Annotated in this window: 90 protein-coding genes and 6 pseudogenes; 38 read left to right on the top strand and 58 right to left on the bottom strand. The window is 62.4% G+C overall.

Annotated elements, in window-relative coordinates:
- Positions 1-188: 188 nt before the first annotated feature.
- On the bottom strand, positions 189-1,559 hold the full coding sequence (locus IVA95_RS25105) for a peptidoglycan DD-metalloendopeptidase family protein (RefSeq protein WP_247512931.1): 1,371 nt from the start codon (positions 1,557-1,559) through the stop codon (positions 189-191).
- A 109-nt stretch (positions 1,560-1,668) separates the two neighbouring features.
- Positions 1,669-2,313: a protein-L-isoaspartate(D-aspartate) O-methyltransferase gene (locus IVA95_RS25100; RefSeq protein ID WP_213250139.1), complete on the bottom strand. Its 645-nt coding sequence runs from the start codon at positions 2,311-2,313 to the stop codon at positions 1,669-1,671.
- Between the two features lie 259 nt (positions 2,314-2,572).
- Between IVA95_RS25100 and IVA95_RS25095 the strand changes: the two genes are divergently transcribed.
- Positions 2,573-2,950, top strand: coding sequence for a response regulator (locus IVA95_RS25095; protein ID WP_247512930.1), 378 nt, complete (start codon positions 2,573-2,575; stop codon positions 2,948-2,950).
- Positions 2,951-3,060: 110 nt separating this feature from the next.
- Here IVA95_RS25095 and surE read toward each other — a convergent pair whose 3' ends face one another.
- The 12 genes from surE to IVA95_RS25035 form a co-directional block, all read right to left on the bottom strand.
- The gene (gene surE, locus IVA95_RS25090; protein WP_213250141.1) at positions 3,061-3,828 is read right to left on the bottom strand and encodes a 5'/3'-nucleotidase SurE; all 768 of its coding nucleotides are present in this window, start codon (positions 3,826-3,828) and stop codon (positions 3,061-3,063) included.
- A 96-nt stretch (positions 3,829-3,924) separates the two neighbouring features.
- Positions 3,925-4,341, bottom strand: a complete 417-nt coding sequence (locus tag IVA95_RS25085; RefSeq protein ID WP_247512929.1) for a hypothetical protein — start codon at positions 4,339-4,341, stop codon at positions 3,925-3,927.
- Positions 4,342-4,353: 12 nt separating this feature from the next.
- A complete protein-coding gene (serS, locus tag IVA95_RS25080) occupies positions 4,354-5,685 on the bottom strand; it encodes a serine--tRNA ligase (protein WP_247512928.1) in 1,332 nt (443 codons plus the stop codon).
- Between the two features lie 214 nt (positions 5,686-5,899).
- Positions 5,900-6,718 carry a twin-arginine translocase subunit TatC gene (tatC, locus tag IVA95_RS25075; protein ID WP_247512927.1) on the bottom strand — a complete coding sequence of 273 codons (819 nt, stop codon included), beginning with the start codon at positions 6,716-6,718 and terminating at the stop codon, positions 5,900-5,902.
- A complete protein-coding gene (gene tatB, locus IVA95_RS25070) occupies positions 6,715-7,233 on the bottom strand; it encodes a Sec-independent protein translocase protein TatB (protein ID WP_247512926.1) in 519 nt (172 codons plus the stop codon). Before tatB ends, tatC begins: the two co-directional genes overlap by 4 nt.
- 118 nt (positions 7,234-7,351) lie before the next feature.
- Positions 7,352-7,591 (bottom strand): twin-arginine translocase TatA/TatE family subunit, encoded by a 240-nt coding sequence (locus IVA95_RS25065; RefSeq protein WP_028345916.1) that lies wholly within the window; start codon positions 7,589-7,591, stop codon positions 7,352-7,354.
- A gap of 164 nt (positions 7,592-7,755) precedes the next feature.
- The gene (gene scpB, locus IVA95_RS25060) at positions 7,756-8,487 is read right to left on the bottom strand and encodes an SMC-Scp complex subunit ScpB (protein ID WP_247512925.1); all 732 of its coding nucleotides are present in this window, start codon (positions 8,485-8,487) and stop codon (positions 7,756-7,758) included.
- Between the two features lie 18 nt (positions 8,488-8,505).
- Entirely contained in the window at positions 8,506-9,333 is an 828-nt protein-coding gene (locus tag IVA95_RS25055; RefSeq protein WP_247512924.1) for a ScpA family protein, read from the bottom strand.
- Entirely contained in the window at positions 9,330-10,352 is a 1,023-nt protein-coding gene (gene nagZ, locus IVA95_RS25050) for a beta-N-acetylhexosaminidase (protein ID WP_247512923.1), read from the bottom strand. Before nagZ ends, IVA95_RS25055 begins: the two co-directional genes overlap by 4 nt.
- Positions 10,353-10,399: 47 nt before the next feature.
- Positions 10,400-11,884: an SPOR domain-containing protein gene (locus tag IVA95_RS25045; protein ID WP_247512922.1), complete on the bottom strand. Its 1,485-nt coding sequence runs from the start codon at positions 11,882-11,884 to the stop codon at positions 10,400-10,402.
- A gap of 119 nt (positions 11,885-12,003) precedes the next feature.
- Entirely contained in the window at positions 12,004-13,797 is a 1,794-nt protein-coding gene (gene argS / locus IVA95_RS25040) for an arginine--tRNA ligase (RefSeq protein WP_247512921.1), read from the bottom strand.
- 9 nt (positions 13,798-13,806) lie between these two features.
- Positions 13,807-15,015, bottom strand: coding sequence for a deoxyguanosinetriphosphate triphosphohydrolase (locus IVA95_RS25035; protein WP_247512920.1), 1,209 nt, complete (start codon positions 15,013-15,015; stop codon positions 13,807-13,809).
- A 105-nt stretch (positions 15,016-15,120) separates the two neighbouring features.
- Between IVA95_RS25035 and erpA the strand changes: the two genes are divergently transcribed.
- Positions 15,121-15,450: an iron-sulfur cluster insertion protein ErpA gene (gene erpA, locus IVA95_RS25030; protein ID WP_247512919.1), complete on the top strand. Its 330-nt coding sequence runs from the start codon at positions 15,121-15,123 to the stop codon at positions 15,448-15,450.
- Between the two features lie 237 nt (positions 15,451-15,687).
- Here erpA and IVA95_RS25025 read toward each other — a convergent pair whose 3' ends face one another.
- Positions 15,688-16,593 (bottom strand): LysR family transcriptional regulator, encoded by a 906-nt coding sequence (locus tag IVA95_RS25025; RefSeq protein WP_247512918.1) that lies wholly within the window; start codon positions 16,591-16,593, stop codon positions 15,688-15,690.
- Positions 16,594-16,825: 232 nt separating this feature from the next.
- Between IVA95_RS25025 and IVA95_RS25020 the strand changes: the two genes are divergently transcribed.
- The 5 genes from IVA95_RS25020 (at position 16,826) to IVA95_RS25005 (ending at position 22,210) form a co-directional block, all read left to right on the top strand.
- A complete protein-coding gene (locus IVA95_RS25020) occupies positions 16,826-17,899 on the top strand; it encodes a tartrate dehydrogenase (protein ID WP_247512917.1) in 1,074 nt (357 codons plus the stop codon).
- A gap of 78 nt (positions 17,900-17,977) precedes the next feature.
- Positions 17,978-18,946 carry a tripartite tricarboxylate transporter substrate binding protein BugD gene (locus IVA95_RS25015; protein WP_247512916.1) on the top strand — a complete coding sequence of 323 codons (969 nt, stop codon included), beginning with the start codon at positions 17,978-17,980 and terminating at the stop codon, positions 18,944-18,946.
- Between the two features lie 97 nt (positions 18,947-19,043).
- Entirely contained in the window at positions 19,044-19,166 is a 123-nt protein-coding gene (locus IVA95_RS38845) for a hypothetical protein (protein WP_256470275.1), read from the top strand.
- 265 nt (positions 19,167-19,431) lie between these two features.
- A complete protein-coding gene (gene thrS, locus IVA95_RS25010; protein ID WP_247512915.1) occupies positions 19,432-20,643 on the top strand; it encodes a threonine--tRNA ligase in 1,212 nt (403 codons plus the stop codon).
- Between the two features lie 271 nt (positions 20,644-20,914).
- Positions 20,915-22,210: a Spy/CpxP family protein refolding chaperone gene (locus IVA95_RS25005; RefSeq protein ID WP_247512914.1), complete on the top strand. Its 1,296-nt coding sequence runs from the start codon at positions 20,915-20,917 to the stop codon at positions 22,208-22,210.
- Positions 22,211-22,445: 235 nt separating this feature from the next.
- Here the strand turns inward: IVA95_RS25005 and IVA95_RS25000 are convergent, their stop codons facing one another.
- The 3 genes from IVA95_RS25000 to IVA95_RS24990 are packed head-to-tail and all read right to left on the bottom strand — an operon-like array spanning position 22,446 to position 27,559.
- The gene (locus IVA95_RS25000; RefSeq protein ID WP_247512913.1) at positions 22,446-23,300 is read right to left on the bottom strand and encodes an amidohydrolase family protein; all 855 of its coding nucleotides are present in this window, start codon (positions 23,298-23,300) and stop codon (positions 22,446-22,448) included.
- Positions 23,297-26,425, bottom strand: a complete 3,129-nt coding sequence (locus tag IVA95_RS24995; protein ID WP_247512912.1) for an efflux RND transporter permease subunit — start codon at positions 26,423-26,425, stop codon at positions 23,297-23,299. The genes IVA95_RS25000 and IVA95_RS24995 overlap by 4 nt, the downstream gene beginning before the upstream one ends.
- Positions 26,426-26,428: 3 nt before the next feature.
- Positions 26,429-27,559: an efflux RND transporter periplasmic adaptor subunit gene (locus IVA95_RS24990; RefSeq protein WP_247512911.1), complete on the bottom strand. Its 1,131-nt coding sequence runs from the start codon at positions 27,557-27,559 to the stop codon at positions 26,429-26,431.
- A gap of 157 nt (positions 27,560-27,716) precedes the next feature.
- Between IVA95_RS24990 and xth the strand changes: the two genes are divergently transcribed.
- The gene (gene xth / locus IVA95_RS24985; RefSeq protein WP_247512910.1) at positions 27,717-28,508 is read left to right on the top strand and encodes an exodeoxyribonuclease III; all 792 of its coding nucleotides are present in this window, start codon (positions 27,717-27,719) and stop codon (positions 28,506-28,508) included.
- Between the two features lie 198 nt (positions 28,509-28,706).
- Here the strand turns inward: xth and IVA95_RS24980 are convergent, their stop codons facing one another.
- Positions 28,707-29,552 carry a tetratricopeptide repeat protein gene (locus IVA95_RS24980; RefSeq protein WP_213250183.1) on the bottom strand — a complete coding sequence of 282 codons (846 nt, stop codon included), beginning with the start codon at positions 29,550-29,552 and terminating at the stop codon, positions 28,707-28,709.
- Positions 29,539-31,263, bottom strand: a complete 1,725-nt coding sequence (gene ilvD / locus IVA95_RS24975; RefSeq protein ID WP_247512909.1) for a dihydroxy-acid dehydratase — start codon at positions 31,261-31,263, stop codon at positions 29,539-29,541. The genes IVA95_RS24980 and ilvD overlap by 14 nt, the downstream gene beginning before the upstream one ends.
- A gap of 871 nt (positions 31,264-32,134) precedes the next feature.
- Between ilvD and IVA95_RS24970 the strand changes: the two genes are divergently transcribed.
- Complete coding sequence (locus tag IVA95_RS24970) at positions 32,135-33,091, top strand: calcium-binding protein (RefSeq protein ID WP_213250189.1); 957 nt, start codon at positions 32,135-32,137, stop codon at positions 33,089-33,091.
- A gap of 351 nt (positions 33,092-33,442) precedes the next feature.
- Positions 33,443-33,685: a hypothetical protein gene (locus tag IVA95_RS24965; protein WP_247512908.1), complete on the top strand. Its 243-nt coding sequence runs from the start codon at positions 33,443-33,445 to the stop codon at positions 33,683-33,685.
- A gap of 122 nt (positions 33,686-33,807) precedes the next feature.
- Here IVA95_RS24965 and IVA95_RS24960 read toward each other — a convergent pair whose 3' ends face one another.
- From IVA95_RS24960 to eno, 13 genes are all read right to left on the bottom strand, one after another.
- Entirely contained in the window at positions 33,808-35,130 is a 1,323-nt protein-coding gene (locus tag IVA95_RS24960; protein WP_247512907.1) for a hemolysin family protein, read from the bottom strand.
- A gap of 353 nt (positions 35,131-35,483) precedes the next feature.
- Positions 35,484-35,648 carry a hypothetical protein gene (locus IVA95_RS24955; RefSeq protein WP_213250193.1) on the bottom strand — a complete coding sequence of 55 codons (165 nt, stop codon included), beginning with the start codon at positions 35,646-35,648 and terminating at the stop codon, positions 35,484-35,486.
- Between the two features lie 99 nt (positions 35,649-35,747).
- Positions 35,748-36,716 carry a tripartite tricarboxylate transporter substrate binding protein BugD gene (locus IVA95_RS24950; RefSeq protein ID WP_247512906.1) on the bottom strand — a complete coding sequence of 323 codons (969 nt, stop codon included), beginning with the start codon at positions 36,714-36,716 and terminating at the stop codon, positions 35,748-35,750.
- A gap of 112 nt (positions 36,717-36,828) precedes the next feature.
- A complete protein-coding gene (locus tag IVA95_RS24945; RefSeq protein WP_247512905.1) occupies positions 36,829-38,070 on the bottom strand; it encodes a threonine synthase in 1,242 nt (413 codons plus the stop codon).
- Positions 38,071-38,263: 193 nt separating this feature from the next.
- The gene (gene lpdA, locus IVA95_RS24940) at positions 38,264-39,682 is read right to left on the bottom strand and encodes a dihydrolipoyl dehydrogenase (RefSeq protein ID WP_247512904.1); all 1,419 of its coding nucleotides are present in this window, start codon (positions 39,680-39,682) and stop codon (positions 38,264-38,266) included.
- A gap of 137 nt (positions 39,683-39,819) precedes the next feature.
- Positions 39,820-41,181, bottom strand: coding sequence for a pyruvate dehydrogenase complex dihydrolipoamide acetyltransferase (locus tag IVA95_RS24935; protein ID WP_247512903.1), 1,362 nt, complete (start codon positions 41,179-41,181; stop codon positions 39,820-39,822).
- A 2-nt stretch (positions 41,182-41,183) separates the two neighbouring features.
- The gene (locus IVA95_RS24930; RefSeq protein ID WP_213250202.1) at positions 41,184-41,489 is read right to left on the bottom strand and encodes a DUF5076 domain-containing protein; all 306 of its coding nucleotides are present in this window, start codon (positions 41,487-41,489) and stop codon (positions 41,184-41,186) included.
- Between the two features lie 6 nt (positions 41,490-41,495).
- Positions 41,496-42,896: a pyruvate dehydrogenase complex E1 component subunit beta gene (locus IVA95_RS24925; RefSeq protein ID WP_247512902.1), complete on the bottom strand. Its 1,401-nt coding sequence runs from the start codon at positions 42,894-42,896 to the stop codon at positions 41,496-41,498.
- A 104-nt stretch (positions 42,897-43,000) separates the two neighbouring features.
- Positions 43,001-44,023, bottom strand: a complete 1,023-nt coding sequence (gene pdhA / locus IVA95_RS24920; protein WP_213250206.1) for a pyruvate dehydrogenase (acetyl-transferring) E1 component subunit alpha — start codon at positions 44,021-44,023, stop codon at positions 43,001-43,003.
- Positions 44,024-44,226: 203 nt separating this feature from the next.
- The gene (locus IVA95_RS24915; RefSeq protein ID WP_057843085.1) at positions 44,227-44,544 is read right to left on the bottom strand and encodes a septum formation initiator family protein; all 318 of its coding nucleotides are present in this window, start codon (positions 44,542-44,544) and stop codon (positions 44,227-44,229) included.
- Positions 44,545-44,704: 160 nt separating this feature from the next.
- Positions 44,705-45,259: an NADPH-dependent FMN reductase gene (locus IVA95_RS24910; protein ID WP_247512901.1), complete on the bottom strand. Its 555-nt coding sequence runs from the start codon at positions 45,257-45,259 to the stop codon at positions 44,705-44,707.
- A gap of 151 nt (positions 45,260-45,410) precedes the next feature.
- On the bottom strand, positions 45,411-46,547 hold the full coding sequence (locus IVA95_RS24905) for a zinc-binding dehydrogenase (RefSeq protein ID WP_247512900.1): 1,137 nt from the start codon (positions 46,545-46,547) through the stop codon (positions 45,411-45,413).
- Between the two features lie 46 nt (positions 46,548-46,593).
- Positions 46,594-47,877, bottom strand: coding sequence for a phosphopyruvate hydratase (gene eno / locus IVA95_RS24900; RefSeq protein WP_247512899.1), 1,284 nt, complete (start codon positions 47,875-47,877; stop codon positions 46,594-46,596).
- A 176-nt stretch (positions 47,878-48,053) separates the two neighbouring features.
- Here eno and IVA95_RS24895 point away from each other — a divergent pair, with 176 nt between their 5' ends.
- The 4 genes from IVA95_RS24895 to queF all read left to right on the top strand — a co-directional run bounded on the left by IVA95_RS24895 (position 48,054) and on the right by queF (position 51,143).
- Complete coding sequence (locus IVA95_RS24895; protein ID WP_247512898.1) at positions 48,054-49,040, top strand: lyase; 987 nt, start codon at positions 48,054-48,056, stop codon at positions 49,038-49,040.
- A complete protein-coding gene (locus IVA95_RS24890; RefSeq protein WP_247512897.1) occupies positions 49,037-49,426 on the top strand; it encodes a c-type cytochrome in 390 nt (129 codons plus the stop codon). Before IVA95_RS24895 ends, IVA95_RS24890 begins: the two co-directional genes overlap by 4 nt.
- Before the next feature lie 177 nt (positions 49,427-49,603).
- Positions 49,604-50,332, top strand: coding sequence for a class I SAM-dependent methyltransferase (locus tag IVA95_RS24885; RefSeq protein WP_247512896.1), 729 nt, complete (start codon positions 49,604-49,606; stop codon positions 50,330-50,332).
- 334 nt (positions 50,333-50,666) lie between these two features.
- Positions 50,667-51,143: a preQ(1) synthase gene (queF, locus tag IVA95_RS24880; protein ID WP_247512895.1), complete on the top strand. Its 477-nt coding sequence runs from the start codon at positions 50,667-50,669 to the stop codon at positions 51,141-51,143.
- A 119-nt stretch (positions 51,144-51,262) separates the two neighbouring features.
- Here the strand turns inward: queF and IVA95_RS24875 are convergent, their stop codons facing one another.
- Both IVA95_RS24875 and IVA95_RS24870 read right to left on the bottom strand, forming a co-directional pair.
- A complete protein-coding gene (locus tag IVA95_RS24875) occupies positions 51,263-52,213 on the bottom strand; it encodes an ABC transporter substrate-binding protein (RefSeq protein WP_247512894.1) in 951 nt (316 codons plus the stop codon).
- Positions 52,214-52,384: 171 nt separating this feature from the next.
- Positions 52,385-54,115: an adenylate/guanylate cyclase domain-containing protein gene (locus tag IVA95_RS24870; protein ID WP_247512936.1), complete on the bottom strand. Its 1,731-nt coding sequence runs from the start codon at positions 54,113-54,115 to the stop codon at positions 52,385-52,387.
- A gap of 152 nt (positions 54,116-54,267) precedes the next feature.
- Between IVA95_RS24870 and IVA95_RS24865 the strand changes: the two genes are divergently transcribed.
- The gene (locus tag IVA95_RS24865) at positions 54,268-54,501 is read left to right on the top strand and encodes a hypothetical protein (RefSeq protein WP_247512893.1); all 234 of its coding nucleotides are present in this window, start codon (positions 54,268-54,270) and stop codon (positions 54,499-54,501) included.
- Here the strand turns inward: IVA95_RS24865 and glsA are convergent.
- A pseudogene (gene glsA / locus IVA95_RS24860) lies at positions 54,495-56,356 on the bottom strand (glutaminase A). The gene IVA95_RS24865 and the pseudogene glsA sit on opposite strands and share 7 nt — an antisense overlap.
- Between glsA and IVA95_RS24855 the strand changes: the two are divergent.
- Positions 56,348-56,698 (top strand): hypothetical protein, encoded by a 351-nt coding sequence (locus IVA95_RS24855; protein WP_247512892.1) that lies wholly within the window; start codon positions 56,348-56,350, stop codon positions 56,696-56,698. The pseudogene glsA and the gene IVA95_RS24855 overlap by 9 nt on opposite strands.
- Before the next feature lie 8 nt (positions 56,699-56,706).
- Here the strand turns inward: IVA95_RS24855 and IVA95_RS24850 are convergent, their stop codons facing one another.
- The 5 genes from IVA95_RS24850 to secG all read right to left on the bottom strand — a co-directional run bounded on the left by IVA95_RS24850 (position 56,707) and on the right by secG (position 61,649).
- Positions 56,707-57,882 carry an MFS transporter gene (locus IVA95_RS24850; RefSeq protein ID WP_247512935.1) on the bottom strand — a complete coding sequence of 392 codons (1,176 nt, stop codon included), beginning with the start codon at positions 57,880-57,882 and terminating at the stop codon, positions 56,707-56,709.
- 14 nt (positions 57,883-57,896) lie between these two features.
- Positions 57,897-58,778 (bottom strand): 3-deoxy-8-phosphooctulonate synthase, encoded by an 882-nt coding sequence (kdsA, locus tag IVA95_RS24845; protein WP_247512934.1) that lies wholly within the window; start codon positions 58,776-58,778, stop codon positions 57,897-57,899.
- Positions 58,779-58,926: 148 nt separating this feature from the next.
- A complete protein-coding gene (locus tag IVA95_RS24840; protein ID WP_028345877.1) occupies positions 58,927-59,253 on the bottom strand; it encodes an NIPSNAP family protein in 327 nt (108 codons plus the stop codon).
- Positions 59,254-59,472: 219 nt separating this feature from the next.
- On the bottom strand, positions 59,473-61,104 hold the full coding sequence (locus IVA95_RS24835) for a CTP synthase (RefSeq protein WP_247512891.1): 1,632 nt from the start codon (positions 61,102-61,104) through the stop codon (positions 59,473-59,475).
- Positions 61,105-61,271: 167 nt separating this feature from the next.
- On the bottom strand, positions 61,272-61,649 hold the full coding sequence (gene secG, locus IVA95_RS24830) for a preprotein translocase subunit SecG (RefSeq protein ID WP_065729197.1): 378 nt from the start codon (positions 61,647-61,649) through the stop codon (positions 61,272-61,274).
- 227 nt (positions 61,650-61,876) lie between these two features.
- Between secG and IVA95_RS24825 the strand changes: the two genes are divergently transcribed.
- The 3 genes from IVA95_RS24825 to IVA95_RS24815 are packed head-to-tail and all read left to right on the top strand — an operon-like array spanning position 61,877 to position 63,357.
- A complete protein-coding gene (locus tag IVA95_RS24825) occupies positions 61,877-62,443 on the top strand; it encodes an XRE family transcriptional regulator (RefSeq protein WP_247512890.1) in 567 nt (188 codons plus the stop codon).
- 5 nt (positions 62,444-62,448) lie between these two features.
- Positions 62,449-62,802, top strand: coding sequence for a hypothetical protein (locus tag IVA95_RS24820; RefSeq protein ID WP_247512889.1), 354 nt, complete (start codon positions 62,449-62,451; stop codon positions 62,800-62,802).
- A 21-nt stretch (positions 62,803-62,823) separates the two neighbouring features.
- Positions 62,824-63,357, top strand: coding sequence for a GNAT family N-acetyltransferase (locus IVA95_RS24815; protein WP_247512933.1), 534 nt, complete (start codon positions 62,824-62,826; stop codon positions 63,355-63,357).
- Position 63,358: 1 nt separating this feature from the next.
- Here the strand turns inward: IVA95_RS24815 and tpiA are convergent, their stop codons facing one another.
- Complete coding sequence (gene tpiA / locus IVA95_RS24810; RefSeq protein WP_247512888.1) at positions 63,359-64,111, bottom strand: triose-phosphate isomerase; 753 nt, start codon at positions 64,109-64,111, stop codon at positions 63,359-63,361.
- 252 nt (positions 64,112-64,363) lie between these two features.
- Between tpiA and IVA95_RS24805 the strand changes: the two genes are divergently transcribed.
- The 7 genes and pseudogenes from IVA95_RS24805 to IVA95_RS24775 all read left to right on the top strand — a co-directional run bounded on the left by IVA95_RS24805 (position 64,364) and on the right by IVA95_RS24775 (position 73,276).
- The gene (locus tag IVA95_RS24805) at positions 64,364-66,265 is read left to right on the top strand and encodes a peptidylprolyl isomerase (RefSeq protein ID WP_247512887.1); all 1,902 of its coding nucleotides are present in this window, start codon (positions 64,364-64,366) and stop codon (positions 66,263-66,265) included.
- Positions 66,266-66,421: 156 nt separating this feature from the next.
- A complete protein-coding gene (gene trpD, locus IVA95_RS24800) occupies positions 66,422-67,435 on the top strand; it encodes an anthranilate phosphoribosyltransferase (protein ID WP_213250237.1) in 1,014 nt (337 codons plus the stop codon).
- 19 nt (positions 67,436-67,454) lie between these two features.
- Positions 67,455-68,276 carry an indole-3-glycerol phosphate synthase TrpC gene (gene trpC / locus IVA95_RS24795; RefSeq protein WP_247512886.1) on the top strand — a complete coding sequence of 274 codons (822 nt, stop codon included), beginning with the start codon at positions 67,455-67,457 and terminating at the stop codon, positions 68,274-68,276.
- Between the two features lie 3 nt (positions 68,277-68,279).
- On the top strand, positions 68,280-68,783 hold the full coding sequence (gene moaC, locus IVA95_RS24790; protein WP_247512885.1) for a cyclic pyranopterin monophosphate synthase MoaC: 504 nt from the start codon (positions 68,280-68,282) through the stop codon (positions 68,781-68,783).
- A 108-nt stretch (positions 68,784-68,891) separates the two neighbouring features.
- A complete protein-coding gene (locus tag IVA95_RS24785) occupies positions 68,892-69,158 on the top strand; it encodes a hypothetical protein (RefSeq protein ID WP_247512884.1) in 267 nt (88 codons plus the stop codon).
- A gap of 189 nt (positions 69,159-69,347) precedes the next feature.
- Positions 69,348-72,080, top strand: a pseudogene (locus tag IVA95_RS24780) (EAL domain-containing protein).
- 1,037 nt (positions 72,081-73,117) lie between these two features.
- The gene (locus tag IVA95_RS24775) at positions 73,118-73,276 is read left to right on the top strand and encodes a hypothetical protein (protein WP_247512883.1); all 159 of its coding nucleotides are present in this window, start codon (positions 73,118-73,120) and stop codon (positions 73,274-73,276) included.
- A 435-nt stretch (positions 73,277-73,711) separates the two neighbouring features.
- Here IVA95_RS24775 and IVA95_RS24770 read toward each other — a convergent pair whose 3' ends face one another.
- The 4 genes from IVA95_RS24770 to IVA95_RS24755 all read right to left on the bottom strand — a co-directional run bounded on the left by IVA95_RS24770 (position 73,712) and on the right by IVA95_RS24755 (position 77,165).
- Complete coding sequence (locus tag IVA95_RS24770) at positions 73,712-74,362, bottom strand: twin-arginine translocation signal domain-containing protein (protein ID WP_256470273.1); 651 nt, start codon at positions 74,360-74,362, stop codon at positions 73,712-73,714.
- Positions 74,363-74,366: 4 nt separating this feature from the next.
- The gene (locus tag IVA95_RS24765) at positions 74,367-75,839 is read right to left on the bottom strand and encodes an acetamidase/formamidase family protein (RefSeq protein WP_247512881.1); all 1,473 of its coding nucleotides are present in this window, start codon (positions 75,837-75,839) and stop codon (positions 74,367-74,369) included.
- A 70-nt stretch (positions 75,840-75,909) separates the two neighbouring features.
- Positions 75,910-76,152 carry a hypothetical protein gene (locus tag IVA95_RS24760; RefSeq protein ID WP_247512880.1) on the bottom strand — a complete coding sequence of 81 codons (243 nt, stop codon included), beginning with the start codon at positions 76,150-76,152 and terminating at the stop codon, positions 75,910-75,912.
- Between the two features lie 641 nt (positions 76,153-76,793).
- Positions 76,794-77,165, bottom strand: coding sequence for a hypothetical protein (locus tag IVA95_RS24755; RefSeq protein WP_247512879.1), 372 nt, complete (start codon positions 77,163-77,165; stop codon positions 76,794-76,796).
- A 1,350-nt stretch (positions 77,166-78,515) separates the two neighbouring features.
- On the opposite strand from IVA95_RS24755, the pseudogene IVA95_RS24750 reads away from it, so the two are divergent.
- Together IVA95_RS24750 and IVA95_RS24745 are read left to right on the top strand one after the other, a co-directional pair.
- Positions 78,516-80,128: pseudogene (locus IVA95_RS24750) on the top strand (alpha-amylase family glycosyl hydrolase).
- Between the two features lie 104 nt (positions 80,129-80,232).
- Positions 80,233-81,159 (top strand): glycosyltransferase family 4 protein, encoded by a 927-nt coding sequence (locus IVA95_RS24745; protein WP_247512878.1) that lies wholly within the window; start codon positions 80,233-80,235, stop codon positions 81,157-81,159.
- A 260-nt stretch (positions 81,160-81,419) separates the two neighbouring features.
- Here IVA95_RS24745 and IVA95_RS24740 read toward each other — a convergent pair whose 3' ends face one another.
- Positions 81,420-81,656, bottom strand: a complete 237-nt coding sequence (locus IVA95_RS24740) for a hypothetical protein (protein WP_247512877.1) — start codon at positions 81,654-81,656, stop codon at positions 81,420-81,422.
- A 273-nt stretch (positions 81,657-81,929) separates the two neighbouring features.
- Here IVA95_RS24740 and IVA95_RS24735 point away from each other — a divergent pair, with 273 nt between their 5' ends.
- The gene (locus tag IVA95_RS24735; RefSeq protein ID WP_247512876.1) at positions 81,930-82,526 is read left to right on the top strand and encodes a hypothetical protein; all 597 of its coding nucleotides are present in this window, start codon (positions 81,930-81,932) and stop codon (positions 82,524-82,526) included.
- Positions 82,527-82,754: 228 nt separating this feature from the next.
- Here the strand turns inward: IVA95_RS24735 and IVA95_RS39075 are convergent, their stop codons facing one another.
- From IVA95_RS39075 to IVA95_RS24710, 5 genes are all read right to left on the bottom strand, one after another.
- Positions 82,755-82,976 (bottom strand): DUF3551 domain-containing protein, encoded by a 222-nt coding sequence (locus IVA95_RS39075; RefSeq protein ID WP_346658042.1) that lies wholly within the window; start codon positions 82,974-82,976, stop codon positions 82,755-82,757.
- A gap of 229 nt (positions 82,977-83,205) precedes the next feature.
- Positions 83,206-84,315 (bottom strand): hypothetical protein, encoded by a 1,110-nt coding sequence (locus IVA95_RS24725; RefSeq protein ID WP_247512875.1) that lies wholly within the window; start codon positions 84,313-84,315, stop codon positions 83,206-83,208.
- A gap of 250 nt (positions 84,316-84,565) precedes the next feature.
- Positions 84,566-85,900: a S41 family peptidase gene (locus tag IVA95_RS24720; RefSeq protein ID WP_247512874.1), complete on the bottom strand. Its 1,335-nt coding sequence runs from the start codon at positions 85,898-85,900 to the stop codon at positions 84,566-84,568.
- Between the two features lie 142 nt (positions 85,901-86,042).
- Positions 86,043-86,336, bottom strand: a complete 294-nt coding sequence (locus tag IVA95_RS24715; RefSeq protein ID WP_247512873.1) for a hypothetical protein — start codon at positions 86,334-86,336, stop codon at positions 86,043-86,045.
- A gap of 32 nt (positions 86,337-86,368) precedes the next feature.
- The gene (locus tag IVA95_RS24710; protein WP_247512872.1) at positions 86,369-86,671 is read right to left on the bottom strand and encodes a hypothetical protein; all 303 of its coding nucleotides are present in this window, start codon (positions 86,669-86,671) and stop codon (positions 86,369-86,371) included.
- Between the two features lie 128 nt (positions 86,672-86,799).
- Here IVA95_RS24710 and IVA95_RS24705 point away from each other — a divergent pair, with 128 nt between their 5' ends.
- The 5 genes from IVA95_RS24705 to IVA95_RS24685 all read left to right on the top strand — a co-directional run bounded on the left by IVA95_RS24705 (position 86,800) and on the right by IVA95_RS24685 (position 90,649).
- Positions 86,800-87,426, top strand: a complete 627-nt coding sequence (locus IVA95_RS24705; RefSeq protein ID WP_247512871.1) for an HAD family phosphatase — start codon at positions 86,800-86,802, stop codon at positions 87,424-87,426.
- A 140-nt stretch (positions 87,427-87,566) separates the two neighbouring features.
- Positions 87,567-88,778: a gephyrin-like molybdotransferase Glp gene (gene glp, locus IVA95_RS24700; protein ID WP_247512870.1), complete on the top strand. Its 1,212-nt coding sequence runs from the start codon at positions 87,567-87,569 to the stop codon at positions 88,776-88,778.
- Between the two features lie 203 nt (positions 88,779-88,981).
- Positions 88,982-89,683 carry a transcriptional repressor LexA gene (gene lexA, locus IVA95_RS24695; RefSeq protein WP_213250281.1) on the top strand — a complete coding sequence of 234 codons (702 nt, stop codon included), beginning with the start codon at positions 88,982-88,984 and terminating at the stop codon, positions 89,681-89,683.
- A gap of 229 nt (positions 89,684-89,912) precedes the next feature.
- Complete coding sequence (locus tag IVA95_RS24690) at positions 89,913-90,335, top strand: hypothetical protein (protein ID WP_247512869.1); 423 nt, start codon at positions 89,913-89,915, stop codon at positions 90,333-90,335.
- Between the two features lie 86 nt (positions 90,336-90,421).
- Positions 90,422-90,649, top strand: coding sequence for a hypothetical protein (locus tag IVA95_RS24685; RefSeq protein WP_028345854.1), 228 nt, complete (start codon positions 90,422-90,424; stop codon positions 90,647-90,649).
- Between the two features lie 7 nt (positions 90,650-90,656).
- Here the strand turns inward: IVA95_RS24685 and IVA95_RS24680 are convergent, their stop codons facing one another.
- Entirely contained in the window at positions 90,657-92,954 is a 2,298-nt protein-coding gene (locus IVA95_RS24680) for a ComEC/Rec2 family competence protein (RefSeq protein WP_247512868.1), read from the bottom strand.
- A 158-nt stretch (positions 92,955-93,112) separates the two neighbouring features.
- Between IVA95_RS24680 and IVA95_RS24675 the strand changes: the two genes are divergently transcribed.
- The 3 genes from IVA95_RS24675 (at position 93,113) to glnA (ending at position 95,266) form a co-directional block, all read left to right on the top strand.
- A complete protein-coding gene (locus IVA95_RS24675; RefSeq protein ID WP_247512867.1) occupies positions 93,113-93,370 on the top strand; it encodes a hypothetical protein in 258 nt (85 codons plus the stop codon).
- A gap of 168 nt (positions 93,371-93,538) precedes the next feature.
- The gene (locus IVA95_RS24670) at positions 93,539-93,721 is read left to right on the top strand and encodes a hypothetical protein (protein ID WP_247512866.1); all 183 of its coding nucleotides are present in this window, start codon (positions 93,539-93,541) and stop codon (positions 93,719-93,721) included.
- Between the two features lie 114 nt (positions 93,722-93,835).
- Positions 93,836-95,266 carry a type I glutamate--ammonia ligase gene (glnA, locus tag IVA95_RS24665; RefSeq protein WP_247512865.1) on the top strand — a complete coding sequence of 477 codons (1,431 nt, stop codon included), beginning with the start codon at positions 93,836-93,838 and terminating at the stop codon, positions 95,264-95,266.
- Between the two features lie 27 nt (positions 95,267-95,293).
- Here glnA and IVA95_RS24660 read toward each other — a convergent pair whose 3' ends face one another.
- From IVA95_RS24660 to IVA95_RS24645, 4 genes and pseudogenes are all read right to left on the bottom strand, one after another.
- A complete protein-coding gene (locus IVA95_RS24660; protein ID WP_247512864.1) occupies positions 95,294-95,686 on the bottom strand; it encodes an SgcJ/EcaC family oxidoreductase in 393 nt (130 codons plus the stop codon).
- A 124-nt stretch (positions 95,687-95,810) separates the two neighbouring features.
- Complete coding sequence (locus IVA95_RS24655; protein ID WP_247512863.1) at positions 95,811-96,005, bottom strand: hypothetical protein; 195 nt, start codon at positions 96,003-96,005, stop codon at positions 95,811-95,813.
- A 391-nt stretch (positions 96,006-96,396) separates the two neighbouring features.
- Positions 96,397-96,489 (bottom strand): annotated as a pseudogene (locus tag IVA95_RS24650) (AraC family transcriptional regulator); the annotation flags it as partial.
- A gap of 12 nt (positions 96,490-96,501) precedes the next feature.
- Positions 96,502-97,377: an AraC family transcriptional regulator gene (locus tag IVA95_RS24645; protein WP_247512862.1), complete on the bottom strand. Its 876-nt coding sequence runs from the start codon at positions 97,375-97,377 to the stop codon at positions 96,502-96,504.
- A gap of 481 nt (positions 97,378-97,858) precedes the next feature.
- Between IVA95_RS24645 and IVA95_RS24640 the strand changes: the two are divergent.
- A pseudogene (locus IVA95_RS24640) lies at positions 97,859-99,060 on the top strand (ABC transporter substrate-binding protein).
- Between the two features lie 144 nt (positions 99,061-99,204).
- Here IVA95_RS24640 and IVA95_RS24635 read toward each other — a convergent pair.
- Positions 99,205-99,414 (bottom strand): annotated as a pseudogene (locus IVA95_RS24635) (IS5/IS1182 family transposase); the annotation flags it as partial.
- Positions 99,415-99,592: the final 178 nt, after the last annotated feature.

Genomic DNA, 99,592 nt, shown 5'->3' with positions numbered 1-99,592 from the left:
GCCCGCATAGTAGTACATGGTCGTCCCTCGATGATGCTTGGAGCGGGCTTGCCCGACTCCGGTTTTTGACACCATCAGTTTGAGGGACGACCGCCTCCCGGCAAAGCCGCACGCGAGCGCGCTTTCAAATCGCGCCGTAGCGAGCGTGCGGCTCGATCGGCCGGCCCGTTACCCCATCTACGCTTGTGTCACGCCCCGTTCAGGAATTGAAGCGGGTCAACCGGCGACGATCCCTTGCGGATCTCGAAGTGGAGCTGCGGCGAACTCACCTCACCCGATTGACCCGATTTGGCAATGATCTGGCCGCGCTTGATCGTATCGCCGCGCTTCACCAGCAGTTCACTCGCATGGGCATATGCGGTGACGTAACCGTTGGAGTGCCGCACCAGAACCAGATTGCCGTAACCCTTGAGCTCGTTGCCGGAATAGGCGACCACGCCATCTTCCGCGGCTTTCACCGGCGTTCCTTCCGGCACCGCCAGGTTGATACCGTCATTCGATTTGCCGTTCGTCTTGGCGCCATAGCTCGTGATCACCTTGCCGCGCACCGGCCAGCGGAAGGTCGGCAGCGCGCCGGTGGCTTCGCTGGGCTTGACCGAGGCTTGCTCGATGACGGGCTTCTCTTCGGTGACGTTGGTGGTCGCCTGTGCCAGCCGGGCGCTCTGCGGCGGACCACCGGTCGAGGCGACCTTGGTGGCCGGTGCTGCAACCGCTGCGACCGGCTGGGCGGGAGCTGCGGCAACAGGCTGAGCCGCCGGAGTTGCGGACGCGGATTTCGAACCGGGCACGGTCAGCTTCATGCCGAGGCTGAGCTTGGCGGACTGATCGAGATTGTTGGCCTTGGCAAGTTCGCTGACCGAAACCTGATTGCGCCGGGCGATGGTCATCAGCGTATCGCCGCGGTTGACGACATGGACGGTCGGCGCTGCCGCCGTGGCAACCGGCTTGCTGGCCGCAGGCGCGAGGGCCGGCGCGGGCGCTGCCGTCGCCGTCTGGCGCGGAATGATCAGTTGCTGGCCGGGCGACAACACGCGCGGACCCTTATAGCCATTGGCCTGCAGGATCGCAGCGGCTGAAACGTTGTAGCGCTTGGCCAGAATGTCGAGCGTGTCGCTGGTGCCGACGATGATCGTGGTGCCGCCCGGCGCGGAGGGGCGCGCGGCGGCCACCGAGCGCGGCGGCACCGTCGCGGTGGTCTCGATCGGCGATTGGGACGGCGGCGCATAGGACGAAATCCCGCGCCCTCCTCCCGACACCCCTCCCGAGCTGGCAGGATAAGCGGTCGGCGCAGTGACCGCGGGCGGCGGCAAGGATTGGGACTGATATTGCGGCGCCGAGGCCGGCGGCCGGGCATATTGCGGCAGCTCGCGGCGTTCGACGGCGGGAGCGCGCACCGAACCGGTCGCTTCGGGCTGAGAAGCAAAGGGATTGGAGAATGAGGTATCGGAAAAGCGCGTCTGCATATCGGCGCTGCAGCCGGCAAAGCCGACCGACATCAGCGCCAGCACCGCGGCTTGCGGCACCCGACGCGAGCGAAGCAACTCGGCGACACGGGACATGGTTACTCACTCGTACGCAACAAAATACTGTTTTGAGTAAACACGTACCGAGTAAATAACCGCTTAACCCTTGGAATAAGATGTTGGCGGGAACCGCCAATCCGGGATTCTACAGTTCGCGCGCAATTCCCGGCAGGGCCGGGACGAAGCGGACATCGACCAATTCCTTGCGCTCAAAACCGCTGTCCGTCCTGGTCGCCCTGACTAGGGTCTGGGTGCCATGATGGGGCCCGACCGGCGCGATCAGGATGCCGCCCGGCAGCAGCCGCTCCAGCAGCTTTTCGGGGATTTGCTCCATCGCAGCCGTCACGATGATGCGGTCGAAGTCGCCGGCGCCGGGCGGAATCTGGAAACCGTCGCCGAACATTACTTCGATATTGAAGTAGCCCAGCGCTTCGAGGCGGTCGCGCGCGGTGTCCGCCAGCGTCCGGTAGCGCTCGATGGTCAGTACATGCGCGCATAGCCGCGACAGCACCGCGGCCTGGTAGCCGGAGCCGGTCCCGATCTCGAGCACCTTGTGGTGCTTCTGCAGTTGCAACTGCTCAGTCATGTAGGCGACCACGAAGGGCTGGCTGATGGTCTGCCCGCAGGCAATGCCGAGCGCGCTGTCACGATAGGCATGGGCGCGATCGCCAGCCGCCACGAAAGCCTCGCGGGGCACCTCTTCCATGGTCCGCAGCACCGCTTGGTCGCTGATCCCCCGCCGCCGCAGAGTGAGCTGAAACATCATCTTTTCGAGCGGTTCTTGGGACATAGCGGTCTCGTGGCGGGAGTCTGCCGCCAATCCAATGCTTCGGCCTCGCCGAGATGGTAATATAGCGTCCGCGCACTTAAGGAACGATTTCCTTAAAGATTGTGGTTCCTGGTCCGGAACTGAGGCCGCGTCCCGACGTTAGCGCCCGGGAAAAATCCTTCGCGAAGAGTCTCTACGCAACGCCTACCCGCCCATACCGACATTGCACCCAGGTCCTTTTTTTGCGAACCTCGACACTCGGAAGGGCAAGGAATCCATCATGGTAGCGACACGGCCGGCGGGCTGTTCTGTTTTCCTCGTTGAAGACGAGGTCATGATCCGCATGATGGTCGCTGACATGCTGGAAGAGTTGGGCCACAGCGTAGCCGCCGAGGCCGGCGAAATCGGCGAAGCGGTCAAGCTGGTGCAAACGACCGAATTCGATCTCGCCATTCTCGACGTCAACGTCAACGGCAAGGTGATCACGCCGGTAGCCGAACTGATCACCGCGCGCAACCGTCCGTTCATTTTTGCAACCGGCTACGGCTCCTCCGGCCTGCCGCAGGAATATCGCGACCGCCCCGCGCTGCAGAAGCCATTCCAATTGGAAACGCTGGCACAGGTAATCGCGTCTACGTTGAAGAGCGCTCCGGTTTAAGGCGCCGCGTGTAGCCCGGATGGAGCGAAGCGCAATCCGGGAACGGTGCATGAGCGGACGAACTGATCCCGGATTTCGCTTCGCTCCATCCGGGCTACTGGCTCACGAGCCTACTTCAGCGTCGACGTCAACTCTTCCGAGAACGCCTCGTCCGTGCGATCCAGCCGCAGCGGCGTAACCGAGACGTAGCGCGCTGCCAACGCTGCGAGGTCGGTGCCGTCGGCCGGCGTGTCCATCATCGCAGCGCGTTCGAAACCGATCCAGTAATACGGATTGCCGCGGCCATCGTGGCGCTTGTCGATTTTCAGGAAACCGAGGTTGCGCTTGCCCTGCCGTGTCACTCGAACGCCCTTAACCTGATCAGGCGTGCAGGCGGGAAAGTTGACGTTGATGACGGTATTCTTCGGCACCCCGGCATCGATCACCTTACGCAGGATGCCGGGGCCGAATTTCAGCGCGGTATCCCACAGCGGCGCGTGACGGGTCTCGACGGAAAATTCCTGGCTCAGCGCAAACGACGGGATTCCCAGAATCGTGCCCTCGAGCGCACCCGCGATCGTACCGGAATAGACGACGTCCTCGGCGACGTTGCGGCCCTTGTTGACGCCGGACAGCACGAGATCGGGCATCTTCTCGCCGAGGATGTGGCGCGAGCCCATGATCACGCAATCCGTCGGCGTGCCCCGCACCGCGAAATGGCGCGGACCGATTTCACGCAGCCGTAAGGGATCGTTCAGCGACAGTGAATGCGAGACACCGGACTGATCGAGCTCCGGCGCCACGATCCAGACGTCGTCCGACAGCGCGCGGGCAATCTCCTCGACGATCTTCAGACCCGGCGCATGAATGCCGTCGTCATTGGTGCAGAGAATTCGCATCCGTCAAAATGCCTTCAGGTTCAGGTCGAGGTAGGCTTTTGCCTTTGGCTGTCGTCTTATCCGGCTATCGCGGCTGAGGCAAACCGGCCTATTTCCTCAGGTTTTCTTCATCCAGACACGCCAGGGGCGGGCAAATCTGGCGCCGCCATCGATTTTCATCTGCAGGTCTGGCGATACCTGCTGCGCCGATTCGACGGGCAGAGAGGCCGGGCTCGCGTCCACTGGCTTGGGCGAAGGTGCCGCGACGGGCTCGATCGCCGGACACGTCGCAGCTACTGGGTCCGATCCCGCCTCCGGCGGCTTGTGCCGCGTCCGCGCAACCGCCAGTCCCTTGTCGAAGTCGGCGGCGTTGAGCCATTCCTTGGCATGCATGCGCGCGATCAGATCGTCGTCCCACAGGCGCGCCACCTCGATATCGAAGGCGCCCATCAGCCGCTGGTCGATCAATTGCATCCCGTGGCCGGTGACAGCCCATTGCCTCCCGATCCAAAGGATGTCGCGATGCAATGCCATTTTTGCTTTGCGCTATTTGTCCCGCTCGATGGCTTTGAGCCCGCCCATATAGGGCTGCAGCACCGCAGGCACCGCGATGGAGCCGTCTTCCTGCTGATAGGTTTCCATCACCGCAATCAACGCGCGGCCGACCGCGGTGCCGGAGCCGTTCAGCGTATGCACGAAACGCGGCTTGCCGTCGGGCCCTCGGGAGCGCGCATCCATGCGCCGCGCCTGGAAATCACCGCACACCGAGCAGCTCGAGATTTCGCGGTAAGCCCCGCCTTCGCCCTGTCCGGGCATCCAGACCTCGATGTCGTAGGTCTTCTGCGCGGAGAAGCCCATATCGCCGGAGCACAGCGTCATCACGCGGTAATGCAGGTCGAGCCGGCGCAGCACTTCCTCGGCGCAGGACAGCATGCGCTCATGCTCGTCGCGACTGGTCTCAGGCGTCGCGATCGAGACCAGCTCGACTTTCGTAAATTGATGCTGCCGGATCATGCCGCGGGTATCGCGGCCCGCAGCGCCCGCTTCGGCACGGAAGCACGGCGTCAGCGCGGTGAGCCGCATCGGCAGTTCTTTTTCGTCGACGATGGATTCGCGGACGAGGTTGGTCAGCGAGACTTCGGCGGTCGGAATGAGACCCAGACGTTCGGTCTTCAATCGCTCGTCGGGAGCCGCAAGCAATTCGCCCTTGATGGCCCAGAACTGGTCGTCCTCAAATTTCGGCAATTGGCCAGTGCCGAACATGACATCGTTGCGCACCAATAGCGGCGGATTTACCTCGGTGTAGCCATGCTCGTTGGTATGGAGATCGAGCATGAACTGACCGATCGCGCGCTCCAGCCGTGCGAGACCTTTCTTCAGTACGACGAAGCGCGCACCGCTCAGTTTTGCGGCAGCTTCGAAATCCATGTAGCCGAGCGCGCCGCCGAGATCGTCATGCGGCTTCGGCGTGAAGGCGTAGTTGCGGATCTTGCCGTAGACGTGGCGCTGCACATTGCCGTGCTCGTCGGTGCCTTCGGGCACGTCGTCGAGCGGCAGGTTCGGGATCGCGGCGAGTTCTTTCGCCAGCTCTTCGTCCGCTCTCTTCGCCGCAGCCTCCAACTCCGGCATCGTGGTCTTGAGCTCGGCAACTTCAGCCATCAGCTTGTTGGCGCGCGTGTCATCCTTGGCCTTCTTCGCCTCGCCGATTTCCTTCGAAGCCGCATTGCGCCGCGCCTGCGCCTGCTCGGACGTCAGGATGGCTGCCCGGCGCTTCTCGTCGATCGCCAGCAGCGAAGCCGACAACGGCGCCAGCCCCCGGCGCTTCAGGCCGGTGTCGAAGGCCCGGGGGTTGTCGCGGATCGATTTGATGTCGTGCATTGCCGTGTGGTCCTCGGTCGTCGCCCCGCGCACAGTCAACGCGTATGTTGACAATTTCCACGCGGCGCGCCCCCAGTACCACACCCGTCATCACCCGCGAAAGCGGGTGATCCAGTATTCCAGAGACGCCTGTACTGAATCCGGAGGGCCTCGGCGTATTGGATTCCCGGCTTTCGCGGAGAATGACGGCCGATTGGGGGGCGAGAACGACGGCCTACTCGGCCGGATTGGCCTCTGGCGGCGGGCTTGCTGGCGGCGTGGTCGAGGCCTGCGTCGCGGCGGCCTTCTTTTCCACCATGCGGACCGCGACGATCGCGCCCTCGTAGAGCGCCATCAGCGGGATCGCGAGCGAGGCCTGGCTGATGACGTCGGGCGGCGTCAGCACGGCGGCAATCACGAAGGCGATCACGATGAAATAGCGCCGCTTCTCACGCAGCATCTGCGAGGTGACGATGCCGATCCGACCCAGCAACGTCAGGATGACAGGTAACTGAAACGCGACGCCGAAGGCGAAGATCAGCGACATCATCAGCGACAGATATTCGCCGACCTTGGGCAGCAACTGAATCTGCGCGCTCTCATCGCCGCCCATCTGCTGCATGCCGAGCGAGAAACGAACCAGCATCGGCAGCACCACGAAATAGACGAGCAGCGAGCCGAGCACGAAGAAGAACGGAGTTGCGATCAGATACGGCAGGAACGCGCCGCGCTCGTGTTTGTAGAGACCGGGCGCCACGAACTTATAAATCTGCGTCGCCACGATCGGGAATGAGATGAAGGCGGCGCCGAACAGCGCGAGCTTCAACTGCGTGAGGAAATATTCCAGCAGCGCGGTGTAGATGAATTTGGAATTTTCGGCACCTGCCACCCAGACGAACGGCCAGACCAGCACGTTGTAGATCTGCTTGGCGAAGAAGAAGCAGAAGATGAACGCAATGCCAAAACCGAGCAATGCCTTGATCAGCCGCGAGCGCAGCTCGATCAAATGGTCCATCAAGGGGGCCTTGCTGGCCTCGATGTCTTCGATGGTCATGACGCTTTGGCGTCCTTGAGAATGTCGGGCGCCGCCGGCGCAACGTCCTGCTGGACGGCCTGAACTTCACGGGTGATCGCCAGCGGCTCGGAAGCGGCCGCATGCGCCTCGGCCTCGACGAAGGTTTCCGGCGTCGGCGCTGCCGGCGTGGTCGGGGTGACGGGCTCGCTGATCGCGGACGCCACCTGCGCGTCGTTGACTTGCGTCGTGGCAGGCTTGTCGATGCCGCCGATCTGCAGGGCCTCGTCGACATCCTTCTGCAGGGAGGTCATGACATTAGCGGGGGAAAGCGCGGTCGCGGTCTCCTTGACCTCGTCAAAGCTCTTCTTGAGGTCGGCCATTTCGGCCTCGCGCATGGCTTCCTGGAACTGGCCCTGGAATTCGCCGGCCATCTTGCGCGCCTTGCCGATCCATTGCCCGACCATGCGCAGCACGCCCGGCAGCTCTTTCGGGCCGATGGCAATCAGCGCGACAACCGCGATGATGACCAGTTCACTCCACCCGATGTCGAACATGAATTCTTCCGCTCGCGCGAGACGTCCGCGCCCCAATCCATCATAACCAAGATCTGGAGCAACCCGCGCCTTTTCTCAACCGGTGTCCTGAACCGACACCAGGTCCAAGATGCCCGGTTCAGACAGCCTTGCTGCCGACATCCGTTCGCGCCGTCGGCGCCGGCGTCGCATTGTGATCGATGGTCTTTACAGGCTCGGCGGGCTTTTCGGGCGCCTTCTCATCGTCCTGCATGCCCTTCTTGAAGGCCTTGATGCCATTCGCGACATCGCCCATCAGGTCTGAAATCTTGCCGCGGCCGAACAACAGCAGGACCACTGCGATCACGACGATCCAGTGCCAAATGCTAAGTGAACCCATCCTGCAACCCTCCAAAAAGAGACGGCCGGCTTCCGGCCAAGCTTTCGCGGAAGGTAGGCTCGCGGGGTGTCAAAAACAAGGACCCATGCCGCGGCAAATCGCTGTCGCGGCTACGTATTATGGCTATTATTAACCCGCCTGAGCGATAGCCGGAGCCATCGGAACTAGCTTTCGCTGCCGCCTTCAGGCTCGGCGGCCGGCGCCAGCAGCAGTTCCAGGTTGTCGCCAGCGTCCAGCGGATCCTCGTCCTCGCGCAGCGCCACGTCATCCGACGGCGTCGGAACGCTGAAGCCGGAAGGCAGCCGCGAATCCAGGAGCCCCGTACCCTTCAGCTCTTCCAGGCCCGGCAGGTCGCTCAGCGCCTCCAGGCTGAACTGCGAAAGGAACGCTTCCGTTGTGCCGAACGTCAGCGGCCGCCCCGGCGTCTTGCGGCGGCCGCGGGGGCGAATCCAACCGGTTTCGAGCAGCACATCCAGCGTTCCCTTTGACGTGATCACGCCGCGGATCTCCTCGATCTCGGCGCGCGTCACGGGCTGGTGATAGGCAATGATCGCGAGTACCTCGATCGCCGCCCGCGACAGCCGCCGCGTCTCCGTGCTTTCGCGCGTCATCAGCCACGACAGATCGCCCGCGGTGCGGAACGTCCATTTGTTCGCGACGCGCACCAGATTGACGCCGCGCGGCGCATATTCCGCCTGCAACTGCGCCAGCGCCGCCTTGACGTCGACGCCGTCGGGCATGCGCTTGGCCAAGGCCGCCTGGTCGATCGGCTCCGCGGAGGCAAACAGCAACGCTTCGAGCAGCCGCAATTCCTCGGGCCGCGCGGCCTGATCGGTATGTTGGTCGATGGGATGATCCTCGGCATCTTCCATGCGTTTTTCCGCCAGGCTCGCCATGGCTAGGTCTCCTTCCACTTACTCGACCGTCATATCGGGCGCAGGCATTGCTGCCTGCGGCGGACGCTTGCGAAAATACAGCGGCGCGAACGCCTCTTTCTGGTTCAATTCCATCTCGCCTTCGCGCACCAATTCGAGGGCTGCGGCAAAGCTCGAGGCGAACACCGTCGCCCGCTGCGAGGGATCGACCACGTAGCTGAGCAGGTAATCGTCGAGACAGTTCCACTCCTCGGACTCGGCCATGCCGACCAGCCGCTCCAGCGAGGCGCGCGCTTCGGCCAGCGACCACACCGTGCGCTTGGTCAGATGCACCGTCGCCAGCACGCGCTGCTGGCGCTGCGCGGCATAGGCGGTGAGCAGGTCGAACAGCGTCGCCGTGAATCTGGGGTGCTTGATTTCGGCGATCGTTTCCGGATTGCCGCGCGGAAAAATATCGCGCTGGAACTGCGGCCGGTTCATCAATCGGTTGGCGGCTTCGCGGATGGCTTCCAGCCGCCGCAGCCGGTTGGCCAAGGCGGTCGCCATTTCCTCGGCGCTCGGCCCGTCGGGCGTCGCCGGTTCAGGCAGCAGCAGCCGCGATTTCAGGAACGCGAGCCAGGCGGCCATCACGAGGTAATCGGCGGCGAGTTCGAGGCGGATCTTTCGCGCCGCCTCGATAAAGGTCAGATACTGGTCGGCCAGCGCCAGGATCGAAATCTTGGCGAGATCGACCTTCTGCTGCCGCGCCAGCGTGAGCAGCAGGTCAAGCGGGCCCTCATAGCCCTCGACGTCGACGACCAGCGCCGGCTCGCCGTCGGTGATTTCGGCGGGCCGTCCGGTTTCAAACGATAGAATCTCAGCCGTCATGCCGTTCCTACCCGATCCATCAACGCTTCAAGTTCAGCCCGCGCCGCCTGGCGGTCGAACGGCTCAGGCTGCTTTCGCGAGGCCAGCGCCCGTGCGGCTCGGCTCAAGGCCTCGCCCGTCAGTTCCGGCGTCTCGCGCGCCACGTCGCGCATCTCGTCGAGCTTGCCGTTGCAATGCAGGACCATGTCGCAACCGGCGTTGACGATGGCGCGGGTCCGATCCGAGATCGATCCCGCCAACGCATTCATCGACACGTCATCACTCATCAACAAACCCTGGAACCCAATTACGCCGCGAATCACTTGCCGGATGATTGTCGCAGAAGTCGTCGCCGGTTGGACGGGGTCTAACGCGCTAAACACAACATGCGCGGTCATGGCCATCGGCAGGTCCGCCAGCGGTCGAAAGGCGGCAAAATCAGTCCGTTCCAGCTCTTTCCGCGCGGTATCAACGGTCGGGAGCCGGAAATGGCTATCTGCAGTGGCCCTTCCATGCCCGGGAATATGCTTCAGCACGGGCAGCACGCCGCCCTGCTCCAACCCCCCGGTGACCGCCCGGGCAATCGCGGCGACCTTGCCCGGCTCGGTTCCATACGCCCGGTTGCCGATCACGGCGTCCGCGCCGGCCACCGGCACGTCCGCCAGCGGCAGGCAGTCGACGGTGATGCCGAGGTCGATCAGGTCGGCCGCAATGAGGCGCGAGCTTAGCCGCGCGGCCTTCAGGCCCAGCGCCGGCTCGAGGTCGTAGAGCGCGCCGAAGGTGGCACCGGGCGGATATACTGGCCAATGCGGCGGCCCGAGCCGCGCCACCCGTCCGCCTTCCTGATCGATCAGGACCGGCGCATCGGCCTCGCCTAGGCAATATCGAAATTCATCAACAAGTACAGATACTTGATCCGGCGTCTCGATGTTGCGCTTGAACAGGATCAAGCCCCATGGCCGCTCGCCACGGATGAATTCGCGCTCCGCGGCGCTCAGCTCCAGTCCCGATACGCCCGTGATGAATGCGCGGCTTGTCATGGGGGCCGATTAGGCCCCTCACGGCCCCCGGGTCAAGGAAACCGGCGTTAATTCCTTTGGACGAAGCACTGGCCGCCGGCAGATTTCAGACTGCTGCAGACCTGCGCTGCCTCTTCGGACGAGCCGAACGGGCCGGCGAACGCGCGGTAATAGACGCCCTTTTCGCCGAGATCGACGCGTTTCACCAGCGACGAGTGCGATCCCAGAACGCTCGGGAACTTGCTCTGCAGCGCCCGGTAGGAGGCCTGCGCATCGGCTTCGTTCTTCTGCGAGGAGACCTGAACCAGATAGCCACCCCCGGCCGGGGCAGCCGGCTGGGCCGGATTGGTGGCCGCCATCCGGGTCGGCGGCGGAGCAGTATCGGCCTGCGGTGCCAGCGATATCGGCGTATTGGCGCTGGCATTGGCCGACGCCGGGTTACGCGCCGGCGGAGGCGGTGCAATGGGGGCAGGCCCCGGAGCGACAGCTTGGGCCGGGGCAGCAGCGCTCCGCGTCGTCGGCTTCGGCGGCGGTGCGCTGGCCCCTGCCGGAATGCCGCCATTTTCAGCCGCATCGCCCTTGACGGCGAGCGTCTTGATTCGGCGCGGCTCGTTGTTCGGCATCGTGCCGTTCGCGCCGGTTGCGGGCGGCGGACCGGACGGCGAAACACTCGCGACCGGCGGCGGGTTGGTATTCGGATTCAGCGCCGGAAACACCACGCGCGGCGCGCCAGACCTCGCATTGACGTCGACCGGCGTCTCTTCGCGCGACACCAGCTTCTCGCCGCCATCGCCCTGCAGCATGCGGTCAGGGGCCTTGGCGGCGCCCACGTCGGACGGTGCCGGCATTACCTTGGTCGGGCTGTTGTCGGCCTTGATGATCGGCGGCTCGCCTGAGCGGGGCGAACCGACGTAAGTGCGATAGGCAAAGGCAGCGCCCGTCCCCACCACAGCCAACGCCAGCACCGCGGCGACCGTCATCAGGCCGCTCGAGCGCTTCTTCGGAGCGGGCTCCTCCTCGTATTCGCCCTGGTACGCATAGGGATCGTCCGAATAGGCCGGATCGCGCTGATCGTCGTGCTCGCCATTTTCGAGCCGCCCATACAGCGCATCGTCGTAGCGCGACGGGTCCTGCTGCGGCTCGTCGGCATATTGCTGCGGAGCCTCGTAGTAGTCCTGCGAGTCCTGCGCGGGCGCCTGATGCTGGGCCGCATAGCGGTGCAAGGGATGTACCGGCGCCGGCTGGTAGTCCGGCTCGTCGTCGTAAGCCTGCTCCTGCGGCAGAGGTGATGGAAGTGGCGGCGGCGGGGTTTCCTGGCGCGCGCGCTGCATCCATGCCGGCGGGGCCGGAGGCGCGTCGAGGTCCTCCTCTGGTGGATGGTACTGCTGCGGACGCACATTGGCCCGCGACTGCAGCGGGCGCGGCGCCGGCTTGGCCGCAGCCCCCAACGGATCGCTCTGCCCGATCAGCCTTGCGAGCTCCGCAAGCGGATCGCTCTCACCGCGATCCTGATCGGCGGAGGGAAAAGGTCGTTCCTGATATCGATCAGCCATCGTGATGATGCATCCCCTTCGGGACAGCGCCAACCCGCCATGTCAAACAAACCATGACGAGCGTGGCCCCTGCCAGATACCCCCACGAACCCCCATTCGTGAAGGGCCTTCGCCCCTGCCTACCGCATCTCGGTCGGAGCGTGGACGCCGAGAACGGCTAAGCCCGATGCCAGAACCGAGACGACGCCCTGGACCATAGCCAGTCGCGCCCTCGTGATTTCTGCATCATTAGTTATAATGAAGCGTAAATAGGGCAAATCCCGCCCCTTCGTCCACAACGCATGAAATTCACTGGCTAAATCATATAGATAAAAAGCGATTCGGTGCGGTTCATGTGCAACCGCCGCCGCCTCGACCATCCGGGGATAGAGCGCCAACCGCTTCAAAAGGTCAAGTTCGGCCGGATCCGTCAGCCGCTCCACCGGGGCATCCTCCAAATAGGCCGTCCGGGCCGCGTCATCCTCGGGGAGGTCCGGAACCACTTCGCGGGCATTCTTGAAAATGGAGTGGCCGCGGGCATGTCCGTATTGGACGTAGAAGACCGGATTGTCCTTCGATTGCTCGAGCACCTTGGCGAGATCGAAATCGAGCACAGCGTCGTTCTTGCGGAACAGCATCATGAACCGCACGGCGTCGGAACCGACCTCGTCGACCACTTCGCGCAAGGTGACGAAATCGCCGGAGCGTTTTGACATCCGCACAGGCTCGCCGGCACGCAGCAGGCGAACGAGCTGCACCACCTTGACGTCGAGCGCCGCCTTGCCGCCACTGACGCCCTTCACCGCAGCCTGCATGCGCTTGATGTAGCCGCCATGATCGGCGCCGAACACGTCGATCATCTCGAGGAAGCCGCGATCGACCTTGTTCTTGTGATAGGCGATGTCGGAAGCGAAGTAGGTGTAAGAGCCATCCGACTTGATTAGCGGACGATCGACGTCATCGCCGTAGGCGGTGGCGCGGAACAGCGTTTGGATGCGGTCCTCGTAATCCTCGACCGGCTTGCCCTTCGGCGGCGGCAGACGGCCCTCGTAGATGTCGCCCTTGGAGCGCAGGAAATCGATGGTCTCGGTGACCTTGTTGTTGCCGGTCTCGATCAGCGACCGCTCCGAGAAGAACACCTCATGCTTGATGTTCAGCGCGGCGAGATCGCCCTTGATCATGTCCATCATCATGGCGATGGACTTGTTGCGGACGATTGGCAGCCATGCGCTTTCCGGCATCGCCGTGAGCTTGTCGCCATGCTCTGCCGCAAGTGCCTGGCCAACCGGCACGAGATAGTCGCCCGGATACAGCCCTTCCGGGATCTCGCCGACGTTCTCGCCGAGCGCTTCCAGATAGCGCAGGTAGGCCGAGCGCGCGAGCACGTCGACCTGAGCGCCGGCGTCATTGATGTAATACTCGCGGGTGACGTCATAGCCTGCAAAATCCAGCAGACCGCACAGCGCATCACCGAACACCGCGCCGCGGCAATGGCCAACATGCATCGGCCCGGTCGGATTGGCCGAGACATATTCGACGTTGACCTTGGCGCCGGCGCCGACTGCGCTTTTGCCATACGCTGCGCCTTCGCGCAGCATGGTGCGCAGTTCATCGACCCAGACCTGAGGCTTCAAGGTGAGATTGATGAAGCCGGGCCCGGCGACCTCGACGGCTGCAACCAGATCGTCGGCGCGCAATTTTTCCGCGATCTTGTCGGCGAGTTCGCGCGGCTTTGCCTTTGCGTCCTTGGCCAGCACCATCGCGGCGTTGGTCGCCATGTCGCCATGGCTCGCGTCGCGCGGCGGCTCGACCACAAGGCGGGAGAAATCGATGCCGGCGGGCCACTGGCCCTCGGCCGCGAGCGCGGCGCAGATCGCCTGCACGCGCGCGAGCACGTCGGCGAACAGGTGTTGTGAAGTTGGCTTGTCGGACATGGCCGCCGCCTAACGCAAATCCGGGGTCGAGTCAAAAAGCCGCTGGTGCTCCATCAGGGCGTAGCGGTCGGTCATTCCGGCGATGAAATTGCCGATCCGGCGCGCCCGCTCGCCATCCGTGACGCGCTCGGTACCCTCCACCCATTCGGCCGGCAGGTCTCCCGGCGAATTCTGGTAGCGCGCGAACAGGTCGAACAGGATGTCTTCCGCCTCGCCCATCACCCGCATCACCCGGTGGTGGCGGTACATGTGCTGTTTCAGGAACGCCTTGATGGCGGCCTCCTCCTCGGCAACGTCAGGCGGAAAGGCGATCAGCGGCTGGTGATGGTGGCGGACGTCGTCGGCCGATTGCGGCTTCGCCGCGGCAAGGCGCCTGCTCGCCTCCGACATAACCGCCCCGATCATGTAGGAAATCAATTCGCGCACCAGTTCCGCGCCGCGCCTGGCGTCGTCGAGATTGGGATAATGCCGGTCAATTTCGGCGATGATGGACTCAGTCAGCGGCATCACCTTGAGGTCGTCGACGACAAACAGCCCGGCGCGCAGGCCGTCGTCGATGTCGTGGGCGTCATAGGCGATATCGTCGGCAAACGCCGCGGCCTGCGCCTCCAGCGAGGCGTAGCTCCACAGCTCCAGATCGAATTTTTGATTGAAATCGGAGATGCCGACGGGGATGCCGCCGTCGCGGTATGGCCCGGCGGGGACCGCGTCCCGCTCGGTCAGCGGGCCGTTGTGCTTTACGATGCCCTCCAGCGACTCCCAGGTCAGGTTCAGCCCGTCGAACTCGGGATAGCGATGCTCCAGCGAGGTCACGACCCGCAGCGCCTGCGCGTTGTGGTCGAAGCCGCCGTGATCCCTAAGGCACTTGTCGAGCGCCCGCTCGCCGGCATGGCCGAACGGGGGATGGCCGAGGTCATGGGCCAGCGCCAGCGTTTCGGTGAGATCCTCGTCGAGTCCAAGCTGGCGGGCCAATGCGCGGGCGATCTGCGCCACTTCCAGCGAATGAGTCAGCCGGGTGCGGTAGTGGTCGCCCTCGTGGAACACGAAAACTTGTGTCTTGTGTTTCAGCCGCCGGAACGCGGTGGAATGGATCACCCGGTCGCAATCGCGCCGGAACGGGCTGCGCGTCCGGCTCGGCGGCTCCGCGAACAGCCGCCCGCGGCTCCGGTCAGGGTCGCAGCCACAAAGCGCGCGGGGGGCAGCCATTCCGACCGACACGGTTTTTTAGTCCTTATCCATTTGATTCCGTGAGATTACGCACTTAACTATGTCTAACGCGCCATACCAAATGATTTTGGGTATGACGGGGCCGGAGAGCATGCCATGACCACTGCCATCACCGTCAGCGAGCGGGCTGCCCGCCGCATCGGCGAAATCCTTAAGAACGAAGGCGACGGCGCCATGCTGCGCATTTCCGTCGAGGGCGGCGGCTGCTCCGGCTTCCAGTACAAGTTTGACGTCGACCACGCCAAGGCGGAGGACGATCTCGTGATCGCGCGAGAGGGCGCAGTGGTGCTGGTCGATCCGGCCTCGGTGCCGTTCCTCGCCGGCTCCGAAGTCGATTTCGTCGACGATCTGATCGGCGCTTCGTTCCGCGTGGTCAATCCAAACGCCACGGCGTCCTGCGGCTGCGGGACCAGTTTCTCGATCTGAAGGCAACAGCGCTCGTCCCAATCAAGGTTCGTCATACCCGTATACGGGTATCCAGTACGCCGCGGCCTATCGAATCAATCACTACTGCCTCTGGAATACTGGGTCGCCCGGTCAAGCCGGGCGATGACAGTTCCGTAGGATGGGTGGAGCGAAGCGATACCCATCAACAACGCCGGTCCGCACGGCGATGGGTTTCGCTTCGCTCTACCCATCCTACGACTACGACCGGCAAGCGCTCTACGCCTCACGCGCGTAGCGCGGCAGATCGGCTTTCAGCATTTCCAGAACGTCATCCCTGACCGCATCACGCGTGCCGCGCGTCCAGGCGGCGGCGAGCGGCAGCTTGTTCATGTCGGACGCCGCGAGACGGATGAAGCGGACGCCGCGCGTCGCCATGCGCGACGTCCAGCGCGGGACGATGGCAAGGCCGAGGCCGGTGGAGACAAGGTTGACGATGGTCTGCTTCTCGTCGGCGATCTGGGCGACACGCGCCTCTAGCCCCGCCTCGGCGAATAGTTTCATGGTGAGGTCGTGGCTGTGCGGACGCGAACGGCGTTCGGGTACGATCAACGGCTCGTTCTCAAGATCGGCGATGGTGACGCGCTTGCGCGACGCCAGCGGATGACGGTCGGCAACCGCAACGACGGCGGTCTCGTGCAGCAGAAAGGCAAATTCCAGCCGCTTATCCGGCCGCTCCGGCGGCCGCACGAAGGCGAGATCAAGCCGGCCGGACAACAGGCGCGGCAGCAGGCGGACCGTTTTGTCCTCGACTAGTTGCACGGTGACGTCGGGCCGGCGCTGCCGGAAATCATGGAGCAGTTTTGGCAACAGTCCCGCAGCGGCGCTGTCGATCGCGCCGACGCGAATGATCGCCGCGCGTTTTCGGCCGCGCGTACGAAACTTGCCGGCTAGTGCATCTGCCTGCGCCAGCAAGGCACGCGCATCCTTGAGCAGCACCGCGCCATCGTCGGGCAGCGCGACGCTTCGCGTCGTGCGCGTCATCAACCGCGTGCCGAGATCCTCTTCAAGCAGGCGAATGAAACGGCCGAGCGCCGACGGCAGCATGTCGAGCCGCTGCGCCGCCCGGCCAAAATGCAGTTCCTCGGCGGCAGCCACGAAGCAACGCAAGTGATGCAGATCCATCGTTTCCTCTCGCGGGCGATTATATCAATTTTTTGTATAAACGCGAGGCAATTGCCGATCGATAGAAGCGGCCGCAGGATGCGCTAAGTGTAGGACCTGCGGACGTTCCGCGCCGTCATTGCGAGGAGCGAAGCGACGAAGCAATCCATGCCTCGGTTTGCGGCGCTATGCTTCGCTGCGCTCGCAATGACGTTGATAGGGCGCGGGCCCAGACCCTTCCAAGGAGACTTCGATGCGTGAATATTCAATCGCCGCTATTCCGGCTGACGGGATCGGTCCGGAGGTCATCGCCGCCGGCGTCACCGCGCTTGAAAGCCTCGAAAAGCGGCTCGGCGACGTCAAGTTCAATGTCGAAACCTTCGACTGGGGCTCGGCCTATTACCGCAAGCACGGCGTAATGATGCCGGCCGATGGCCTCGCCACGCTGAAAAAATTCGACGCGATCTATTTCGGCGCAGTCGGCGCGCCTGATGTGCCCGATCACATCACGCTATGGGGCCTGCGCCTGCCAATCTGCCAAGGGTTTGACCAATATGCCAACGTTCGCCCGACCCGGATCCTGCCCGGCATCACCTCGCCGCTTCGCCATGCCGAGGTGGGCGACCTCGACTGGGTGATCGTGCGTGAAAATTCCGAAGGCGAATATGCCGGCTGCGGTGGCCGCGTCCATCGCGGCCTGCCGGAGGAAGTCGGCACGGAAGTGACCATCTTCACCCGCGTCGGCGTCCAGCGCATCATGCGCTATGCATTCCGCCTGGCGCAGTCTCGACCACGCAAGCTGCTCACGGTAGTGACAAAATCGAATGCGCAGCGGCATGGCATGGTGATGTGGGACGAGATCGCCGGGGAGGTCTCGAAAGAATTCCCAGACGTGACTTGGGACAAGATGCTGGTCGACGCGATGACGGTGCGGATGACGCTGAAGCCGCAGAGCCTCGACACCATCGTCGCGACCAACCTCCACGCTGATATCCTGTCCGATCTCGCCGGCGCGCTCGCTGGCAGCCTCGGGGTAGCGCCGACCGCGAACATCGATCCCGAGCGGCGCTTTCCCTCCATGTTCGAGCCGATCCACGGCTCTGCGTTCGACATCACCGGCAAGGGTATCGCAAACCCAGTCGCGAGCTTCTGGACGGCGTCGCAGATGCTCGATCATCTCGGCGAGGCTGAAGCCTCGGCACGGCTGATGCACGCCGTGGAGAAGGTCACGGGCGCCGGCATCACGACGCCCGATGTCGGCGGCACCGCGACGACCAAGGATGTCACCGCGGCTGTTGTGGAGGCGATCCATAGCTCCAACGTGTGACGGTCCGCACGACGAACCGGTCGTGGGCAAGAGGCCTGCGTTAGAGGCCAAACAAAACAAACTCTCCGGGAGGCACGTATGAGGAAAACAGCCGTCATCGCCGCAGCGTTTGCGATGCTCAGTTCGGCCGCTTTGGCGCAAAACTATCCCAGCAGACCTATTACGTTGCTGGTCCCCTTCGCCGCCGGGGGCGCCACCGACACCGTGGCGCGGGTGACCGCGCAATCGATGTCAAAACTGCTGGGCCAGACCATCGTCATCGAGAACGCCACGGGCGCTGGCGGCACCATCGCGGCGACGCGCGCCTCGCGCGCGGAGCCGGACGGGTATACGCTTTTGATCCACCACATCGGCATCTCCACGGCGGCGACGCTATACCGCAAGCTGCCCTACGACACCAAGACGGCGTTCGCGCCGATCGGCCTCGTCACCAACGCCCCGATGACGATCATCGGCCGTCCCGATCTGCCGCCGAATACGCTGGCCGAACTCGTCACCTACATGAAGGCCAATGGCGACAAGATGACCTTTGGCAATGCGGGCCTCGGCGCTGCGTCGCATCTCTGCGGCATGCTGTTCATGACCGCGGTCGGCAAGGAAATCCTCACCGTGCCGTACAAGGGCAATGCCCCCGTCATGAACGATCTGATCGCCAAGCAAATCGACCTCTCCTGCGACCAGACCACGAACACCACGAGCCCGATCGCGTCGAAGCTGGTCAAGGCCTACGCCATCACGACGAAGACACGGCTGGCGTCCATGCCGGATCTGCCGAGCGCGGATGAGGCCGGGCTGAAGGGCTTTGAAGTCGGCGCCTGGCACGGCATCTATGCGCCGAAGGGCACGCCCGACGAGATCGTTCAGAAGCTATCCAAGACGCTGCAGGAGGCGTTACGCGACCCGGATTTGGTGAAGCGGTTCAACGACATCAACACGGAACCTGTCCCGCAGAGCGAAGCGACGCCGGAAGCCTTGAAGGCAAAACTCATCAGCGAAGTCGATCGCTGGGCGCCGATCATCAAGGCGGCCGGTCAGTTTGCGGATTGAGCGCTAGCCGCCACAACGTCGGTTGTCCGAGGGGGCCCGACTCAACTTGGCGCTTGCCTTGACACCGCTGCTTCTTGACCCCTGAAGAGACATCGGGATGGAGGCAAGGAGCCGCTGGCCATCGATCATCAACGAAAAGACGTTTGCCGATTTCAAGCGCGTTACTGAGCAGACCGGCATTCTGACCAAGGAGCCGCATCATCCGCCACAGGAGTATTGATGTCCCTGCGCATCATCCATATTCCGCGACGCCAAGCGGCTGGCGTTGACGCCTGAGCGCTTTACCGCCATATACAGAGCATGAATAAGCTTCTGTCAGCCGCATTGACCACCACGGCGACCGCTTACGGCGGATCGCCTGCTGGTTGCGCGCGCTAGAGACAAGCGTACTTCACCCAGAAAAGGCCCCGCCGGCGACGGACGGGGCCTTTTCTGGTTTTTGATGGTCCTCGTCCGCGCTTTTTCCCATCACAAGGAACACAGCCATGGACGATCTCGACCACAGAAATCTCGGCGTGAAGCTCAAACTCTGGCACCTTCAGGAAGATGCGCCGGGCATGGTGTTCTGGCATCCGCGCGGCTACGCGGTCTACCGGGTGCTGGAGGACTATCTCCGGCGCAAGATGCGCCGAGCCGGGTATGCCGAGGTCCGGACGCCACAGCTGCTGCCAAAGGAGTTCTGGGGCCGCAGCGGCCATTGGGACAAGTTCGGCGAGCACATGTTCCGGACCGACGACGGCGAGCTGGCGATGGCGCTGAAACCGATGTCGTGCCCGTGCCACGTGCAGATCTTCAACAAGGGGCTGCGCTCGTGGCGGGAACTTCCGATCCGCTATGCCGAGTTCGGTGCCTGCCACCGCAATGAGCCTTCCGGTTCGCTCCACGGCATCATGCGGACGCGCGCCTTCGAGCAGGACGACGCGCATGTGTTCTGCCGCGAGCAGGACGTGGAGGGCGAAGTCGCCCGCTTCATCGCCCTGCTTGACGAGGTTTATTGCGACCTCGGTTTTCCCGACTACGAAGTGGCGCTGGCGACGCGGCCGGCGGTGCGCGCCGGCGACGACGCGACCTGGGACTGGTCGGAGGCGAAGCTCGGCGATGCCGCGCAACGTTGCGGCCTCGCGCCTCAAATCAACCCCGGCGAAGGTGCGTTCTACGGACCGAAGCTGGAATTCGCGCTGCGCGACCGGCTGGGACGATCCTGGCAGTGCGGCACAGTGCAGCTCGACGGCGTGCTGCCGCAGCGGCTTGAGGCGTCCTACGTCGCCCCTGACGGCAGCCGCGCGAGGCCCCTGATGATCCACCACGCCATCTTCGGATCGCTCGGCCGCATGATCGCGATCTTGCTCGAGCACCATGGCGGCGTGCTTCCGTTCTGGCTGTCACCGGACCAGGTCGCGGTCGCGCCGATCTCGAAAGACCAGGTCGCATACAGCGCGGACGTTCTGGCGGCGTTCGAGGATGCCGGGATTCGGGCCGTTGCCTATGACGGCGCCGATACCCTTTCGCGGCGCATCGTGGCGGCGCATGACATGGCGGTGCCGGTGATGGCTATCGTCGGCGGGCGCGAGATGAGGGACGGCCGGGTGAGCCTGCGCGAGCGCGACGGCTCACAGGCCGACGTTCCGCTGGCCGAGGCGGTATCCCGCCTGCAGGCGAGGGCCCGGCCGTGCGCCCCTGTGGCTGAAGCCTTGTAGTCCGCGGACGCAAGCTGGCTTGAAAGAGTTCGCACCTCAGCGTGAACTGACTTTTCAAAAGTATCCGCTAAAAGCGGACAATTTTGAAATGATCAGCTTTCGACCTAAGGCCGACTTCTGCGGACTGTATGCGCCACTCGGGCCTTGTGAAACGACGTGATTGCTGCCGTCTTTGCGCGCGATGCCTTGGTCTGCATGATTGCTTACAAGGAACTTTCGGTCATGTGCGGCGTCATAAGTGGCGCGGCCAAGGCTTGGCACGGGAGGTGCCATGTCGAAGTTCGGCGTTACAGTAATCGCTGTCGTACTGGTGACCGCGCTATCGAGTGCCGCCACTGCGAAAGGGCGCGGACATTTTGGTCTCGGCCCACTTGGCAGCGTGAAATCCGCGTTCGCCCGCTTGCTTGCGCCAGGGCTCCTTCACAGCCGCCCCACGCATCACCGCCGGGTGCACGTCCGTCGGGCCAAAAACGCTCCCGTCGCTTTAAAAGGGGCTCCCGCCGCTTTACAAAACATCCCGTCCGCGACGAACCAGCCCCCCGGCGAGGAGGGGTTGGTTGTTGGCAGGCTATTCACTGACCCTGCGGCACGCAGGCAGATCGCCGCGACTGCCGCACTTGCTCACTGGCATGCTGACCGTAGCACTACAGATGGGTGGTGGTCGCATGGCCATGGCGGATATGGCTGGGTTGGGCCGCTGTTCTGGCCGTTCGCCTACAATGATATTTATGGTTATGCCATCTTCGGCGACGCCATGGGCTTCTGGGACTACGGCTACCCGGACATCCATGCCGGAATTTTTGGGCCTTACGGCAGTGACGAACTAGCGGCTTATATGGCGCCGGTCTCTTCCGGCCAAAGAGAACGAAGGATCCCGCCGCTGCAGCAGCTCTGCGGTGATGCCGGCCGCGAGATTACCAGTCTCGCCATTGATCAGATTCAGCGGGCGATTCAGCCGACCGAGGCGCAACGGGCCGCGCTGGACCATCTTGCCGACGCGTCGAACTCGGCCGCCCAGATCATTCAGGCGTCTTGTCCGACGCAGCCCGCATCAACGGCACCGGCTCGATTGGCCCTGATGCAGCAGCGCACTGCGGCTATTCTCACTGCAGTAATATCCCTGCAGTCGCGGCTGGGGGACCTTTATGATCTGCTGAATGATGAGCAGAAAACACGGCTCAACGCACTCGCTGATGATCAGCTCAAGACGGCGTCCGCAAACGGGACCATGAAGGCGCCGGCCCAGGGCTGCGAAGCGTCCCTGCCAGCCGCGTTGCAATGGCCGGCTGGCGAGATCGAGGCCAGGCTACACCCGAACGATGCCCAACGCGACGCGCTTGAACGGCTGCAGCGTGCCAGCGCCAGAGCTGTCGAGATGCTGAGCTATGAATGTCAGCCGAAAGATGCGATCACGCCACCCGCTCGCCTCGCCGCGGTGGATGGTCGGCTCGGTACCATGCAACAGGCCATCAATCTGGTGAGCGACGCGCTGGAAGACTTCCATACTACACTGAGTAATGAGCAGAAGTTTCAATTCGAGCTGATCGGACCAAAACGAGCGCGATGATTGCCATGTATTCCGATCGGCGAAGGAATCGGAGACGTGTTCAGTGGAGGATGGCGTCGTGACCTCCGACCGACGCGCAGGAGTTGATCAGCATCCGCTTTTGCCCCAATAACTACCGTTCCTAGAACGTCAGCTTCCGGCCTAACCCCGGACCTACGGGCAACCTCGCGCCGCTCTTGGGGAACAGGCGGACACCGAACGCACCTAACCGAACGACGGGTTATGAGTACACGGGCTAGTGGCCAGGACCGAACAGCGCCCGCGCATTGCCATGGGCAATCTGCGCAGCGACCTTTGGCGGTAGCTGCGCGAGCCAGGCACGGTACTCCGCGATGATCTCGCCGTAGCTCTCCCAGCGCTGGTTGATCCAGGTATCGGAGCCGAGCAGAAAGCGGTCCGGGAAGCGCTCGAACAGCGCGCGCCATTCCGCCGTCAGCTTGCCGCTGCCGTTGGTGATGCCGCCACGATAAGACAACTCGCCCCACAGCTTCGGATATTTTGTGAGCATCTCGGCGACGCGGTCGGTCGAGAGACCAAAACCGGTATGGGCCCAGATGATGCGGGCGCGCGGATTGTGGCGCATCAGGATTTCGACGGCGGTGTCGTCGGCATGGGCATGCAGATAGAGGTCATGCTCGACCGCGAAATCGACGGTCTTTTTCACCCATTCGGTATCGGCGGCCTTGCCCGAGATGTGGAATTCGCCGATGCCGCGGTAATAGCCGCGTTTGAACTCGTCCTGCACCAGATCAAAGATGAAGGGATCGCCGAACCAGGTCTGGATGTCGGCGCGCACCCGATAAGGCCGGATGAACGGCACGATCCAAAGACCCTGCGGCTTGGCATCCATGAGCGCATGGGTGCCGGTGTTCGGACGGCTGGTCGCAAGGATGCCGGTGACGCGGTGCTTTCTGAACAGCGCGAGCACCTCGTCGACGCCAAAATGAGGCTTTGGCTCCCAATTATAGTGCAAATGCGCGTCGAAGATTTCGATCGGCTCGTCGGCGTTGGCGCGATCGATCGTGCCCGCCATCCATGCGAGCGCGATCAGCAAGGCGATGAAGCGCGATGCTCGCCCGAATATCGTCATTCGGCAGCAACCACGTGCGGCCGCTCGCCCTCGCCCGCTTCCTGCAGTTGCGGTTCGAGCTTGCGGCGCAGGCGGCGATCGATGCGGTCGAGATAGATGTAGACGACCGGAGTGATGTATAGCGTCAGCAGTTGCGACAGGCAGAGACCGCCGACCACGGCGACGCCGAGCGGTTGGCGCAGTTCGGCGCCGGCTCCGGCGCCGAGCGCGATCGGCAGCGTGCCGAAGATCGCGGCGAACGTCGTCATCATGATTGGACGGAAACGCAAGAGCGCCGCTTCCCGGATCGCGTGCTCTGCGCTTAAGCCCACGCGGCGACGCTCCAGCGCGAAGTCGACCATCATGATGGCGTTCTTTTTGACGATGCCGACCAGCATCACGATGCCGATCATCGCAATCACTGACATTTCCATCCCGAACAGCATCAGAGTGAGGATCGCGCCGATGCCGGCCGACGGCAGGCCCGAGATGATGGTGATCGGGTGGATGAAGCTCTCGTAGAGAATGCCGAGGATGACGAAGGCGGCGAACACCGCGGCGAGGATCAGGACGCCCTGCCCGCGCAGCGAGTCCTGGAACACCTGCGCGGTGCCGGAGAAGCCGGTCGCAATCGTCGCCGGCAGGTTCGAGGCCTGTTCGAGCTCGGTGATCTTGTCGACCGCATAGCCCAGCGAATAGCCGGGCGCGAGATTGAAGGAGATCGTCACCGCCGGCTGTTGCGCCTGGTGGTTGATCTGCAGCGGACCGACAGTCGGAACCAGTTTTGCCACCGCCGACAGCGGGATGGTCTGGTTGTTCTGGGTCTTCATGTAGAGCTTCGAGAGATCAGACGGATCGACCCGGAACTGCGGCTGCGCCTCCAGAATGATCTGGTAGTCGTTCGACGGCATGTAGATGGTGCCGATCTGACGCGAGCCGTAGGCATTGTAGAGCTGGTTGCGGACCTGGTCGACGGTGATGCCGTAGACGGCGGCCTTCTCGCGGTCGATATCGACCGTCATCTGCGGGTTCTTGATATAGAGATCGGTGGTGACGTCGAGCAGGCCCGGCAGTTTCTCGATCTTCTCGCGCATCTCCGGGGCCAGCCGGTACAGCGAGTCGGTATCGCCGCTCTGCATCACGTATTGATACTGGCTCTTGGAAATCCGTCCGCCAATGTTGAGATTCTGGATCGGCTGGAAGAACGCCTGCATGCCCGGAACCTGCCGCGCATTGGCACGCAGCCGCCCGATGATCGTGTTGAGGTTGTCGCGGTCCTTCTTCGGCTTCAGGGCGATGAACAGGCGTCCGTAATTCGCCGTCGGATTGGGGCCGCCCGAGCCGACGGTGGAGTTGATGTAGTCGATCGCCGGATCGGATTTCAGCACGTCGACCAGCGCCTGCTGCCGCTCCTTCATCGCATCGAACGAGGTGTCTGTGGCAGCTTCGGTCACGCCGATCAAGAAGCCGGTGTCCTCCTGCGGGAAGAAGCCCTTCGGCACGATCATGTAGAGGTAGACGGTGCCGCCCAGCGTCGCCAGCGTCACCATCAGCATCAGGAATTTTCGGGCCAGCACCCAGTCGAGCGTCCATTCATAGGCGCGCAGCCAGGAATCGAACATCCTCTCGAAGAAGCGGAGCACGATGTTCGGTCGCCTGTTCGGGTCATGCGCCCGCAGCACGCGCGCGCACAGCATCGGCGTCAGCGTCAGCGACACGAACCCGGATACCAGGATGGCGACCGAGACCGTGACCGCGAACTCGCGGAACACGCGGCCCACGATGCCGCCCATCAACAGCACCGGAATGAACACGGCGATCAGCGAAAACGTGATCGAGATGATGGTGAAGCCGATCTCGCGCGCGCCCTTCAGCGCGGCCTCGAACGGCCGCATGCCGCGCTCGATGTGGCGAACGATATTTTCCAGCATGACGATGGCGTCGTCGACTACGAAACCGACAGAGAGCGTCATCGCCAGCAGCGTCATGTTGTTGATGGAATAGTCGAGCGCGTACATCACGGCGCAGGTGCCGAACAGGGAGATCGGGACCGCCAGCGCCGGAATGAAGGTCGCGGACGCCGAGCGCAGGAACAGGAAAATCACCAGAATGACCAGTCCGATCGCGATCAACAGCGTTTCCTGGACGTCGGCCACCGCCTGGCGGATCGAGATCGAGCGATCCATCAGTACGTTGATCGAGACCGACGGCGGGATCTGCGCCCGCAACACCGGCAGTTTGGCCAGAATGGAATCGACCACCGCCACCGTGTTGGCGTCCGGCTGCTTCTGGATGCCGAGCACGATGGAACGGTCGCCGTTCAGCCAACTCGCAATGCGCTCGTTCTCAACGCTGTCGTAGATCCGCGCGATCTCGTCGAGCTTGACCGGGGAGCCGTTGCGCCAGGCCACCACGATCTGGCGATAGTCCATCGCCTTGTCCATCTGGCCCGAGGCCTGCAGCGCGACGTCCTGTTTCGGTCCGTTCAGCGTACCGACCGGGGTCGAGGAATTGGCGGCCGAAACCGCATTACGGATGTCTTCGAGCGATAGCCCGCGCGCCGCGGCGGCTTCCGGGTCGGCCTGGACGCGAATGGCGAATTTCTGCGCGCCGTAGACGCTGACCTGGGCGACGCCGGGTATCTGCGACAGGGTTTGGCCGATCGTGATCTCGCCATACTCGTTGACCGCCGACAGCGGCAGCGTCGACGAGCCGAGCACCACGAACAGCACCGGGAAATCCGCCGGATTCACTTTGCGGAAACTCGGCGGGATGATCATCTCACGCGGCAACCGGCGCTGCGCGATCGTCAGCGCGGTCTGCACGTCGAGCGCCGCGGCATCGATGTTGCGGTTGAGGTCGAACTGGATGGTGATGGTGCTAGTGCCCTGCGACGAGTTCGACGACATCGACGAGATGCCGGCGATCGTCGAGAGCTGGCGCTCGATGACGCCGGCGACCGAGGCCGCCATGGTGTCCGCGCTCGCGCCGGGCAGGGTTGCGGTCACGGCGATAGTCGGGAAATCGACCCTTGGCAGCGCCGAGACCGGCAACAGGCGAAAGCCGAAGATCCCGAACGCGATGATCGACGCCGTGATCAGCGTCGTCATGACCGGCCGGCGGATGCAAAGTTCGGACAGCGTCATCGGCTACGCTCCGGCCTTTTTAGCCCGCGGCTCGACCCGCGTTCCGTCAGACAGCAGCAATTGCCCATCGACCACCACATTCTCGTCGCCGGCGAGCCCCTCCGAAATCACCGACGCGCCCTGCGACGTCCGGTCGACCGTGACCGGCTGGACTTTGGCGACCCCGTCCTTGACCACGAAGACGAAATTGCCGCTCTGGCTGCGCTGCACGGCGACCGTCGGCACCACGATTGCGTCTTCGTTGCGGATGACGAGCTTGGTGGCGACCAGCGTGCCCGGCCACAACGTCTCATTCTCGTTAGCCATGATGCCGCGCACGGTGACCATACCGGTGGTCGCGTCCACGGTGTTCTCGACCATCGCGACCTTGCCGGTCTCTGAACGCTGATGGCCCGGGATCATCGCGGTGACGGTGGGGATCCCTTTCGCCATCGATTCCCGCAAATCGACGAGCACGCGCTGCGGTACCGCGAATGTCACATAGACCGGCGCCATCTGGTTGATGACTGCAAGCGGGGTGGTATCGGCGGGGCGTACGAAATTGCCGGCCTTCACGTTGGCAGCGCTGATCCGGCCCGAGAAAGGCGCGCGGATCATGGTGTAGCTTTTCTGGACCTTCAGGTTTTCCAGCGCAGCCTGATTGGCCTTGATGGTACCGGTCAGGATATCGGACTGTGTCCTGGCGTTGTCGACGTTGACCTGCGTGGTCGCGCCCTTGGCGACCAGATCGTTGAAGCGGCGGAGGTCACGCTGCGCGCCTTCGAGCTGCGCCTGGTCCCTGGCGAGCACGCCCTCGGCCTGTTCGATCTGGGCGTCGATCTGACGGCTATCGAGCGTGAACAGCAAGTCGCCCTGGTTGACCTTGGCGCCGTCCTCGAAATGCACCGCGAGGATGGTGGTCTCGACCCGCGATTTCAGCGCCACGCTGGAGATCGGCGTCACCGTCCCGTTGGCGTCAACATCGACCGGGACGGACTTGCGCTCCGCCTTCGCCAGTTCGACCGAAACCGTCCGCGGCCGCTGCGGGGCTTGAGCGCTGCTGCTGCCGCCCATCCATGAGGAGCGGGTAATGAAGCCGGCCGCGGTAGCAATGGCGATGGCGCCGGCAACAAGAATCAAGGTACGCTTTTTCATAATTTTCACGCTCGCCGGTCCTACGACGGACGGGACGGTTTACTCCTGCCCCTTGACGGCGATGTTTGCGCCTTATTCTTAAACGGTTATCACAGCCCGGCTGCACATGGTATGCCACTGCAGCAGAAAATGTGTAGTTACGATCCGGACAGAATTCATGCGTGTTGCAACCTGGAACGTCAATTCGATCCGGCAGCGGCTCGAGCATCTCTTGACGTGGCTGAAAGACTGCTCGCCGGACGTCGTCTGTCTGCAGGAAACCAAGTGCATTGATGATGCGTTCCCGCGGCTGGAGATCGAGTCGCTTGGCTATAACGTCGTCACCCATGGGCAGAAGACCTTCAACGGTGTCGCACTACTGTCGAAACTGCCGTTCGACGAGACCAAATCGGGCCTGGCCGGCGACGACGAGGACGCCCATGCCAGATTCCTCGAAGGCGTGGTGACGCTGAAGACCGGCGTGATGCGGGTAGCCTGCCTCTATCTGCCCAACGGAAATCCGCCGGATACGGACAAATATCCCTATAAACTCAAATGGATGTCGCGGCTTCTTGAGTACTCGAAGGAGCGGCTTAAGGCAGAAGAACCGCTGGTGCTCGCAGGCGACTTTAACGTCATTCCGGCTGCCGCCGACGTCTACAACCCCGCCGCCTGGGGTAACGACGCGCTGTTCCGCCCGCAAACCCGCGAAGCCTTCCAGTCCCTGCTCGGCCTCGGCCTGACCGATGCGCTGCGCGCGGTGACCGACGAACCGGACCTCTACACCTTCTGGGACTACCAGGCGGGCGCCTGGCAGAAGAACTGGGGCCTTCGGATCGACCATCTCCTGCTGTCGCCGCAGGCCAGCGACCGCCTGACCGATGTCGGCGTCGACAGCTACGTCCGCGCCTGGGAGAAGCCGTCCGACCACGTGCCGGTCTGGGCGGATTTCGATCTGGAGAAGGCTTGAGCGGAACAGGCACGGCGACGGTGGAGATTCGGGACGCGGCGCCCGAGGGAAAGTTCGGCACGGCTGGCGGCTATCCGATGTCGAAGGAGATTGTCGCGGAATCGTAGGGTGGGCAAAGCGAAGCGTGCCCACCACTAATGCCAACGATTTCGGAAAGATGGTGGGCACGCTGCGCTTGCCCACCCTACGGCAGTGCCGTCAGTCCCGCTTGCCCTGCACCCAGTGCTCGAGCATTTGCAAGGCCATGGCGCGGTCGTCGTCGGAGGCCTTGGCGAACGCGCGGTTGTAGCTTTCGCGGATCCAGGTCTCGTCGGGCGCGGCGTTGTCGCGCGCCAGTGTCAGCCACATCAATCCGCGGGCGGGCTGCCGCGGCAGGCGGTCGCCGTTGAACAGCATCTGGCCGAGCATGGCCTGCGCCTGGTGCTGGCCCTTCTGGGCGGCAAGACCAAGCCAGCGCGCCCCATAGCGGAAATCGTCCCGCGAAGCGTCCGGGGTCTTCAGATAAAGCCGTGCCAGATCGTATTGCGCGTCGGCATTGCCGAAATAGGACGCGGCGTAGGAGAACATCTCCCGGGCACGATCGGTGTCGGGCTTGACCTTGGAATTCGGGATGCCGTTGAGATAGTAGCGGCCCAGTGCCACGAAAGCGTTGGCAACGATCGCGGCCTGCGGCGCCGACGGGCTATCCTCGGCATGCGCATTGGCGATGCGGCTGAAATATTCGAAGGCGCGCAGGTCGTCCTGCACCACGCCATTGCCGTCGGCATACATCCGGCCGAGCTTCCACTGCGCGACGGGATGGCCACCCTCGGCGGCGTATTGCAGCGAAGTCAGCGAAGGCGCGGCTACCTGCGTTGCCGTCGCGGCCGCAGGCGGGACCTTCTTCAGGGCCTGGGCGGTAACGGCCTGCGCGGCGGCGGGCTGGTTCATCAGGGGCAGCGCGGCGTCCGGCTTCACCGGTGCGCCATCAAATGCGAATCCGGGAGCGGCCACCGGCGCGGCCCCCAACATCAACGCAAGAATGATACGCCTAGATGTCCGCATAACACTGTTTCTCGTGCGCACCGCCAGGATGGGTCACAGCCCCGTCCACCGCCGGCCCAACCTGTTGGGCATATTTCCACAGCGCACCCGACGTATGGTTAGTCTGTCGAGGTGCCCACTTGGTTTTACGTTCGGCGAGTTCGGCGTCGGTCAATTTTACGTTAAGAGTGCCGGCCTCGGCGTCGATCTCGATAATGTCACCATTTTGCAACAGGGCGATCGGACCGCCCACGGCCGCCTCCGGCCCAACATGGCCGATGCAGAACCCGCGGGTGGCGCCCGAGAACCGGCCGTCGGTGATCAGGGCGACCTTGCCGCCCATCCCCTGCCCGGTCAGCGCCGCCGTGGTCGAGAGCATCTCCCGCATGCCGGGGCCGCCGCGCGGACCCTCGTAGCGGATCACGATGACCTCACCTTCCTTGTAGGTTTTCTTCTGGACCGACTCGAAGGCGTCTTCCTCGCGATCGAAGCAACGGGCAGGACCAACAAATTTCAACTTCGACATGCCCGCGACCTTCACGATCGCACCCTCCGGCGCGAGATTACCCTTCAACCCGACAACGCCTCCCGTGACGGTGATCGGGTTGTCGGCGGACCGCACCACATCCTGATGCGGATTCCATTTCACGCTCTTGAGGTTTTCGGCGATCGTACGGCCCGTGACGGTAATGCAATCTCCGTGCAGATGGCCATTGTCGAGCAGCGTCTTCATCAGAAGCGGAATGCCGCCAACCTCGAACATGTCTTTGGCAACATAACGGCCCCCTGGCTTCAAATCCGCGACATAAGGAGTCTTTTTGAAGATTTCGGCGACGTCGAATAAGTCAAATTTTATCCCACACTCATGCGCGATCGCCGGCAGGTGCAGCGCAGCATTGGTCGACCCGCCGGAGGCGGCAACCACGGCGGCGGCGTTTTCCAGCGAGCGGCGGGTGACGATGTCGCGCGGGCGGATGTTGGCTGCGATAAGCTCCAAAATCTTCTCGCCGGCGGCGGTGCAAAACGCGTCGCGAATCTCGTAAGGTGCCGGTGCGCCGGCCGAATAGGGCAACGCCAGGCCAATCGCTTCTGACACGGTCGCCATGGTGTTGGCGGTGAATTGTGCGCCGCATGCCCCGGCCGAGGGGCAAGCCACCCGCTCGATTTCGTCCAGATCGGCATCCGACATTTCACCGACAGAATGCTTGCCGACCGCCTCGAACATGTCCTGCACCGTGACCTGCTGGCCGCGGAAATTGCCCGGCAGAATCGAACCGCCATAGATGAAGATCGAGGGCACGTTGAGCCGGACCATCGCCATCATCATGCCCGGCAGCGACTTGTCGCAGCCGGCGAGCCCGACCAACGCGTCATAGGCATGGCCGCGGACGGTCAGTTCGACCGAGTCGGCGATGCACTCCCTGGATGGCAGGGATGAGCGCATGCCGTCATGGCCCATGGCGATGCCATCGGTCACGGTGATGGTGCAGAATTCGCGCGGGGTGCCGCCGGCAGCTGCGACGCCCTTCTTGACCGCCTGCGCCTGGCGCATCAGCGAGATATTGCAGGGCGCGGCCTCATTCCAGCAGGACGCGACGCCGACGAAAGGCTGGTGAATCTGCTGGGTGGTCAACCCCATCGCGTAGAGATAGGAGCGATGAGGGGCACGCTCCGGCCCCTCCGTCACGTGACGGCTCGGCAACCTCTTCTTGATGTCAGTCTTGGCGTCCATCCGCGGAACCTGTTCTCCCAGCCATCTCCCTGTCGGTCTCGGGAGCAATTTCCCGTCGCCTTCACCGGCACAGTGGCCAATCAGCAATGAAAGAAATGGTTTCATGGAGGGGTGTGGCCAAAAAGCGGCGCAAGCAAGAGGCAGGCGCGGCGGTTAGCCAAATGTTCCCCTGCTGTTGCCGCCAAGCAACAATCGTGGCCTGGCGGCAACCATATTCGGGCTTATAATCGGCGGTGCCCCGTCGAAGAACCTCGTTCCGGGAGACCAGGCTCTCAATCGATCACAACCTGAGGGCGATCGGGGACTGGAAGTCCAACGCGAGAATCGCCCCCACGCATCCAGATCGACCATTTGCCGAGCGAGCCAGCCTCGCCGCGAATCGAACAACGCAACCCGAACGACATCAACGGCGCCTGTCTTTCGATTGCGCCATTGCGCACACCGAAAACTACATCCCACGCCATGCATGGCGTTCGAAAGGGATCGCGTCATTTTTGTGCGACCGGCACTTTTTGCGCCAGTTTTCGTCACGCAATGATGCGGCCCGTGCCATGCGCACCGCAGGCGCTTGTCGTTCATATGCGAGAGAGAACAACGCGGTACGCAATCTGTCGCAGATGTTTAGATCACCCGCTGGAATTGAGGCGCCTGCCAAAGGATCGGCGCACGAACGCCTTTCGCGTCACCATATTGCCCCTGCGCAGCGCAAATCCGCCGCGCACACGTCCAGCCACGGGCCCGTTTTGCTGTTTCTTCTTCGATGCGGGTGAGGGATCCTGCCTCACGTCCTTCCCGCGCGCATCACGCGAGGCTTTCCCAAAGTCCGTGGTCGTTTCTAGTCCGTGAGGCCTCTGAGTAAGAGGTTCGACTAATGGCACGCTTCAATCTCAACAGGTTCTTCGACGACGGCCGGCTCGATGATTTTTTAGCCAGGTTTACGGGTGGCACCGCCGACCACGATCATCTGAACGGCACGACGGGCAACAACGTCTTGTACTCCGGTGCCAAGGCGGACTCGGTCGCCGGCATGGCCGGTAACGACACGCTCAACGCCGGCTCCGGCGACGACAAGGTGTGGGGTGGCTCGGGCAACGACAAGCTTTCAGGCGGCTCCGGTGCTGACCTTCTGGTCGGCGGCTTCGGCGCTGACAGGATGGATGGCGGCTCGGGCAACGACACGTTACTCAGCCGGTCGGACGCCGGCGAGATGGTCGCAGCCCAGGACGGCACGACCCAGATCTTCGCGGAAGAAACCGCGGCATTCAAGGCGGTCAACGACACCCTCACCGGCGGCGCCGGCGGCGACACCTTCCGCTTCGAAGGCATGGTGAACGCCAAGGACGAGATTGTCGCCAAGCACGTCAATGCCGACGGCACCATCGACTGGGTTGGCGTTACCGGCGAGAACGGCGCCACGCATGATCACTGGGTCGACGGCTTCGGCAACGACGTGATCCGCGACTTCAACCGCGCCCAAGGTGACAAGATCGAAATCTCGGCGCATACCGCCGAGGTCAAGTCGATCGAGCACAAGGACAGCAACGGCGACGGCAGGAACGACTACAGCGTGATCACCGTCATCAGCCAGCAAGGCAATGCCGGTGCGCACGACGAAGATCTGCTCGGCACCATCACCGTCTACGGCAACCTGGTGAAGCAAAGTGATATCGCCGTTACCCAAACCGTGTATGGCGCCTACGAGAAGGTCGGCGAACTCGGCGGCGCGCACTTCGATCTGGAAGACGATGGCGTGCTGGCCGGTGGCGGCACCGACGGCGGCCACCACAACGAAATGACGGCGGCTGCCAACATGGCCACCTACGCGTAAGCAGCGATCCAGAACAAGGGCCACCTCCCGGCCCTTGTTCTCCAGCGTCCGGTGTCGGTTGAATCGTCACCGGCCGCTGGACTGCGTCCGCGTCACAGCAAGCCCGCATGAGCATAGCGATGTGCCGGAAGTTTGATCCCTGATGTCGCTTCGCTCTCTGGGCTACGCTTGCTGCACGAGCCGCCGGCGCCGTGGGTATCCGATTTGGTGCATGCGATGGGCTCGGGAACCCTGCGCGCGAAGCAAACCGGGAAAAAGTGGAACTTTCATTAGCTGGAGGCGTTGGCGGTGCCGGGGCATCGAACTGCGGGGCTGCTGCGCTGTTGTTCCATATTCCGCAGGAGGCGAACAATGAAACACGCCCTTTTAGCCGCTTGCGTAATGCTGATGGCCGGACCAGCGCTTGCCGATCCGTGGAAGGACGAAAGCGGTAAAGGCCGGTGGGGAGCTGATCGCGATCGTGGCTACTATCGCACCCACAACTATGACAGAGACTACAAGCAGGAGTTCTATCGCGGACCTTGCAAGATCGAACGCAAATGGGAGCGCAACGGCGAATACAAAGAGGAAACGAAGTGCAAGGGCTACCGCTAGCAGGTAGCTAAGAATTGCCCCATTGATGGCACCTGCTCGTAAAATTGCGGCAGGCTTTTGTGTTGTCGAGAAGTCTGTAAGCTCATGCGTGATGGCGTAGGCGCGATTACCTGTGGCCTAGTCTAGGGTGGATCAGAATCTCTTGACGCAAGAACCTTGCTAATCCGCGGACCGTCCATATCAACGATCCGGAATCGCCATCCCTCCCAAGCGAACTGGTCACCAACGGCGGGTATTCTGCCGAGTAGAGCAATCGCAAATCCTGCAAGCGTGTGAAAGTCGCCTTCCGGCCTGCGACCGATATTGAGGCGAATCAGAACTTCGTCCGCTGCCACTTTGCCATCTAAGAGGAACGTGCCGTCCTGTTGCCCAACCACCGCAGGGTCCTCACCGACATCGGGCAGATCGCCCGCAATTGCCTCAAGGAGGTCGGTCCGCGTCACGATGCCCTGAAGCGTTCCATATTCGTCGACGATCACGCCGACGCGAGCAGGCTGCGCCTTGAACCTCTCGATAGCGTGAAGCACGGGAATCGATTCGGGGAGAACCAAAAGCTGCTGAACTGCAGCGAGGGGATCGAGTGGTTCGCCATCGAGAGCCTGATCAAGCAGATCTTGCTTGCGTATGACGCCGACGATCTCATCAAGGTTACCACGGCTCACGATGACGTGCTCGTGGCGGCACTCTCGCACGGCACGCAGGACTTCGTCCCGGCTGTCGTTAGCATCAGTCCAGTCGATATCCGTTCGCGGGGTCATGATGTCGCTCACCTGGCGACTGGTGATGTTGATGATCCGCTCGACGACATTGCGCTGCGCGCGCGCGAGCAAGCCTGCTTCCTCGGTTTCGGCCACTAGGAGCTTTATTTCCTCAGGGGAGTGGATCGTTTCCTGTTCGCTCGCCGGCCTCAACCCGGCCAAGCGGAGAACGCTGTTGCCCAGCCCGTTCAAGCACACGATGGCTGGCTTGAACAGGAATCCGAACAGCACGAGCGGTCGTACGATCACGAGCGCGGTTATCTCTGTCCGCTGCAGCGCGAGGCTCTTGGGTGCAAGTTCGCCAAGCACGATGTGAAGCATCGTAAGTATGACGAATGCAGTCGCGATGGCAATCGCGTGAGCGCCGAACGTCGAGCCGGATCCAAGAGGCCCAACCAATAGCGGCTCGATCAGGTGCGCCAGGGCCGGCTCGCCGATCCAGCCCAGCGCCAGCGAGGAAATCGTGATGCCAAGCTGGCACGCCGCAAGATTGTAGTCGAGCCGAGTAATGGCCCGTTGCAGCGCCCGAGCATTCATGCGGCCGCCGGCGACCAACTGGCCTACTCGGCTTCGGCGTATCGCAACGAGGGAAAATTCGGACGCGACGAAGAAGCCATTTGCACCGACGAGTAAGATGATCGCGAGGACTCCAAGTATATTGATCAAACTGCCATCGCCCGTGGACATAATCTTCTCCCGTGGGCATCGACGGTTCCATTCCGCTCGACGCTGATCCATTCTGTGTGATGTGCCGACTCCCGCAAGACCTGCGCATGCATTGATGCAACGAGGCAGGTTTCGCTGCTCGTCGATCTCAGGGAATGTATGCTTGGAGGTCTGTCGCTCATGACCGACACCGACCAAATGGCCCGCGACCGCGACTAATGATGCGGCATTTGGTCACTCGCGACGAAAGGGGCAGCAGGTCGCAAGTCCCAACGGTAGCCAGTTCGAAATAGAGCATCCGATCAATGGACGGCCTAGCCGCCGCAGACCGAAGAGATCGGACAAATCAGCACATTTACCAACCCATCTTCACGCTACTTCTTTCCGGGCGCGACCGGCGCGAGGTCAGAATCGCTGGTCACTTCTTTAACCCCGCCCAATTCCCCGCCGGTTAGAATGAATGCCGCGGCAGCCACTGCGATGATTCCGCCGAGAATGAGTCCGATTGTGCGCTTGGGTCGGTTGTCATTGTCAGCCATTGTGCGCTCCGTGTACGTATAAGAACGGTAACGTCCGCGCTACCCGTAGGGTTCCCCGCCCCCGTGCTTGAAGATTCGTCCGCGCGCATCCGGAGATAGCTAATCCACCTTGACGTTGGCGGCCTTGATCATCGGCCACCATTTTTCGATCTCGGCCTTTTGCCAGGCGCCGAGCGCTTCGGGCGTGAGCTTGTCCTTGGGTGGCATTTGCAGGCCGAGGTTTTCAAGCTGCTTGCGCACCGCCGGATCGGTCAACGCCTCCACCGTCGCCGCATTCAGCTTGGCGATAACGTCCTTCGGCGTCCCCTTGGGTACCCAGAGACCAGACCACAGCGTCATGTGGAATCCGGGCAATCCCGCTTCGTCGACGGTCGGGATGTCGGAAGCCGATTCCACGCGCTTGCTATAGGTAATGGCATAGGCGCGGATGTTACCTGCACGCACCTGCCCGATTGAATTGGAGGTCTGGTCGACGATCATGTCGATCTGGCCGGCGACCAGATCGTTCATCGCAGGACCGGTGCCGCGATACGGCACATATTGCAGCTTGATGCCGGTGACGTTCTCGAAATAGAGCCCGGCGATATGGCTGCCGGAGCCGGCGCCGGCCGTACCCGCGGTCGCCGGCGTTGGCTGCGCCTTCAGCCACGCCACAAATTCCTTCAGCGAGGTGGCCGGCACCGCCTTCTTGCTGACGATGATCATCGGATTGCTTGGAAGCAGCGCGACCGGTTCGAGGTCAGTGACGAGGTCGTAGCCGAGCTTGTAGATCGCGCCATTGGCGACGTGGGTGCCGAGATGGCCGAAGCTGATCGTGTAACCGTCAGGCGGCGAACGCACCGCGCGGCCGACGCCGACCGAACCGGCCGCTCCCGTCACGTTCTCGACCAGAACCTGCTCGCCGAGCGTAACCTTCATGCGCTCGGCGAGAATCCGCGCCATCGCATCCGACGGACCGCCCGCAGAGAACGGCACGATGATGGTGACAGGACGCGAGGGAAAGCTTTGCGCAAATGCGGGGCCGGCAAACAGGAGAGCCGCAAGTATGGCCAGAACCATTCTTCGCATTATAACCTCCTCAAGCGCCCACTCCCGTCATTGCGAGAAGCGAAGCGACCAAGCAATCCATACTTCCGTCGGAGCGAGATGGATTGCTCCGCTGCGCTCGCAATGACGGCCGCTACAGCTTGGCGTAGTCGATCGGTTGATGGCGATCGAGCGTGCGCGTGACCGGCGGAAGCGGATATTTAAGCCCTGTCGCGCAATTGAACAGCATGACGCGATCGTTCTTCGTCACGCGGCCGTCGGCAAGGCTTTGCTGATAGGCAGCATACGTCGCCGCCCCTTCCGGACACAACAGCAGGCCCTCCTCGCGCGCGACTTCGTTGAGCGCAGCAGAAATCTTCTCATCCGGGACCGCAATCGCAAAACCTTTGCTTTCACGGACGGCACGCAGGATCAGAAAATCTCCCACCGCCTGCGGCACACGGATGCCCGAGGCAATGGTATGGGCACCTTCCCAGCGCGGCGCGTGCTCGGTGCCGTTCTCGAAGGCGCGCACCATCGGCGCGCAGCCGGACGCCTGCACCGCCACCATTCGCGGCCGCTTCGCGCCAATGAAGCCGATGGCTTCCAGTTCGGCAAACGCCTTCCACATGCCGATCAGGCCGGTACCGCCGCCGGTCGGATAGAAGATCACGTCAGGCATCTCCCAGCCGAGCTGCTCGGCGAGCTCAAGGCCCATCGTCTTCTTGCCTTCGATCCGATACGGCTCCTTCAGCGTCGAGGTATCGAACCAGCCGGCTTTTGCCTTGCCCTCACCGACGATCTTGCCGCAATCGTCGATCAGACCGTTGACGCGATAGACGGTGGCGCCCTGCAGCTCGATCTCGCTGACGTTCACCTCCGGCGTGTCGGCGGGGCAGAAGATCGTCGTCTTGATGCCGCAGGAAGTGGCGTATGCCGCAAGCGCGGCGCCCGCATTGCCGTTGGTCGGCATCGCCATGTGCTTGATGCCGAGCGCCTTGCCCATCGACACCGCCATCACAAGGCCGCGGGCCTTGAACGAACCGGTCGGCAGCCGTCCCTCATCCTTGACGATGATCTCGCCGCCGCCGAGTTTTTTCGCAAGCTTCGGAAGTCGGATCAGTGGCGTCGCCACTTCGCCGAGACTGACGATGTCGGTGACCTTCCGAACCGGCAGCAGTTCGCGGTAGCGCCACATGTCAGCGGGACGCTCCTTAAGCGCGTCCTTGGTCAGTGCCCTCTTCACGCCGGCCAGGTCGTACCGCACCAGCAGCGGCTTGCCGGCTTTGGAGAGGTTGTGGATCTGGTCGGCCTCGTACCGATCTCCTTCCATCGCGCATTCGAGGTGGGTGACGAAAGTCGGACGTTCGATGGTCAGATTGTCGTTGTCTTTCACGGGGTATGTTCTTTCTTGTTCTTGTCGCTTCACTATTAGACCCGTCACCCTGAGGAGGCCGCAGAGCGGCCGTCTCGAAGGGCGACAGGCCCCGCTGCTCGATCCGGGCCGTGCATCCTTCGAGGCTCGCTGCGCTCGCACCTCAGGATGACGGGACGGCTGCTGTGCTCTATGGCTGCCGCGCTCCCGTCGGTTAAATGTTCAACACCCGCCCGTAAGCATCGAGCACCGCCTCCTTCATCATCTCCGAAAGCGTCGGATGCGGGAATACGGTGTGCATCAACTCCTCTTCCGTGGTCTCCAGGTTCATCGCGACCACGTAACCCTGGATCAGCTCAGTCACCTCGGCGCCAATCATGTGGGCGCCGAGCAACTGGCCGGTTTTCTTGTCAAAGATCACCTTGACGAGGCCCTGGTCCTCGCCGAGCGCGATCGCCTTGCCATTGCCGACGAAGGGGAAACGGCCGACGCGGATTTCGCGGCCGTTTTCTTTCGCCTTCGCCTCGGTCAGCCCCACGGAAGCAATCTGCGGGTGGCAGTAGGTGCAGCCGGGAATGAGGTTCTTGTCCGTGGCGTGCGGGTGCAGGCCCTTGATGGTCTCGATGCAGACCACGCCCTCGTGCTCGGCCTTGTGGGCGAGCATCGGCGGGCCGGCGACGTCGCCGATGGCGTAGATGCCCGGGACATTGGTCTTGCCGTAGCCGTCGATCACGACGACCCCGCTATCGGTCTTGACGCCCAGCTTTTCGAGCCCGAGCCCCTCGATGTTGCCGACCACGCCAACGGCCGAGATCACCCGCTCGAACTCGACGGTTTGCGGCTTTTTGCCGTCGTCGATGGTGGCGACCACGCTGTCGGCCTTCTTCTCGAGCTTCGTGACCTTGGTGCTTGAGAGAATCTTGATGCCCTGCTTCTCGAACCGCTTGCGCGCCAAACCTGCGATCTCAGCATCCTCGACCGGGAGGATCTGCGGCAGCACCTCGACCACGGTGACGTCGGCGCCCATGGTGTGGAAGAACGAAGCGAACTCGATGCCGATCGCGCCGGAGCCGACAACCAGCAGCGATTTCGGCATCCGCTCCGGCACCATCGCCTCAAAGTAGGTCCAGACCAGTTTCTTGTCAGGCTCAAGTCCCGGCAGCACGCGCGGCCGGGCGCCGGTGGCGAGAATGATGTGCTTTGCCTGATAGGCGCCCTCGCCCAGCGCGCCCTTCGGCGCCTCGACGGCGGACTTCTTCACGGTGACCTTGCCGGGCGCGTCGATCGACGCCTCGCCCCAGATCACCGTGACCTTGTTCTTCTTCATCAGGAAGCCGACGCCGTCATTCAGCCGCTTCGAGACGCCGCGCGAGCGCTGCACCACAGCCTTCGGATCGAACGATATTTTCTCCGCGGAGAGGCCGTACTCCTTGGCGTGCTGCATGTAGTGAAAAATCTCGGCGGAGCGCAGAAGCGCCTTCGTCGGGATACAACCCCAGTTCAGGCAGATACCGCCTAGATAGGCCTTCTCGACGATCGCGGTCTTGAAGCCGAGCTGGGCCGAGCGGATTGCGGTGACGTAGCCGCCGGGGCCGGAGCCGATGATGATGACGTCGAAGGAATTGTCGGCCATGGCTATGTGCTCGTTATCGTGCGACCATCACAGTTCTCCGTCATTGCGAGGAGCCCTTGCAACGAAGCAATCCACCTTGTCGCCGATGAGATGGATTGCTTCGCTGCGCTCGCCATGACGGTGCGGCTACCCTCGCCTCACACCATCATCATCACAGGATTTTCGATCAATTGCTTGAACGCGCCGATCAGCTCGGCGCCTAGCGCGCCGTCGATGGCCCGGTGATCGCAGGAGAGCGTTACGCTCATCATCTGCGCGATCTCGATCTTGCCGGCGCGTACCACGGGACGCTCCTCGCTGGTGCCCACCGCCAGGATCGTCGCATGCGGCGGGTTGATCACGGCTGTGAAGTGATTGATGCCGTACATTCCGAGGTTCGACACCGCCGTGGTGCCGCCCTGATACTCTTCCGGCTTCAGCTTGCGGGCTCGCGCGCGTGCGGCAAAATCCTTCATCTCGGACGAGATGGTCGAAAGCGTTTTGGTTTCCGCTTTGCGGATGATTGGCGTGATCAGGCCGCCGGGCATCGCAACGGCCACTCCGATGTCGGAATGCTTGTGCTTGAGCATGCCGCCTTCGGTCCAGCTCACGTTGCAATTGGGAATCCGCTGCAGCGCGATCGCCATCGCCTTGATGACGAAGTCGTTGACCGAAAGCTTGTAGAGCGGCTTCTTCTCCTTGTCCTTGGGCGCTGCGGCGTTGATCTCCTCGCGCGCCACAAGCAGCTTGCCGATGTCGCAGTCCATGGTCAGATAGAAATGCGGCACGGTCTGCACCGAGGCAGTGAGCCGCTGCGCGATGGTGCGGCGCATGCCATCATGCGGCACGATCTCGTAAGTGCCCTCCTCGAACAGCGCCAGGATCTGCTTGTCGGACATCCCGGGCGCAAACGCGCCCATAGGCGCGATACTCGGACCCGCCGCAGGCGCGGCGGCCGGGGCTTTCAGGCCCTTGCCGGATTTCGCGTCCTCGACGTCGCGGGCGACGACGCGGCCATGCGGGCCCGAGCCGTTGATGCGGGAAAGATCGATACCGGCATCCTTGGCCAGACGGCGCGCGAGCGGCGACGAGAAGATGCGGCCTTGGCCGTTACCCTTGGCAGGCGCCGCCGCCTGAGGGGCAGGCGCGGGAGCCGCTGCGGGCGCAGGCGTTGGCGCCGGTGCCGCGGCGGCGGGCTTCGGCGCTTCTTTGGGTGCCTCCTTGGGCGCTTCAGCAGCCTTCGGCGCGGGCGCGGCGCCTGCCGCCTTCACGTCCTCGCCGTCGCCGGCCAACACCGCGATCACATCGTTGACGGGGACGTCCTGGGTCCCCTCCGGCACCAGGATCTTGGCGATCGTGCCTTCGTCGACCGCCTCGACTTCCATCGTCGCCTTATCGGTCTCGATCTCCGCGATCACGTCGCCGGATTTGACCTTGTCGCCTTCCTTCTTGAGCCACTTGGCAAGGTTCCCCTTTTCCATCGTGGGCGACAGCGCAGGCATCAAAATGTTGATCGGCATCGTCAGTGACCCTGTTGTGACCGGGGCGTGGTGGAGCCCATGTCGGTCGGCCGGTTAATTTCGGCTTCGAACATCTCGACAATGCGCGCGAGCGCCTCGTCCTCGGTGTAGCCGCTCTCGCGCGCATAGGCGCGGGCGGCGTGGCGGGCGATATCGACCAGCAGCAGACCCCACATGTCAGGCTCCTCGAAGGCGCGCTGAAACGCGATCGAGAGCCCGCCATCGACGACGAAAGCGCGCAGGACTTCGACGGCGTCCTCGCGGCCGATGACGTCGGGCGGCAGCGGTTGTTCGTTGGGACCGGGCATATCGACCTACCGATAGGCAACGGCCTTGGCGGCCTGGACCACCTCGGCAACGGAAGGCAATGCGAGCTTTTCGAGGTTTGCGGCATAAGGCATCGGCACGTCCTTGCCGGATACGCGCGCGACCGGCGCATCGAGATAGTCGAAGGCGTGCTCCATGATGCGAGCGGCGATCTCGGCGCCGACGCCGCTTTGCTGCCAGCCCTCCTCCACCGTCACCGCGCGCCCGGTCTTCTTTACCGATGCAATGATGGTCTCGGTGTCCATCGGGCGCAGCGTGCGCAGGTCGATCACCTCGGCCTCGATGTTTTCCTTCGCGAGCTCGTCGGCCGCCTTCAGTGCATAGGTCATGCCGTTCGACCACGAGATCAGCGTTACGTCCTTGCCCGAGCGAACGATACGCGCCTTGCCGATCGGGATCACGTAGTCGTCGAGTTTTGGCACTTGGCCGGTGTGGCCGTACAATACTTCGTTTTCGAGGAAGATGACCGGATTGGGATCGCGGATCGCGGCCTTGAGCAGCCCCTTGTAGTCGGCCGCCGAGAACGGCGCGATCACCTTCAGCCCGGGAATTTGCGAGTACCAGGCCGAGTAGTCCTGGCTGTGCTGGGCGGCGACGCGGGCGGCGGCACCGTTCGGGCCGCGGAACACGATCGAGCAGCCCATCTGGCCGCCCGACATGTACAGCGTCTTGGCCGCGGAGTTGATGATCTGGTCGATCGCCTGCATGGCGAAATTGAAGGTCATGAATTCGACGATCGGCTTCAGCCCCGACATCGCCGCGCCGACGCCGACGCCGGTAAAACCATGCTCGGTGATCGGGGTATCGATCACGCGCCGCGCGCCGAATTCCTGCAGCAGGCCCTGAGTCACCTTGTAGGCGCCCTGATATTCCGCGACCTCCTCGCCCATGATGAACACATCGGGGTCGCGCCGCATTTCTTCCGCCATCGCGTCGCGGAGCGCTTCGCGGATGGTTTGAGTGATCATCTCGGTGCCGGCGGGGACTTCCGGATCGGGCTCGGCGACGGCGGCGGGCGGCGCGGCTGGTGCCTTCTCGGCCTTGGGCTGACGCGCTTCCGCCTTGGCTTCAGCGGGTGGCGCGGATTCCGCGGCCTTCGCCGCTTGCGCCGGCGCGCTGGCCTTGCTGAGATCGGCGGCGCTCTCGCCGTCGGCCAGAATGGTCGCGATCGGCGTGTTGACGGCGACGTCGGCGGTGCCTTCCGGGATCAGTATCTTGCCGAGTGTGCCCTCATCGGTCGCCTCGACTTCCATCGTCGCCTTGTCGGTCTCGATCTCGGCGATGACATCGCCCGACTTGATGGGCTCACCTTCCTTCTTCAGCCACTTCGCAAGATTGCCCTTTTCCATGGTGGGCGACAGCGCAGGCATCAGCACTTGAATGGGCATATCGGCTCCCGAAAATCACTCTTTAGATCGGTTTGAGCATGATCGTTTCGGAAAACCGGTTTCCACTTTTCCGGATCATGCTCTAGTTCTGCGCGTGGTTGAATTCAGCGATAGACGTCGGTCCAGAGCTCGGACGGATCGGGCTCGGGATCGCGCTGGGCGAAATCGGCGGATGCGTTGACGATCTCGCGCACCTCGGCATCGATCGCCTTCAGCTCCTGCTCGCTGACCTTGGCGGCCAGCAGGCGGTTGCGCACCTGCTCGATCGGGTCCTGGTCGGTGCGGATTTTTTCGACCTCTTCGCGGGTTCGGTATTTGGCCGGGTCCGACATCGAGTGGCCGCGGTAGCGATAGGTCTGCATTTCCAAGATGAACGGCCCCTTGCCGGCGCGGCACCAAGCGACCGCCTCGTCGCCCGCGGCCTTCACGGCGCGGACGTCCATGCCGTCGACCTGCTGGCCCGGAATATTGAAGGAGGCTCCGCGCTTGGAAAAATCGGTCAAGGCGGAAGAGCGCGTCACCGAGGTGCCCATGGCGTAACGGTTGTTCTCGATCACGTAGATCACCGGGAGCTTCCACAGCTCCGCCATATTAAAGCTCTCGTAGACCTGGCCCTGGTTGGACGCGCCGTCGCCGAAATAGGCGACGCTGACGAAATCATTGCCGCGATAACGATTGGCGAAAGCAAGGCCGGTCCCGAGCGAAACCTGGGCGCCGACGATGCCGTGGCCGCCGAAGAAATTCTTTTCCATGCTGAACATGTGCATGGAGCCGCCTTTGCCCTTGGAATAGCCGCCGCGGCGCCCGGTGAGCTCGGCCATCACGCCGTTGGCGGACATCCCGCAGGCCAACATGTGGCCGTGGTCCCGGTATCCGGTTATGACCTGATCGCCCTTTTTCAGGGCCATCTGCATCCCAACCACCACAGCTTCCTGGCCGATATAGAGATGGCAGAAGCCGCCGATCGCACCCATGCCGTAGAGCTGGCCGGCCTTTTCCTCGAAGCGGCGGATCAGGAGCATGTCCCGCAGCGCGGCCAGTTCCTGCGCCTTGGTGAATTCCGGTGGGGACCCGTCTGCCTTCTCCTGCCCTGATTCCTTCGCGACGCTTTTCTTGGGTGCAGCCATGGCAATTCCGGGTGAAAGAGAGACGGATCAGCCCTCTCTATCCCAACTCAAACCGCCGTGAAAGGATTGCGTGCGCTGGAGAAAATATTGCTATGCCGCAGTGCAATGTGGGCTGCGACATTTTCGAAATTGATTTGGCGATTTTTTGAAATTTGCGCACGCTGCATAAAAAGCAGCCGCCGGTTGTCGGACTGTCCGTGCGCTTAATTTGGCTTGACGATCCGGATCAGATCGCGCGGATTGGCGTAGTCGAGCTGGAAGCGCGCGCGCTCATCCAGCATGTCAGGGTCGACCCGGTCGGAGCGCAGCAGCGATACCCGCTGCTCGCCCTCTGCCCGCTCCCGCTTCAGCCGCGCCAGTTCCGAAGTCAGGGCAATGATTTCCTGATCAAGCTCCTGGCGCGCGTTCAAGCCGTATTTGCCGGTATAAGCATTGACGCCGAAATAGCCGACCATCATCGCCGCCACCGTATAGAGGGCGAGTCCGGTCAGGATCGATTTCAATCGGGTGCGGGAGACCATGCCGTCAAGATGCGACGGTCCGGTTAATGGAATGCTAAGGCGGTGGGCACGAATGTCGCCGCCGTCATTGCGAGGAGCGAAAGCGACGAAGCAATCCAGCCATCCGTTATGCCCGGCTCTGGATTGCCTCGCTTCGCTCGCAATGACGGGGAGAGAGCGGTTACCTGTTCTGCCTCTCGATGAAAGCCGCAAACGCGTCGATATATTGCTGCAGCACTTTCTGCACCGCTTCCTTCACGAGCTCGCCCTTCTCGTTAAAAGCGTCACCAACGGCGTTGAGGTAGATCTCAGGCTGTCCGAGGATCGGACCGGAGATACCCGGCAGGATGTTCTGCAAATGCTTGGCTGCGCTGACGCCGCCGAGCGCGCCGGGCGAGTTGCTGACGATGCCGGTCGGTTTGCCAAGGAACGAGCTCTTGCCGTAGGGACGCGAGCCGACGTCGATCGCGTTCTTCAGGACACCGGGAATCGAGCGATTATATTCGGGCGTCACGAACAGCACGCCGTTCGACTTCTGCAGCTTTTCGCGAAACGCCACCCAGTCAGCCGGCGGTGCTGCTTCCAAATCCTGGTTGAAGAAGGAAATGTCATGCAACGTGGTCACATCGAGCTTGAGCGAAGCCGGCGCCAGCTTGGCGAGCGCATTGGCGACCTTGAGCGAAAAGCTCTCCTTGCGGAGAGAGCCGACGATCGTGACGATGGTATGGGTGGCCATTGAATTTCCCTTTTGAAGCAAAAGCGCCAGCGCTTCCTTACGCCAGATCAGCAGAAAGATGCAAGTGCATCAACTTATCTTTACAGCTGCCTCGGCATGCAAAAACAGGCCGCCTGAAAGGCAGCCTGTTCGCGGCGGTAGAAGCGCGCGCTCATCCCTTGTTCGGATTGATCAGGAATTTCTCGCCGGTTGAGCGCTTGTTGTAGACGGCGATGTTGGAAAGCTGCAGTGCCTCCTGCAGCGACACTACCTGCGTGTAGTGGCTGGCAAAGGTGGTCTTGAGCTCGGAGGCCACGCGCTGGCGTAAGCGGCCGATTTCGGCGGGGCCGATCTTCTGCAGGAACGGCGTCAGGAGCCAGCCGCCAACGCCCCAGGTCAGGCCGAAGGTGCGGCTCAACTCGGTCGGACGGTTATCGAGGCTGCCATAGATATAGACCTGCTTGTACACGTTCGAGCCGTAGCGGCTGTATTCCTTGGCGGTCTTGTTGGCCGCAATCTCCATGCAGGTGAGAATCTGGCTTGCCAGCTTGCCGCCGCCGATGGCGTCGAATGCAATGGTGGCACCGGTTTCCACCAGGGCGTTGGTCAGGTCGTCCATGAACGTGTCTGACGTGGAATCGACGACATATTTGGCGCCGATCTTGTGCAGGATATCGGCCTGCTCCTTGCTGCGCACGATATTGACGAGGCCGATGCCGTCCTTGATGCAGATCTTATTGAGCATCTGCCCGAGATTGGAGGCGGCCGCGGTGTGCACCAGCGCCTTGTGGTTCTCGCGCCGCATCGTCTCGGTCATCCCAAGCGCGGTCAAGGGATTGACGAACCATGATGCACCGTCGGCCGGCGTCGTGCCGGGGGGCAGCTCCATGACGTCCCTGACCTTGATGGTGCGATACTGCGTATACATCGCGCCGCCGATCATCGAGACCGCTTTGCCCATCAGCGCTTTCGCGGCGTCCGAAGATCCGGTCCTGATCACCACACCGGCACCCTCATTGCCGACGGGGAGCGACTGGTCGAGCCGCGCCGCCATCATCCGCATCGCGGCTTCCGGCATCTTCGCCGTGACCACGGGCGCGTCCTTGGTGCCGGACTCCTTCGCTGTCGACATGTCGGCGGGACCGATCAGCAGCCCAAGGTCGGACGGATTGATCGGGGTCGCCTCGACATGGACCACGACTTCGTCGTCGGCTGGCTCGGGCGTTGGGACATCGACCAGCGACAGTTCGAGTTCGCCGCTCTTCTTGAGCAGCGAACGCAGTTGAAGCCCGCTCTTGCCGTCACTCATCGCCATCGTCCCCTTGTGTTCCGTTCTATCTGGATGCGCCGATGCCTTACGCCAAGGCCTTCAGCGCCGATTTGCCGGCATATTTCGCCTGATTGCCGAGTTGCTGCTCGATACGCAGGAGCTGGTTGTACTTGGCGGTGCGATCGGAGCGCGCCAATGATCCGGTTTTGATCTGGCCGCAATTGGTGGCGACTGCGAGATCGGCGATGGTGGAATCTTCCGTCTCGCCGGAACGGTGCGACATCACGGAAGTGTAACCGTATTTGTGGGCCAGCTCGACGGCGGCGAGGGTCTCCGTCAGCGTGCCGATCTGGTTGACCTTGATCAGGATCGAATTGGCGCGGCCGTTCTTGATGCCGTCGGCAAGCCGGGTGACGTTGGTGACGAACAGGTCGTCGCCGACGAGCTGGCACTTCGTGCCGATCAGGTCGGTCAATTCCTTCCAGCCGTCCATGTCATCCTCTGACATGCCGTCCTCGATGGTGACGATCGGATAACGCGAGACGAGATCGGCGAGATATTTTGCCTGCTCGGAACGCGAGCGGGTCTTGTTCTCGCCGCCATAGACGTAATTGCCGTCCTTGAAGAACTCGGTGGCCGCGCAATCCAGCCCGAGCATCACGTCGCTGCCCGCCTTGTAGCCGGCCTTGCCGATCGCGCTCACCACGAACTCGAGCGCTGCATCCGCCGACGGCAGGTTCGGCGCAAAACCGCCCTCGTCGCCGACATTGGTATTGTGGCCGGCCTTCTTCAGTTCGCTGCGCAGCGTGTGGAAGATTTCCGAACCGCAGCGCAGCGCCTCGGCAAAGCTCACGGCGCCCACGGGGAGGATCATGAACTCCTGAAAGTCGATCGGGTTGTCGGCATGCGCGCCGCCATTGATGATGTTCATCATCGGCACCGGCAGCGTCCGCGCCGAGGTGCCGCCGACGTAACGATAGAGCGGCATGTCGAAGGATTCGGCCGCCGCCTTGGCGCAGGCCAGCGAAACGCCGAGGATGGCGTTGGCACCGAGCCGGCTCTTGTTCGGCGTGCCGTCGAGATCGATCATGATCTGGTCGATGTGGACCTGGTCCTCGACGGCCTGATCGCTCAGTGCCTCGAAGATCTCGCCGTTGACGGCTTCCACCGCCTTCTGCACGCCCTTGCCGAGATAGCGTTGCTTATCGCCGTCCCGCAGCTCGACCGCCTCATGGGCGCCGGTGGACGCACCGGAGGGAACAGCCGCGCGGCCGATCGAACCGTCTTCCAGCACCACATCGACTTCAACGGTGGGATTGCCACGGCTATCGAGAATTTCACGGCCAATGATGTCGACGATGGCGGTCATGTCTTAAACTTTCCTGGGAATGGGTGGTCCGGTTTCGGGGCGGTCTTACACGGGGAGCAAGCAAATGTGAACGCTTGAGGAATGGCCTTTCCGGACGGCACCGCCCAGTCAGGGTAAACTGCTCGAGGGTTGATATTGGCGTCCAAACCTTCACGTTCACAAGCCGAGGTAACGCAATGAATCGCCGCCAGTTTCTTGGAACCGCCGCTGCCGGATTCCTTGCCGCGCCCGCGCTCCTGCGCCATGCGAGCGCCCAGGAAGGTCCGTTCCGCGTCAAATATTATCCGGTCAAGTCAGGCATGGGCTCGCGCGACACCACGCCTGCCCCCGATGGCACGATCTGGTTCTGCGGGCAGCGCAACGGCACGCTCGGGCGTCTCGACCCACGCGACGGCTCCTACAAGCTGGTCGATCTCGGCAAGGGCGCTGCGCCCCATGGCGTCATCATTGGGCCGGACGGCGCGCCATGGATCACGGAGGGTGGACAGAACGCGATCGCGCGCGTCGATCCCGGCGATCACAAGGTGACGCTGTTCCGCCTGCCTGAAAAGGAGGCATACGCCAACCTCAACACCGGCGTTTTCGACAAGAGCGGCATCTATTGGTTCACCGGCCAGTCCGGCATCTACGGCCGGCTCGATCCGAAATCGGGCGATATGACGGTGTTCAAATCGCCGCGCGGCCGCGGCACCTACGGCATGACCGTCACGCCGAAGGGCGACGTCTGGTACGCCTCGCTGGCCGGCAGCCACATCGCCAAGATTGATCCGACCACCGGCAACGCGACTGTGGTCGAGCCGCCGACGCCGAACCAGGGTGCGCGGCGCGTATGGTCGGATTCGAAGGGGCGGATCTGGGTCAGCGAATGGAACAGCGGCCAAGTATCGGTGCACGATCCCGCCGACGGCTCCTGGAAAGCGTGGAAATTGCCGGGCAGCAACCCGCGGGCCTATGCGGTTTATGTCGACGACAAGGACAAGGTCTGGCTCACCGACTTCGGTGGCAACGCGATCGTGCGCTTCGATCCAGTGACGGAGAAATTCAACGCATTCCCCAGCGATAAACCGGGCGCGAATGTGCGCCAGCTCGACGGCCGGCCCGGCGAAACCTGGGGCGGCGAGTCCGGCAATGACCGCCTGGTCGTGATACAGACGGTCGCGTGAAGTCATTCGCCGTCCTGTTGCTGTTGTTGCTTTCCCTGCCCGCTCCCGCCCTTGCGGAAGAAGACGGCGCGCGGGCGTTTGCACCCTGCCGCGCCTGCCACAGCCTCGATCGCGCCGAGCGCAGCCTGCCTGGTCCCAACCTTTCTGGGCTGATCGGCCGCATAGTTGCGGGCGATACCGATTTCGATTACTCGCCGGTGCTGCGCAAGGCCCGCGACGAGGGATTGCGCTGGGACGCAACGGGCCTGGACACCTTCCTCGCCGATCCCGCCGCAATGTTTCCGGGATTATGGATGTCGATGCGCGGGATCGAGGACTCGGCCGAGCGGCAGGCGCTAGTCCGGTTTCTTGAGGACCCCTCCTCGCGCTCGAGCCGGTCCCGATGAGATTGAGTCGTTTGGGTCCCAAATCAGGCCGGTTCTGATTCAAGCTGCGTGCTGGCGAAGGAGGCCGGCGGGCACGGCGACGTCTCTTTCGGTCGATGTTCGCAGGCGTGTTCTCGCCGGAGATAGTACAGTCGGCGGGGCTCTGTGCCTTATCTGATCACGCTCGATGGAGTACACATGGCACAGAATATCTACGATAATCCGGACTTCTTCTTTGGCTATAGCCAACTTCCCAGGCAAGTTAAGGGCCTCCACGGCGCTCCCGAATGGCCGGCGATACGTGCTCTGCTTCCTAGCATCGCGGGCAAGCGGGTCGTCGACCTTGGCTGCGGTTTCGGCTGGGCTTCGCGCTGGATGCGCGAACGAGGTGCAATATCGGTTCTCGGGCTGGACTTATCTGAGAATATGATTTCCCGTGCAAAAGCCGATACGAGCGATGCCGCAATCACGTATCGAATTGCGGATCTCGAAACACTTAGTCTACCTGAGGCAGCCTTCGATCTCGCCTATAGTGTCTTGACGTTACACTATATCCGCGATTTCGACCGGCTCGTTTCCATGGTTCACCGGTCACTCGTGCCTGGCGCCGAGTTCGTTTTCACTATCGAGCACCCAATCTTTATGGCCGCCACTCATCCGCACTGGATGGAGGATGAGGACGGCCGCAAGACCTGGCCGGTGAATCGCTACGCCATCGAAGGTGAGCGCCAGACAGACTGGTTTGTGAAGGGAGTGGTAAAGTATCACAGGACCATCGGCACGACGCTCAATGCACTGATCCGCGCTGGATTCACAATCAAGGCCGTTGAAGAGTTCGCGCCATCGTTGGAGCAAATCAGAGAAAATCCGGATCTGGAGGAAGAAATTGAGAGGCCCATGATGCTTATCGTATCCTCAAGGCGCTAGTGCATCGGCTATTTTATCCTATTTTATCCAATGCCTGAGCATGAGACGCATCAATATGCATGACCGGGCATTGTTGACTCTCGAATTCCTTTTGAACTCATTGGTTCGGGCTTGGCAGTTGCCGAGCATTGAGCTTCCGCCACGCCGCCAACCAGACTAATAGCGTTTTCGAGCAAAGCGTGCCCTCGGACTTGAGCCGGGGGCGGACACCAGTTCGCGTGAAGGAGCGAGTCAAAAATCACTGGAAGGACGTCCGTTCCGGGAACGGAAGTCCTGACGGGTTGACGACACGGCGCTGTTGCGGCCATGTCAGCGCTCGCAAAGGACGCTCATAATGGCCAAGAAATCATTGAACAAATCATCACAGAAATCATTGCAGCTCGGCCGCGCCGTGGAATGGCCGGACAGCCCTGAAAAGGCGCAACTCGACCGCGTGCCCAATCCGCAAACGGGCGCCAATTATCTGGTTCGCTTCACCGCACCGGAATTCACCTCGATCTGCCCGGTAACGGGCCAGCCGGATTTTGCGCATCTCGTGATCGACTATGTACCGGGGCAATGGCTGCTGGAATCCAAATCGCTGAAACTCTATGTCGCGAGTTTTCGCAGCCACGGCGCCTTCCATGAGGATTGCACGGTCATGATCGGCAAGCGGATCGCCACCGAGATCAAGCCGAAGTGGCTTCGCATTGGCGGCTACTGGTATCCGCGCGGCGGCATCCCGATCGACGTGTTCTGGCAGACCGGCAAACTGCCCAAGGACGTGTGGGTGCCCGACCAGGGCGTCGCGCCCTATCGCGGGCGGGGATAAGCGCTGATCAGAAGGGGACCTACGAGCCGCTCGGCACCAGCCGTCCCATCAGAATTGCGTGGTGGAAGGCCGACTGCGAGAACTCGTTGGCAGTTAGCGAAATCGGCCGAATAGATCTCTTACTCAATTACCTCATCAGCACCGGCGACGAGTGAAGGCGAAAATTCTCGCCCAAGTAACTTGGCGGCCCTAACGTTGATGATGAACTCCACCTTGGTGACAAGCTGGACCGGAAGATCAGAGGGCTTCTCGCCCTTGAGGATGCGCCCGACATACATGCCCGCGCGCCGATGCGATTGCGCAAAGTCTCCGCCATAGCTCATCAAGCCGCCTGCGGCAGGGAAGTCTCGGGATTGGGTAATTGCGGGCACGCGATATTTCATGGCGAACTCGGCCAGCTGTCTACTGCGAAATGCGAAATAGGGGTCCGAGGTAAAGACGAGCCCACCCGCTTCCTGAGCTATGGTGGAGAAAATAGGTTCGAACTCCTTTTCAGTACTTGCGTTCAACACCTGCAGATGCACTCCCAGGGTTTCGGCGGCCGAGCGCAGCTTCTGCAATTGTGAATTGGCGGTTGGACTTGTGGGGTTGGCGACCACCGCCAATTTAGCTGCGGTCGGCAGTAGTTCATGCATCAACTCAAGCCGCTTCGGCGACACGTCGACGCTCAAGCTCGAAACCCCCGTGATATTGCCGCCCGGCCGCGGCAAGCTGTCCACGACACCTAACTGAACGGGGTCGCCACCCATCTCAAAGACGATTGCATTGTTCGCAGCGGCGGCTTTCGCAGCGAGCGCCACCGGCGCGCCGCCGGGCGCGACGACGACGTCGACATTGCGGGAGACCAAGTTGGCAGCCAAGGCAGGCAATCGCGTGTATTGCCCTTCGGCCCACTGATAGTGGATGGCGACATTACGGCCTTCGACAAAGCCGGCTTCGCCAAGTCCTTGGTGAAAAGCTTTGAGTCGACTGGCAAATAGCTCCGGAGATTCCGCGCAAAGATAGCCAATGACCGGCATCGCCAGTTTTTGCGCATGTAGCGAGGTTGTCCAAGTGGCGGCGCCCGCCATCAACGAGAGAAAGTCTCGCCGACTGACGCATCTGCGAGACACTATTGCATTAGAGTTGGCGCTCTTCATACCTTCACCATCGGCTGTCCGTCGGCCGCTGATCCCAGCATATCCCGCGACGCTGGCTTAGTCGCGAACGGATTTCGCCAAGCCGCCGCAGTTTGCCATCGGCTATGGTGTATCGAAGGAAATTCCGAATACCGGAATAGCCTCGTCAAATCCCTTGATTTGGCGGTCCCCAAGTTCCACTAGAGACCGCTTGCCCCTAACGCATTCGGCGACTTCGGCGTCTATCAGGATTTCCCGATCTGCGGCAGATGCGCATAGGCGGGCCGCGAGATTTACCACATTACCGATGGCGGTGTAATCGAACCGGTCCGCGTACCCGATCCGTCCAACTGTTGCCGCCCCACTGGCAAGACCAATCCCGAATCCAACCTGGTAGCCTCGCGATCGCCAGCCGGCGATTAGTCCTTGCACGCTCTTCTGCATCTCAACAGCAAGATCGACAGCCCTTAATGCCGGTTCTTCAACGGGTACGGGTGCGTTCACGAGAACCATAAGGCCATCTCCCGAGAAACTGATGAGTGTCGCCGCAAATTGCGTAATAGCTCTGCCAAGGACCTCATAGTACTCTGACAACACGCTCATGACTTCCTCTGGCGCAAGTGCTGCGGAAAATGCGGTGAAGCCTCGCAAGTCGCAAAATATAACGACGACTTCTGCGTGGCGCCCGTCCAATACACTGTCGTCGCCCGCTCGATCGACAAGGTCGGCCACCTGCGGTGCGAGGAATCGCTTGAGCTTCGCTATGCGTTCCTGGTGCTGCTGCGCCAGCGCCAACTCGGCAGCCATCTTGTTAAAGCTGTTTGCAAGACGCTGAAACTCGTCGCCGGTCTCAATGGAAATGCGGTGGTCGAAAGACCCAGCCCCGATCCTCTCAGTCCCTTCCTCAAGAACTCTTATTGGTTCGGTCATCCGATGCGCCAGTGCGTAGGCAAGCAACGCAGCGAACATTGTGCCCGCCGCAAGGAGCGCTACGGTTCGCCACAAGACTGCATAGATCGGTGCGTAGGCTTCAGCTAACGGCTGTTCGACGATTACAGTCCAATCGGGACCCGCAACGGGAGCCGCGACGGCGGCAACCTCATGGCCGTGGACATCTCGGCTTGTCGCGAAGCCGGCCCCCGCGGGCCCGATTGCGTCGCGTATGGTGCGGAACGGCTTGGAGGTTGCTTCTTCCGCCCCACGGAGGACGAGGCTGATGTCGGGATGAGCAATGAGCCGACCCGGTCGGTCCAAAACGAAGGCGAAGCCGGTCTTTCCCACCTTTATCGCTGAAATCACATCCCAAATCAGCTTGAGATTGACTTCTGCGATAACTACTCCGACCGATGGTCGATTACCAACGACCGCAACCGTCAGGTGTGGTTCGGAGCCTCGATGGTAGCTTACGTCGCTAAACCAGACTTGTCCCGAGCGCGCACCAATTACCGCAGGATCAGCAGATCGGTCTGTGCGGCTTTCAATTCGATTGAGTCCGATCCGTGAAACATAGAGGCGCTCCAGGCCCCTGTTGTCGAGGAGTGCGAGACTGACAATCGCAGGCGCCTGCCGAAACAAGCGTAACGCCTCGGTCCGCCGCCGCTCGTCGGGCTCGTCGCTCCAGGGAACTTGGACCAACCAGCCGAGCTGGTTTGTGATACCGTAAATGAAGTCATGGATTTCGGCTGCGGCAGATGTTGCTTGAACGCCAAGCAACTGATCAAGCCTTGCTCGCTGGTCGCGATAGCCGAACCAAGCTTCGACAATACCGTTGATCGCGAGCGGAATCGCGACGGCCATAAACAGTACGAGCAGGTACTTCTGGAAAAGACCGCGAAAACGTTCTCGGACAATCATCGCTGGTACCAGTACAAAAACCAAGTCAACAACTGCACTTGCTTCGGCCGTCCACCGGCAATCTTTATCACAGACTCCCAAGCATACAGCCGCTCCGAAAGATATGGCGGCGAGCGAGTCCCGTTTTCTTGCATTTTAAGGTCGATCCCACGGTGGAAATCCCGGCCTGCATCGACATCCGGACCGGTTACGACAAGAGGGCCGAACATGCCGACGACGATTTCCGCTTCGGAAAGATCGGCCGCAAGGCCTATGATAGGTTGGGAGACCTGCGCCAGGAGGGCGCGGACGCGTACAAGCGCTGCTTCACCGAGCGCGCTCCGAAGCAGCCGTCCTTCCGAAGCAACCCGGCAGGCACAATCCCTGCTGTCTGCCGCGCTCAATAAGCGCTGAGCAAATCGACCTTGGCATTCGCAAGGATCAGACGCCTCGCCAGCAGGGCCGACAGATTACGCATGATCTTCAGCGCGATCTGCGGGTGGAGCCGGCGATAATCGGCAAAGCTGTCGAGTGGCAGCTCGAGGCACTTCACGGCCGTGTCAGCCCAGACATCGGCGCTGCGGAGCTTCTCGATGATCGCCATCTCGCCGAATTCCATGCCAGGCCCGAGCGAGGCCAGCCGCACGCCGCTGGGCAGCTTCACGCTCACCATTCCGCTTTGCAGGAAGAACAGCGAATTGGCGGGCTTCCCGGCGCTGATGATGCGCTGGCCGGCCTCATAGCGCCGCGCGGTCGAGAGGTCGGCCAGCGCGGCGATCTCTTCCGGCGCCAGATCGGCCAACAGCGCCTGCTCGCCGAGATGGCTGGTTTCCTTCGACGAGGTGAAGCCGCCATAGCGATAGATGACCTGGTCCTCGGCCCATTCGATCGCTTCATCGAGCAGCGCGAAGCGCCGCAGCCGCTGCGGATCGGCGGTCCGTGCGCGTACCTCCGTCCACACCGACGATGTCGCCTCCAGCCCGGTCAGGATCGCGGTGACGCCGGCGTTGCCGAGCATGGTGAGATTCTCGCCGAGCAACTGCGCGCCCGCCGCGGTCAGGTCCGGCACCCGGCGAAAGTCGAGGATCAACAGCGGCGCGTTCGGCGGTTCGCCGGCGAGCCGCCGCGTCACGTGGTCTATTGTCGCGAAATTCAGCGCGCCGACCAGCTCGATCACCCTGATATCGCTGTGGCGCTCGTCGAGGATTTGCTGCTCATGCGGTTGCCGGCTGCGGCGCGACGAGATGCCGAAGACGTCGTAGTCGGCGATAATGCAGGTGCGAACGTCGGCGCTGCGGTTGAGCATGTGCAGGTCGAACCGTGATGACAACGCCTCGCATACTTTCAAGCCGCGCACGCTGTTGCCGTGGCTGTCGAGGTTCGGCGAGAACGTGCCTAAGCCCAATTGCGACGGAAGCGCCGCGACGATACCGCCGCCGACGCCGCTCTTGGCGGGGATGCCGACGCGGTAGATCCATTCGCCAGCGTAATTATACATGCCCGAACTGGTCATGACCGAGAGCGTGCGGGCCACGATGTTGGGCGAAATGACGAAAGTGCCGGTCACGGGATTGACGCCGCGATTGGCCAGCGTTGCCGCCATGACCGCAAGATCGCGCGCCGTGACCAGGATGGCGCATTGCCGGAAATAGGTGTCCAGCACGGCATCGACGTCGTCCTGAAGCACCAGATAATTCCGCAACAACAGGCGATCGCACGATTGCGGTTGCCGGTCAGCGCTTCCGAGGCGTGAACCGCATCGTCGACGTCGAGCTCGCGCCCGGCGAACTGGCTGAGCTTGGCGCGGATGCGCTCGAAGGCGTGAGCGCCGTCGACCTGATGGATCAATCCAGAACAGGCGATCGCGCCGGCATTGACCATCGGGTTGAACGGCCGGTTGTCGTTGGTCAGCCGGATCGAATTGAACGCCTCACCGCTCGGCTCCACGCCGATCGCTGCCGCCACGCGTTCCTCGCCGACCAGCTCGAGCGCCAGCGCAAACACGAAGGCTTTGGAGACCGATTGGATGGTGAAGGGCACGGCGCTGTCGCCGACCTCATAGACATGACCGTCAATGGTCACGAGACCGACGCCGAAATGCGCCGGGTTGGCGCGTTTCAGCTCGGGGATGTAATCGGCGACCGCGCCGGAATGGTCCGATTTGAATTGCTCGTAGCAGCCGGTCAGAAAGCGCTGAAGCGGCGGCTCATTGGCATAGCCGCTGTGTCTAGCCGCCAAATTGCTTCTGAGCGAATGGGTAATCTGGGCGTCCACATCATCACCTTAAATGGCAAGGAACGAAGCAACCTCCGTGCCATCGACGGCTACCTGAGCTGGACTTCCGCGCGCAACCGCACGCACCAGATGTGTGTCATCCTGACGCGAGCCGGCATTTCCTCACAAATCGAGCCTGAATTGCACCATTGTCGCCGGGTCGGGGGAAACCAGCGCTGCCAAGGACGCGGCGCGCTACCGCATGAGCATCCGATGACGAAGGAAACGACACCCTTGTGGGTGTGGCTGTCGATTGCGCTGTTGGCCATCGGCACGCTCGGCTATGTCACGGCGGTCTATCTCGTCGAACACGTCATGGGGTTATTTTAGCCCTCGGGCTACTTCGCCGCAGCATCCGCCGGTGGCGTCTGGCGCAGCAGCTTCGCGCAGATAAAGCCGAGCGCGATCATCACGGCCGCTGCGGTGAGCAGCGTCGGTACCTTGCCGGCGTGCTGGATGCCGAAGCCGTAGGCGATCGGGCCGACGGTCTGGCCGAGAAAGAAGAAGAACGAATGGAGCGCCAGCGCGGTCGCGCGCGCTTCCGCCGATAGTTCGCTGGCGAACACCTGGATGCAGCCGTGGATCATGTAAAAACCCCAGCCCATGAAGATCAGGCTGAGGGTTTGCAGCTTCCATTCGGGCCCCATCGCGACTGCGGTGAGTTGTAGCCCGACCATCGTCGCACCGGCGATCATCATGCCCTTGACGCCGAGTTTCGGCAGAAAGCGCGACACCGTCATGGTGTAGAACAGGCCACCGACCGCGAAGCCGGCGATGACAATGCCTGCGACCGACAGCGAGGTTTCGCCGAGTTCGAACAGGAACGCCGCGATGAAGGGAAACAGCCCGAGCACGCAGCACCCTTCGATGAACACTGCTCCATAGCAGATGCGGGCGTTCGGATTGCTGAAGATGGTGCGATAACCGCCGCGGAGCTGCGCAAAGCTGCTCCGCGGCGGACGCGTCAACGCAGCGCCGCGGAATCCGGCCGCTACCGCGACTGACGATAGCACCACCAATCCCCCGAGCACGGCGAGCACGCCGCGCCAGCCGAGAAAGTCGCCGATCAGGCCCGCCGCCGATGCCCCCATGATGTTGCCGGCCATGGCGCCGGCCAGCGTGCGGCCGATCGCGACCTGGCGCTTGTCGGGACCGACGAGATCGCTGGTGAGGCTGAGCGCGACCGGGAATACGCCGCCGGAGCCGATGCCGGCGAGAATCCGTGAGGCGAACAGCAGCGGGAACGATGTCGCCATGGCACCAAGAATGTTGGCAAATCCAAGCAGCACCAGGCAGATGATCATCAGGCGTGCCTTGCCGAACATGTCGGCCATGGCGCCGAGGACCGGCTGGATGATGGCAAAGGTGCAGGCGAAGGCCGCGGCAAAGCTGGCGGCGGTAGCGATCGAGACGGAAAATTCCTCGGCAACATGCGGCAGCACTGGATCAAGCGCTCGGGCGGACAGGCTTGCCGAAAAGGTCGCTAGCGCAATGATATTGAGCGCCGGCGGCATGCCGCTGGTAGCGGTCACGGCAAAGCGTTCTTGGCCAGCGCGTCGAACGCCATCAGCCTCTTCACCAAGGCTTCGAACTCGCGTAGCGGCACCATATTGGGCCCGTCCGACGGCGCATGATCGGGATCAGGATGGGTCTCGATGAACACGCCGGCGACGCCGACGGCGACCGCGGCGCGCGCCAGCACGGGAACGAATTCGCGCTGGCCGCCGGATGAGGTACCCTTCCCGCCCGGCTGCTGCACCGAATGGGTGGCGTCAAAAATAACGGGCGCACCCGTCGTTTGCGCCATGATCGGCAGCGCACGCATATCAGATACCAGCGTGTTGTAACCGAACGAAGCGCCGCGTTCGGTCACCAGTACGTTGGGATTACCGCCGCCGGTGATTTTGGTGACGACGTTGGTCATTTCCCACGGCGCGAGGAACTGGCCTTTCTTGACGTTGACGACCTTGCCGGTTGCGGCCGCCGCAAGCAGCAGATCCGTCTGCCGGCACAGGAACGCAGGGATCTGCAGTACGTCCACCGCCTGCGCCGCTTCAGCGCATTGCGCCGCCTCATGCACGTCGGTGAGCACGGGAAGACCGAGCGAGGAACGAATCTCCGCGAAAACCGGCAGCGCCTGCGCCAAGCCAATTCCGCGCGCGGCCGAGCCCGAGGTTCGATTGGCCTTGTCGAAGGAGGTCTTGTAGACGAGGCCTATGCCGAGCCGGCCTGCGATTTCTTTCAGCGCACCCGCCACTTCGAGGGCGTGCGCCCGGCTTTCGAGTTGGCACGGTCCGGCAATGATCGAAATCGGCAGGTCATTGCCGAATTTGACCGAACCGACCGAGACGACCGGAGCTGCTTCGGGTTTCGCGTTCAAGGGATTTTCCTCACGTCCGGTGCGGATCATGCCGATCCGCGACACGCGTATTCCGCAAAAGTGGACACCAGTTTTGCGACCAGAATACGCGCAATTCAAAAAGCTGAGCATTTTCTTGACAGAAATTGCTCAGGGATCAACCCCGTTTAACCCCTGAATATCAGGGTTGCGCCGCGAGCTATTTTACCGCGGAGAACGCCGTCGGCACCAGCAACTGGCTGACGATGTTGTCGATGATCTGGCCGTCTTCTTCGCTTTTAGCACGGCCGGCGATCCAATCCGGATCGCTCTGAAACGCGGTCCATTTCTTCTCGCGCTCGGCAAGCGAGTCCCATGCGATGAAATAGGTCAGTTCCTGATTGGAGGTGCCGATCAGCGTGGTGTAGAAGCCGGCCTGCTTGATGCCGTGCTTGTCCCACAGCTTCAGCGTCAGCGTATCAAAACGCTTCATCAGCGCCGGCAGGCGGCCCGGCAGACAGCGATAGACGCGCATTTCCATGATCATCGGCTTTGCTCCCAAGGTTATTGTTCTTGCAGGTCACGGGAGCGCTTTGTCGCAACAATTGCCGCGTTCGTCAAAGGTGTAGGGTGAGCAAAGGCGCGAAGCGCCGTTGCCCACCATTCTATCCAATATGCGCTGCGAGATGGTGGGCACGCTTCCGCCTTCGCTCTTCGAGCTACGGCGGACAAGTCGCTTTGCCCACCCTACAATTCCGCTGCAGGCCTACACCAACCGGCTCTGCACCACCGCCGCCTGAATGAAGGACGCGAACAGAGGATGCGGCTCGAACGGGCGCGACTTCAGCTCGGGGTGGAATTGCACGCCGATGAACCAGGGATGGTCCTCGTACTCGACGATTTCAGGTAGCACGCCGTCGGGCGAAAGGCCTGAGAAACGCAGCCCGTGCTGTTCGAGGCGGTCTTTGTACGCGGTGTTGACCTCGTAGCGGTGACGGTGGCGTTCGGAAATCTCGGTGGCGCCGCCATAGACGGCTGAGACGCGGCTGCCGCGCTTCAGCGTCGCGGGGTAAGCGCCGAGCCGCATGGTGCCGCCGAGATCGCCCGATTGCGACCGCTTCTCCAATTCGTTGCCGCGCAGCCATTCCGTCATCAGGCCGACCAAAGGCTCGGGCGTCGGCCCGAACTCGGTGGAGTTGGCTTCCTCGATGCCGACGAGATTGCGGGCGGCTTCGATCACGGCCATCTGCATGCCGAAGCAGATGCCGAAATACGGCACGTCGCGGACACGGGCGAACTGCGCCGCGCGGATTTTGCCCTCGGCGCCGCGCTGGCCGAAGCCGCCGGGCACCAGAATGCCGTTGACATGTTCGAGGAACGGCGCCGGGTCTTCGTTCTCGAACACCTCGCTCTCGATCCAGTCGAGATTGACCTTCACCTTGTTGGCGATGCCGCCATGGGAGAGCGCCTCGATCAGCGATTTGTAGGCGTCCTTCATGCCCGTGTACTTGCCGACAATGGCAATCGTCACGGCGCCTTCCGGGTTACGCACGCGCTCGTTGATGACGTTCCAGCTTTGCAGCGCCGGCGGAATTTTTGGCGTGATGCCGAACGCGGCCAGAACCTCGCCGTCGAGGCCGGCGGCGTGATAGGCCTCGGGCACGGCGTAGATGTTATCGACGTCCCTCGCCTCGATCACGGCACTTTCGCGCACGTTACAGAACAGGCCGAGCTTGCGCCGCTCTTCCTTCGGGATTTCGCGATCGGTACGGCAGAGCAGGATATCCGGCTGGATGCCGATCGAACGCAATTCCTTCACGGAATGCTGGGTCGGTTTGGTCTTCAGCTCACCCGCGCTTGGAATGTAAGGCAGCAGCGTCAAATGAATGTAGACCGCGTGATCGCGCGGCAACTCGTTCTTGAGCTGACGGATCGCCTCAAAGAACGGCAAGCCCTCGATGTCGCCGACGGTGCCACCGATCTCGACCAGCACGAAGTCGTACTCGTCATTGCCGGAGAGAACGAATTCCTTGATCGCGTTGGTGACGTGCGGAACGACCTGGATGGTCGCGCCGAGATAATCGCCGCGGCGTTCCTTGGTGATGATGTCCTGGTAAATGCGCCCGGTGGTGATGTTGTCGGCTTTGGTCGCCGGACGCCCGGTGAAACGTTCGTAATGGCCGAGATCGAGATCGGTCTCGGCGCCGTCATCGGTTACGAACACTTCGCCGTGCTGATACGGCGACATGGTTCCGGGATCGAGGTTGAGATAGGGGTCGAGTTTGCGGAGACGGACCTTGTACCCGCGAGCCTGCAGCAGGGCACCGAGTGCCGCCGAAGCCAGACCCTTTCCGAGCGAAGAAACCACGCCGCCGGTGATGAATATGTACCGCGCCATGGGATTCTACCTTTAAGGCCACTGCCCCGATTCTCCAAAACGAATCGCGCGCGCAGGCAAACATTTTGCCGGGCTGTGGGTGACGTGAATTTTAAAGCGATTTCAGAGCATTGATGGGAAGTTCTGATGCAGGACGGTAGAGGGCCGCCCTGCATAGCCACCCTGCTTTATTGCGAACGCGGCGCCTGTGGGCCGGACTGGCCCTGCTGCTCATCCACCTTCTTAAGCGTATCGAGCACACCGCCGGAGGTCGGCGGGGCGACCGGCGTCGCGCCACCGGGCTGGGACTGCGTCGCCGGTGTGCCGAGGATCGAAGCAGGCTTGCGGTCGACGCCTGCCAGCCAGGCCAGCGTCATGCTGGTCACGAAGAAAAGGCCCGCCAAGACTGCCGTGGTGCGCGTCAGCAGGTTGGCGGTGCCGCGGCTCGACATGAAGCCGGCGCCGCCGCCCATGCCGAGGCCGCCGCCTTCGGATTTCTGCAGCAGCACCGCGCCGATCAGCACGGCGACGATCATGAGGTGAACGACGATAATGACGGTCTGCATCTCAAAACCTTCCGTCACAAGCTGACAGCGCCGGGCTTCGGCTGCACCAAGGGCTTGCGGGTTTTCCTGAAGTTGCGCGGTGTTACACGATCGGACGGGGCATTGTCACCCCCAACCGCCGCGGTGGAGATAATTGCCGCAGGCGCGACGGCAAGGGCGTCCGCACCTCTCGCCCGACGTTCGCATCTGGGGCTTGAGGTCGCGCCCATTTCTCTTATAATAGACGAATGGATACTTTAGTAGACGACCTCAGTACCCGGCTCGCCCAGCGTCTGCGGCTTGAGCGCGACAGTCGCGGCTGGTCCCTGGCCGACCTCGCCGAACGCTCCGGCGTGTCAAAAGCCACCATCAGCAAGATCGAGCGCGCCGAAGTCAGCCCGACCGCGGTGGTGCTGGTTCGGCTCGCCAGCGCCTTCGACCTCACCCTTGCCGGCCTGATGCTGCGCGCCGAGGGCAAGGGTGGGCGTCTTTCGCGCGCTGCCGAGCAGCCGGTGTGGCGCGATCCCGAAACCGGCTACTTGCGCCGGCAGGTGTTCAACCGGCCCGATCATCCTATTGAGATTATCAAGGTCGAAATGCCGGCGAAGCAGCGCGTGACACTGCCCGCCTCGTCCTACGCCCACATCCGTCAGGTCCTCTGGGTGTTGTCGGGCTCGCTCGTGCTGATCGATGGCGGCGAACGTCATGAACTTGGGGCCGGCGACTGCCTCGGATTCGGTCCGCCGGCGGAAGTGACGTTCGCTAACGAGACCACCGCGCCCTGCACTTACGTCGTTGCCCTTGCCCGGAGCTGACGCCGATGCTGGAGATCGTCTGCAAGAACGCCGCGACCCAGCCTGACAGCACTGACGACCCGATTCCGGCCGGCCACAATGGCGGGCCGCCGCTCGAGGATGAGCATCGGCCTGAATGGGGCGACGGCGGCATCGGCAATTACTTCTACTGGAAGGCGGCACATCGCGCGGCCTGGCACAACCCCTCGCCTGGCATTGTCACGTTCCGCATCCGGAAAGCCGAGCAACTAGGCCTCACCTACGAAGAATACACATTGGAAATTCTCGAACGCGGCCGTCACCTGCAGATCGAGGATGTCGAGCGGATTGCAGAGATCAAACGGGCGCGCGTCCGGCGCACCGCCAATCCTCGAAGCTGAATGTTGCGGAAATTCATCCAGATGTCGGACATCCTGATCAAAGCCTTGAAACCTTCGCCCGAAACTTGCGCGATGCTCAGTGAATTGCTGATCGAAACCGTGGCCAATGGCGGCTCGGTCAGTTTCATGCATCCGCTGTCACAGAAGGCGGCCGAGGCGTTCTGGTCCAACTCGCTTGGCGCTGCAGGCCGCGGCGAGCGGATCATCCTTGGCGCCTTTGACGGGGATAGGCTGATCGGGACGGTCACGCTGTTGCTCGATCTTCCGCCGAACCAGCCGCATCGCGCCGAGATAGCGAAGATGATGACGCGCGTCAGTCACCGCCACCGCGGGATCGCCACGGCGCTGTTGCGCGAGGCCGAGCGGCTGGCGATCGCGCGCGGGCGCTGGTTGTTGGTGCTCGACACTGCCGAGGACGAAGGCGCGGCCGGCCTATATGAACGGATGGGATTTAAGCTGACCGGCGTGATTCCGGACTACGCGTTTAAACCCCATGGCGGGCTGACGGGCACGCTGATCTACTGGAAGCGGTTGCAGGAAGGCGCGCCCGCCTGAGCTAGCACGCCTCCGCAATCGCCAGGAAATCCACTGCCTTCAGGCTGGCGCCGCCGACGAGAGCGCCGTTGACATCGGCGACCGCCATCAATTCGGCGGCGTTCGAGGGCTTGACCGATCCGCCGTAAAGAATCCGGATCTTGCTGCCTTCGGCCTTAAATCGGCTGGCGAGAACATCGCGGACAAAGCGATGAACTTGTTCGACATCTTTTGGTGTCGGCGTCAGACCGGTGCCGATCGCCCAGACCGGCTCATAGGCCACCACCAGATTGGCTGACGTCGCGCCGTCCGGCAGCGAACCGGCGAGTTGCGCGCCGCAGATATCCAGCGTCTGGCCGGCGTCGCGTTGCTTCTGGGTCTCGCCGATGCAGACGATCGCCACAAGGCCCGCCCGCCAAGCCGCTTCAGCCTTCTGCCGAACCACCGCGTCGGTCTCGCCATGGTCGGCGCGCCGCTCCGAATGCCCGACGATGATGGCGCTGGCGCCGGCATCCGCCAGCATTTCCGCCGAGAGATCGCCGGTATGGGCGCCCGAGGCCTTGGCATGGCAATCCTGGGCTCCGACGGCGAGTTTTGAACCGAGCGCCCTGTCGGCAAAGCCGCCGATCAGCGTGGCCGGAGGGCAGACCAGCAGGTCGGCCTTGCCGGCCAACGCACCGGCGCCGGCGATCATGGCTTCGAATTCACCTAAGGAAGATTTCAGGCCGTTCATTTTCCAGTTGCCGGCGATCAGCGGCCGGATGGCGTCGGTCATGTCGATTGTCCCGCAAATGTCAGCGTTCTAGATGCGCTAGCAGAGCCACGCCGGCAGTTCCAGATACCCGTCGGGCGATCCCGGGGCCATTAACCGCTTCAAATAGCCCTCATGGGCGAGGTTGCGAGGGGGGCGCTGCCACTTTATGATGCGTTTTCAACTCGGTGACGCCTTGTTGCGGAATTCGGTCCCGGATCGAATTCCCTTGGGCACGACCCGGTTCCCCCTCTCCTTTAAAAACAAGTTGGACCCATGCTTCGAGGAATTCGGAAAGCCTCATCAAACTGGCTCGGCAAGATTATCATGGCCACCGTGATGGGCGTTTTGATTATCAGTTTCGCAGTTTGGGGTATTGCCGACATCTTCAAGGGATTTGGCCAGTCGTCCCTCGCCACGATTGGCAAGACCGAGATCTCGACGGAGCAGTTCCGCCAGATCTACACGGAGAGGCTGCAGCAACTCGGCCGCAGTTTCGGCCGTCCGCTGACCTCTGAACAGGCGCGCGCCTTCGGCATCGATCGACAGGTGCTGCAGCAGACCATCGCCGAAGCGGCGCTGGACGAGGAAGCCCGGCGCAAGGGGCTTGCCCAGTCGCAGGACGAAACCATGCGGCTGATCTACAACGACCCGAATTTCAAGGGGTTGGGCGGCAACTTCGACCCGCAGCGCTTCCAGGCCACGATCCGCCAGTTCGGCTACACCGAGCAGCGCTATCTCGCCGAACAGCGGCGCGTCGGGCTGCGGCGCCAGATCGCCGGCACCGTCTCGGCCGGGGCGGAGCCGCCGAAGGTCCTGATCGAGGCGCTAGCGCGTTTCCAGAACGAGCAGCGCTCGATGGAGTACGTCAAGCTCGACGCGGCGCAGGCCGGCACGATTGACCCGCCGTCGCCCGAGGCGCTGGCCACCTATTTCGAGGAACGCAAAACCCAGTTCCGCGCGCCCGAATACCGCAAACTGTCCTTTGTCGTGATCAGCCCCGAAGAGATCGGCAAGTGGACCGAGGTCTCCGACGAGGACGCGAAGAAGGCCTTCGAGCAGCGCCGCGACCAGCTCGGGACGCCGGAAAAGCGCGAAGTGTCGCAGATGTTTTTTCCGAACGAAGGCGAAGCGCAGGCCGCGCGCAGCCGCATCACGTCGGGAACATCGTTCGACGACGTCGCCAAGGAGCGCAACCTCAATCTGGCCGACGTCGATCTCGGCATGATCGCAAAGAGTGCGATCATCGATCCGGCGATTGCGGATGCGGCGTTCTCGCTGCCGTCAGGCGAAGTCAGCCAGCCGGTGCAGGGCCGGTTCGGCGTGGCGCTGGTCAAGGTCGGCAAGATCGAGCCGGGCGTGACGCCGACCTATGAAAGCGTCGCAGCGCAGGTGAAGAAGGAAATCGCGACCGAGCGCGCGCGCGCCAAGGTCAACGAAATCCAGAACAAGATGGAAGACGAGCGCAGCGGCGGCGCCAATGTGGTCGAGGCTTCGCAGAAGCTCGGCCTCACCCCGGTCACGATCGAGGCCGTCGACCGCTCCGGCCGCACGCCTGACGGCCAGCCGGCGGCGAATATTCCGCGCGGGCTCGACGTGGTTTCGCAGGCCTTCAACAGCGATATCGGTGTCGACAACGAACCGATCCAGTTTGCCGGCGGCTATGTCTGGTACGACGTGCTCGGCATCACCCCCTCGCGCGAGCGCCCGCTCGACGAGGTCCGCAGCCAGGTCGAGGCAAAATGGCACGAAGACCAGATTTCGAACAAGCTGCGCGCGAAGGCAACCGAGATGGTGCAGAAGGTCGAGCAAGGCGGCACGCTCGCCGCCGAAGCGGCCGCAGTTGGAGCAAAGGTCGAGACTGCGACCGGTTTCCGCCGCGACGCCTCGCTTTCAGGCGTGCCCTCCGCCGCCATCACGGCCGCATTCCGGACGCCCAAGGACGGCGTCACGCAGACGCAGGGTACCGGTGGCAGCGAATGGATCGTGTTACGCGTCACCGACGTGACGGTGCCGCCGGTCGACATGGCCTCCGATGAGCTGAAGAAATTGAAGGACACGTTGCAGCGCGGCTTGACCGAAGAACAGATCGCGCAATACGTGACCAAGATCGAATCCCAGATCGGCACCTCCATCAACGCGGCAGCCTTCGCACAGGTGACGGGCGCGAACAATTGAGCATAATGACTCACCTCATCCTGAGGAGCGGCCACCTGGCCGCGTCTCGAAGGATGAGAGCCGGGCCTCATGGTTCTCCGAGCGATGCGAAGCATCGTCCGGAGACGGCGCAAGAGCGCCTCCTCACCTTGAGGCCTCGATTTTGAAAGCCAAGCGATGGACGACCTCAAATCTATCATCGGAAAAGTCGCCACCGGCGCGACGCTGTCGCGTGACGAGGCAGCCTCCGCCTTCGACAGCATGATGTCCGGCGAGGCCACGCCCTCGCAGATGGGCGGACTGTTGATGGCGCTCAGGGTTCGCGGCGAAACCGTCGACGAGATCACCGGCGCGGTGGCGGCGATGCGCGGCAAGATGCTGCGGGTCAAGGCGCCTGCGGACGCCGTCGACGTGGTCGGCACCGGCGGCGACGGCTCCGGTTCGGTCAACGTCTCGACCTGCGCGGCCTTCATCGTTGCAGGCGCCGGCGTGCCCGTCGCCAAGCATGGCAACCGCGCATTGTCGTCGCGTTCGGGGGCTGCCGACGTACTGGCCTCCCTCGGCGTCAAGATTGACCTCACCCCCGACCAGGTCGGCCGCTGTGTGCAGGAGGCCGGCATCGGCTTCATGTTCGCGCCCGCGCATCACCCCGCGATGAAGAATGTCGGCCCGACCCGGGTCGAGCTCGCCACCCGCACGATCTTCAACCTGCTCGGGCCGCTCTCCAATCCGGCCGGCGTCAAGCGCCAGATGGTCGGCGTGTTCTCCAGGCACTGGGTGCAGCCGCTGGCGCAAGTCTTGAAAAACCTCGGCTCCGAATCGGTCTGGGTGGTGCACGGCTCGGACGGGCTCGACGAAATCACCCTCACCGGCCCGAGCTTTGTGGCCAGCCTCGACAACGGCAAGATCACCACGTTCGAGGTGACGCCGGAGGACGCCGGCCTCACCTGCTGCAACGTCGACGCGCTTAAGGGCGGCGATGCGGACACCAACGCGCTGGCGCTGCAAGGTGTGCTGAACGGCAAGCCCAGCCCATATCGCGACGTCGCGTTGTTGAACGCCGCGGCGGCGCTGATCGTGGCCGGCCGTGCCAGGGACCTGAAGGAAGGCGTCGCGATCGGCGCAAAGTCGCTCGATAGCGGTGCTGCGGCGGCACGGCTGAAGCACCTGGTCGCGGTTTCGCGCGGCTGAGTCCAAAGGGGCGCCAGAGATGTCCGATATCCTGAGCAAGATCGAGACCTACAAGCGCGAAGAGATTGCGGCCGCCAAGCGGGCGCATCCGCTTGCCGAGATCGAAGCCCGCGCCAAGGCGGCCCCGCCGCCGCGCGGATTCGTGCGCGCGATCCGGGAGAAGCTCGCCCGCGGTGACTACGCGCTGATTGCCGAGGTTAAGAAGGCCTCGCCGTCGAAGGGGCTCATTCGCGCCGATTTCGATCCGCCGGCGCTGGCCAAGGCTTACGAGGCCGGCGGTGCGGCGTGCTTATCGGTACTGACGGATGCGCCCTCGTTCCAGGGCCATCTCGATTTCATGGTGGCGGCGCGCGCGGCAACCAATCTGCCGGTGCTGCGCAAGGACTTCCTGTTCGACACCTATCAGGTGGTGGAAGCCCGCGCTCATGGCGCCGACTGCATCCTGATCATCATGGCTGCGCTCGACGATGCCGCCGCGAAGGATATCGAGGACGCGGCGATTGCGCTCGGCATCGACGTGCTGATCGAAATCCACGACCGCACTGAGCTCGACCGCGCGCTAAAACTTCGTTCGCCGATGATCGGCGTCAACAACCGTAACTTACGGACCTTCGAGACGACGCTTGCGACCAGCGAGGCGCTGGCGCCGCTGATTCCGCGTGATCGCCTGATGGTCGGCGAAAGCGGCATCTTTACGCCTGATGATCTCGCGCGGCTCGAGCGCGTCGGCATGTCGACATTCCTGGTCGGCGAAAGCCTGATGCGGCAGGCCGATGTGACCGCGGCAACCCGTGCGCTGCTGACGCGTTCCGATGCGGCCCGCGCGACCGGGACCGGCTAGCAGATGGCGCGGAAGGCTTCCAAAGGCGGCGCCGCCCTCACCCATATCGATGCCGCCGGCGAAGCGCGGATGGTTGACGTCTCCGCGAAGGCAGCGACCGAGCGCACCGCCACTGCCGAGGGGCGCGTCGTCATGGCCAAGGCGACGCTCGACCTGATCGTCTCCGGCAATGCCAAGAAGGGCGACGTGCTGGGCACGTCCCGCATCGCCGGCATCATGGCGGCAAAGCGCACGTCGGAATTGATCCCGCTGTGCCATCCGCTGGCGCTGTCGAAGGTGACGCTCGACATCACGCCTGACAAGAAACTTCCGGGGTGCATCGTCCGCGCCACCGTCAAGGTCACCGGCCCTACTGGCGTCGAGATGGAAGCGCTGACGGCGGTGTCGGTCGCGTGCCTGACGATCTACGACATGATCAAGGCAGTCGAGCGCGGCGTTCGCATCGAAGGCATCCATCTCGTTGAGAAGATCGGCGGCAAGTCCGGCCATTATCGCGCAGAGCGGTGAGCCCCGGCGACGGCGTCGCCGTCGTCACGCGGGTGTGACCGGCGCGGCGAGGAATGCGCTCGGGCGTGCGGGGTTGTCTCCATCGGGACCTTCACAAGGAAAAATCCGATGTCGATCTACAGGCTTGTTGGCGTGGCAGCCGCGTTGGCCGTGATCTCGGCACTTGCCATGACACCTGCGACGGCTCAGCAGGTGATCTACGAACCCGGCTACTGCGCGTTTTATTATCCGAACGCCAACTGTCAGAACAAGGGTCCGGGCAATCCCTACACTGATCCGCGACGATTCAGCCAGGGATACGCAATGCCGGACGGCTCGTCCGCCGGCGCCGTTGTGAAGAAGCGCACACGTCGACCTCTGACATCCATACGGTGATTTTCGCTCGCCGGTTCCACCGTCAAGCGAGTGCCCTGTGGTTGTCGGCGGAACCCACCGCCACCGAACTAACGATTCATTAACCAGACTTCCTAACGTCAATTCCATCCCGGCGCGGTACCGATCTATGCGCCGGATTTGGGAGGACGCCGCTTCCGGCAGTTCATGTCCCGGCAGCGATCGCGTTCCATGGCTTCAACCGGCACCAAAGCATTCAGGATCGCGTCCGCTTTTCGCGGCGGTCCGATCCGCTGGTTGATCCTGGGCGGCACGCTTTTGATCGCCATCATCGCGATAGGCGCGACCGTCATGGCCGGCAATTTCCGCGAGCGCGCGCTGCGCAATAGCGAACGCGAGCTCGAAAACACCGTGCTGTTGCTCGCCCGACATTTCGACCAGCAGCTCGAAGATTTTCAGGTCGTACAGAAGGACCTGATCGCGTTCATGCGTTCCAGCGGGATCGCCACGCCCGACAACTACAAGCGCCGGATGTCCGGCCATGACATCCATCTCATCCTGAAATCCAAGATCGACGCGCTGTCCTATGTCGGCGGGCATCAACGTTTTCGACGCTGAAGGCAACCTGATCAATGCGTCGGCCGCCTGGCCGCCGCCGCCGGTCACTCAGCGGACCGCGCTTTCTTCAGAACATTCAAGTCCGGCCCGGAGTCGCCGGAGATGCTGGTCGAGCCGGTCTACAGCCGCATCACCGGCGCCTGGACCACCGTGATCGCGCGCAAGATCATCGGGCCGAAAGGCGAATTCCTCGGCGTCATCGGCCGCGGCATCGAGCCGGCCAATTTCGAAAAATTCTTCGCAACCATAGCCCTCGGCCCCGGCGCTACCATCGCCATGCACCACAGCGACGGAACGCTGCTGGCGTGTTATCCGCATGTGCCTGAGCTGATCGGCAAGAACTTCAACACCGGTCCAGCCGCGCAGCGGCAGGTCTTCGAGGTGCCCCGCAGCACCTCGCGCCTGACCAGCCCGATCGACGGCGAGGACCGGCTGATCGCGTCCCGCGCGCTGACCAATTTTCCGATCGTAATCGTCGCGTCGACAACGACAGCGGCCGCACTGGCCGACTGGCGCGAGCAGATCGGAATCCTGATCGCCGTCACCGGGTTTTCCGTGCTGGCGATCGCCGCCCTGCTGTTTCTCGTCGTCCGCAAGCTGTCGTATCAGCACCGCGCATCGAAGCAGCGGCTGACGCTGGAAAAGCAGCGTCTCGATACCGCCGTCAACAACATGACGCAGGGCCTGTTGCTGTTCGATGCAAAGCAGCAGCTCATCATCTGCAACAGGCGATACCTCGAAATGTACGGGCTGTCGGCCGAAATCGTGAAGCCGGGTTGCAGTTTTCGCGAGGTGATCGCCCATCGCAAGGAGACGGGCTCGTTCGTCGGCGACGTCGATCATTATGTCGAGGTGGTGCTACGCGACATCGCACATCGTAACGCCATGGTGATATCGACCCCCGACGGACGTTCGATCCAGGTCGTCAACGAACCGGTCGCCGACGGCGGATGGCTTGCAACTCATGAAGACATCACCGAGCGGCGGCGCGCCGAGGAGCGCATCACTCACCTCGCCCACTACGACGCGCTGACTGATCTGCCGAACCGCACCCTGTTCCACGAGCGGCTCAAGCGCGAATTGTCTTACGTCGCGCCAAACCGGCAACTGGCGGTGCTCTATATCGACATCGACGAATTCAAGAGCGTCAACGATTCGCTAGGCCACATGATCGGCGACGAGCTTTTGAAATCGGTCGCGGCCAGCCTCGCCGCCTGCGCGCGGAGATCCGATTTCGTGGCCCGTCTCGGTGGCGATGAATTCGCCATCGTGCAGACCGGGATCGAGGATATCGACGACGTGATGAAGCTCGTCAGCCGCATCTTCGAGGCGATCCGCTCGCCCTACCAGTGCCTAGGCCACCAGGTAACCACCGACGCCAGCATCGGCATTGCGCTCGCGCCGCAAGACGGATCCGACATCGACCAGATCCTGAAGAACGCGGATCTGGCGATGTACGCGGCCAAGGCCGCCGGCCGCCGCACCTATCGCTTCTTCGAACCGGACATGGAAGCTGAGGTCCGCGCCCGCCGCAGCCTGGAAATGGACCTTCGCCAGGCGCTCGTCGACGGCGGCTTTGAGGTCTATTACCAGCCATGTCTGAGCCTGCAGACCAACGCGATCACCGGCTGCGAGGCGCTGGTGCGCTGGCGCCATCCGCAGCGCGGCATGATTTCGCCGGCCGAGTTCGTGCCGCTCGCCGAGGACACCGGCCTGATCAACCAGCTCGGCGAATGGGTGCTGACTACGGCCTGCAAGGAGGCCGCGACCTGGCCCGGCCACGTCAGGCTCGCGGTCAATGTCTCACCGATTCAATTCAGGAGCGGCACGCTGGCGCTGAAGGTGATGGCGGCACTCGCCGCAGCGGGCCTCGCGGCGAGCCGGCTGGAGCTTGAGATCACCGAGGCCGTGCTGATCAGAGACGACGAGGCGGCGCTCGCCGTCCTCCACGACCTTCGCGCCATCGGGGTTCGCATCGCGCTCGACGATTTCGGCACCGGCTATTCCTCGCTGAGCTATCTGCAGCGCTTCCCGTTCGACAAGATCAAGATCGACCGCTGCTTCATCACCGATATCGCCGAACCAGAAGGCTCGTCCTGCATCGTGGAGGCGGTGGTGAACATCGCCGCCGAACGCCACATGACGACGACCGCCGAAGGCGTCGAGACCGAGCAGCAGCGCGACTTGCTGCGCGAGCTCGGCTGCTCGGAAATGCAGGGCTACCTATTCAGCGCGCCGAAGCCGGCAGCGGAGATCAGGCCGCTGTTGTCGGAGCACCGGGCGGCACCCGAGGCGGCGCGCCCGAACCGCCCGCACCGGCGCAAGCCGGTAGCGCGAACGGCGTAGTGTTTCGGCGTCGCTTACCACAGTCATTGCGAGCCACCCGGTCGGCGCAAAGCGCCGCCGGATGGCTCGCAATGATGTGGAGACACGTGTTCGCATTCTCGCAGCATGATTTGCCCGAGTTGTGCCGTATCGTCCGCCCCAATAGTGAGAGGGCGCAGGGAATGCCGGGTGCTTTGCTGCACCCGCGGTCTCGTGTGCAAATGCACTTAAGAAGTGCGCACACGAGCATACAGGTACAGCCGGAGCACCCCGGCATTCCCTGCGCAGTGGGTTTACGGCTTATGCCGAGCTCTCCCTGGAGACGAATTCCTTTTGCCTCCATCACCGACAGATTAGCGATCCATCGAACCCGGTCGGGTTTCGAAGAACCTCCGCCAGCTTGACGCCAGCCACGGGCGCCAGGACCACACGGTTTTGCCGTACGCAGCTTCCTCTGCCACAGACTTTCAACCAGCCAAGTGCTTGCCGGCCGAAGCAATGGCGGAGGCGTTTAAGCGCCGTACGTCCTGCGCGCTGTGTTCGCTCACGGTAAAACCGCCCTGCGACCACATCCACGCGCCCGACGCTGCCGCGTCCACCGCAACCCGCCCCAACGTTCGTGACGATGGCCAACGCCCCTCTTCTCGGAACGGGATGGCAGGAGTTGTAAGGGTGATTTGGGGTTCGCGCGAAGCGGAATATTTTTGCGTGCGGGAGTGGACGAGGAAAATCGCGTTGAAACAGTTGAAGAAAATCGCCTCTACGCGCAGGAATTACGGATGCAGGAACCGGGTGGACGGCGCCACACAGCAACCGTACCAGAAAGCTGTCGATGAGCGCCATCGTCGAAATGTCAGTTAAGTGCACTGTTACCGCAATCTTTCCTCCGTAAAACTACGGTGCACACGTCGCAAGTCTTCATCACGCATCAGTTTGCTGACATTGCGCTCACAACCTGATCTTTGTTGACGCTAACAAAGAGGCAACAATAAAAATCATTTTGTATTGAAATAATACTGTCCACTTTGGAACGCTCTGTACTCTTTTTTGGAGTAGCCATGCATGATTTTCCGAAACTCGCTGCGCAGGTAAGGGGCGCACGCGCACTTCTTGGTTGGTGTCAATCCTATTTGGCAGAAGGTGTCAGTGTTCGTCGTGCGATTATCGCTGATCTCGAAAGCGGCAAGCTTATCCGCAGGCGTCAACATCCGCATTGATAACTGAACTGAGCGCGGCAGGCATCGTCTTTACGAAAACAGGTGTCGAGCTTCTGGAATGGCCACCGAGACCCTACGTACCGACCGGGTGCGCAACGATAAGGAAGCGCGCAAGGGTCCGCCGACGTTAAGTATCGGGACATCACGTCAGAAGGCATCTTGCTGGCAAGTTCGTTCAAGGCCTGACCAAGTCCTAACATTTGTTGTGTTGCGCCAGCCCTTGAGCGACGACGAACGTCCCGTGGGTCAAGCCTCCGTGGCGAAAGATTGCCCGCCTATCCTGAGAATGTCCGTTCACCGGGGTAGACCGGAAGTCACCGTGGTCGGGCCAAACCGACGCGAATGACCCTTTTCTGAAGTGCTGCGAGGGCGCGATCAGGCTCGCAATTGATGAAGAAGCAGAGGTCTGGGCGGCCTCCAGCTTAGGGCCGCGGCTCATTGCGGGACATCAACCTCGTGGGTGTGATCTTCATGGGCATGTGGCTCGAGGCCCGGCATGGGCGCGCCCGTGAAATAACCTAGAGCGCCAGGATGCAGCGGGATGCGCGAGTCGGGTGGCTCGGAGGACGAACCGCTCGGCAGCAGCAATTCGGGAAGGGCGCTGCGGCTCTTGTCCAACGCTTCGGCGATCAACCAGGCATGGCGTGCTGCAAAGTCGTCGCGGCAGACGAACAAGTACTCTCCGATGCCGACGACGGTGAACAGCTTGACTGGTCCGTGGTCGGCGAAGGGGGGCCTCCCTTGTCGAAGGGCTGCCGCATCGTCGCGCCGCATCAGCGCGACGTCCAACTGCTGCGAGCTGATCAGACTGGCGATGCGCTCCTTGTGCGGCGCCCTGCTCACCTGAGCCTTGCTGCTCGGCAAGCGATCCGCGAGGACCTCAGCTACCCGCTTGCCGAGCTCGAACGAGGGAGGATCGGCGCGCGAAGTCAGGATCAGCAGGTGACGCCGGCGGTAGACGCCCCACTGGCCATAGGGTGCGTGGCCACAAAGGAACATGGCTGCGGCGCCGGCCCCCACCGTTCGGAGGAATTCCCGGCGGCTCGGCCTCCCGCCAACCTCAGGACCTTCGGTCTTATGCCACATACTACTACTTGCGGAATATGGTGGTCGGCAGGATGGCGGAGACTGCGTAGTTCGGCACGTCGACGACATTGCCGATACGCAGGTCGGCGGCCACGCTCGCCACGACATATGCCTGCTCCGGCGTAAGGCCCTTCTCGCTAACCATCCAGTCGATCAGCTCGATCAGGGCGTTGCGCGCCGCCAGCATCAGATCCTCCGAGAGGTTCTCGAGCGGGCCGATTTTCTGGCTGTCGAGGTAGGTATGGTAAGGCGGGATCTGGCCCTTGGCTTTCAGCGGGAAGCCGGTGGTGGCGTAGAACTCGGTCGGCGCCAACCGGATGAGCTGATCGCCGCCTTCGAAGTGCGGGACTTTGACCTTCGCGGCTTGCGCTTTGCGGATCTCGGTGACCAGCGTGACCGTCGCCCCCATCTCGATCGCCGTGCCGGAGACCTCGCCATCGCCTTGCGCGAAATGGACGTCGCCGACGAACAACCCGCACCCGTCCACGAAGCAGGGCAGCAGCAGCGTCGTGCCTACCACCATCTGCTTGATGTCCATGTTGCCACCGTTCTCGCGCGGCGGAATGGTGCGCAGGCACTCATTCTTGCTGCTTCCGTTCTGACCGCAGACATCGCTCGGCAGCGCACCGAGCGGCTGCGGAGTCAGCACGACGCCGCCCGCGCTCTGCAGCGCCGCCTCGCGCGTGAGGATCGTGGCCACCTCGGGCTGGCCCGGCAGCACCCCGACCGTGCCCATAAATCCGTTAAAGGGGATGACGACGCCCGGGATCTGGTCGGAGACCGCCTCCTTGCGGTTGAGTTTCCAATTGGCGATGAAAGGCTTGGTGAAGCGATCGCGCAGGAAACCGAAGCCCGGGACGATCACGGTGTAACCGTAGTCGTCCGGCTGTACGTCGAGGAGTGTCACCGCCAGTACGTCGCCGCGCTGGGCACCCTCGATGAAGACCGGGCCGGTCAGCGGATGGACGAGATTGAGATCGGCCGCCAACACATCCTCGGGCTTGGAGCCGAGGTTGAAGTCGGAGTCGAAGGCGTCGCGCGTTTCAAAGACGATATGCTGACTGGGGTTGGCGCGACTCACCGGCTTGATGGCCGGGTGCATGCGGTTCATGCAGTTCTTGTCGTCGACGCAGTGCGCGCCGGTCTTCGCGACGCGCACAATCTGCCACGCCTTAACGGACGTCGTATCCGCATGCGCTGCGGTTGCGCTGAGCAGCAATGTCGCGGCCGCAGTGATGATCCAGAATTGCCCAGATTGCATCATTCGCTCCTCCCTCAGCAGAATCGTGACCCTATTCTGGTCGGGACGACGATCGGCAACGCCTTGGGCGCCCGGCGGCACGATGAGGAGATCAAGATCTCGTCCTGACGACCGTCCGGCGAAGCTACTCCCCTTTGGGGTAAGTGCCAACCACCATGGGTCGAAAGGGCGGAAAAGCAGCGGCCTCTTCACCGCCATGGCGTTCTTGTCGGTCAAGCATTTCCTTGTCCTCAAATGTGCAGCGTTTTCAGCGTCGGCGCTGATACGACGGACATATCCTTCGCGGTCAGATCACCGAAACGAACGGCGCGAGACCGATCAGCACCAGGGCGACGCCCGTCGCACCTTCCAGGAGACGGGACAGATGGGCTAGGGATGCGCCATGCCGGGTCCAGCTGCGCACGCACCATTCGCGTGCGAAGATCGTCAGCAACGCAACGACGCAGAGCGTCAGGGCGACGGCCAGCAGCATCGCGGCGGCGAAAGCAACGCCGGCCGGTGGGACACCGTTTGCCAGGGAGTAGACCATCGCGAACAACGTGAGGCGGGCACGGTACGAGACCCCCCACAAGTCCCACGGACAAGCATCGTGACGGTGTGGGTCACCGCGGATTGCGCGAAAGAGCAGCCATGCGCCGATGGCCGCCAGAAGACCGCGGCTGAGCAGTTCGAGGGCGGGGGCGCCCGGCGCCTCTGGTCGAGTGTGAACGCATGAAGCCACCGGCGCCAACTCATAGCGACGTCCGCTTCTGGCCCTTTGAGACATGCCGACGGACGACCAGAATGTCTGTTTATCAGGGTAGACCGGAAGTGATGCGCCGGCGGTCAGGATGACGCGAATGACCCCAAAGCGAACATTCTCGGAGCGGCACCGATGTACGCTATCGGAAGCAAGCCGATGCGCCTGCGTAGCCTTCCAGATAAAAGAGGCGGCGGATTCACTTGCCGGCGTGGACGTGCCCGTGTGGTTCCCAATGAAAAAGCGCGCGAGGCGTCAGCGATTGAGTGTCAGGGTCGGGGCCATGGTTGCGGAGTTGTCGTTTTGAAGGCCATTGAGCAGCACATAAACGCCGAATAGGATGACGGCCAACAAGCCATATACAAGGTAGGAAGGCCGTCCGGACCTGAGAGCGCTCATTTCGCTGGATCCTATCTTGGCGAACCGACCGCTCAGCTCTTTGTGGCCGTCTTTGAGAGTTCAGCTTCTACGCCGACTGCGCACGCCCTGGCGAATGAATAGTCCATACTCGTGGCGGCAACAGTCTTCACGTATTCGCTGATGACGTTGTCCTTTGAATAGGAGCCCGCCGCCTTGAACTTGGCGACGGCGCCGTCGGCCGCTGTGAACTGCGCGACGCATATCGGAACCAGGACAGACATCCGACCGTTGGTCTCTGCCATTGCGGACATGGTTTTGGCCGTGCCGCCGGTGACCCAGCCGCCCCAGAAAAATCCGATCGTTATCGCCGCAACAGCGCCGAAAGCGATTCCCTGGAGGAAGCGGGTCCGCGCCTCACCTTGCAAAATTTCGGGCATTCTCATGATGGTCTCCTTTTTTTGCGCACAAGCGGGTTCGCAGCCGCAGACGCCGCTTGCGTCCGTGCTTGGCAAAACATCCAGCTCTGTGAGATTGCGCCTTCCGATGGCACGCTAGCTGCCGCTACGACGACGAGCAGTGACTTCGGAAGTCACCGCTTCATGGACAGCTTCAAGGCGAACAACTGCCACCTTGTCGTTCAACGGTAGGCTTTTGTCCTGATGCTGTACAGCACGATCTTGGTCTCCAGTCCAAAGGTCGCAGCGCCATCGTCTCTGGAGAGCGGTCTCAGGCCGTGATCGCAGCTATCAGAGGCTCAACCGAAATGCTTCCGTCTACTGCTGACACAATGAGAAAAGCCTCACCGTGAGAGCGACTTTCTACATTTGGCAATCTTTGAGGGCTACAGCAGGAAGCCGCGGGATTGCTCAAGCAACGCACGTATGTTCTTTGATCTTAGACGTCATATTGAACCTTTCAGACCGCCTCAATTGGCGAGTTGCCCAGTATATATCCGGACTTTGCCTATCGTGGTCATCCTCAGCCTACCTTCGAGATGAACCATGTAGCCCAACGCAATCAATCGGGCACTATGTTCAGCTGGAATCGCGGGCGCAGAGCTACGTACAGTGGCGTTACCGACCGTGAGCAGGCAAACAAACTCTTCCTAGGTGAGCTTTGTCGCTTCTAAGGTCATGACCCGGAGCATGGACCTCAGATCGTGGAACTTGAGCAGAAGCTCCGAGAGATCGACGAGTAAGGCCGCTTTGATTGCCCCGGGTCGTTGAACCTTATTGCGCCTCCGCAGACAGATAATTGCCGGGGGATTGCACTGTCCGGATTCAACACAGCGCCACCAAGCAATATTCGGCTTGGGGGCGCTGTCTGCGTTGGTAGTCTAGTTTGATCCAGCGAATGGCCGATTTCGGCGGCACCGGTCGCAGGGTACTGTCCGTGTTTGAATCGAAATTGTCCTAGGCTGCGGGCAGTGTCCTGATCCGTCTTGGACAAGGGTTCGGAGCGTTAAAGTTTCTTAAGTTGGCAACCGGACATAAAGGGAATCTACTCGTCCCATCACTGCCCCGCCTTCGGCTTCCATCGGTGACTGAGAGTGTTGTGCTCCCGCCCGTTTCGGAGAGCCACCATGCCCCGCATCCAATGCAACCAACCCAAAGCGCCGTTACAAGACCGTCTGATGCTGGAGGCCATGCGCCTCAAGGACGAGGCAAACGAACTCCCGCCGGGTTCGTTGCGCGACGCCAGGATCAGAAAAGCTTGCCAAGCTGTAGCCGCTTGCCATGTGAATGAGTGGCTTTCGTCGCCCGGACTGCAAGCGCCGCAGTAGGTCGCCTCAGTTGGCGGCCTCTTTCGGAGCACTCTGGTGGCGGACGGGTGTGATCTACCAGATCTACCCGCGCTCCTTTCAAGATACGAACGCCGACGGCATCGGCGACCTCAAGGGGATCGAGCGGCGGCTCGACTATCTTGCCGGCCTTGGCGTCGACGCCATCTGGATCTCACCCATCTACCCCTCGCCGATGGCTGATTTCGGCTATGACGTCACCGATTATTGCGACGTCGATTCGCGATTCGGCGTGCTCGCCGATTTCGACAGTCTGCTTACACAAGCTCATGCGCGCGGGCTCAAGATTGTGCTCGACTTCGTGCCCAACCACACATCCGACCGGCATCCCTGGTTCGTCGAGAGCCGCGCCTCGCGCGACAATCCGAAACGGGACTGGTACATCTGGCGCGATCCCGCGCCGGATGGCGGGCCGCCCAACAACTGGATCAGCGATTTCGGCGGCTCGGCATGGGAGTGGGACCAGGCCACCAGCCAACATTACTACCACGCCTTCCTGAAGGAGCAGGCGGACCTCAATTGGCGTAATCCGGTTGTGAAAGCGGCGATGCACGACGTGATGCGCTTCTGGTCCGACCGAGGCGTGGACGGCCTCCGCATCGACGTGCTGTGGCACCTGGTCAAGGCGGCAGACTTCCCGGACAATCCGCCCAACCCAGCCTATCAGCCGGCGATGGGCGACATGCACCGCGTGCTCCAGTTCCATTCGACCGACCAGCCCGAAGTGCACGAGATCGCCGCCGACATGCGCGCCATCGCTGATAATTATGGCGCCGGTGGACGGGGCGAATGCGTGCTGATCGGCGAGATCTACTTGCCGGTCGATCGGCTGCTGCGCTATTACGGCCGGGAACGGGCAGAGGTGCACCTGCCCTTCAACTTTCAGCTCATCGATGCACCGTGGGAGGCGCGCTCCCTCACAACGCTGATCGCCAACTATGAGGCGGCGCTTCCGCCAGGCGCTTGGCCGAATTGGGTGCTCGGCAACCATGACCGGCCACGCGTCGCAGCCAAGCGTGGGCAGGCCCAGGCCCGCGTCGCGGCGATGCTGCTGCTGACGCTCCGCGGCACGCCCACCCTCTACTACGGAGACGAGTTGGGCTTGAGCGATGTCGCAATCCCGTCTGCCCAGGTTCAGGATCCGCGCGGGCTGCGCGAGCCCGGGCTCGCCTTGGGCCGCGATCCGGTCCGCACGCCGATGCCGTGGGACGGGAGCGAGAATGCCGGCTTCACCACGGTTAAGCCGTGGCTGCCGCTCAATGTCGACTGGCCTATTCGCAACGTTGCGCGGATGGCGGAGGAGCCTCATTCAATCTGGCGCTTTATCGCCGATTGCTGGTCGCCAGGCGTGCACATCCGGCGTTGGCGATCGGTGACTTCACGCTGCTGGACACGGAGGGCGATGTAGTCGCCTATGAGCGTCGGCACGGCACCGAGCGATTGATCGTAGCACTCAATCTCGGGGGATATTCGCAGCGCCTGGAATTACCGGACTGGGCGAGCGATTGCCGGGCGCTCTTGTCCACTGTCGCCGATGCAACGCTGGCCAGAGACGGTGCCGTGCTGCTACGGGCAGACGAGGGCATGATTCTGACGGCCGAGTAACGAAAGCAACGAAGGACAATCGCGTGCGTATCGCCATGCTAGCTCCGATCTCCTGGCGCACGCCGCCGCGCCATTATGGTCCATGGGAGTTCGTGACGAGCCTGTTGACCGAGGCGCTGGTGGCGCGCGGCATCGACGTCACCTTGTTCGCCACGAAGGATAGCCGGACGACCGGCAACCTGGCCGGTGTCTGCCCGGCGCCCTATTCCGAGGACCCCACGATCGACGCCAAGGTATGGGAGATTCTCCACATAGCCCATCTGTTCGAGCGCGCCGGTGAGTTCGACCTCATTCACAACCAGGCTGATTTCGTGCCGCTCGCATTCTCGCGATTGGTGAAGACGCCGGTGGTGACGACGATCCACGGCTTCTCCTCGGAACGCATCCTGCCCGTCTTCAAGGCATACGAGGATCGCGTCCATTATGTCGCGATCAGCGATGCCGATCGCCATCCGGACCTGCGCTATGCAGCAACAATCCACCACGGCATTAGGCTGGAGGACTTTCCCTTCGACCCGCACGGCAGCGAAGACCTGCTCTTCTTCGGCCGCATCCATCCGGACAAGGGGGCAGCCGAGGCGATTGCGGCGGCAGGTCGCGCGGGGCGGCGGCTGATCATGGCCGGCATCGTCCAGGATCAGAAGTATTATAACGAGCAGGTCGCGCCCGCGCTGGACGAGCGTTCCGTGGTCTATCGCGGCCCGGTGGGCGGAATGGCCCGCACCAATGCCCTCGGCTCGGCGCGCGCGCTGCTCCATCTTATCAATTTCGACGAACCGTTCGGACTATCGGTCGTGGAGGCACTCGCCTGCGGCACGCCGGTGATCGCCTGCAACCGCGGATCTATGCCCGAGCTGATCGACGATGGCGTGACTGGTTTCTTAGTCAACAACGTCGATGAAGCCGTAAATGCGATCAGCCGTGTCGGCGAAATTGATCGCGCCGTATGCCGAGCAGCGGTGTCTGAGCGTTTTACGGTCGACCGGATGGCTGATCGATATCTGGACTTGTACCGATCGCTCCTTGGCTGAGGACCTTCTCGGCTTCATTGCCTAGCTTCGTCTGCTTGTGGCACCTTTGAGACATGCCGCCTATCCTGAGAATGTCCGTTCACCGGGGTAGACCGGAAGTCACCGTGGTCCGGCCAAACCGACGCCAAAGCGAGCATTACCCCTCCGGCACCCCGGCCATTCGCATCTCAAAGGTGCGCTCGCGCCAGAGAAGCTGGTTCGGATTGTCACTCATCAATGCGCCAGCGAAATTGTTGTGCTGACGGCCCGTGCAATACTGTTCAAAACAGAAAAAAGCTCCCGATCAGCAGGCCAGCAGAAAAGGACCAAAGCCCCAAGGTGCAAGCTGACACGAGGCGCACGAGGTTGCGAACCTGCACCTCGAACTCCGCTTCTGTTGTCTCATGGAACTGAGCTGTCATTGGCGTGGCCCTGCCCAGTAGGCGCGGCCGGATGTACGCACAAATCATGGTGAAGGTGGGGCATTTGCGCCCCGCAGTGATGGCAACGGTGCTCACGCTTGAGGGCTCCCAAGCGGACATGCGGACCATATCGTTTCATCCGAAATCGATCAGGGGCCTCCGTAGTGGCGTTGAGAAGCGACGCAACAGCAGGGAAGTCCAACGATCAATTTTCGCGAGATTTTTAGGATCGTTCGATTTTCGACTTTTGCAACAATAGCTAACAGACGTTTTCAGCCATTTCCGGTCATTCGCATAAATCCGCAGAAACCTTCTGTCACAGGTGTTTTCGGGATATTCTGAGCACAGACGTTCGCACGCGTTAAGCGCTTGTGGAGTGCGTCACCAATGAAACGCTGTCTTGCCGCTTTCGCAATCGCCGCCAGCCTGTTCGCGCCAGTTGCGCACGCCAACGATGCCTTGGAAGCCAAGGTGCGGGCCTACGTTCCGGTCGTGTCCCTCGCCAAACTATGTGACTTCAGGATCAATGACGCCACCTCGGGTGAACACCGCGCCATGCTCGAAGCGGTGAAATCCGACCCGAACGCCAACAAGCTCGCCTACCGCCTCCATTACGAAACGCAGACGGCCTACATCAAGGCCCGCGACGGAGGTCAACGGGTCACCTTCTGCAAGGACTTCATCGCAGCCAACAGCCAATACGCCAAGGCGCGCTTCACCGCCGTGGTCGAGGACCACATGAGCGATGTCAGCACTAGTGTGCAGAAAGCGATTGCCCACAACGTCTGCGGTGCGCCCCCCGTCAAGCTGTCCAAGGCCGACTGGAAACCGTACGCGCTCATCAAAAAGATGCTTCAGATCGAGCAGAAGTTGGCCAAGGAAAAGGCCGAGACGAACGGCTGGAACGTCACCGAGGAAACGACGGCGGTCACGGAACAGTTCTGCGCGGCGATAAAAACCCGATGATCATCACCGCCGCCAAAGTCCGATGCAACAGGCGATGGCAACACGACGGCGACGATCGCGCGGCCCCGTATGCGAGCGCTGGCGCAGCTTCGCGACCATCGATGCCAATGTCGGCAAGCGACCGTCTGGGCGGCATCTGGTGATCAGCGACGATCCGGCTAGCGTGTTCGAGCCGGGCAATGCCCGATGGCGGATTGCAACCCGGGTATCGATGGCGACGAGGTTAAGCTAGTACCGGAATGACTTGGGTTCTCGAACCTCCCGCCAATAACCTCGCCGCTGCTGCGCAAAGGCGACGAGCGGGTTGATCCCACAGTATGAGACGGTGCCGGATGCGGTTGCCATGCATTGATTGTAGGTCCAGAACTGGCATTGGCCCGGATAGCCCCAGTCCCTTCCCTGTAGGCACCAAGGGTAGCCCGTAGGGCGGATTGGAGTCGAAGGCGTAATCCGCCAATTTGGATCACCGTCGTTCACCGAAATCTCCGCAGGCTGCGATGTGGTCGACGAGCAGCGTTCGCCGCCGCTCCAGCAGGTTGACCGTGAAGAACCAGCAGCGGCCTGGTACGAATGCGCGACGATAATTCGACATGCGGTGCAGGATAGCACATGATGCGTCGGCGTTAACAGAGCGGCGGATTACGCCTTCGGCTCCAATCCGCCCTACGAGCTGCGACGGCTAGAGCCGCGCCTTCAGCGGCACCCGAAACGTCCTGAATCCTTCGATGTCGGGAAACCACTCGGCTGCTTCACGCGAAGCCAGCGTCAGGACCGCGGCCGGGACTTCGCCACTGATCAGCCGCTCGATCGCCCCTCGCTGTCCTTCGCTGAACTGGACTTCCGCGGCGCCCGCCGCCATTAACGCGGCGCTGACGCGTCCGCTCGATGCGGACTGCTTCTCCTCGATCGCAATGCTCTTGTTGTTCAGGTCGGATAGCGAATTGATCTCCGGACGTGCGAGGACAAGCGCGACCAGATCGGGGTCATCTGGCGCTGCGGGTGCCGCTTTGTCGGCATCGCGGGCCTCAGCCAAATCAGGGGCCGGATTGTCCGATTTGTTGGCCGCTTGCCGTCCCGTCCCGATTGCCGTGACGAGATCGGCCACTCCCGTCGCTTCCACAAGCCGCTGCTGTATTGTTCGAGAGGCCGGAGCGGAAGCATCGGCGGCCGCAACAGGCAACGCAGCCTTCTCGGACGCCGCGGGCGTCGCGGCGATCTCGAGCGTGGCTGGGGGCGGCAGATTGACTTCGGGTTTAGCTTCGGACTTCACCTCGGACTTGGGTGCCTCCGCTGGCTGCGGCACGGCGACGGCAACTGCCTGAACAGGCTCCGGCCTGTTCGACAAGTTGCGCTCGGGCGCCTTGCCGCCGGCGATCGTCTTTTCGCGAGCCACTGGCGTCGCGGCCGCCGGAATGTTCTTCCTCGTTGCTGCAAGGCTGAGAGGCGCGGCCTTTTTGCCGTTCGACGGCTTGGTCTTCGACGCGGCCACGCTACCGCGCGGCGCAGCGCGGGGAACGGGTGCGCCGGCCTGCCTTGCCACGCGTGCGGGGCTAGCGTGTGCTGGTGCTGCTGTCTCCGCCTCAGCCGGCACCACGACATCACGCCCGCGTTGCCCGCCGTGCCGGGCAGACAATGCCTGATCAGACCAGGCCATGTAGGACTGGCACGCGCGGTTGCACGGCAGCCCGTCGATATAAACGATGCCGGGTGAATCCAGCGGATTGGCCTGCAGGGCTCCACTCGAACAGAGGGACAGGATCAGGGCCGACAAGGTCCACTTCTTCAACATGATTTACTCCATTCGAACGCGCCTGGTGTACCGCGCGAGCTACGAACGGATAGAGATCAAGTTTCAAAAAAGCGGACTTCTTTCCGAATTGCTATTGCGAGCCAGCGGGTCGGCGCGAAGCGCCGCCCGATGACAGGCTCCGCGAAGCAATCCATCTTTCCGCACTTGGACATATGGATTGCTTCCGCCTGCGCTCTTCGAGCTACGGGGGACGCGGCCGCCCCTCGCAATGACGCGGCGGGTTCGGAGTCTAATTCGGCACCGCCCGCTTCGCGGCCGTGACCGCATTCGCATTCACGGTGCCGCCGCGCAGCAGGTTGAACGCGGCGTTGAGCGCCTTATCGTCCTTCTCGTTCGGCGGGACGTAGGCTTGCGAGCCGGTCTGCTCGGCGCCATCGGCGGCGAGATGGCCGCGCATCGAGGCTTCGCCTTTCAGCTCGGCGCGGCCCTTGAGTTCATCGGGCACATCCTGCAGCACCTCGACGTCGGGCGCGATGCCCTGGGCCTGGATCGAGCGGCCCGACGGCGTAAAGTAGCGCGCCGTGGTCAGCGCCAGAGCGCCGTTGCCCTGTCCAAGCGGGATGATGGTCTGCACCGAACCTTTGCCGAAGGTGCGCGTGCCGATCAGCGTGGCGCGCTTGTGGTCGCGCAGCGCGCCGGCCACGATTTCGGACGCCGACGCGGAGCCGCCGTTGATCAGCACGACGAGCGGCTTGCCCTTGGTGATGTCGCCCCCGCGCGCGCTGAAGCGCTGGGTCTCCTCCGAGGTACGACCGCGCGTCGAGACCACCTCGCCCCGGTTCATGAAGGCGCTCGATACCGACACCGCCTGGTCGAGCAATCCGCCAGGATTGTTGCGGAGGTCGACGACATAGCCCGTGAGTTTTTCCGGCGGAATTTCCTTCGAGATGCTGGCGATCGCCTTCTTCAAGCCGTCGGTGGTCTGCTCGTTGAAACGGGTGATCCTGATGTAACCGATGTCGCCGCCGTCTGTCTTGAAGCGGACCGGCCGCACCCGGATAATCTCGCGCACGATCGCAACGTCAATCGGCGCGGCGGCCCCCTTGCGCACGACCTTGAGGCGGATTTTGCTGTTGGCGGGGCCCTTCATCCGGCTCACGGCCTGTTCGAGGGTCATGCCCTGGATAACTTCGTCGTCGATCTGGGTGATCACGTCGCCCGACAGCATGCCGGCTTTCGCGGCGGGCGTATCGTCGATCGGCGTCACCACCTTGACGAGGCCGTCTTCCATCGTCACCTCGATGCCGAGCCCGCCGAACTCGCCATGGGTGGTCTCCTGCATGTCGCTCCAGCCCTTCTCATTCATGTAACGCGAATGAGGATCGAGCGCCGAGATCATGCCGTTGATGGCGCCTTCCATCAGTTTGGAATCGTCGGGCTTCTCGACATAGCTGGTCTTGATCCGCTCAAACACGCTGCCAAACAAATTGAGCTGGTTGTAGGTGTCGGAACGGGCCGCAGCCTTTGCCGCCGCCACCAGATGCACCCCTTGAGGTCCGATCACGAGGGCGGTCAGACACGCGCCCGTCACCGTGCCGAGAAGAAAGGCAAAATTCCTGCGCATCGTGGGGCGTCCCTCTTTCGCTTATGGACGCCCGCGATCCCAGTGAATCGGCGCCCTGTCCCGGCCCCGCCAACTCACAATGGCTTTTTGGTCGGATCAAGGCACGCCAACCCGGCGCAATACGGCCGTTTTTCAATAGGCTTTATGAGCCCTCCTGCAACCCGTTTTGCCACGTGGACGGCCGGGTTCCAAAACCGCGCTTGGCGCGGGTGCCCAGCCAATAGCCGAATTGCGGGGGAACGTTGTGGAACGGGCCGTCCGCACCCAGTTTCAGCGCGGCGTCCATCGGCCAATTGGGATTGTTGAGGATTTCCCGCCCCACCGCGATCAAATCGGCCTGCCCATCGCGCAGGATATGTTCTTCAACGTGACGCCGCGGATCGTCATCGGGGAAAACAGCAGCGTTTCCGTCATGGTTTGCTCGCCTCGCGAACATCATTGTCCCGGCATGGCGCCGGGAAGTGTCTTCTACTTTGCTGCGCCTTCGGCGGATTTGGGCTTTGACTTTGCTGCCGGCGCCTTGGCCGCTGCTTTCGGCGGTGCGCTATCGCCGCGCATCGTCCCCCAGGGGTCGGAACTCTTCTGCTGCTCCGGGATGTTGCCGAGCGATCTCCGGTAGGCCCGCTCGGCCTCCCTCTCCGCCTCGATTTGCGAGGGCGTCTTGGGCTTGTCCTCCTCGCCATATTTGGCGGGACCTTGTTGGGCGGCAGCGGATCCAGCCAACAATGCGATCACGGCGACAGCGCCCAGAATTCTGCCAACAACTTGCATGCGACTACTCCCTGAAATTGGCCCCAAGCCTTAGCACAGCCCGCGTACGGGCTTAAGCGCCGGATTGGACTGCGACGCAAATCCCCGTGGCCGTTGCCGAGGCCGGTCCAGTTTTGTAAACGACTGCCATGAATTCGCCGCCAGCGCCCCACTCCGTCGACGCCTTGCTGTTCGATCTCGGCCGCGTCGTGCTCGACATCAGTTTTGATCAGGTAATGACCTGCTGGGCTGGGCATGCTGGTTGCGCGCCTGCCGATCTCGCCGGACGCTTTGTCGTCGACGATAGTTTCAAGCACCACGAGACCGGCCGGATCGACGATGCGGCGTTCTTTGCGAGCCTGCGCCGGTCGCTCGGCATCGGCATCACCGACGCGCAGTTCCTGGAAGGCTGGAACGCGATCTTCACCGGCGAGATGCCCGGAATTGCACAGCTTCTGGCGGGTGCTGCAAAGCGCCTGCCGCTCTATGCTTTTTCCAACACCAATCCGGCCCATGTCACGCATTTTTCGCAGGCCTATGCGGAGGTGCTCAGCCATTTCCGGGAGATTTTTTTGTCCTCCAGCATCGGTATGCGCAAACCCGACGCCGAAGCCTATGATCATGTGATAAAAGCGATCGGCGTGCCGGCGTCGCGGATCCTGTTCTTCGACGATTCAGCCGCCAATATCGAAGGTGCGCGGGCGCGCGGCCTTTCTGCCATCCACGTGACATCGACGGATGACGTGGCCAGGGCACTGACCGCACTTGGAATTTAAGCACTTGGAATTTAAGCACTTGGAATTTAGATGATTACCCCGTCATTGCGAGCGAAGCGAAGCAATCCATGGCCAGGAAGGAAGTGTGGATTGCTTCGTCGCGCTGCTCCTCGCAATGAAGTCGAAGCAGGAGTGCCAGCGTGGCCTTGATGCCGGTTGCCGATGCGCTTGCCGCGATCCTTGCCGGCGCAGCGGCGCTGCCCGAAGAAATGGTGGCGCTCGATGAAGCGTATCACCGCATTCTCGCACGCGACGTCGCCGCGCGGCGGACGCAGCCGCCGCAGGCGATGTCGGCGATGGACGGCTATGCGGTGCGCGCGGCCGACGCCGCCGATGTCGGCGCACGGCTGAAGGTGATCGGCGAGGTCGCCGCCGGCCGCCCGTTCGAGCGGAAGGTAGGCCCAGGCGAAGCGGTGCGGATCTTTACCGGCGGCGTGATCCCCGATGGCGCAGACGCCGTCGTCATCCAGGAAGACGCTGCCATCGAGGGCGATCATATCACCATCACGGAAGCTGCCGTTCCGGGACGGCATATCCGCCCAGCGGGCGTTGATTTCCGCGAAGGCGACGTCCTCCTCAAACGCGGGCGCCGCCTCACCGACCGCGATCTCTCGCTTGCCGCCGGCATGAACTACCCGGAGCTTGCGGTGCACCGCCGCCCGAAAGTGGCGATGCTGGCGACCGGCGACGAACTGGTGATGCCAGGCGCAACCCCCAGCCCCGGCCAGATCGTCTATTCCAACGGCTACGGCTTGCGAGCGCTGGCGCGAGCCGAGGGCGCAGAAATCATCGACCTCGGGATCGCCGCCGACACCGTCGCCGCCACCACGGAGGGCATCCGCCGTGCCCGCAACGCCGACGCGGACGTCCTGATCACCGTGGGCGGCGCCTCGGTCGGCGACCACGACCTCGTCAAGCGGTCGCTGGAGGCCGAGGGCGTCGCCATGGCGTTCTGGCGGATCGCGATGCGGCCAGGCAAGCCGATGATGCACGGCAGGTTGGGCGCGATGCGGGTGATCGGCCTGCCCGGCAATCCCGTCTCCTCCTATGTCTGCGGCTTCCTGTTTCTGGTGCCGCTGATTCGCGCCTTATCGGGCCGCGACCACGTCAATCATCCGCGCGAAAACGCCCTGCTCGGCTGCGATCTCGCCGCCAACGACCAGCGCGAAGACTATCTTCGCGCTCGCCTCGAAGCCCGCGACGACGGCACGCTGGTCGCCGTGCCGGTGAACCATCAGGACTCGTCACTATCAGGGAATCTCGCTGCGGCACGGGCACTTGTGATACGTCCGCCGTTCGCGCCGGCTGCCGCAAAGGGATCGCGTTGCGAGTTGCTCCGGCTGCCGGAATGACGAACGGCGTTCCAACAGCACCTTGGACCGGAACCGCAATGCGTTCACCTCAAATTAAATGGTTGCGGAACACATATCGAACATATAGTGTCCGTTCATGATTTGTTTCGACTGCTAGTGTCTTTGGTTGAGAGTTTGGGGACTCCACGATCTGGGCGCTAAAGATTCGGAACGAGACGACGCCAACCGGGGGATTGCTCGCGATGCTTACGCGCAAACAGTATGAACTTCTGCGTTTCATCAATGAACGGCTGAAAGAGGCCGGCGTGCCGCCCTCGTTCGACGAGATGAAGGATGCGCTCGATCTGCGCTCGAAATCCGGAATCCACCGCCTCATCACGGCGTTGGAGGAGCGCGGCTTCATCCGCCGCCTGCCCAACCGCGCCCGCGCCATCGAAGTCATCAAGCTGCCCGAGCTCGCTGCCGCCGCCAACGGCCGCCGCGGCTTCACGCCGAGCGTCATCGAGGGCACGCTCGGCAAGCGCACGGTGAGCGCGCCGGCCGCCGAGGACGACGGCAATCGCCCAGTCGCTGTGCCTGTCATGGGCCGGATTGCCGCCGGTACGCCGATCGAGGCGCTGCAGACGCGCAGCCACACCATCAGCGTGCCGCCGGACATGCTCGGCTCCGGCGAGCATTACGCGCTCGAAGTGCGCGGCGATTCCATGGTGGATGCCGGCATCCTCGACGGCGACATGGCGCTGATCCAGCGCAACGAGACCGCCGACACCGGTGATATCGTGGTGGCGTTGATCGACGAGGAAGAGGCCACCCTGAAGCGCTTCCGCCGCCGCGGCGCCTCGATTGCGCTCGAGCCGGCCAACGCCGCCTATGAAGTCCGCATCCTGCCGCCGAACCGGGTCCGGATTCAGGGCAAGCTGATCGGGCTGTACCGCAAATACTGACCCGTTATGCGCTCCGGCGCCGTGACGAAAGCCAGCCCCGGCCCTCGGCCGGGGTTTTTTGTTGCGCGTGTGGAACTAAGGCACGTTAGCGCGTTTGTGAATGTGGCGCAGTGCGCCAGTCGCAGAATTGCCCAGAAAGAAGAAAAGGCTCTGCGCCATGTCCACTCTGATAGAGGCCTGTGCCTCCTTCTAGACACGGGTCAGCTATCTCAAACGAGGGAGCCATCCGATGTGTGACTATAGCCTGCATGCTGTGGCTACGCGGCCTGCCCAGGTCGGCGAGACGCTGATCACAACGACATTCCGCGGTACATCGACCCGCGGCTTTGCGTCGGAACGCGAGCCTGCAGTGGCGGTCTGCATGCTTCCCGGCACCGAACTGGCGTTCGCTGAGGACGTCAAATACGACAACCGGTGGATCTGGACTCGAACCACCGACTGGCGGGTCGGCAAGTTCAATCAAATCGACCCCCATATATCCGACCGTCATCATGACGCGATCGAATTTCCCGATGGAAGCCATGTGCTGGTGACGCAGCTTTGCGAAGGCCAGCGCGCGACCGTGCTGCAATTGCCGGTGGTCCAGACCGGTGGCGAACGTGCGCCAAAGGTAACGGAAGCACCTACGGCCGAATCGATCGTGACCGGATAAACGCCCACGCGCATATGATCCGCCGGTCCAGGCCGGCGGATCATGGTGGTACATTTTTCAGAACTCGGCACCGCAGGGGGCAGCCGGTGGTTAACAAGGTTACGTGGCAAAAAGCCGGGCGCGTCACTGAGCCCGGGCGGTACATGTTCAGGTACGGCTGGCTCACCATCACGGCCGAAGATCTCGCAATCTGGCAGCAATTCCCCGACGCGTCGTTCACGCTGGTCGCTCTGCCCTCGGCGCCTGATGCCCCGGAGGAATTCCACCTCGGTGCATTCGAAATACCAGCCAAACCCACGGTCGACGAGCACTGACGCTCGTCTACTCCTCCGCCTGAAGATCTGCCTCGGCCGGCGTGGCGTCGACCGCGCGGGGCGGCACAATGCGCGGCGCAAGAACGGTGGTGTCGGCCTCGCTCTCGTCAGCAATGACCGGCGACCAGGGGCGGTCTACGCCCCTCGGCTTGACCGCATCGACGACAAATCCCTCCCGGCTGCGCCGCAACGCCATCGCGCCCTGCCGCCGCAGCCGTTCAGCATCGATAACGGAAGCGCCACAGGCTGCGGGGGCCTGCCGCAGCGTCACGATCAGCGCCGCGCGCTCGCAATCGTCCGCCAGCGCCTCGGGCCTGAAGGCCTGCGCGATCAGGCCGCCACCGGCGGATTGGACGACGCAGCCGAAATCGTCGCATGAAACGCCCGATGTGAGCGACGCGTCAGCCGCCGTCCGCGCATCCGCATCCGCCGCCAGCCACTCCTTTAAAAGGAAGATGTCCCGAGATCCCTTGGCCGCGTGCATCAGGTGCAGCCGGCCATCCTGGCCGCGGACCCCGACATTGCGCCCGTCGGCGGAAATCAGGATGTCCGGCTGCGGTGCCCGCGCCGCCCACAATGCCGCTGCCAGCACCAGCGCCGCACCCGACCAGCGCAGCGGAGTGCGCAACAGGCCGAGCAGGATGATGCCGAGGCTTGCCGCAATCAGCGGGCCGATGCCGAAGGCCGGCACCCGGCCGACCGCACCGGGTAACGCCGCGACCCATTGCGTGACCACGATCATCCAGTCGATGCCGACGCCCATGACCGCCCAGAACGGGCGATCGAAGCCGAACGGCATCGCAACGAGGCCGAACAGGCCCGCCGGCATTACCAGTGCTGACACCACCGGCATCGCCGCGAGGTTGGCCAGCACGCCGTAAGGCGTGACCCGGTGAAAGTGAAAGGCCGCGTAAGGTGTGGTCGCAAGCCCCGCTATCAGTGAGGCCAGCAGCAGCATGGTGACTTCGCGGCCGCCCCACAGCGCCACGCGCGCGGTTGCGGTATGATCCGCCGTCGCGAACAGGCGCGGCATGCCGATCTGCACCAGCGCCACCAACCCGAGTGTCGCCGCAAACGACATCTGAAAACTCGGATGCACCAGCGCTTCCGGCGCGACCGTGAGCACGATCAGGGCCGCGACCGCGAGCGTGCGAAACGTAATCGCGCGGCGATCGACCATGACGGCAATCAGCACCACGGCCGTCATGAAGAACGATCTTTGCGTCGCAACCTCGGCGCCCGACAGCAGCAAATAAAACGCGGCGGCAACGAGGGCTGCCGCCGCCGACCACTTCTTGATCGCGTAGCCGACGGTGAGCACGGGAAACAGCGCCAATAGTGCCCGGACCGCAAAGAACACGACGCCGGCGACGACGGCCATGTGATAGCCGGAGATCGACAGCACATGGCCGAGACCGGAGATGAACATCGCGTCGTTCACCGGCGGCGAGATCGCATCGCGCCGCCCGGTCAACAGAGCGGTCGCAATCGCGCGCTTGTCGCCCTCCAGCGTGGTCCTGATCCGCGCATCGATCGTATCGCGCAGGCCTTGCATGAACGCCGAATAGCGCAGGCGGAGCCCGCCGCCCGTGGCGGGCGGCTCGGCGATCTTGACGGCGCCCATCGCGAAGCCGGAGGCGCCGATGCCGGCGAAAAACATGTCGCGGCTGAAATCGTAGCTGCCCGGCCGCACCGGCGAAAGCGGCGGCAACAGCCGCGCTTTCAGCTCGACGAAGCTCCCAACCGGCGGCGCCGTGCCCTTCCTTACCGAGAGCCGTACGCGCTCCAGCTTCGTCGTTCCGCGCGCGCTTTCCATGGTGACGACGCGAAGGACAAAACGGTCGGTGCGCTCGCGAATGTCGCGCGTCTCGACAAAACCCGTCATTGACACCGAAAACATCGGCCGCGCCAGCACGCCATGCGCGATGCGCGCGGTCTTCCAGGTCGCGACCGCAAAGCCCGCGGCGACCGCCGCGATCATTACCGCGGCGGGAAAGAATTTCTGTCGCCGCAACAGAACCGCCACCGCGCACAGCGCGATCGCCACAGTGGCAGCCACCGACAGCACCGGCTCATGATCGGCGGCGAAGTAGAGGGCAATGCCGGTGCCGAATGCGACGGGTACCCACGGCAGCAAGCGGCCGGCGCCGGCTTCCGCGCGCGCCCATGCACGCAGGGTTTCGATCAGCGGCGGCCAGAACGCGGGACGCGATGGCAAAATGCCACCGACCGGCGCCGCAGCGCGCGGCGGCCAGGTGCCGGCATAGCCCCGTTTTCGGCCCGACGTGTCGCCTTGCTCCGCCACCGAGCCTACACCTTACGATCTCGTGGAGACCGCAAGACTACCGGACGCTGTATTGTGGCCGCTAGCGGAACGGAAACAGAAACCTGAGGAAATGCACACCGGCCGGCGTTACAGTCGAACGCTATTGGATTGAACCGGAATCAGGACAAAGAAGCGACATGAAGCTTGCGGCCAGCCTTTTATCTGCGGCGATCTTGATCACCTCTCACGCCAATGCCGCCACTCCAGAGCAATGCCGCTTCATCGAAGCGCGGGCCGAGCGCGAGGCGTGCTACCAGCGCCAGGAGATCGAGCGTGTGGCCCGGCAGAAGGCGAACGAGGCCCGGCAGGCCGAGCAGCAAAAGCCCTACGAGCCCATGACGGCGGACGACGCCCAGCTCGCAAAGTCCCTGCGCAGCATTTGCCGGGGTTGCTAGGCGGCCGGCGTCACGTTCCAATCCCGCCAGCCCACCACCCGGAAACCGCTCTTGCAAGTGCGCCGCAGCAGGATGCACACTGTGCGCGCATGACCAGGTGTCAACGTCTACGGCTCTCAGCTCGACTGGAATTCACGGTTGCGCTCAGAACGAGAGGAGCATGACCCCATGCGAGAAACCGAAATCCACGACTATGCACGGCAGTTGCTGGAAGCGCATGGCCCCAAGGCCATTGCGGAAGCGGCCCAGAACGCCATCGAACTCGAGGCAAAAGGCGAGGCCGAACTGGCCAGAACCTGGCGGCATATCGAAGACGCGATGAAGCTCATGCGCGGGCCGCACCAAAGCTGAGGCTGCCGGCGCGGCAACGCAGAACGTGGTCCAAGACCCGTCGCAAGCCGCTTCGCCACGGCTGAATGGCGGCACGACCTCCACGATGCGCCTCTCCATGACAGGAGTGAAGCCATGTTTCCGAAGTGTGCGACAGCCGAAGACCTCGTGAAAGCGATCAGCGACGAGAAGGTGCAGATGATCGATCTGCGCTTCACCGACTTGCCTGGGGTATGGCAGCATTTTTCCATCCCGCCGGGTGCGGCGAGTGTCGACGCTCTCAGCGAAGGCATTGGATTCGACGGCTCATCCATCCGCGGCTTCCAGGAAATCCAGGAAAGCGACATGCTGGTCGTGCCGGACCCGACCACGGCCTTCCTCGACCCGTATTCCCCTTCATCGACCCTGGTCCTGATTTGCAACATCCGCGACCCCGTGACCGGTCAACCCTATAGCCGTGACGCCCGTTACATCGCCCAGAAAGCCGAAACCAACCTGAAGGGCACCGGCCACGCCGATACGAGTTACTTCGGCCCGGAGGCGGAGTTCTTCGTGTTCGACGACGTGCGCTACGGACAGGGGATCAACTACGCCTTCCACGAAATCGATTCCCGCGAAGGCAGTTGGAATACTGGCAAGGACGAAGCGCCAAATCTGGGCCACAAGCCGCGCCCCAAGGAGGGATATTTTCCCGTTCCCCCGACCGACAGCATGCAGGCTCTCCGCACCGACATGGTGCTGACCATGGAACAGCTCGGCATCCAGATCGAAGCCCATCACCATGAGGTCGCGACCGGCGGCCAGAACGAGATCGACATGCACTTCACTACACTCACCCGCATGGCCGACAATCTGATGATCTACAAATACGTGGTGAAGAACACCGCCCGCGAGCACGGCATGACCGCAACGTTCATGCCGAAGCCGCTGTTCGAGGACAACGCCTCGGGGATGCACGTTCACCAGTCCCTGTGGAAGGGCGAGACCAATCTGTTCTACGACAAGGGCGACTATGCCGAGTTGAGCCAGCTCGGCCGCTACTACATCGGCGGTTTGTTGACCCACGCCTGGGCGCTGTGCGCGCTTTGCGCCCCCACCACGAACTCCTATCGGCGCCTGGTGCCAGGCTATGAGGCTCCGATCAATCTGGTCTATTCCCAGCGCAACCGATCAGCCTGCTGCCGGATTCCGATGTATTCGCCGAATCCCCGGGCAAAGCGGGTTGAGTTTCGCTCACCGGATCCCTCCTGCAATCCCTATCTGGCCTTTGCCGCGATGCTGATGGCCGGCCTTGACGGCATCAACAGCCGGATCGATCCGGGCAGCCCGATCGACAAGAACCTTTATGACTTGCCGCCCGCCGAGGCGAAGGACGTGAGGTCGACACCGGGATCGCTGGATCAGGCGCTTGACGCGCTCGAGCGCGATCACGCCTTCCTGCTCCGCGGCGATGTGTTCACGGCCGACGTGGTCGAGACCTGGCTCGACTACAAGCGGAAGAAAGAGGTCGATCCGATCCGGCTGCGCCCTCATCCATACGAGTTCCATTTGTATTACGACATCTAGAACGGGATGAATCTTCTTTCGAAGTGCCTACTGCTTGATCAGCGGCGTCTTCGACGAGACATGATGGCTGACGATTTTCCAGTCGCCGTCTTCGCGGACGATCACCCAGGTGATTTTCACCACCAGCGGCTCGGCGCCCTCTTCGACGTAAAAGGTGGCCGTGCCGGCGACATTGATCAGGTCGGGCGCCGCCTGTGCTGTCCTGACATCGGTGAATTCAACGTATGGGGACTGCCACCGTGGCAGCGCCTCAAAATAGGTCTGCACACCGTCACGACCGCGGTAGAAGTTGGGGTTCGAGCCGAAGAAGAATGCGTTGCGTGAATAGAGCGAGGCCAGCGCCTTGGCTTCCAGCTGGCTGAACGCCGCTGCCCATTTTCCCATGATGCCGGAGACGATGTCGTCGGTAGGGCTCTGCATCGATGATCCAATCTGATGTTAAACTATCTCGGCCGCATTTTCACAGCGCCAGGGCCAGGAGCGGATATTCGAGAAATAGAAGCCCCGCCGAAGCCGGGCAGATCGTTCGCATAGAGCAGTTCTCTCATCGTTTCGCACTGCTCTTGTTGCGCGGGTCGTCCGCCGGGTTCACGTAGGTAATTTCGCATGGACCCAGCCCATGCACTTGGACAATGGCTGGGCTGCTCACCCAGAAGTAATGCTGCATGCGCTGCTTGGCTGTGAAAAAACCACCAGCGGGCGCGGTCTCACCTTTCTTTTCATCAAACTTGTCCCCCATGGCAATTATGCGGTGCCTGACAGGACGGTGACGTTCTCGTCAGTTGGATGCGTGTGTGGCATGACCTTGTAGCCGGCCGGTATCTTGGCGCGCACGACATGAGGTCCGGTCTTGCTTGGGTCGCCTGAAATCACTGCGCTCTGCATTCCGGGTGGAAAGCTGGGAGGCGCCGGACCCCATTTAATGGTGCCGGTCTGCACCACCATCTTGTCTTCGGCGGCGAGCGCGACAAGCGGAGCGGAAGCGAGGATGAAAGCACAAAACAGAGCCCTTTGCCATGGTTGCCCTCATTCAAGCGATATTCTCGAAGGTGCCGATAACAGTCAAAATCGGAGCGCATGACGATCCAGTACCGATTACGACGGCGCGTGCTAACTGTATCTCGCCAACGCTAACGGCGCTCGTGTCGTGCAGCCGCCCGCACGTCGGAGGGCGTTACGCCGTAGTAGCGGCGGAATTCGCGGTTGAACGTCGACAAGTCGGTGAACCCGGCGGCTTAGGCGATGGCGCCGATGGTCAAGTCTTCGCATCGAGGATTTGCAAGCATATGGTGGACGCGGACAAGGCGCTGGTGCAGCACAAACCGTGACAACGTAGTCCCTTCGCTCTCGAAAAGCTTATGGATGTAGCGCGGTGTCACGCCATTGCGGGCCGCCAGTGCGGCAGCCCTAACGGTGGCGGAGCCGAGATTCTTCCCAATATCAGCCTTGATGGCTCTTAGCCGTGCCGCCCGCAATCCGCGTCCCTGTGCGATTTCGGCTGCGTCGCGCGTTGCTCCGATCGCGAGCGCAACGAGGTCCAGACCGTGAGCGTCGGCAAGCCTGCGCAGCTGTGGGCTCATGATCTCGGTATCTCTGGTGAGCAGATCGGCATATCCGGAAAGTAGCCTGAGGGCCTCGCTGTCTGCTGGGATAGAGGACATCAAGGCCCGGTCCACATTGCCAACAAGTGGCGCAAGCGATGCTCTGGGTATAGAGAAATAGGTATAATTCGTGCGTAGCATCGTGAGGGGCTCCGTACCGGAGAGCAGGATGGCGCTACCATTCTCCACATCCGCCTCACGGCCACGCTGGGAGACGTTGCCTCTTCCTCCCCTAAACAATGCCAGGATGATGAGATCATCCTGATTGCGGTTCTTGATTAGCTCGCGGGTCCACGTCACACGAACAGGTGTGCTCGCGAAGCGCAAGATCATAAGTTCGGGCAGTCCACGCGCGTACACATTACAACTGAACTCGTTGCCAAGAGCCTTGGTATCGAATTTGGCGAGCTTGTCGCGGAACAGGTCGCGGTAGACTGCAAGGCGCTCTCCAGGCGATATATCTTCAGTTGAAAAGCGAAATGCCGATAAGTCGTCGGCGGTCACGAACATCACGGGTCCTCCGCTCTTCCCAGCTCGTCGATCGTTGAGATCAAGGGGCGACCGCAGAATAATACTGCAGTTCCGTATGTCCCAAAAGACTGTTCTCTCCACCCCAAGACCTGGGTCGCAGCCCCCGCTTACCATATTGCAAACGCATGTTCGTGCCGCCGGTAACAGACGGAGCAGCTTTGGCGTTGCGCCAGCGGTATCCTGAAGCCTCGACAGAAGGGGACAGAGGATGCTCGAAACTGGCGCATCAGTACCTTTCGGGTGCTTTGCAATGAACGTACAGAACACTATTTCCGTCCCAGCCGCCCGTCTGGATTCAGAACCCGACCCAACCAAGGTGATTGCGAAAGCGCGTTACCGCTGAGTTGGAGGGGGACTTTGTCGTGTTCCTTATCGGGATGCGCATAAATAGCCACTCAAGCTGCACAAGTGGTTTCCGGTGTTTCGCGCGATGCGGCGGATGCTGCAACGAGAGGACGCTATGCTCAGATATTTCAAGCCTGCTTTCGCACTGATGCTTTTGGCGCTGGGGTCAACCGCGTATGCCGTTGAAGCGCCGGGGGTGACGCCGTCTGAGATCAAGGTTGGGGGGTCTTTCCTTTCAGCGGACCTGCCTCGCCGTACGGAATCATCGGCCGAGCTATTCTTGCTTATGTCCAGTAGATCAACGACCGCGGCGGCATAAACGGCCGGAAAATAAATTACATCGCCTACGACGATGCTTACAGCCCGCCGAAAGCGGTGGAGCATGTTCGCAAGCTCGTCGAAAGCGATGAGGTTGCCTTCATGTTCAGCCAGCTCGGCACACCCGGTAATACGGCGGTGGCAAAATATCTGATGTCGAAGCGCGTGCCGGCCATCGGCATCGTCTCGGGGTCGAACAAGTTCACGAATGTGGCGGATTTTCCGCTGACGACGACCAGCATAGTCAGTTACGATACCGAGGGAAAGATCTATGCCAAGTTCCTGACCAAGACACTGCCCAATGCCAAGTATGCCATCCTCTATCAGAACGATGATCTCGGCAAAGATTACGTCAACGCGTTCAAGGCGATCCTTAAAGGCGATTTCGACAAGAAGGTCACCGCCATCCCCTATGAGATCAGCGATCCGACGGTGGATTCTCACGTCGTGAACTTGAAGAGTTCAGGGGCCGAGGCGCTGCTGCTGGCGGGAACGCCAAAATTCGCGGCGCAAGCCATTCGCAAAGCTGCCGAGATTGGCTGGCAGCCGGCGATCCTGCTGAACTACCCCTCGAGTTCGATTGGCGCGACCCTGAAACCGGCAGGCCTTGAAAGGTCGATCGGGATGATGGTCGGCACGAACATGATGGATCCGACCGACGCGCAGTGGGCCAACACCGAGGGGATGAAGAACTATCTGACCTTCATCGACAAGTACATGCGTGGCGTCGATATCGCCGACACCAATATCCTGTACGGCTATACGCAAGCCATGCTGCTCGAACATCTGATCAAGCAGTGCGGTAACGATCTGTCCCGCGAGAGCATCATCAAGCAGGCGAAGAGCCTGAAGAATGTGGCGTTGCCGACGCTGCTGCCCGGCATCAGCATCAATACGAGCGACAAAATCAACATGAACTACACGCAGATGAGGCTGCAGCGCTGGACCGGCACGCGTTGGGACCTTTTTAGCGGGATACTCGATGCTTCCTCGGAGTGACGAGGGACAAGTAGTGGCGGCGCTACAAAACAGAACCACGTACCCGGCGATTTTGGCCGATCAGGAAGCTCTGTAAAGGCGGGCCTGCGGCCCCCACCTGCGGCGGCTGCGGCCTTGACAGAGCTTGCTGCCCGGCCAGAGTTAGTTGCGGCCCGTTCGATGCTCGGACTTGAGATGGCCGATGACGGGCTCGATCGCCGAGCGCCGGCGCAACTCACGTTTGATCTTGGGCGTCACCCGCCGCTTCTGGCCCGATGTGAACATCCTGAGTTTGTATTCTGGTGGCGCATTGTGGCCGCGGTAGCCTTGGTCGCCAAGAAGGCGCTCGACGACGTTGCCGATCAGCGCTTGCAATCTCAAATATCGTCCTCTCCGGAAAACCGACTCCCGCTCAAGAGATTAGGAGATTCTTCACGGCCGACTAAACCTCATGGTGGAGACCTTTGCGCGGTTGCCGTTTTGAGGGCCTCGGAGGCAGCGATCGGTATGGCGGGGATTTCGGGGAGGCGGCCGGTGCTCCGACAAGGTCGGA

The organism is Bradyrhizobium sp. 157 (assembly GCF_023073815.1).
Taxonomy (GTDB): domain Bacteria; phylum Pseudomonadota; class Alphaproteobacteria; order Rhizobiales; family Xanthobacteraceae; genus Bradyrhizobium.
The sequence above is the reverse complement of the archived record's forward strand: the minus strand, read 5'-3'. Positions and strand labels throughout refer to the sequence as shown.

Bases quoted from the DNA above. Each gene is read 5' to 3' on its own strand.
- IVA95_RS25000 (WP_247512913.1), bottom strand. From the start codon at position 23,300: ATGACGATATTCGGGCGAGCATCGCGCTTCATCGCCTTGCTGATCGCG.
- IVA95_RS24995 (WP_247512912.1), bottom strand. From the start codon at position 26,425: ATGACGCTGTCCGAACTTTGCATCCGCCGGCCGGTCATGACGACGCTG.
- IVA95_RS24960 (WP_247512907.1), bottom strand. From the start codon at position 35,130: ATGTCCACGGGCGATGGCAGTTTGATCAATATACTTGGAGTCCTCGCG.
- IVA95_RS24710 (WP_247512872.1), bottom strand. From the start codon at position 86,671: ATGCAAGTTGTTGGCAGAATTCTGGGCGCTGTCGCCGTGATCGCATTG.
- IVA95_RS24705 (WP_247512871.1), top strand. From the start codon at position 86,800: ATGAATTCGCCGCCAGCGCCCCACTCCGTCGACGCCTTGCTGTTCGAT.
- xth (WP_247512910.1), top strand. From the start codon at position 27,717: ATGCGTGTTGCAACCTGGAACGTCAATTCGATCCGGCAGCGGCTCGAG.
- IVA95_RS24905 (WP_247512900.1), bottom strand. From the start codon at position 46,547: ATGAGTGACGGCAAGAGCGGGCTTCAACTGCGTTCGCTGCTCAAGAAG.
- IVA95_RS25015 (WP_247512916.1), top strand. From the start codon at position 17,978: ATGAGGAAAACAGCCGTCATCGCCGCAGCGTTTGCGATGCTCAGTTCG.
- IVA95_RS24980 (WP_213250183.1), bottom strand. From the start codon at position 29,552: ATGCGGACATCTAGGCGTATCATTCTTGCGTTGATGTTGGGGGCCGCG.
- IVA95_RS24840 (WP_028345877.1), bottom strand. From the start codon at position 59,253: ATGATCATGGAAATGCGCGTCTATCGCTGTCTGCCGGGCCGCCTGCCG.
- IVA95_RS25045 (WP_247512922.1), bottom strand. From the start codon at position 11,884: ATGGCTGATCGATATCAGGAACGACCTTTTCCCTCCGCCGATCAGGAT.
- IVA95_RS24925 (WP_247512902.1), bottom strand. From the start codon at position 42,896: ATGCCCATTCAAGTGCTGATGCCTGCGCTGTCGCCCACCATGGAAAAG.
- scpB (WP_247512925.1), bottom strand. From the start codon at position 8,487: ATGGCGAGCCTGGCGGAAAAACGCATGGAAGATGCCGAGGATCATCCC.
- IVA95_RS24690 (WP_247512869.1), top strand. From the start codon at position 89,913: ATGTGTGACTATAGCCTGCATGCTGTGGCTACGCGGCCTGCCCAGGTC.
- IVA95_RS24895 (WP_247512898.1), top strand. From the start codon at position 48,054: ATGAATCGCCGCCAGTTTCTTGGAACCGCCGCTGCCGGATTCCTTGCC.
- tpiA (WP_247512888.1), bottom strand. From the start codon at position 64,111: ATGACCGACGCCATCCGGCCGCTGATCGCCGGCAACTGGAAAATGAAC.
- IVA95_RS24670 (WP_247512866.1), top strand. From the start codon at position 93,539: ATGCGAGAAACCGAAATCCACGACTATGCACGGCAGTTGCTGGAAGCG.
- IVA95_RS24965 (WP_247512908.1), top strand. From the start codon at position 33,443: ATGAAACACGCCCTTTTAGCCGCTTGCGTAATGCTGATGGCCGGACCA.
- argS (WP_247512921.1), bottom strand. From the start codon at position 13,797: ATGTCCGACAAGCCAACTTCACAACACCTGTTCGCCGACGTGCTCGCG.
- moaC (WP_247512885.1), top strand. From the start codon at position 68,280: ATGGCGCGGAAGGCTTCCAAAGGCGGCGCCGCCCTCACCCATATCGAT.
- IVA95_RS24815 (WP_247512933.1), top strand. From the start codon at position 62,824: ATGTCGGACATCCTGATCAAAGCCTTGAAACCTTCGCCCGAAACTTGC.
- IVA95_RS24885 (WP_247512896.1), top strand. From the start codon at position 49,604: ATGGCACAGAATATCTACGATAATCCGGACTTCTTCTTTGGCTATAGC.
- IVA95_RS24725 (WP_247512875.1), bottom strand. From the start codon at position 84,315: ATGTTGAAGAAGTGGACCTTGTCGGCCCTGATCCTGTCCCTCTGTTCG.
- IVA95_RS25055 (WP_247512924.1), bottom strand. From the start codon at position 9,333: ATGACGGCTGAGATTCTATCGTTTGAAACCGGACGGCCCGCCGAAATC.
- IVA95_RS24955 (WP_213250193.1), bottom strand. From the start codon at position 35,648: ATGGCTGACAATGACAACCGACCCAAGCGCACAATCGGACTCATTCTC.
- lpdA (WP_247512904.1), bottom strand. From the start codon at position 39,682: ATGGCCGACAATTCCTTCGACGTCATCATCATCGGCTCCGGCCCCGGC.
- IVA95_RS24805 (WP_247512887.1), top strand. From the start codon at position 64,364: ATGCTTCGAGGAATTCGGAAAGCCTCATCAAACTGGCTCGGCAAGATT.
- IVA95_RS24715 (WP_247512873.1), bottom strand. From the start codon at position 86,336: ATGTTCGCGAGGCGAGCAAACCATGACGGAAACGCTGCTGTTTTCCCC.
- tatB (WP_247512926.1), bottom strand. From the start codon at position 7,233: ATGTTCGACATCGGGTGGAGTGAACTGGTCATCATCGCGGTTGTCGCG.
- IVA95_RS24870 (WP_247512936.1), bottom strand. From the start codon at position 54,115: ATGATTGTCCGAGAACGTTTTCGCGGTCTTTTCCAGAAGTACCTGCTC.
- IVA95_RS24970 (WP_213250189.1), top strand. From the start codon at position 32,135: ATGGCACGCTTCAATCTCAACAGGTTCTTCGACGACGGCCGGCTCGAT.
- IVA95_RS24720 (WP_247512874.1), bottom strand. From the start codon at position 85,900: ATGCGCAGGAATTTTGCCTTTCTTCTCGGCACGGTGACGGGCGCGTGT.
- IVA95_RS24775 (WP_247512883.1), top strand. From the start codon at position 73,118: ATGCATGATTTTCCGAAACTCGCTGCGCAGGTAAGGGGCGCACGCGCA.
- trpD (WP_213250237.1), top strand. From the start codon at position 66,422: ATGGACGACCTCAAATCTATCATCGGAAAAGTCGCCACCGGCGCGACG.
- IVA95_RS25100 (WP_213250139.1), bottom strand. From the start codon at position 2,313: ATGTCCCAAGAACCGCTCGAAAAGATGATGTTTCAGCTCACTCTGCGG.
- pdhA (WP_213250206.1), bottom strand. From the start codon at position 44,023: ATGGCTGCACCCAAGAAAAGCGTCGCGAAGGAATCAGGGCAGGAGAAG.
- IVA95_RS24760 (WP_247512880.1), bottom strand. From the start codon at position 76,152: ATGGTCTACTCCCTGGCAAACGGTGTCCCACCGGCCGGCGTTGCTTTC.
- nagZ (WP_247512923.1), bottom strand. From the start codon at position 10,352: ATGACAAGCCGCGCATTCATCACGGGCGTATCGGGACTGGAGCTGAGC.
- queF (WP_247512895.1), top strand. From the start codon at position 50,667: ATGGCCAAGAAATCATTGAACAAATCATCACAGAAATCATTGCAGCTC.
- IVA95_RS24675 (WP_247512867.1), top strand. From the start codon at position 93,113: ATGAAGCTTGCGGCCAGCCTTTTATCTGCGGCGATCTTGATCACCTCT.
- IVA95_RS24835 (WP_247512891.1), bottom strand. From the start codon at position 61,104: ATGGCGCGGTACATATTCATCACCGGCGGCGTGGTTTCTTCGCTCGGA.
- glnA (WP_247512865.1), top strand. From the start codon at position 93,836: ATGTTTCCGAAGTGTGCGACAGCCGAAGACCTCGTGAAAGCGATCAGC.
- tatC (WP_247512927.1), bottom strand. From the start codon at position 6,718: ATGACCATCGAAGACATCGAGGCCAGCAAGGCCCCCTTGATGGACCAT.
- IVA95_RS24855 (WP_247512892.1), top strand. From the start codon at position 56,348: ATGGGTAATCTGGGCGTCCACATCATCACCTTAAATGGCAAGGAACGA.
- trpC (WP_247512886.1), top strand. From the start codon at position 67,455: ATGTCCGATATCCTGAGCAAGATCGAGACCTACAAGCGCGAAGAGATT.
- serS (WP_247512928.1), bottom strand. From the start codon at position 5,685: ATGCACGACATCAAATCGATCCGCGACAACCCCCGGGCCTTCGACACC.
- IVA95_RS25105 (WP_247512931.1), bottom strand. From the start codon at position 1,559: ATGTCCCGTGTCGCCGAGTTGCTTCGCTCGCGTCGGGTGCCGCAAGCC.
- erpA (WP_247512919.1), top strand. From the start codon at position 15,121: ATGACCACTGCCATCACCGTCAGCGAGCGGGCTGCCCGCCGCATCGGC.
- IVA95_RS24990 (WP_247512911.1), bottom strand. From the start codon at position 27,559: ATGAAAAAGCGTACCTTGATTCTTGTTGCCGGCGCCATCGCCATTGCT.
- IVA95_RS25025 (WP_247512918.1), bottom strand. From the start codon at position 16,593: ATGGATCTGCATCACTTGCGTTGCTTCGTGGCTGCCGCCGAGGAACTG.
- IVA95_RS24785 (WP_247512884.1), top strand. From the start codon at position 68,892: ATGTCGATCTACAGGCTTGTTGGCGTGGCAGCCGCGTTGGCCGTGATC.
- IVA95_RS24875 (WP_247512894.1), bottom strand. From the start codon at position 52,213: ATGGCGGGCGCCGCCACTTGGACAACCTCGCTACATGCGCAAAAACTG.
- IVA95_RS25020 (WP_247512917.1), top strand. From the start codon at position 16,826: ATGCGTGAATATTCAATCGCCGCTATTCCGGCTGACGGGATCGGTCCG.
- IVA95_RS24645 (WP_247512862.1), bottom strand. From the start codon at position 97,377: ATGTTCGTGACCGCCGACGACTTATCGGCATTTCGCTTTTCAACTGAA.
- IVA95_RS24770 (WP_256470273.1), bottom strand. From the start codon at position 74,362: ATGTGGCATAAGACCGAAGGTCCTGAGGTTGGCGGGAGGCCGAGCCGC.
- IVA95_RS24910 (WP_247512901.1), bottom strand. From the start codon at position 45,259: ATGGCCACCCATACCATCGTCACGATCGTCGGCTCTCTCCGCAAGGAG.
- IVA95_RS24755 (WP_247512879.1), bottom strand. From the start codon at position 77,165: ATGAGAATGCCCGAAATTTTGCAAGGTGAGGCGCGGACCCGCTTCCTC.
- IVA95_RS25065 (WP_028345916.1), bottom strand. From the start codon at position 7,591: ATGGGTTCACTTAGCATTTGGCACTGGATCGTCGTGATCGCAGTGGTC.
- IVA95_RS24820 (WP_247512889.1), top strand. From the start codon at position 62,449: ATGCTGGAGATCGTCTGCAAGAACGCCGCGACCCAGCCTGACAGCACT.
- lexA (WP_213250281.1), top strand. From the start codon at position 88,982: ATGCTTACGCGCAAACAGTATGAACTTCTGCGTTTCATCAATGAACGG.
- IVA95_RS24825 (WP_247512890.1), top strand. From the start codon at position 61,877: ATGGATACTTTAGTAGACGACCTCAGTACCCGGCTCGCCCAGCGTCTG.
- thrS (WP_247512915.1), top strand. From the start codon at position 19,432: ATGGACGATCTCGACCACAGAAATCTCGGCGTGAAGCTCAAACTCTGG.
- eno (WP_247512899.1), bottom strand. From the start codon at position 47,877: ATGACCGCCATCGTCGACATCATTGGCCGTGAAATTCTCGATAGCCGT.
- IVA95_RS25095 (WP_247512930.1), top strand. From the start codon at position 2,573: ATGGTAGCGACACGGCCGGCGGGCTGTTCTGTTTTCCTCGTTGAAGAC.
- IVA95_RS24950 (WP_247512906.1), bottom strand. From the start codon at position 36,716: ATGCGAAGAATGGTTCTGGCCATACTTGCGGCTCTCCTGTTTGCCGGC.
- IVA95_RS25085 (WP_247512929.1), bottom strand. From the start codon at position 4,341: ATGGCATTGCATCGCGACATCCTTTGGATCGGGAGGCAATGGGCTGTC.
- ilvD (WP_247512909.1), bottom strand. From the start codon at position 31,263: ATGGACGCCAAGACTGACATCAAGAAGAGGTTGCCGAGCCGTCACGTG.
- IVA95_RS24935 (WP_247512903.1), bottom strand. From the start codon at position 41,181: ATGCCGATCAACATTTTGATGCCTGCGCTGTCGCCCACGATGGAAAAG.
- IVA95_RS24655 (WP_247512863.1), bottom strand. From the start codon at position 96,005: ATGGGGGACAAGTTTGATGAAAAGAAAGGTGAGACCGCGCCCGCTGGT.
- IVA95_RS24915 (WP_057843085.1), bottom strand. From the start codon at position 44,544: ATGGTCTCCCGCACCCGATTGAAATCGATCCTGACCGGACTCGCCCTC.
- IVA95_RS38845 (WP_256470275.1), top strand. From the start codon at position 19,044: ATGGAGGCAAGGAGCCGCTGGCCATCGATCATCAACGAAAAGACGTTT.
- IVA95_RS24930 (WP_213250202.1), bottom strand. From the start codon at position 41,489: ATGCCCGGTCCCAACGAACAACCGCTGCCGCCCGACGTCATCGGCCGC.
- IVA95_RS25005 (WP_247512914.1), top strand. From the start codon at position 20,915: ATGTCGAAGTTCGGCGTTACAGTAATCGCTGTCGTACTGGTGACCGCG.
- secG (WP_065729197.1), bottom strand. From the start codon at position 61,649: ATGCAGACCGTCATTATCGTCGTTCACCTCATGATCGTCGCCGTGCTG.
- IVA95_RS24850 (WP_247512935.1), bottom strand. From the start codon at position 57,882: ATGCCGCCGGCGCTCAATATCATTGCGCTAGCGACCTTTTCGGCAAGC.
- IVA95_RS24660 (WP_247512864.1), bottom strand. From the start codon at position 95,686: ATGCAGAGCCCTACCGACGACATCGTCTCCGGCATCATGGGAAAATGG.
- kdsA (WP_247512934.1), bottom strand. From the start codon at position 58,778: ATGATCCGCACCGGACGTGAGGAAAATCCCTTGAACGCGAAACCCGAA.
- surE (WP_213250141.1), bottom strand. From the start codon at position 3,828: ATGCGAATTCTCTGCACCAATGACGACGGCATTCATGCGCCGGGTCTG.